The 115,343-nt window shown below is 64.9% G+C and carries 100 protein-coding genes and 5 pseudogenes (1 of these 105 running past the window's edge); 43 read left to right on the forward strand and 62 right to left on the reverse strand.

The genetic code is table 11. The features are described 5' to 3' along the window. The 5 genes and pseudogenes from H0B43_RS39600 to H0B43_RS39620 form a co-directional block, all read left to right on the forward strand. Window positions 1–241, forward strand: a pseudogene (locus H0B43_RS39600) (hypothetical protein); the annotation flags it as partial. A 3-nt stretch (window positions 242–244) separates the two neighbouring features. Then, complete coding sequence (gene fdhD / locus H0B43_RS39605) at window positions 245–1,150, forward strand: formate dehydrogenase accessory sulfurtransferase FdhD (RefSeq protein ID WP_312034137.1); 906 nt, start codon at window positions 245–247, stop codon at window positions 1,148–1,150. 629 nt (window positions 1,151–1,779) lie between these two features. After that, window positions 1,780–3,139 (forward strand): annotated as a pseudogene (locus H0B43_RS39610) (transposase). After that, on the forward strand, window positions 3,136–3,972 hold the full coding sequence (gene istB, locus H0B43_RS39615) for an IS21-like element helper ATPase IstB (RefSeq protein ID WP_185730485.1): 837 nt from the start codon (window positions 3,136–3,138) through the stop codon (window positions 3,970–3,972). The pseudogene H0B43_RS39610 and the gene istB overlap by 4 nt, the downstream one beginning before the upstream one ends. A gap of 523 nt (window positions 3,973–4,495) precedes the next feature. After that, entirely contained in the window at window positions 4,496–4,990 is a 495-nt protein-coding gene (locus tag H0B43_RS39620; protein WP_185950120.1) for a hypothetical protein, read from the forward strand. Between the two features lie 113 nt (window positions 4,991–5,103). Here the strand turns inward: H0B43_RS39620 and H0B43_RS39625 are convergent, their stop codons facing one another. The 7 genes from H0B43_RS39625 to H0B43_RS39655 form a co-directional block, all read right to left on the reverse strand. Beyond that, on the reverse strand, window positions 5,104–5,475 hold the full coding sequence (locus H0B43_RS39625) for a MarR family winged helix-turn-helix transcriptional regulator (protein WP_252190382.1): 372 nt from the start codon (window positions 5,473–5,475) through the stop codon (window positions 5,104–5,106). Window positions 5,476–5,689: 214 nt separating this feature from the next. After that, window positions 5,690–5,920, reverse strand: a complete 231-nt coding sequence (locus H0B43_RS39630; protein WP_185730488.1) for a DUF3263 domain-containing protein — start codon at window positions 5,918–5,920, stop codon at window positions 5,690–5,692. Window positions 5,921–6,026: 106 nt separating this feature from the next. Next, window positions 6,027–6,659 carry an MBL fold metallo-hydrolase gene (locus H0B43_RS39635; protein WP_185730489.1) on the reverse strand — a complete coding sequence of 211 codons (633 nt, stop codon included), beginning with the start codon at window positions 6,657–6,659 and terminating at the stop codon, window positions 6,027–6,029. Then, window positions 6,656–7,936, reverse strand: a complete 1,281-nt coding sequence (locus H0B43_RS39640) for an NAD(P)/FAD-dependent oxidoreductase (protein WP_185730490.1) — start codon at window positions 7,934–7,936, stop codon at window positions 6,656–6,658. The genes H0B43_RS39635 and H0B43_RS39640 overlap by 4 nt, the downstream gene beginning before the upstream one ends. Next, window positions 7,933–8,256, reverse strand: a complete 324-nt coding sequence (locus tag H0B43_RS39645) for a 2Fe-2S iron-sulfur cluster-binding protein (RefSeq protein WP_015889129.1) — start codon at window positions 8,254–8,256, stop codon at window positions 7,933–7,935. Before H0B43_RS39645 ends, H0B43_RS39640 begins: the two co-directional genes overlap by 4 nt. 82 nt (window positions 8,257–8,338) lie before the next feature. Further along, entirely contained in the window at window positions 8,339–8,650 is a 312-nt protein-coding gene (locus tag H0B43_RS39650; protein WP_185730491.1) for an EthD family reductase, read from the reverse strand. A 24-nt stretch (window positions 8,651–8,674) separates the two neighbouring features. Then, complete coding sequence (locus H0B43_RS39655) at window positions 8,675–9,988, reverse strand: cytochrome P450 (protein WP_185730492.1); 1,314 nt, start codon at window positions 9,986–9,988, stop codon at window positions 8,675–8,677. 162 nt (window positions 9,989–10,150) lie between these two features. On the opposite strand from H0B43_RS39655, the gene H0B43_RS39660 reads away from it, so the two are divergent. Then, entirely contained in the window at window positions 10,151–11,149 is a 999-nt protein-coding gene (locus H0B43_RS39660) for an AraC family transcriptional regulator (protein ID WP_206016346.1), read from the forward strand. 111 nt (window positions 11,150–11,260) lie between these two features. Here the strand turns inward: H0B43_RS39660 and H0B43_RS39665 are convergent, their stop codons facing one another. The 5 genes from H0B43_RS39665 to H0B43_RS39685 form a co-directional block, all read right to left on the reverse strand. After that, window positions 11,261–12,298, reverse strand: coding sequence for an NADH:ubiquinone reductase (Na(+)-transporting) subunit F (locus tag H0B43_RS39665; RefSeq protein WP_185730605.1), 1,038 nt, complete (start codon window positions 12,296–12,298; stop codon window positions 11,261–11,263). A 96-nt stretch (window positions 12,299–12,394) separates the two neighbouring features. Continuing rightward, window positions 12,395–13,609 carry a cytochrome P450 gene (locus H0B43_RS39670; RefSeq protein WP_185730493.1) on the reverse strand — a complete coding sequence of 405 codons (1,215 nt, stop codon included), beginning with the start codon at window positions 13,607–13,609 and terminating at the stop codon, window positions 12,395–12,397. Between the two features lie 255 nt (window positions 13,610–13,864). Further along, entirely contained in the window at window positions 13,865–14,950 is a 1,086-nt protein-coding gene (locus tag H0B43_RS39675) for a VOC family protein (protein WP_185730494.1), read from the reverse strand. A gap of 528 nt (window positions 14,951–15,478) precedes the next feature. After that, complete coding sequence (locus H0B43_RS39680) at window positions 15,479–16,660, reverse strand: thiolase family protein (protein ID WP_185730495.1); 1,182 nt, start codon at window positions 16,658–16,660, stop codon at window positions 15,479–15,481. 62 nt (window positions 16,661–16,722) lie between these two features. Continuing rightward, window positions 16,723–16,938 (reverse strand): hypothetical protein, encoded by a 216-nt coding sequence (locus H0B43_RS39685; protein WP_185730496.1) that lies wholly within the window; start codon window positions 16,936–16,938, stop codon window positions 16,723–16,725. 454 nt (window positions 16,939–17,392) lie between these two features. Between H0B43_RS39685 and H0B43_RS39690 the strand changes: the two genes are divergently transcribed. Beyond that, window positions 17,393–18,427 (forward strand): porin PorA family protein, encoded by a 1,035-nt coding sequence (locus H0B43_RS39690; RefSeq protein ID WP_185730497.1) that lies wholly within the window; start codon window positions 17,393–17,395, stop codon window positions 18,425–18,427. A 390-nt stretch (window positions 18,428–18,817) separates the two neighbouring features. Here H0B43_RS39690 and H0B43_RS39695 read toward each other — a convergent pair whose 3' ends face one another. The 5 genes from H0B43_RS39695 to H0B43_RS39715 form a co-directional block, all read right to left on the reverse strand. Then, the gene (locus H0B43_RS39695; protein WP_185730498.1) at window positions 18,818–19,246 is read right to left on the reverse strand and encodes a tautomerase family protein; all 429 of its coding nucleotides are present in this window, start codon (window positions 19,244–19,246) and stop codon (window positions 18,818–18,820) included. A 29-nt stretch (window positions 19,247–19,275) separates the two neighbouring features. Continuing rightward, window positions 19,276–20,028 (reverse strand): SDR family NAD(P)-dependent oxidoreductase, encoded by a 753-nt coding sequence (locus H0B43_RS39700; RefSeq protein ID WP_185730499.1) that lies wholly within the window; start codon window positions 20,026–20,028, stop codon window positions 19,276–19,278. 76 nt (window positions 20,029–20,104) lie between these two features. Then, entirely contained in the window at window positions 20,105–21,574 is a 1,470-nt protein-coding gene (locus H0B43_RS39705; RefSeq protein ID WP_185730500.1) for an aldehyde dehydrogenase, read from the reverse strand. Window positions 21,575–21,703: 129 nt separating this feature from the next. Continuing rightward, the gene (dmpG, locus tag H0B43_RS39710) at window positions 21,704–22,735 is read right to left on the reverse strand and encodes a 4-hydroxy-2-oxovalerate aldolase (RefSeq protein ID WP_185730501.1); all 1,032 of its coding nucleotides are present in this window, start codon (window positions 22,733–22,735) and stop codon (window positions 21,704–21,706) included. Next, window positions 22,732–23,610 carry an acetaldehyde dehydrogenase (acetylating) gene (locus H0B43_RS39715; RefSeq protein ID WP_185730502.1) on the reverse strand — a complete coding sequence of 293 codons (879 nt, stop codon included), beginning with the start codon at window positions 23,608–23,610 and terminating at the stop codon, window positions 22,732–22,734. Before H0B43_RS39715 ends, dmpG begins: the two co-directional genes overlap by 4 nt. A 332-nt stretch (window positions 23,611–23,942) precedes the next feature. Between H0B43_RS39715 and H0B43_RS39720 the strand changes: the two genes are divergently transcribed. Continuing rightward, entirely contained in the window at window positions 23,943–24,761 is an 819-nt protein-coding gene (locus tag H0B43_RS39720; RefSeq protein WP_185730503.1) for an alpha/beta hydrolase, read from the forward strand. Window positions 24,762–24,981: 220 nt separating this feature from the next. Here the strand turns inward: H0B43_RS39720 and H0B43_RS39725 are convergent, their stop codons facing one another. The 4 genes from H0B43_RS39725 to H0B43_RS39740 form a co-directional block, all read right to left on the reverse strand. Continuing rightward, on the reverse strand, window positions 24,982–26,244 hold the full coding sequence (locus tag H0B43_RS39725; RefSeq protein ID WP_185730504.1) for an acyl-CoA dehydrogenase family protein: 1,263 nt from the start codon (window positions 26,242–26,244) through the stop codon (window positions 24,982–24,984). A gap of 126 nt (window positions 26,245–26,370) precedes the next feature. Next, a complete protein-coding gene (locus H0B43_RS39730) occupies window positions 26,371–26,568 on the reverse strand; it encodes a tautomerase family protein (RefSeq protein ID WP_015889164.1) in 198 nt (65 codons plus the stop codon). A gap of 4 nt (window positions 26,569–26,572) precedes the next feature. After that, window positions 26,573–27,379 (reverse strand): 2-keto-4-pentenoate hydratase, encoded by an 807-nt coding sequence (locus H0B43_RS39735; RefSeq protein ID WP_185730505.1) that lies wholly within the window; start codon window positions 27,377–27,379, stop codon window positions 26,573–26,575. After that, a complete protein-coding gene (locus tag H0B43_RS39740; RefSeq protein WP_185730506.1) occupies window positions 27,376–28,173 on the reverse strand; it encodes a 2-keto-4-pentenoate hydratase in 798 nt (265 codons plus the stop codon). Before H0B43_RS39740 ends, H0B43_RS39735 begins: the two co-directional genes overlap by 4 nt. Window positions 28,174–28,279: 106 nt before the next feature. Here H0B43_RS39740 and H0B43_RS39745 point away from each other — a divergent pair, with 106 nt between their 5' ends. Further along, window positions 28,280–29,074, forward strand: coding sequence for an IclR family transcriptional regulator (locus tag H0B43_RS39745; protein ID WP_185730507.1), 795 nt, complete (start codon window positions 28,280–28,282; stop codon window positions 29,072–29,074). A 6-nt stretch (window positions 29,075–29,080) separates the two neighbouring features. Here H0B43_RS39745 and H0B43_RS39750 read toward each other — a convergent pair whose 3' ends face one another. Together H0B43_RS39750 and H0B43_RS39755 are read right to left on the reverse strand one after the other, a co-directional pair. After that, the gene (locus H0B43_RS39750) at window positions 29,081–29,887 is read right to left on the reverse strand and encodes an IclR family transcriptional regulator (protein ID WP_095869890.1); all 807 of its coding nucleotides are present in this window, start codon (window positions 29,885–29,887) and stop codon (window positions 29,081–29,083) included. A 154-nt stretch (window positions 29,888–30,041) separates the two neighbouring features. Then, entirely contained in the window at window positions 30,042–31,034 is a 993-nt protein-coding gene (locus H0B43_RS39755) for a hypothetical protein (protein ID WP_185730508.1), read from the reverse strand. 175 nt (window positions 31,035–31,209) lie between these two features. On the opposite strand from H0B43_RS39755, the gene H0B43_RS39760 reads away from it, so the two are divergent. Further along, complete coding sequence (locus tag H0B43_RS39760) at window positions 31,210–31,638, forward strand: hypothetical protein (protein WP_185730509.1); 429 nt, start codon at window positions 31,210–31,212, stop codon at window positions 31,636–31,638. A gap of 99 nt (window positions 31,639–31,737) precedes the next feature. Beyond that, the gene (locus tag H0B43_RS39765) at window positions 31,738–35,211 is read left to right on the forward strand and encodes a serine/threonine-protein kinase (protein ID WP_185730510.1); all 3,474 of its coding nucleotides are present in this window, start codon (window positions 31,738–31,740) and stop codon (window positions 35,209–35,211) included. Between the two features lie 15 nt (window positions 35,212–35,226). Here the strand turns inward: H0B43_RS39765 and H0B43_RS39770 are convergent, their stop codons facing one another. The 8 genes and pseudogenes from H0B43_RS39770 to gnd form a co-directional block, all read right to left on the reverse strand. Further along, a complete protein-coding gene (locus tag H0B43_RS39770) occupies window positions 35,227–35,838 on the reverse strand; it encodes an ATP/GTP-binding protein (RefSeq protein WP_185730511.1) in 612 nt (203 codons plus the stop codon). Then, window positions 35,835–36,233 (reverse strand): roadblock/LC7 domain-containing protein, encoded by a 399-nt coding sequence (locus H0B43_RS39775; RefSeq protein ID WP_312034143.1) that lies wholly within the window; start codon window positions 36,231–36,233, stop codon window positions 35,835–35,837. The genes H0B43_RS39770 and H0B43_RS39775 overlap by 4 nt, the downstream gene beginning before the upstream one ends. A gap of 912 nt (window positions 36,234–37,145) precedes the next feature. After that, on the reverse strand, window positions 37,146–38,900 hold the full coding sequence (locus tag H0B43_RS39780) for a sensor histidine kinase KdpD (RefSeq protein WP_252190383.1): 1,755 nt from the start codon (window positions 38,898–38,900) through the stop codon (window positions 37,146–37,148). A gap of 103 nt (window positions 38,901–39,003) precedes the next feature. Then, window positions 39,004–39,477 (reverse strand): annotated as a pseudogene (locus H0B43_RS43405) (hypothetical protein); the annotation flags it as partial. A 26-nt stretch (window positions 39,478–39,503) separates the two neighbouring features. Beyond that, window positions 39,504–39,710: pseudogene (locus H0B43_RS43410) on the reverse strand (hypothetical protein); the annotation flags it as partial. Between the two features lie 493 nt (window positions 39,711–40,203). After that, complete coding sequence (locus H0B43_RS42725; RefSeq protein WP_282555526.1) at window positions 40,204–40,335, reverse strand: hypothetical protein; 132 nt, start codon at window positions 40,333–40,335, stop codon at window positions 40,204–40,206. Between the two features lie 153 nt (window positions 40,336–40,488). Then, complete coding sequence (gene pgi, locus H0B43_RS39790; RefSeq protein ID WP_185730512.1) at window positions 40,489–42,156, reverse strand: glucose-6-phosphate isomerase; 1,668 nt, start codon at window positions 42,154–42,156, stop codon at window positions 40,489–40,491. Between the two features lie 3 nt (window positions 42,157–42,159). Further along, window positions 42,160–43,059, reverse strand: coding sequence for a phosphogluconate dehydrogenase (NAD(+)-dependent, decarboxylating) (gene gnd, locus H0B43_RS39795; RefSeq protein WP_185730608.1), 900 nt, complete (start codon window positions 43,057–43,059; stop codon window positions 42,160–42,162). Between the two features lie 199 nt (window positions 43,060–43,258). On the opposite strand from gnd, the gene zwf reads away from it, so the two are divergent. Further along, window positions 43,259–44,800 (forward strand): glucose-6-phosphate dehydrogenase, encoded by a 1,542-nt coding sequence (gene zwf, locus H0B43_RS39800; protein WP_185730513.1) that lies wholly within the window; start codon window positions 43,259–43,261, stop codon window positions 44,798–44,800. 301 nt (window positions 44,801–45,101) lie between these two features. Here the strand turns inward: zwf and hxlA are convergent, their stop codons facing one another. Both hxlA and hxlB read right to left on the reverse strand, forming a co-directional pair. Next, a complete protein-coding gene (gene hxlA / locus H0B43_RS39805) occupies window positions 45,102–45,731 on the reverse strand; it encodes a 3-hexulose-6-phosphate synthase (RefSeq protein WP_185950121.1) in 630 nt (209 codons plus the stop codon). Window positions 45,732–45,778: 47 nt separating this feature from the next. After that, entirely contained in the window at window positions 45,779–46,360 is a 582-nt protein-coding gene (gene hxlB, locus H0B43_RS39810) for a 6-phospho-3-hexuloisomerase (protein ID WP_185730514.1), read from the reverse strand. Between the two features lie 149 nt (window positions 46,361–46,509). On the opposite strand from hxlB, the gene H0B43_RS39815 reads away from it, so the two are divergent. The 4 genes from H0B43_RS39815 (at window position 46,510) to H0B43_RS39830 (ending at window position 51,777) form a co-directional block, all read left to right on the forward strand. Next, on the forward strand, window positions 46,510–47,802 hold the full coding sequence (locus H0B43_RS39815) for a LuxR C-terminal-related transcriptional regulator (protein WP_185730609.1): 1,293 nt from the start codon (window positions 46,510–46,512) through the stop codon (window positions 47,800–47,802). A 590-nt stretch (window positions 47,803–48,392) separates the two neighbouring features. Then, a complete protein-coding gene (locus tag H0B43_RS39820) occupies window positions 48,393–49,418 on the forward strand; it encodes a tyrosine-type recombinase/integrase (protein ID WP_185730515.1) in 1,026 nt (341 codons plus the stop codon). Further along, window positions 49,415–49,768, forward strand: coding sequence for a helix-turn-helix transcriptional regulator (locus H0B43_RS39825; RefSeq protein ID WP_185730516.1), 354 nt, complete (start codon window positions 49,415–49,417; stop codon window positions 49,766–49,768). The genes H0B43_RS39820 and H0B43_RS39825 overlap by 4 nt, the downstream gene beginning before the upstream one ends. Before the next feature lie 803 nt (window positions 49,769–50,571). Beyond that, window positions 50,572–51,777, forward strand: a complete 1,206-nt coding sequence (locus tag H0B43_RS39830; protein WP_185730517.1) for a hypothetical protein — start codon at window positions 50,572–50,574, stop codon at window positions 51,775–51,777. Here the strand turns inward: H0B43_RS39830 and H0B43_RS39835 are convergent. Then, on the reverse strand, window positions 51,697–52,191 hold the full coding sequence (locus H0B43_RS39835; protein ID WP_185730621.1) for a hypothetical protein: 495 nt from the start codon (window positions 52,189–52,191) through the stop codon (window positions 51,697–51,699). The genes H0B43_RS39830 and H0B43_RS39835 overlap by 81 nt on opposite strands. Before the next feature lie 92 nt (window positions 52,192–52,283). Here H0B43_RS39835 and H0B43_RS39840 point away from each other — a divergent pair, with 92 nt between their 5' ends. Next, window positions 52,284–53,408 carry a DUF4238 domain-containing protein gene (locus tag H0B43_RS39840; protein ID WP_185730518.1) on the forward strand — a complete coding sequence of 375 codons (1,125 nt, stop codon included), beginning with the start codon at window positions 52,284–52,286 and terminating at the stop codon, window positions 53,406–53,408. An 822-nt stretch (window positions 53,409–54,230) separates the two neighbouring features. Here H0B43_RS39840 and H0B43_RS39845 read toward each other — a convergent pair. Further along, window positions 54,231–55,459, reverse strand: a protein-coding gene (locus H0B43_RS39845; RefSeq protein WP_185730610.1) for an IS3 family transposase whose coding sequence is annotated in 2 segments (ribosomal slippage) — window positions 54,231–55,138 and window positions 55,138–55,459 — 1,230 coding nt in all. Because the reading frame shifts where the segments join, the coding sequence is not laid out codon by codon here. Window positions 55,460–55,649: 190 nt separating this feature from the next. On the opposite strand from H0B43_RS39845, the gene H0B43_RS39850 reads away from it, so the two are divergent. Next, window positions 55,650–55,892: a hypothetical protein gene (locus H0B43_RS39850; RefSeq protein ID WP_185730519.1), complete on the forward strand. Its 243-nt coding sequence runs from the start codon at window positions 55,650–55,652 to the stop codon at window positions 55,890–55,892. 11 nt (window positions 55,893–55,903) lie between these two features. Continuing rightward, on the forward strand, window positions 55,904–56,119 hold the full coding sequence (locus H0B43_RS39855; protein ID WP_185730520.1) for a hypothetical protein: 216 nt from the start codon (window positions 55,904–55,906) through the stop codon (window positions 56,117–56,119). Window positions 56,120–56,249: 130 nt separating this feature from the next. Here the strand turns inward: H0B43_RS39855 and H0B43_RS39860 are convergent, their stop codons facing one another. Then, a complete protein-coding gene (locus tag H0B43_RS39860; protein ID WP_213016613.1) occupies window positions 56,250–56,672 on the reverse strand; it encodes a YciI family protein in 423 nt (140 codons plus the stop codon). A 93-nt stretch (window positions 56,673–56,765) separates the two neighbouring features. Then, the gene (locus tag H0B43_RS39865) at window positions 56,766–57,560 is read right to left on the reverse strand and encodes a phosphoadenosine phosphosulfate reductase family protein (protein WP_185730522.1); all 795 of its coding nucleotides are present in this window, start codon (window positions 57,558–57,560) and stop codon (window positions 56,766–56,768) included. Window positions 57,561–57,580: 20 nt separating this feature from the next. On the opposite strand from H0B43_RS39865, the gene H0B43_RS39870 reads away from it, so the two are divergent. From H0B43_RS39870 to moaA, 4 genes are all read left to right on the forward strand, one after another. Beyond that, window positions 57,581–58,237: a hypothetical protein gene (locus H0B43_RS39870; RefSeq protein ID WP_185730523.1), complete on the forward strand. Its 657-nt coding sequence runs from the start codon at window positions 57,581–57,583 to the stop codon at window positions 58,235–58,237. A gap of 369 nt (window positions 58,238–58,606) precedes the next feature. Beyond that, window positions 58,607–62,092 (forward strand): serine/threonine-protein kinase, encoded by a 3,486-nt coding sequence (locus H0B43_RS39875; protein ID WP_185730524.1) that lies wholly within the window; start codon window positions 58,607–58,609, stop codon window positions 62,090–62,092. Window positions 62,093–62,740: 648 nt separating this feature from the next. Further along, window positions 62,741–63,736, forward strand: a complete 996-nt coding sequence (locus H0B43_RS39880) for an NAD(P)-dependent alcohol dehydrogenase (protein WP_185730525.1) — start codon at window positions 62,741–62,743, stop codon at window positions 63,734–63,736. A 98-nt stretch (window positions 63,737–63,834) separates the two neighbouring features. Then, complete coding sequence (gene moaA / locus H0B43_RS39885; protein ID WP_185730526.1) at window positions 63,835–64,890, forward strand: GTP 3',8-cyclase MoaA; 1,056 nt, start codon at window positions 63,835–63,837, stop codon at window positions 64,888–64,890. 565 nt (window positions 64,891–65,455) lie between these two features. Here the strand turns inward: moaA and H0B43_RS39890 are convergent. The 14 genes from H0B43_RS39890 to H0B43_RS39955 all read right to left on the reverse strand — a co-directional run bounded on the left by H0B43_RS39890 (window position 65,456) and on the right by H0B43_RS39955 (window position 82,052). Then, the gene (locus H0B43_RS39890) at window positions 65,456–66,142 is read right to left on the reverse strand and encodes a GntR family transcriptional regulator (protein WP_185730527.1); all 687 of its coding nucleotides are present in this window, start codon (window positions 66,140–66,142) and stop codon (window positions 65,456–65,458) included. Window positions 66,143–66,266: 124 nt separating this feature from the next. After that, on the reverse strand, window positions 66,267–66,728 hold the full coding sequence (locus H0B43_RS39895) for a MaoC family dehydratase (RefSeq protein WP_185730528.1): 462 nt from the start codon (window positions 66,726–66,728) through the stop codon (window positions 66,267–66,269). 40 nt (window positions 66,729–66,768) lie between these two features. Beyond that, entirely contained in the window at window positions 66,769–67,665 is an 897-nt protein-coding gene (locus tag H0B43_RS39900) for an SDR family NAD(P)-dependent oxidoreductase (protein WP_185950122.1), read from the reverse strand. Window positions 67,666–67,781: 116 nt separating this feature from the next. Beyond that, the gene (locus H0B43_RS39905; RefSeq protein ID WP_312034145.1) at window positions 67,782–69,521 is read right to left on the reverse strand and encodes an AMP-binding protein; all 1,740 of its coding nucleotides are present in this window, start codon (window positions 69,519–69,521) and stop codon (window positions 67,782–67,784) included. Continuing rightward, complete coding sequence (locus H0B43_RS39910) at window positions 69,407–70,288, reverse strand: amidohydrolase family protein (protein WP_185730529.1); 882 nt, start codon at window positions 70,286–70,288, stop codon at window positions 69,407–69,409. The genes H0B43_RS39905 and H0B43_RS39910 overlap by 115 nt, the downstream gene beginning before the upstream one ends. Before the next feature lie 152 nt (window positions 70,289–70,440). Continuing rightward, on the reverse strand, window positions 70,441–71,436 hold the full coding sequence (locus H0B43_RS39915) for a PDR/VanB family oxidoreductase (protein WP_185730530.1): 996 nt from the start codon (window positions 71,434–71,436) through the stop codon (window positions 70,441–70,443). Between the two features lie 53 nt (window positions 71,437–71,489). After that, a complete protein-coding gene (locus tag H0B43_RS39920) occupies window positions 71,490–72,602 on the reverse strand; it encodes an NAD(P)-dependent alcohol dehydrogenase (protein WP_185730531.1) in 1,113 nt (370 codons plus the stop codon). 88 nt (window positions 72,603–72,690) lie between these two features. After that, window positions 72,691–75,015, reverse strand: a complete 2,325-nt coding sequence (locus tag H0B43_RS39925) for a LuxR C-terminal-related transcriptional regulator (protein ID WP_185730532.1) — start codon at window positions 75,013–75,015, stop codon at window positions 72,691–72,693. 258 nt (window positions 75,016–75,273) lie between these two features. Then, complete coding sequence (locus H0B43_RS39930; protein ID WP_185730533.1) at window positions 75,274–75,498, reverse strand: DUF3263 domain-containing protein; 225 nt, start codon at window positions 75,496–75,498, stop codon at window positions 75,274–75,276. 86 nt (window positions 75,499–75,584) lie between these two features. Continuing rightward, complete coding sequence (locus H0B43_RS39935) at window positions 75,585–75,773, reverse strand: ferredoxin (protein ID WP_061697970.1); 189 nt, start codon at window positions 75,771–75,773, stop codon at window positions 75,585–75,587. A 28-nt stretch (window positions 75,774–75,801) separates the two neighbouring features. Beyond that, the gene (locus H0B43_RS39940; protein ID WP_252190387.1) at window positions 75,802–77,001 is read right to left on the reverse strand and encodes a cytochrome P450; all 1,200 of its coding nucleotides are present in this window, start codon (window positions 76,999–77,001) and stop codon (window positions 75,802–75,804) included. Window positions 77,002–77,078: 77 nt separating this feature from the next. Continuing rightward, the gene (locus H0B43_RS39945) at window positions 77,079–78,572 is read right to left on the reverse strand and encodes an aldehyde dehydrogenase (protein ID WP_185730534.1); all 1,494 of its coding nucleotides are present in this window, start codon (window positions 78,570–78,572) and stop codon (window positions 77,079–77,081) included. 210 nt (window positions 78,573–78,782) lie between these two features. Continuing rightward, on the reverse strand, window positions 78,783–79,634 hold the full coding sequence (locus H0B43_RS39950) for a cytochrome c oxidase assembly protein (RefSeq protein WP_185730535.1): 852 nt from the start codon (window positions 79,632–79,634) through the stop codon (window positions 78,783–78,785). 213 nt (window positions 79,635–79,847) lie between these two features. Continuing rightward, on the reverse strand, window positions 79,848–82,052 hold the full coding sequence (locus H0B43_RS39955; RefSeq protein WP_185730536.1) for a hypothetical protein: 2,205 nt from the start codon (window positions 82,050–82,052) through the stop codon (window positions 79,848–79,850). A 280-nt stretch (window positions 82,053–82,332) separates the two neighbouring features. On the opposite strand from H0B43_RS39955, the gene H0B43_RS43415 reads away from it, so the two are divergent. Further along, window positions 82,333–82,569: a helix-turn-helix domain-containing protein gene (locus H0B43_RS43415; protein WP_185730537.1), complete on the forward strand. Its 237-nt coding sequence runs from the start codon at window positions 82,333–82,335 to the stop codon at window positions 82,567–82,569. A 56-nt stretch (window positions 82,570–82,625) separates the two neighbouring features. Here H0B43_RS43415 and H0B43_RS39965 read toward each other — a convergent pair whose 3' ends face one another. Beyond that, window positions 82,626–83,777 carry an acyl-CoA dehydrogenase family protein gene (locus tag H0B43_RS39965; protein WP_185730538.1) on the reverse strand — a complete coding sequence of 384 codons (1,152 nt, stop codon included), beginning with the start codon at window positions 83,775–83,777 and terminating at the stop codon, window positions 82,626–82,628. 667 nt (window positions 83,778–84,444) lie between these two features. Here H0B43_RS39965 and H0B43_RS39970 point away from each other — a divergent pair. From H0B43_RS39970 to fdhD (H0B43_RS39980), 3 genes are all read left to right on the forward strand, one after another. Beyond that, window positions 84,445–85,791 (forward strand): MFS transporter, encoded by a 1,347-nt coding sequence (locus tag H0B43_RS39970; RefSeq protein WP_185730539.1) that lies wholly within the window; start codon window positions 84,445–84,447, stop codon window positions 85,789–85,791. A gap of 225 nt (window positions 85,792–86,016) precedes the next feature. Continuing rightward, entirely contained in the window at window positions 86,017–86,184 is a 168-nt protein-coding gene (locus tag H0B43_RS39975; RefSeq protein ID WP_185730540.1) for a hypothetical protein, read from the forward strand. After that, window positions 86,172–86,993: a formate dehydrogenase accessory sulfurtransferase FdhD gene (gene fdhD, locus H0B43_RS39980; RefSeq protein WP_185730541.1), complete on the forward strand. Its 822-nt coding sequence runs from the start codon at window positions 86,172–86,174 to the stop codon at window positions 86,991–86,993. Before H0B43_RS39975 ends, fdhD (H0B43_RS39980) begins: the two co-directional genes overlap by 13 nt. 124 nt (window positions 86,994–87,117) lie before the next feature. Here fdhD (H0B43_RS39980) and H0B43_RS39985 read toward each other — a convergent pair whose 3' ends face one another. From H0B43_RS39985 to H0B43_RS40000, 4 genes are all read right to left on the reverse strand, one after another. Further along, complete coding sequence (locus tag H0B43_RS39985; protein ID WP_185730542.1) at window positions 87,118–87,855, reverse strand: SDR family NAD(P)-dependent oxidoreductase; 738 nt, start codon at window positions 87,853–87,855, stop codon at window positions 87,118–87,120. Window positions 87,856–87,985: 130 nt separating this feature from the next. Then, a complete protein-coding gene (locus H0B43_RS39990) occupies window positions 87,986–89,389 on the reverse strand; it encodes an aminomethyl transferase family protein (RefSeq protein ID WP_185730543.1) in 1,404 nt (467 codons plus the stop codon). 43 nt (window positions 89,390–89,432) lie between these two features. Next, the gene (locus H0B43_RS39995) at window positions 89,433–90,128 is read right to left on the reverse strand and encodes a 4-carboxy-4-hydroxy-2-oxoadipate aldolase/oxaloacetate decarboxylase (protein ID WP_185730544.1); all 696 of its coding nucleotides are present in this window, start codon (window positions 90,126–90,128) and stop codon (window positions 89,433–89,435) included. Beyond that, the gene (locus tag H0B43_RS40000) at window positions 90,125–90,847 is read right to left on the reverse strand and encodes a PIG-L deacetylase family protein (protein ID WP_061696846.1); all 723 of its coding nucleotides are present in this window, start codon (window positions 90,845–90,847) and stop codon (window positions 90,125–90,127) included. Before H0B43_RS40000 ends, H0B43_RS39995 begins: the two co-directional genes overlap by 4 nt. 189 nt (window positions 90,848–91,036) lie before the next feature. Between H0B43_RS40000 and H0B43_RS40005 the strand changes: the two genes are divergently transcribed. The 10 genes from H0B43_RS40005 to H0B43_RS40050 all read left to right on the forward strand — a co-directional run bounded on the left by H0B43_RS40005 (window position 91,037) and on the right by H0B43_RS40050 (window position 99,890). Next, window positions 91,037–92,359, forward strand: a complete 1,323-nt coding sequence (locus H0B43_RS40005) for a folylpolyglutamate synthase/dihydrofolate synthase family protein (RefSeq protein WP_185730545.1) — start codon at window positions 91,037–91,039, stop codon at window positions 92,357–92,359. Further along, complete coding sequence (gene pabB / locus H0B43_RS40010; RefSeq protein WP_185730546.1) at window positions 92,356–93,579, forward strand: aminodeoxychorismate synthase component I; 1,224 nt, start codon at window positions 92,356–92,358, stop codon at window positions 93,577–93,579. The genes H0B43_RS40005 and pabB overlap by 4 nt, the downstream gene beginning before the upstream one ends. Window positions 93,580–93,680: 101 nt before the next feature. Beyond that, entirely contained in the window at window positions 93,681–95,036 is a 1,356-nt protein-coding gene (locus tag H0B43_RS40015) for an aminomethyl transferase family protein (protein ID WP_185730547.1), read from the forward strand. A 34-nt stretch (window positions 95,037–95,070) separates the two neighbouring features. Then, on the forward strand, window positions 95,071–95,955 hold the full coding sequence (locus tag H0B43_RS40020) for a methylenetetrahydrofolate reductase (RefSeq protein ID WP_185730548.1): 885 nt from the start codon (window positions 95,071–95,073) through the stop codon (window positions 95,953–95,955). Continuing rightward, the gene (purU, locus tag H0B43_RS40025) at window positions 95,952–96,824 is read left to right on the forward strand and encodes a formyltetrahydrofolate deformylase (RefSeq protein WP_185730549.1); all 873 of its coding nucleotides are present in this window, start codon (window positions 95,952–95,954) and stop codon (window positions 96,822–96,824) included. Before H0B43_RS40020 ends, purU begins: the two co-directional genes overlap by 4 nt. 9 nt (window positions 96,825–96,833) lie before the next feature. Next, window positions 96,834–97,679, forward strand: a complete 846-nt coding sequence (locus tag H0B43_RS40030) for a tetrahydrofolate dehydrogenase/cyclohydrolase catalytic domain-containing protein (RefSeq protein ID WP_185730550.1) — start codon at window positions 96,834–96,836, stop codon at window positions 97,677–97,679. A gap of 9 nt (window positions 97,680–97,688) precedes the next feature. Beyond that, a complete protein-coding gene (locus tag H0B43_RS40035) occupies window positions 97,689–98,033 on the forward strand; it encodes a protocatechuate 3,4-dioxygenase (protein ID WP_061696852.1) in 345 nt (114 codons plus the stop codon). A 1-nt stretch (window position 98,034) separates the two neighbouring features. Then, window positions 98,035–98,892 carry a class III extradiol dioxygenase subunit beta gene (locus tag H0B43_RS40040; RefSeq protein ID WP_312034158.1) on the forward strand — a complete coding sequence of 286 codons (858 nt, stop codon included), beginning with the start codon at window positions 98,035–98,037 and terminating at the stop codon, window positions 98,890–98,892. Continuing rightward, window positions 98,889–99,593 carry an alpha/beta fold hydrolase gene (locus tag H0B43_RS40045; protein WP_185730552.1) on the forward strand — a complete coding sequence of 235 codons (705 nt, stop codon included), beginning with the start codon at window positions 98,889–98,891 and terminating at the stop codon, window positions 99,591–99,593. The genes H0B43_RS40040 and H0B43_RS40045 overlap by 4 nt, the downstream gene beginning before the upstream one ends. 18 nt (window positions 99,594–99,611) lie before the next feature. Next, on the forward strand, window positions 99,612–99,890 hold the full coding sequence (locus H0B43_RS40050) for a muconolactone Delta-isomerase family protein (RefSeq protein WP_185730553.1): 279 nt from the start codon (window positions 99,612–99,614) through the stop codon (window positions 99,888–99,890). Between the two features lie 237 nt (window positions 99,891–100,127). Here H0B43_RS40050 and H0B43_RS40055 read toward each other — a convergent pair whose 3' ends face one another. The 4 genes and pseudogenes from H0B43_RS40055 to H0B43_RS40070 all read right to left on the reverse strand — a co-directional run bounded on the left by H0B43_RS40055 (window position 100,128) and on the right by H0B43_RS40070 (window position 106,039). After that, on the reverse strand, window positions 100,128–100,799 hold the full coding sequence (locus H0B43_RS40055; RefSeq protein ID WP_061696856.1) for a response regulator transcription factor: 672 nt from the start codon (window positions 100,797–100,799) through the stop codon (window positions 100,128–100,130). Beyond that, on the reverse strand, window positions 100,796–102,421 hold the full coding sequence (locus H0B43_RS40060; protein WP_213016604.1) for an ATP-binding protein: 1,626 nt from the start codon (window positions 102,419–102,421) through the stop codon (window positions 100,796–100,798). Before H0B43_RS40060 ends, H0B43_RS40055 begins: the two co-directional genes overlap by 4 nt. 353 nt (window positions 102,422–102,774) lie before the next feature. After that, window positions 102,775–103,626, reverse strand: a complete 852-nt coding sequence (gene folP, locus H0B43_RS40065; protein ID WP_252190388.1) for a dihydropteroate synthase — start codon at window positions 103,624–103,626, stop codon at window positions 102,775–102,777. Then, a pseudogene (locus tag H0B43_RS40070) lies at window positions 103,627–106,039 on the reverse strand (FdhF/YdeP family oxidoreductase). Between the two features lie 713 nt (window positions 106,040–106,752). Here H0B43_RS40070 and H0B43_RS40075 point away from each other — a divergent pair. Together H0B43_RS40075 and folE are read left to right on the forward strand one after the other, a co-directional pair. Then, on the forward strand, window positions 106,753–108,156 hold the full coding sequence (locus tag H0B43_RS40075; RefSeq protein ID WP_185730556.1) for an NAD(P)H-quinone dehydrogenase: 1,404 nt from the start codon (window positions 106,753–106,755) through the stop codon (window positions 108,154–108,156). Window positions 108,157–108,309: 153 nt separating this feature from the next. Then, window positions 108,310–108,876, forward strand: coding sequence for a GTP cyclohydrolase I FolE (gene folE, locus H0B43_RS40080; protein WP_080512524.1), 567 nt, complete (start codon window positions 108,310–108,312; stop codon window positions 108,874–108,876). 110 nt (window positions 108,877–108,986) lie between these two features. Here folE and H0B43_RS40085 read toward each other — a convergent pair whose 3' ends face one another. Together H0B43_RS40085 and H0B43_RS40090 are read right to left on the reverse strand one after the other, a co-directional pair. Then, window positions 108,987–110,087, reverse strand: coding sequence for a cobalamin-independent methionine synthase II family protein (locus tag H0B43_RS40085; protein WP_185730557.1), 1,101 nt, complete (start codon window positions 110,085–110,087; stop codon window positions 108,987–108,989). 157 nt (window positions 110,088–110,244) lie between these two features. Continuing rightward, window positions 110,245–110,658, reverse strand: a complete 414-nt coding sequence (locus H0B43_RS40090) for a limonene-1,2-epoxide hydrolase family protein (RefSeq protein ID WP_185730558.1) — start codon at window positions 110,656–110,658, stop codon at window positions 110,245–110,247. 1,091 nt (window positions 110,659–111,749) lie between these two features. Between H0B43_RS40090 and H0B43_RS40095 the strand changes: the two genes are divergently transcribed. The 4 genes from H0B43_RS40095 to H0B43_RS40110 form a co-directional block, all read left to right on the forward strand. Further along, a complete protein-coding gene (locus tag H0B43_RS40095; RefSeq protein WP_312034149.1) occupies window positions 111,750–113,783 on the forward strand; it encodes an ATP-binding protein in 2,034 nt (677 codons plus the stop codon). Further along, window positions 113,780–114,178: a roadblock/LC7 domain-containing protein gene (locus tag H0B43_RS40100; RefSeq protein WP_185730560.1), complete on the forward strand. Its 399-nt coding sequence runs from the start codon at window positions 113,780–113,782 to the stop codon at window positions 114,176–114,178. Before H0B43_RS40095 ends, H0B43_RS40100 begins: the two co-directional genes overlap by 4 nt. 29 nt (window positions 114,179–114,207) lie before the next feature. Further along, on the forward strand, window positions 114,208–114,792 hold the full coding sequence (locus H0B43_RS40105; RefSeq protein ID WP_397517535.1) for a GTP-binding protein: 585 nt from the start codon (window positions 114,208–114,210) through the stop codon (window positions 114,790–114,792). 163 nt (window positions 114,793–114,955) lie between these two features. After that, window positions 114,956–115,343 carry the 5' portion of a GntR family transcriptional regulator gene (locus H0B43_RS40110; protein ID WP_185730562.1) on the forward strand. It continues 275 nt past the right edge of the window, so only the first 388 of its 663 coding nucleotides appear in the window; the start codon lies at window positions 114,956–114,958; its stop codon lies beyond the right edge, outside the window.

The following is a 115,343-nucleotide window of genomic DNA, read 5'->3' on the forward strand; positions in this document are numbered from 1 at the left end:
GTCGTTCGGGTACGCGGCGGGGGATCGGGTGGACCTGATCTCGGAATGGATAACTGCGGACGGCAGCGTGGAGGAACGCCGCGCGGAGGACTTCCGCCTGGTGCCGTACCCGACCCCGGTCGGGAATGTGGCGGCCTACTATCCGGAGACGAATCCGCTGATCCCGCTCGATCACGTCGCGAAGAAGTCGAACACGCCGGTGTCGAAGGCGGTCCTGATCCGCCTCGAGAAGCGGGGCTGACCGGTGGGGCGGGTGACGACCCGGACCCCGGTCACCCGGATCACCGACACCAGGCAGTCGACCCGGCCGGACACCGTGGTGGTGGAGGAACCCCTCGAGATCCGGGTGAACGGGACACCGTTGGCGGTGACGATGCGTACCCCGGGTTCGGATGTGGAGTTGGCGCAGGGGTTTTTGCTGACCGAGGGCATCATCGCCGGGCGCGCCGACATTGCGTCGATCCGGTACTGCAACAGTGTCGACGAGCACGGCGTGAACACCTACAACGTGCTGGATGTGGATCTGGCGCCGGGGGTGTTCCTGCCCGACATGGGGATCGAACGCAATTTCTACACCACGTCCTCGTGCGGGGTGTGTGGGAAGGCATCCCTGGACGCGATCCGGCAGCGCACGCAGCATTCACCCGCCTCCGACACGGTGCGGGTGGAGGCGTCGACGATCGCGGAGTTGCCCGACCGGTTACGGGCGGCGCAGAAGGTGTTCGACACGACCGGCGGTCTGCACGCGGCGGGGTTGTTCACCCGGTCCGGGGAACTGCTGGCGGTCAAGGAGGACGTCGGACGGCACAACGCGGTCGACAAGCTGATCGGGTGGGCCACCGAACAGGACCGGGTCCCGCTGCGGGGCACCGTGCTGCTCGTCAGTGGCCGGGCGTCGTTCGAGTTGGCGCAGAAGGCGGTGATGGCGGGGATCCCGATCCTCGCCGCCGTGTCCGCGCCGTCGTCGCTGGCGATCGACCTCGCCCACGACACCGGACTCACCCTCATCGGATTCCTCCGCGACACCACCATGAACCTCTACACCACCCCGACCGCATCACCGCTTTCCGGCGCTGACAACCCGTTAGGAACGGTGATCGTCCTCTGGACCGGTGCTCGCGCAGTTGATGACAATGGCGAAGGCGCTTGACCTTCACCAGTGCCACCAACCCAGTTGGACCGATCGTTACCCCGCGAGATCCGCGAGGCGCACAGCGGGCGGCTCTGTCAACAACATGACACCTGACCGCTGAGCTTAGCCGTGCCATGCCGCGAACCCGACGAGGCCGGACACGGCACCTCTGCTACGTGACGAGGGCTTGTTGCTCCGAGCGCAGATTGTCGAAGACCGCCAACTCATCTGCATTGAGAGTGGTGTCGCCAATTCCTTCGAGCCCATTGCGACCCAGTCGACCCGTAACTCCCGCATATACGTTGTCATATCCGAACTCACCGTCGAGGCGTACGACTAATGGCAGCACACGATGTTGGTCGAGCACGACGGCCTCGGACTGTCCGGGAATCACGCGGACGAGGGGCCTCCAATCACACCTGTTTCCGCTTGTTGCGGGCACGTTCGCGCACTACCGGCGAACGGGTCGGTCGCTGCAGATCGTTCTGGTGGGCACTGTTCTCAGACTGGTGATGGCGCTCATTGAAACTGCCCAGTTCTGCTAACTGAAAATGCTCACTTGTGTGGCACCGCCAAACAGGGCGGGCCTTCCTCGATGCTGATGGTCTCTGACCACGCACCAGCACCCGAGAAAGGCCCGCCCACTCATGCTCACACAAGGAGAATCCGTGGAAGCACACGCCCTAAGGAAGCAAGGGTGGACGATCTCGGCGATCGCCCGACATCTGGGCCGCAACCGCCGCACCATCCGCAACTACCTCGACGGCACCACTGAACCCGGCATCCGCCGCCCCGCCGAGGTCGATCCGTTCGAGCCATTCGTCGCCTACATCCGTGCCCGTCTGACCGAAGACCCGCACCTGTGGGCCCGCGCCCTGTGCGACGAACTCGAAAACCTCGGCTACCGACAGTCCTACCAGACACTCACACGCGATCCGCATCCGCACACTACGCCCGACCTGCATCCAGTGCGCGACCGCGACGCAACGCCCGAACGCGTGCATCGAACACCCGGCAGGCGAAGAGACACAGTGGGATTGGCTGGAACTACCGGACCCTCCCACCGCGTGGGGATGGGGTACGAAAGCGTTCCTCCTGGTCGGGTCGCTGGCGCATTCGGGCCGGTGGCGCGCCTATCTGGCTCCGGACATGACCCGCCCGCAGGTCATCGCCGGGATCGACCGCATCACCCGCCGCTTCGGCGGTGTCACCAAGACCTGGCGGTTCGACCGCATGGCCACGGTCTGCCACCCGGCCAGCGGGGAGGTCACCGCCGAGTTCGCGGCGGTGGCCAAGCACTACGGGGTGTCGGTGGCGATCTGCCCACCGAGGCGGGGCAACCGCAAAGGGGTAGTCGAAGCCGCCAACAAAGGGGCCGCTCAAAGGTGGTGGCGCACCCTCGCCGACGAGGTGACCGTCGAGCAGGCACAGGCGAGTGTGGACAAGTTCTGCGCGCTGCGCGGCGACACCCGCATGCGCACCACCGCCGACGGCAAGCACACCGTCGCCACCGTGGCCGAACGTGAACCCCTCGCGCTGCCGCCGGCCGGCCCGTTCCCGGCGATCGTGACCGAAACCCGGCAGGTGTCCCGGCAAGCACTGGTGCCGTGGCGCGGCAACACTTATTCGGTGCCCCCGGAGTTGGCGATGGCCGAGGTGACGGTCAGTGAGCGTCTCGGCGACGGGCACATCGACATCGCGACCACCGCCGGGGTCGTGCTCGCCCGGCACCGGTGTGCCCCACCCGGCGCCGGCGTCCAGGTCCGCGATCACGGGCATGTCCTCGCCCTCGACGCCGCTGCGTTGGCCGCCGCGGTCACCGGTGGCCGACCGCACCGCAGCAAGGAACGCATCCCACCCGGCGAGGCGGCACGCAAAGAAGCAGAAGTGTTGCGCCACAAGTTAACCAACACCACACAGCACCGCGACTCGCTCGCCGCCTCAGCGACTGTGATCGACATGAGCGTCTACGAGCGCGCCGCACAGAACAGGACAACTCTGCCATGAGCACCACGAACAGCGGGCCGGCCGCTGCGCAAACCCAAGCGGCGATCTCGACGTATCAACAGCTCCGCGCTCATCTGGCCGTCCTCAAACTCGAGGCCGCCGCCGAAGCCCTGCCCCGGGTTCTCGACGAGGCCGCGGCACAGCAGTGGTCGATGACGCAGACGCTCGAGCATCTACTCGGGATCGAGGTGGAGGCCACCGAAGCCCGCCGGCTGGCCGGCCGGTTGCGGTTCGCGTGCCTGCCGACCCCGGCCACGCTCGACTCGTTCGACTTCGACGCCGCTGTCGGGGTGGATCGGGCGTTGATCCGCGAGTTGGGCACCTGCGCGTTCCTGGAATCGGCGACGAACGTCCTACTCGTCGGGGCGCCCGGCACCGGCAAGACCCACCTGGCGGTCGGGCTTGCCCACGCAGCGGTGCACGCCGGGTATCGCACCTACGTGACCACCGCCGCGGATCTGGCGGCTCGTTGTCACAAAGCTGCTATCGAGGGACGGTGGGCGACCTGCATGCGATTCTTCGCCGGTCCCACGTTGCTGGTCATCGACGAACTTGGGTATCTTCCGTTGCCGGCCGAGGCCGCGTCGGCGTTGTTTCAGGTTGTGGCGCAACGGTATTTGAAGACCTCGATCGTGATCACCACCAATCGCTCGGTTGCTGAATGGGGTGAGGTTCTCGGTGACACCACGGTTGCGGCGGCCATGCTCGACCGGTTGCTGCACCGTTCGGTGGTGCTCAGGCTCGACGGGGATTCCTATCGGCTGCGCGCTCACCACGCCCGCTCGGAAAGCCAGCGTGAAGCCACCCGAACCGCTCGTCGACCGCTAGAGTGAGAGTCGCTCACAAGTGAGCAGTTTCGGCGAGCATCCCTGAGCGCTTTCGATGAGCCTCATCACTGGTGCGAAGCATGCGACCACCGGGTGCTGCCCACGCATCCGTCGGTGCTGGCGGAGTTCCTCGCCGACCATCCGGCGGCGACTGCGACGCAGCGGCGACGGGTCACTGCGATCAACACCGTCCATGCGGAAAACAGACACCAGCCACCCCGCCGCGCCAAGGCCATTCGGCAGTTCCTCAACGATGCCCGGGCAGAACGCCTAGCAAGGGTCGCGACCACTGCTGCGCAGCAGATTCCGCGAGTTTTGTAACAGGTTGGCCCGCGGGATTGTTCGGCCGCAGCGACGCCCTCATCCTTGCACTGATTGCCCCCGGCCTGGGATTCAAGCAGATCGTCCGGTTACGCCGCGTCGACGTCGCCATCGAGGCAGACGTGCTGGTGATTGGCGCGGAGAGGGCGCGGGTTAGTGTTCCTGCGTCGCTATCAAACGGCCTATCTCCGGCAGGTGCGTAACTGAATTGGTCGAGATCCCAGGCTTCCTAGATCGCTACCCGAGTGCCCGACTCCTGGCCGACAGCCTAGACACGAACACGGTGGACCTGTCCGTCTTCGTCGACTCGGCCCGCCACGACACTCGGCCACTGCTGACCCCCAGTGACCGGTGGGGCACACGCCCCTTTCCCGACCGCGTTGTCCGCGCAGTCCATTGCGAGCATCGCCTGTGCCCACCTGACCGGGCAGGCTCCCGCTCATCCGCGGCCTCGGCACGACGACGTCCCGAAGCCGCGCAGGCCCGCAGCGCGGCGGGGCTGAACACCTTCGATATCGAGCTGGACCAGGGCTACAACGACCGCAGCATTCACGCGCGCCGGGACGCCCACACCCACTTCGAAGGCGTCGCAGACATCCTCGACAGCATCGAGAACGAGGCAGACAAACTCCTTGCCGACCTTCGCCATTCTCGAAGTACCCGAACTCAAGAAATGACAGGCCGCAGCAAGGACCGAAGATGACAACCAGTCAAGACGACGACCGGAGGCCAGACAGGGTGACGACGGAGCGGGTGTTGGTCCGGTCGGGGTTGTTGTCATCGAAGTCCTCTGTCCGCGGATGCCCAGTGCATCGATCAATGCGCTTCAGTACCGGTCAGTCCGGCACGGCAAGAGTGGAGGTATTCACGAAGGGTTCCCCGCTGGCGGAGGGTGAGCTGACTGACCATCTGTTCCTCGAGTGCGGAGACTTCCGCGCTATAGCAATCGAGCAGCTCCACTCCGGTCGCCGTGACACTCGTCAGCATCTGCCGGCGGTTGTGCGGGTCGACCCGCCGACTGACCAGACCGCGGCTCTCGAGCGCGATGATCATCTCTCCCATAGTTTGCGCTGTGACAAAGGAATTGCGCGCCAGCTCGGCGGAGGAGAGACCATCGCAGCGACGCAAGACCGTCAGAGCGGTGTACTGGAGCGCTGTGATGCCTGCGGGGCGCAGGATCGTGTCCATCCGTGACCGTATGGCAAGCTCCAACTGTTTGATCGCGTAAAGGAGACTCGGACCGAGGCCCTGTCCGTCACCGCTGCCGTGTTCCGAATTTGACTGATGCTTCACCGGTGGTGTCTCTTCCGCGTCCGCTGAACTCCATTCAAGCACGCCGCGGGGTATCCAGGATGGGTTGCGGCGGTCCAAGCCCAACGGGTAAGGGTGTCCATCTCCACCCTTACGCGGAGACGAAGTGAGCAGAATAGCGTGCTGCGTTCTCCTCGATCTGGTGTCGCTCACCGCTCGGCATGCCCCAAACTGCTGCATTGGTGCGCAAGATCCTGGCTATGTTCGCGTAGAACCTTGCCGGGCTCATGCCGAACTCGACGAGGATGTCACCCGGCCGCGCACCTCCGTAGGGTGCCCAGATCCGGGCCAGTTCGAGCATGGCCTGCTCTTCTGCGTTCATAACCTTTTCTCCTGCTCGAGAGGGTGGATGGTGTGTCACACCTGGCGGCACCCGCTGACGGAAAGGTTCCCGTGCAGGCCGGGTGCACCACGGAAATCCGGGTTGCTCACTGCCCTCGCGCGATCCATTCGGCGAGATGTGGTGCCTCGGTGCCGATCGTGGTTCCGTCACCGTGACCGGTGTGGACGAGCGTTTCTTCGGGAAGAGCGAACAGCCGGTCGCGGATCGATCCGATGATGGTCGGGAAATCGGAGTACGACCGGCCCGTGGCGCCTGGGCCACCGGAGAACAGGGTGTCGCCGGAGAACAGTGCCCCGGCCTCGGGCAGGTACAGGCACACCGACCCCGGCGAGTGACCGGGTGAGTGGATCACGTGGAGCTCGGTGCCCGCGATGGCGATCCGCTGCTGGTCCTCGAGATGCCAGTACTTGGCGTCGGGGTGGGTCATCTTCCACAGCACGTCGTCGCCGGGGTGGAGCAGCACTGGGGCGTGCAGACGTTCGGCGAGTTCGGGGGCGACGGTGACGTGGTCGTTGTGACCGTGTGTGCAGATCACCGCGTTGACGTGGCGGTCTCCGACCGCGTCGATGATCGGCTGCGCGGTGTGGGCGGCGTCGACGATCACGACGTCGGTGTCGTCACCGATCAGCCAGATGTTGTTGTCGACGTTCCACTCTCCGCCGTCGAGGGCGAAGGTTCCCTCGGTGACGACCCGCCCGATCCGAAACCTTCCGCTCATGACGCCACCACCTGACGCTCGCCGACTTCGGCCGAAGCAACCTCGTCCTTGTGCCGGGCGATCGCCAGTTTGAGATCGAAGTCCGTGTCGGCCGCCTGTTCCGGGGTGAGCGGCATACCGCTGGCAAGGATCTTTCGTGCCGCCATATGGTCGCGGGGCTTGTTGACCGACTCGACTCCGAGCAACCGGGTGCCGAGGAAGCAGAAGATGGAGAACGCCCCGCTGTCGACGGAACCACGAACCACGTGGGTGTCCGCGCCCGCGGTCAGCCCAGCCATCTGCAGTTTCGATTCGTACTGCTCGGACCAGAACCACGGCACACTCAGGTAATTGGTGCTGGTGCCGGTGAGTTGAGCGGCGAGGCAGCGGGCCTGATCGACCGCATTCTGCACGGATTCGAGTCGCACCAAACTGGCTGTTCCCGGGATCGGGTAGGCGGCGCAGTCACCGATCGCCGAGATGTTCTCGTCGGGTGTGCGAAGGTACTCGTCGACGACGATGCCGTTGTCGACGGGCAGGCCCGCCAGGGCGGCGAGTTCGATGTTGGGTACGACACCGATACCGACGACGACGGCGTCGGCGCGTATGACGTCGCCGGACGCGGTGGTGACCCCCGCTGCTCGGCCGTCGGCTTCGATGACCGTCTTCACGCCGGTCGACAGCCGCATGTGCACACCGTGTTCGGTGTGGGCGCTCGTGAAGTAGTCGGACATCGCCGAGGACAGTGCGCGGGCCATCGGCCGATCCATCGCTTCGACGACGGTGACCTCGAGACCCTTCTTGCGGGCCGCTGCGGCGACCTCGAGACCGATGAAGCCGGCCCCGATCACGACCAGGGACGAGCACGAGGCCATGCTCGAGGTGAGGGATTCTGCTTCGCCGGCGGTACGCAGGTAGTGCACACCGGGAAGGTCGGCACCGGGGACCGGCAGGAGCCGGTTGCGGGCACCGGTCGCCAGGATCAGATGGTCGTACTCGATGACGGTGGCATCGATCAGCTCCACCAGTTGTGCATTCCGATCGATGCGGACGACGGGCTTGCCGCACGCGAGCGTGATCCGGTGGTCGTCGAAGTATTGGGCCGGACGCAGCGCAAGGGATTCCCGGTCCGGATCACAGTGCAGGTACGCCTTCGACAACGGTGGCCGCTGGTAGGGCACACCCGGCTCGTCACCAACCAGGGTGATCGATCCCGCAAATCCGTGACTGCGCAGACTGACGGCGGCCTCGAATCCGGCCTGTCCGGAACCGATGATGACGATGCGGTCGACACTCATACCTGCTCCTCCGGAAGCCGGACGATCAAGCCGTCGACGTCGTCGGAGACCACGAGCTGGCAGGACAGACGACTTGCCTCGGTGCGGGGGCTGACGGTGTCGTCGAGCATTTCGTCTTCTTCCTCGGAGATCGAGGGAAACTTGTCCGCCCAGGGGCTTTCCACGTAGACGTGACACGTCGCGCACATGGCCTGGCCGCCGCATTCGGCGACGATGCCGTCGATTCCGGCGCCGATGGCGGCCTGCATGACCCTTTTGCCGGTAGGAACCTCGACCTCATGCTTGGTTCCATCAGGGTGAACGTAGGTGACGGTAGGCACGTCTATCTCTCTTTCACGGATAGTGCAGTAATGACGAACTCGGGTGGGGTGCCGGCAGTCGAGCCGGCACCCCACCGCCGACTCACGGCAGAACGGTCTCTTCGTCGCTGAACAGCATCGTCACTCCGCCGGAGGCGAAGTTCGCGACGTCGGCGGCGGCATTCTGACCCTCAGCGGAGGCGAATGCCTGCCCGGCCTCTTCCTTGCTCTCGAAGTACAGCTGCGCGAGCGCATACGCCGAGGGGGGATTGCCGTCGAGAGATTCACACTTGCCTGCGGCGAACCGCTTGACGCTCGGGATCTGCTGCACCAGAGGCAAATGCTTGGAGCTGTAGTGCTCGTCGAAGGCGGCCGGGTCGGCGGGCTGGTTGTAGACGATGGTGACGCGGTACATGGTGTCCTCGTTTCGTTGGGTCGGTCAGGGGCGGTCGGCGGGCACAGGATTCTGCTGGGGATCCCACTCGACCAACACGTGCTCGGGTCCCCGGAACGAGGTGTTGGGAAGGTAGGAGAATTGCTGTCCAGCAACGAGTGACATGTGCGGCAGGCGTCGCGAGACCTCTTCGAGGAAGACCTTCATCTCCAACCGCGCCAGCGTCGCGCCCAGGCACGTGTGGCTGCCGATGCCGAATGTCAAGTGGCGCCGGGCGTTTCCGCGGTGGATGTCGAAGTCGTCGGGCTCGGGGAACATCGAGTCGTCGCGGTTCGCCGACGCCATGACGATCAGCAGTCGACCGCCGGCCGGGATGTCGACTCCGCCGACAGTGGTGTCAACCACGGCCTTGCGGCGCCAGGCGACGACAGATCCGCTGTAGCGGAGGCATTCCTCGATGGCCTTGGGGATCAGCGTGGGGTCGGCGCAGATCTCTTCCCAGGAGTTGCGGTTCTCGAGCAGGGTGCGGAACGCGTTACCGGTGGCGTTGGTGGTGGTTTCGTGCGCGGCCACCACACCACTCATCATGATGTTCTGCAGGTAGTTGTCGTCGAAGAGGTCGGGGTGCTGCCGCTGCATCTCGATCGCGTGGGGGATCCACCCCTTCGCATTCGGGTCGGCCTTGAGTTTGTCGACCAGGCCACCGGCGAATTCCCAGAACTTCCCCATCCCGGTAGCGACTCGAGTCTGTTCGTCTCCGGTGGGGTGTCCCCAGGTGAACAGGGTCTGCTGCATCCCGAAGTGGCGGCAGGTCTCGATGTCCTCGTCGGGCACGCCGAGGAAAATGAGCGCGACGATGCAGGGAACCTCGTAGAGCAGATCGCCGATCAGGTCGGCCCGACCATCCTTGATGACCCGGTCCAGGTAGGTGTTGACGACCTCGCGGATCTTCGGTTCGAGGGTGGCGACGTTTTCGGCTTCGAACGGCTGCAGCAGCAGGCGGCGACGTTCGGTGTGGATCGGCTCGTCCTCGTTCACGATGGTCGGGCCGGGAGCGAACTGATAGCTGCCGAGGATCTGCAGCGCCTCGTCACTGATCGGGGTGATCTGGTCGAGAGTGATCGACGGGGAGAACACCGACGGTGTCTTGAAGATCTGCTTGATGTCCTCATAGCGCGTGACCACCCAGTAGTCGAGCAGTGGACTGTAGAACACCGGCTCTTCTTTGCGGGCTTCCCGCAGCGACGAGGATGGATCGACCTGGTAGGCGCCCTGGAACGGATCGAAGCCTGCCGCCATACCTGAAACGGGGCATCCGGTCGGGCTTTTCACGCCTTCCGGCGCGTGATCGACGGTCATTCGTCTCCTCCAAATTTGGATATAGGAGCTGTTGAGTGATTCCTGATGAGCGTATGATTCAGGTCACATGACGCGCTATCCTGTGAGCGCAGCAATATAGCCAATTGGCGCACTAACTGAATCGTTCTCGATTTAGTGAGACCAGAGAGACCGACAAAGTAGATGAGCGAAGACCCGGATCGCGGAAACGGCACGAAGACGTTTCTTTCCGACGATATCGACGAGGCGCGGGCCATCGGCAGCGATCTCTACTATCCCCATGAGGTTCGCGTCCTCGGAGACGAGCACATTTTTCAGATGCGAATGACTGCCGCCTCGTTCGGTCCCGTCACGCTCGGCCGGCTGGATTATTCGACCGAGGTGGAAATCTTCACCAACGAGCTGCGCGACTCCTATCAGGTGAACATCCCGATGCGGGGGGAGCTGGTGACCGGGTCTGGTCGCGCCCGGACCGTGGCGACCCCCCACCGCGCCGCGGTCTACCGGTGCGACCAACGGACCCTGCTGCGTGGGTGGGCCTCGCCCTATCCGACCCCGGTGCTGGCCCTGAAGATCGATCGCCGGGCACTCGAGGATCAACTCGCGGCACGGTTGGGAACCGAGATCGTCGACCCGATCGTCTTCGGCATGGACCTCGATCTGGACACCGTCGTCGGCCGTCAATGGCTTTCACTGGTCGAAGGTCTGTCTCATCAACTCGACAGTCCCGAGGCGTTGGCGCTGCATCCCATCGTCTCGACGCCGATGGCCGAGTGCTTGATGAGCGGGCTTCTCGTCGCCGCGGAGCACGACTACAGGGCAAGGCTGTACGAACCCAAGCCGGCCCTGCCGGGAATTGTCCGGCTCGCCGTCGATTACCTCGAGGCGCACGCGCAGCAGCCCCTGACGGTGGCGCAGGTCGCCAAGAACGTCGGGGTGAGTGTGCGGTCTCTGCAGGTGGGGTTCCAGAACTCGTTGGGTACGACGCCGATGCGGCAGCTGAAGATCATTCGCATGCAGAAGGCGCGCAAAGACCTGCTCAAGGCGGACCCGGCGAACGAGGGTGTCACCGAGATCGCACAGCGGTGGGGGTTCCTGCACGTCGGCCGGTTCGCCGGGGAGTACAAGGAGACCTTCGGAGTGAGTCCGTCGGAGGACCTGCGCACGGTGCCGTTCCGGTAGCAGATGACGATCCCGCGGAAGTGATCGTGTCCATTCACTTCCGCGGGATCGGGTGCCGTCCGGATCCGTCAGCGCCAACGTCTTGATCCGGAGGGGGAGGGGGCGTCGTGGCTACTGCACCACGGCGGCCAGGTTCGGTGCGGCGATCGTGAACTCTTCCCGGAAGATCAGCCGGGGCGCCATCCGACGTCGCTTGAGGGCCTTGACCGCCGCCTCGACCATTGCCGGCGGTCCGCACAGGTAGGCGCTCATGCCCTTGCAGGACGAGAAGTCGTCGAGCACGACATCGGTCACCATGCCCATGGCCCCGTCCCACTGTTCCTCGCTCAGCGCGGGGCGGTAGTGAAAGTGCTCATGCTGCTGTGCGAGGTCACGGAAGAAGTCGACGTCGTATAGATCCTCCTGGCGGCGTCCACCGTGGTAGAGATACAACTCCGGAACCAGGCGCTCGGCCAATGCATGCTGGACGATCGACTTCAACGGCGCCAATCCGGTACCACCGCCGATCAAGATCGCGGCCTCGTCCTGCTGCTTGACCAAGTTGAACTGGCCCAACGGCCCACGCAGAGAGATGCGGTCACCGACCTGCATCGGCCCGAAAATCCACCCGTCAGTGGCCAGACCCCCGGTCGTGAGTTTGACGTGGAATTCCAGGCTCCGCGTCTCCGTCGGCGGATTGGCCAGCGAGTACTGCCGGCCGACGTTGTGCCCGGGGACGATCAACTCGACGTACTGACCGGCATTGAACAGCATCGGCGTATCCACCTCGACCACCAGCCGACGGGTATTCGCCGCGATGTCCTCGAGTACCGTCACCGTGCCCTCGTAATCACGCAGTGGGAAGTGCGGAATTCCGTCGTCCCCGGCTCCGCCGATCGGCTCGACCGTCAGATCGGAGCAGGGGGTCGCCATACAGCCGAGAGCCAAACCTTCGGCGCGCTCGTCTGTGGTCAGGGTGTACTCGGGAGATTCGTTGTGGCGCACCTCCCCGCACAGCACCTTGAGTTTGCAGGTGCCGCAGGTACCCTGGGTGCACGAGTGCGGAAGCCATTCGTTCGCCCGCAGAGCCGCATCAAGGATGGATTGGTCTTCGGCAACGGTTATGTCCGAATTCTTACCCTGGATACGGACCGTGTAGTTATTAGCCATTTCCGACAGTGCTCCAATCCAATAAAAATGCTCCCGAAGTGCCCGATCCATTAATCTCCGGACCGGACACTTCGGACCTCCGGAAATGTGATTCCGTTACACTTCCCATTTAACGAACAATTGCTTCGGTCCACGGAAACCCCAGCCCCAGAAATCGACCTCGTGAGCCTCGTCGCGTTCCAGGTTCGGAATGGCCTCGAGCAGTTCCTCCAGGCCGATCCGGATAACCGAGTTGGCGAAATAGGTACCCGCGCAGGCGTGCTTTCCGCCACCGAATGTCATGTTCGGAAGCAGGGCCCGATCGATATCGAATTCAGTCGGGGCGTTGTAGGCGTTCTCGTCCTGGTTGGCCGAGCCATAGGAGAGCATCACGATCGACCCCTCCGGCAGTGTCACGCCACCGACCTCGACCTCGTGCGCGGCGCGCTTGACCACGGCAGACCAGATCGGCGCCACCCAGCGCATGCCTTCCGAGACCGCCCGGGGGATCAACGCCGGGTCGTCGACGACCCGTTCGAGCTGTTCGGGCTTGGTGAACAGTCCTGCCAGCGTGGTCGCCATCGCGTGCCCCGGCTCCTGCATCGCTCCGAGGAGGAAGACGTACAGGTTGGGGTAGATGACATCGCGGCTGCGGGTCTCACCTTCGGGCATACCGTCGTGCAGCCAGTGGGAGATCGCGGTGTGATCGGGTTCTTTGATCCACTTGTCGATCTTGGGATCGACGTGGGCGATGATCTCGGCCTTGGCCTCGTCGCCGGGGATGAATCCGTCCGGGTTGGCGAATTCGCCGTTCTCGTCGACCGCGGCGTTGGTGAAGGACACGCTCAGCTTGTGGAACCATTCGCGAAGCTTGTCGGTACTGACGTCATCGAGTCCGAGGAGATCGCCGAGAGCACGAACGCTGACCGGCTCACAGTACGCAGCCACGATGTCGGCGTTTCCGTCGTTCTCGATCTCGGCGAGTCGCTGACGTGCGAAGGGGCGCACCAGATTATCGATGTACTTGTCGACCGCTGAGGGCTGCAGGTGCGGTTCGACCATGTCCCGCAGCTTGCGGTGTTCGTCGCCGTTCGTGTTGAGCAGTGCGCCGGGTCCGAAGGTGCGGCCTCCGGCCGCAGAGATGACGGCCGGCCAGTTCTCGGCGTCCTTGGCGATGTCGGCGCACAATTCCTTCGTCGACACGATGTACATGCCCAGCGCAGGGACGAAGGCCACAGGGGCCTCTTTCCTCAGACGCTCGTAGAACGGATAGGGGTCGGTCTCGAGCTCTTCGATCGTGATCTCGTCGATGAAGCTCTGGGTGGAAGTCATGGTGCTCCTTCTGCTTCGGGCCCGCGTGCAGTGGGGACTCGCGCTGGTTCACTCGTGCGAACCGACAACCGAGCGAAAGTGGATGGGTTCAGGTGTGAGGTGCGGTGGCGTCGATCGACGATCCCGACCTGCACAGCCCCGCCGAACAGTGTGTGATCCAGCCCTCGCGACTACAAAGAAGTTGTGCCGCTTATCGGCACACCGAGGTGGATCACGTGGGTGTGACCAGATTTCCCGGTCACACCCACGTGCGTATCAGGACGCCGGCGCGCCGGCGACGGCGCGAGACTGGTCGATCTCGTCCGGGACCACCTGCTCGGCAGCCGCTGCGTCGGGGCCGGGGCCGCCGGGGCCGAAGTGCGCGTACTTCTCGATGTGCTGGTCGAGCGAGAGCGGGCTGGGGGTGCCGTAGGTGAAGTAGGTCTCCCACGGAAGCTTCGCGCCGCCGATCGCCAGCCCGGTGTCGATGTCGGACATCTGCCAGGTCTTGGTCTCACCGTCGGGATCGAGGTGCAGGTACCCGACCTCACCGAACAGCTCGATGCGGTTGCCACCAGGTTCGAAGACGTAGAGGAACTGGGCCTGGGTGATGCCGTGCTTGTCGGGGCCGGCTTCGATGCGAATGTCGTAGTCGCGGAACATCTCCACCGCGTCGATGTTGTGCTGGCCGGTGCCGTAGTAGAACGCGAGGTGGTGCATCTTGCCGCGTTCACCCTGCGCGTCCCGCAGACAAGCCACCTCATGGCCGAGGATGTTCGAACTCATCCACGCACCGATCTCGGTGTCACCGTCGACGACGCGTTCGGTGGTCCGGAACCCGAGGTGGCGCTCGAATGAGTTCTTCACCGCGCTGACATCGCTGGCAAGCAGGTTCAGGTGGTCGATGCGCTTGACCGGGATGCCCTGCAGCGGCTTCTTCGACGGGCGGGTAAGGATCTTGGACTGCAGCTCCGGCGGGGCCTGGTACTTCTCGACCTCCCACAGCAGTTCCAGGTTGTGCCCGTCCGGGGACTGGTAGGTGAAGGTCTTGCCGTACCCGAAGTCGCTCTCGCGCCACGCTCCGTCGACGTTGGCGTCCTTGAGCGAGGCTGCCCGGCGTTCGAGCGCCTCCGGGGAGCTGGTGCGCAGCGCGGCGTGGCCGAGTCCGGCCTGGGTGGATTCGGTGACCTTCAGGCTCCACTGATAGGGGTCTTCATAGGCGCGCAGGTAGACCGACTGCCCCTCGGTGTGGGTGATGTACATCCCGAGGAACTTGGTGAAGAAGTCCACCGTCTCCTGCGGCTTGGGGCTCAGCAGTTCGGCACGGGCGAGATGGGAAATCTCGAACCGAGGGTCACTCATAAGTCGTCTCCTTTGTTGCCTGCCTGAGATCGGCAGTGTCCGCTGACCGACCGCGTCGTGAGGTGGGGTGCCCCACCGGCGACCGGGACCAGTGCGGAGTGGCGTTGTCTGGCGCTTCGGGTGCTTGCCGATTAGGTATCAGCTTGTGTCCGATGTCACGAGCATGATCCGAATCACCCGCTGTCCGCTACACAATCCAGAATTGCCGAACAAGCGACGAAAAACACCCCGTCATAGTTCGGAGATTGGGCAACTCTGCGTAGCGCGGATGTCCGCGGCGCTAGATTGCGTTTTCTGGCCTGCCGGGCCCGATAGCACAGCTCACCCAACTCGCAACAGCAGTCCGCGCGCACAGCCGAGCCTGGTTTCGGTTGTCCACCGAGTTCACCACGCGGGCGAGGAAGGGGCTGAGGCGCTCGCGCTTGCGCCTCACCGAGGTTTCTCCGCCCATCGCTCATCGCGGATTGCGGTCCGTGGCCGGTATCCTCGCGCTCAGAAGTTCGGGGGCGTATGCCCTGCACACTGTTTCTAGATGCGCTTGAAGAGTGCGGCGAGGGCCTGGCCGCCGCCGATGCACATGGTGACGATGCCGAGTTCGAGGTCGCGGCGCACGAGGTCCTTCGCGAGGCGCAGGCTCAGGATCGCGCCGGTCGCCCCGACCGGGTGACCCAGAGCGATGGCACCGCCGTACGGGTTGGTCTTCTCCGGGCTGAGCTTCGCGTCCCGGATCACCGCGACCGCCTGCGACGCGAACGCCTCGTTCAGCTCGATCACGTCGATGTCGCCGGGGGTGGTGCCGGTCTGCTCGAACAGGTTCGCCAGCGCCAGCACGGGGGCGTATCCCATCAGGGCCGGGTCCATCGCCGCGGTCGCGACGGCCTCGAGGGTGACCAGCCCGGTCAAGCCCTTCTCCTGCGCGGCGGACTGTGTGGCCAGCACCAGGGCCGCAGCGCCGTCGTTGATACCGGACGCGTTGCCCGCGGTCACCGACCCGCCCTCCTCGAACGCCGGCCGCAGCTTCGCCAGGGTCTCGAGGGTGGTGTCGGGCTTGGGGTGCTCGTCGACGTCGATCGTCTTCGGGCGGCGGCCCCCGATCTCGACCGGGGTGATCTCCTGCGCGAACGCGGCCTTGGCGGCCTCGGAGGCGGCGCGGCGCTGGGATTCGACGGCGAACTCGTCCTGCTGCTGCCGGCTGACGTCGTACGTGCGGGCGACGGCCTCGGCGGTGCGGCCCATGTGCACGCCACCGAACGGGTCGGTCAGGATCGCGACCGTGCCGTCGACGAGTGTGCGGTCACCGAGCTTGTAGCCGGAGCGGGCGGAGAAGTCGTAGAACGGCATCCGCGACATGCTCTCGTCGCCGCCGGCGAGGGCGAAGTCCACCCCACCCCAGCGCATCTGCTGCGCCGCCGACCAGACCGCCTGCAGACCGGACCCGCACAGCCGGTTGACGGTGTACGCAGGGGTCTTTTCGGGAAGTCCGGCGGCGAGGGCGACGCGGCGGGCGTTGTAGGCGTCCGGTCCGACCTGACCGATGCAGCCCATCACCACCTCGTCGATGTCGCCGCCCGGTACCCCGGCACGGTCCAGCGCGGCCTTGACGGCGGTGGCACCCAGTTCGTGGGCGGGCACGTCCTTGAACGCACCACCGAAGCTGCCGATCGGGGTCCTCGCGCCGTCGACTACGACGATCGGTTCAGGAGAATTCATGGAAAACCTGTTCTTTCAGCTGGATTGGATGAGGGGTTCGTGGGGGGTCGGGGCCCGTGCCGCTATTGGTATTGTCGGCTTTCGGCCAACTGCAGCCAGAGCCGTCGTCTGTCTTCGACGGGCAACTGGGATGGATAGTCGTCGAGGATCCGCGCGAGCTGTTGTTCGTACCTCCCAGTCGTCATTCCGAACCGGGTGATGAGCTCGTCGGATGGCGGGGTGCCGTACGGCAACCACTGGCACGCGAACTCGATGATCGCTGTATCGAAACTGTCCACGAACGGACTCCCTTCACTGGCGAACTCGGGACTACCTAGCTACCGGCCGCTCAGTGTGCGGTGCGAACCGGGCCGGGAAGTGCCTGAGTCGGGATATCGGAACAACAGCATCGGTAAGGGCCCCGGTTGTTCGCACCGTGAAAACGATCAGGTGTGAAACTCCTGGCCGCTGTCCGCTCGATCACAAACATGGGATTGTTGTGTCCGGCATCACAGCAATGACGGTCGCGCTGTGCCGATTTGATCGGAATATGCGAACGACCCTGGACGGCATCGGATGACCCTCGGCAGTGTTCCGCGGTGACCACCACGGGTGAGGTATCCCGGCGTACCGACAGAACGCGATCCGCAGCTGCAACACGATCGAACGGGGTCGCACGTGTTTGCCGCGTCCGTCCAACGCCTTCTTGAACACGCCCCTCATCTACCGAACGAGTACACGAAGGAACGGTCGATGCTTGTCAGACGATCTTCGAAAATTCTTGTGGCACTGGGAGTAGCGTTCATCGCCCTAGCAGCCCTTCTACGGTTCGTGCTGGTGCCCTCACTCTCGAAGCTGCCCGGTGACCTCGACGTCAACCCGGTGTACGAAGGCACCGGCACATTGCTCAATGCTCAAGCGCTACAAGCCGGGGACATCCCCAACGTCATTGCCTCAGGTGTTCCCGTGACCATCAACCGTCACATCTACGTATCCAGCACCGATGGCGACACCGCAGTGGCGCACGACGACGTCACTCTCGAGGCGGCCGGCCAGGCGGTCCCGTCCAACCACACCTACGCAGTCGATCGAAAGACGATGGACGCGGCGACCGGGCAACCGCAAGACGGCGTGGAACCACACAGCGGAATGACCATCGCCCTGCCACTGCACCCCGACCCGTCGGCGAGTTACCGCTACTACGATTCAGCCACGAAGTCGACAGTCCCCATGACGTATGTCGACTCGGGCACAGTGTCCGGGCGTGACGTTCTCAACTACACAGTCGAGGCAAAGGGGGCGCTGAGTGATCCCGCCATCGCGGGCACGCTACCGCCGGCACTGCCCAAGGCGCTGGTCAGCTCTCTTACGCCGCTGCTGCCGCCGGACGTGCAGCAAAGCCTCGGTGGTGCACTCGAGCAGCTTCCCGATCCCGTCCCGTTCAGCTACACCGCGGTCACCCGGATCAACCTCGCCGCGGACCAAACCCTGGGCACGCCGATCGACGCGAACCTCAGCCAGCAGATCATCGCCAACATCGACGTCAACGGCCGGTTGCTTCCCCTCATGCCGGTCATGTCGATCGACACCGCGCTCACCGACCAGTCGATCGCGGATGCAGCGGCGGCAGCGGAGAAAACAAGTACTCAGCTCAATCTGATCAGCGTGATCGCACCCCTCGTCCTGCTGGTGCTGGGAGTGTTGGCGCTCGCAGTCGGCGTCCTCCGCCGCGGTCCACGTCCGGCCGCCCTGGCGCCCGTCTCACACGAGGAGACGCCGGTCCGTTAGCCACCCGAGATGGGTCCATGGCGCGGGCCGGGAGATTGACCGACCTGGTAATTCGGCCCGCAGCGGTCAGTCTCCTGAGCCATGCGGAGTGCCCGGGTACAGCACAGCCGTACCCGGGCGCTTCCATGCGCTGGCGATGCACGCGGAGGGGCTACCCGATTCGGGAACGGCAACGCGCGAAATCCCGCCCTGGGATGCCTCACCCCGATCACGGACGCGCGCGGGCCTTCGCCGACGCGGACGAGGGCCGACAGGATGATGAGCGGGCATGCCGAAGTGGGGGACACCTGCCGGAGATGATCGACCACCGCCGAGGTGATCGAAGTCGACCACCGCGTGTGCGGCGCCGATGACAGTCTCCCCGCCCGCTCGCACAGGGTGGGAGATCGGCTAGTTCGGAGTCTGAGCCCCGCTGGCGCGCGCAGCGATCTCCCCGGCGCGGAGCGTAGCGGCAGGGTTACCCGCGATCACCCAGTTCGCCGGGTCGACCTCGATGACCTGACCCCGCACGAGAGAGCGCTGCGCGCCGAGGATGTCGACGATCAGATCCGTGAACCGCTCCGCGAGTTCCTGACGTTGTAGCGCGGGGCGTCCGGCGAGCACGATCGCCGTGAAGTACGGCGCCGGCGGTGCACCCGCTCCGACGACGGTCCCCGCGACGGCGACGTCGTCGGGGTGGTAACGGACCACAAAAGCCCGGACCCGTTCGATCGGGGAGTCCAGGACCTCGGCATAGCAGCAACTCGCGGCGGTGAGCAGTTCTCGGTGCTGCTCAGGCGTGTACGCGCCCTCGACGAGGTGGAAGTGGGCAACGGGCATGAGCTGCAGTACCTTTCGGACAGAGTTGATCAGGAGATTCCGCGCCGGGTTCCGGCATCGACATTGATCACCGACCCGTGCAGCACCGCGGCCTCGGGGGCGAGCAGCGTCTCGACGATCCAACCGATCTCTTCCAGGGTGGGCAGGCGGCCGAGGGTGGTCTTCGCGCGGTACCGCTCCCAGATCTGTTCCGGATCCCGTCCGGTTTCCGTGGCCTCGGTTTCGATGAAGGCACGGAGCCGTGGCGTGTCCACCGGTCCGGGCGCGATCGTATGTGTGGTGACGCCCCTGGGCCCGTACAACGCACTCAGCTGACGCATGAGGTTGAAGACCGCGGCGTTCGCCGTGCCGGGAGCAGCGTCGAGCGGGCCGGGTTCGAGACCGAGCGAACCGGCGATGGTGACGAAGCGGGAGCCGTCGACGAACTGGTCCCGGACGGCGTGCAACAGCCGCACGAGTCCGCCCACCTTGATGTTCACAGCCACGGCGAGGTCGCCGGGTGGGATGGTGTCGGCGGATCCCCGCACCGGCAGGCCGGCGGCGAACAGTGCCATCCGTACAGGCGAATCCAGCCGAGCAGAGATCGTTTCGATCGCACTGTCGTCGGCGATGTCGGCCACGCACGGGTTGATCAAGTCCTCCGCCGCAGCGAGTTTCTCGAGGTCCTCGGTGCTGCGGGCGACGGCGAGGACGCGCAGCCCGCGGCGGGCCAGTCGCAGCGTGATCTCGGTGCCCATCGCACCGGTCGCACCGACGACGACGCAAAGATCGGGTGTAGTCACGGCAGGGCTCTTCTCGGAGGAACAGACAAGCGGCCGGAGCGGAGGATTCCGCTCCGGCCGCATGGACGACAGGTGATCAGCTCCGCAGACGGATGGTGACCGCCCGCGGCTCGGTGAAGAATTCGCGGGAGTACTGCCCGCCCTCACGGCCGAGGCCACTGCTGCCTTCACCGCCGAACGGCAACCGAAGGTCGCGTTCGAAGAACGTGTTGATCCACACCGTGCCGGCCTTCCACCGTGCTGCCATGCGGTGGGCACGGTTGAGGTTGTCGGTGAACAGAATTCCCGCCAGACCGTACGGCGAGTCGTTGGCGATACGCAGGGCCTCGTCCTCGGTGTCGAAGCCGAGGACAGTCTCGACCGGACCGAAGATCTCCTCGCGCGCGGTGCGCGAGTCGTTGGTCAGGCCTGCGATCACCGTCGGGGGGTAGTAGAAGCCCTTGGCCCGAGCGTCGTCGGTGAGACGCGAACCGCCGGTGAGGATCTTTCCACCTTCGGACTCGGCCAGCTCGACGTAGCTGTGGACTTTTTCGAGGTGCTTCTGCTCGATGAGGGGGCCGACAAAGTTCGCCGGGTCCTTCGGGTCGCCCACGGTGAGTTTCTTCGCCTCGTCGGTGAACCGGTCGAGGAACTCGCCCATGATCGAATTCTGTACCAGCAGACGCGACCCGGACAGGCACACCTGCCCGTTTCCGCCGAAGATCGCCCGAATCGACATCGGCACAGCCACGTCGAGGTCGGCGTCGGCAAAAACAATGTTCGCGGACTTACCGCCCATTTCCGCGGACACCGGTGTGTGGTTGGGTGCGGCCGCCTGCAGAATCCTCACCCCGGTGGCGCTCGAACCGGTGAAGGTGATCCGATCGACACGTGGATCCGAGGTGAGCGGGCCTGCGACGGCCTCGCCGCCGAAGCCGTGAACCACGTTGAGCACGCCCTCGGGCAGGCCGGCTTCGAGGGCGAGTTGCGCGAACCGGTTGGCGGTCAGCGGTGTCTGGGGTGCGGGTTTGAGGACCGTGGTGTTGCCGAACGCCAACGCGGGTGCAATCTTCCACGTCGCGAGCATCAATGGTGCATTCCACGGACTGATCGCGGAGACGACACCGGCCGGCGGATACAGGGTGTAGGACAGCAGGTCGCCGTCCGGGTACGCCTCGTTGGCGGCCATCGCCACGTAGTCGGCGAAGAACCGAAGGTTGTGCGCGACTCGGGGGATCTCGGCGTGCTGTGCCTGGTTGATCCCCTTGCCACCGTCCCGGGTCTCGAGCAGGGACAGTTCCTCCCGGTGCTCGTCGACCTTGTCGGCGACGGCGTGCAGGATCTTCGCCCGTTCCTTCGGCGACATCCGCGGCCAGGGACCTTCGTCGAACGCCGAGCGCGCCGCGGTAATGGCGTCGGCGCCGTCGGCGGCGGTACCTCGGGCAACGTTGCCGAGAAGCGAGTCGTCGTGCGGGTCGCGGGTTTCGAACGTCGCACCGTCCGAGGCGGGACGCCAGTCACCACCGATAAGGTGTTTGACGTCGCTTGTTTCAGGTACTGCAGTCATGTCTTCTCCTGTGGGATCAGGTCGGGACGGCGTTGATTTCTCGACCTGCCGTGGGCGCAGCAATGCGCGGTGTCATATTCCGGCGCCTGTGACCTACGAGCCTACGACCCGTGTTTGCCATGGGCCATGTCACGAACCGGCCAGTGCCGGGGTCTCGTAGGTGCGGCCGGCCAGTTCGGAGGCGACGTCGATGATCATGTCTTCCTGACCACCGATGACCCCGCGGCGGCCCAGTTCCATGAGGATGTCGCGGGCCGGCACACCGAACTTCTTCGCAGCCCGCTTGGTGGGGTGGAAGAACGTGGAATACACACCGGCGTAGCCGAGGATCAGGGCGGTCTCGTCGACGATCTGCGGTTCCTTCATCAGTGGCGCCACGACGTGTTCGGCGGTGTCGATGAGGGGGAACAGGTCGACGCCGGTGTCCCAGCCCGCCCGCTCGAAGGCTGCGGCGAGGACCTCGGTCTGCGCGTTACCGGCGCTGGCACCGAGCCCGCGCAGGGACCCGTCGATGAAGGTCGCCCCGTTCTCGGCGGCGGTGAGCGCATTGGCGATCCCGACGCCGAGGTTGTTGTGGGCGTGGAACCCGATGTCCGCCGTGATCGACTGCCGCAGGGCAGCGACCCGGTCCCCGGCGTGCTGGGGAACCATGGCACCGGCGGAGTCGACGACGTAGACGACGTCGGCGCCGTAGGAGTCGAGTTTGGCGGCCTGCTCGGCCAGCGGCTCGGGCTCGAGCTTGTGGCTCATCATCAGGAACGTCATCACCGTCAGCCCCTGCTCCTTCGCCCATTCGACGGGTTGCTGCCCGCAGTCGGCCTCGGTGCAGTGCACCGCGATGCGGACGGTCTTGATGCCGGCGTCGATGGCCTTCTGCAGTTCGGCGAGCGTCGCGATGCCGGGCACGTAGAGGGCGGCGATGTCGGCGTTCTCGACGGCGTCGACGGCGGCGCGGACGTAGTCCGGGTCGGTGGCGGCGGCGAACCCGTACTGGATGGACGAGGCGCCGAGGCCGATGCCGTGCGCGACCTCGATGGTCGGCACTCCGGCCTTATCGAGCCCGCGGGCGATGTCGGCGACGTTCTGCGGGGTGAACTGGTGCGAAACGGAGGACATGCCGTCGCGCAGGGTGGTGTCGACGATCGTGACTTTCTTACTCACTGTGCTGCTCCCTGGACGAGGTTCTGCTGGGCCATGACGTCGGCGACCTGGACGGCGGCGGCGGTGATGATGTCGAGGTTGCCGGCGTAGGTGGGCAGGTAGTCGCCGGCGCCGACGACCTCGAGCATGACGGTGACCAGGTCGCCGTCGACGTCGACCAGGCGCAGCGAGTAGCCGGGGACGTACTGCTGGACCTTGGCGACCATGTCGATGACGGCCCGTTCGATGGCGGCCGGGTCGGGGTTGCGGACCTTGGCGTAGACGGTGTCGCGCATGTTCATCGGCGGTTCGGCCGGGTTGATCACCGAGATGGCCTTGGCGTGGTCGGCGCCGGCGACCTGGGCGAGGGCGCGGCCGGTCTTCTCACTGAATTCGCTGAGGTTCTGCCGGGTACCGGGGCCGGCGCTGTGCGAGGCGATGGCGGCGACGATCTCGCCGTAGGAGGCGTCGGCAACCTCGTTGATGGCGTAGAGGATCGGGATGGTGGCCTGGCCGGCGCAGCTGACCATGTTCACGTTGGGGGCGCTCAGGTGCGCGTCGAGGTTGACCGCGGGGACCACGTACGGGCCGACCGAGGCCGGAGTGAGGTCGATCGCGGTAATCCCGGCCTCGGCGTAGCGCGGTGCCGCGGCGGCGTGGATCTTCGCCGACGTCGCCTCGAACACGAAGTCCGGCAGTTCCGGCTGCGCGAGCAGCCAGTCGATCCCGCCGGCGGAGGCTTCGAGACCTTCCTGGCGGGCCCGGGCCAATCCCTCGCTGTCCGGGTCGATACCGATCATGTATCGAGGTTCGATCGTCTGCGACCGCAGCAGCTTGTACATCAAGTCTGTACCGATGTTGCCGGAGCCGATAATCGCGGCGCTCTTGCGACTCATTGTGTGCCTCTCGCTCATATCTGCCTATACGGACAGAACTTGGTGCGTGTAAACGCGGTGGCATACCGCGCATTGCGTTCTGCGCGCGTACTTCACCGAAGTCCTCCTCGAGGTAACCACTGAAACTCGGGCGCGGGCGTGCATGGTCGGAATAGCCGAACAGCACCCCTTCTCGAGCGGCGGTCGAGTCGGCTAAACGAGAGACCCGGCGAGAGCGAGCGGCGTCGGGCGTGAAATAGAGACCCAGCAGGCAGACATCGAGTATTCGATCGCGTTGCGCGTGAGGGACTCGAGGTGTGCGAGTTGTCGACCTGACCCGTGGAAGGGCCTTCATGAACGATGTTCGAGTGCGATCCAATCTGCGAGTCGCCGAAGTGGACGGTTTCGAGATCGCCGTCGATGTGTACCGCCCCGAGATCGACAATCCGCCGGCGGTGATCTACCTCCACGGCGGAGGGTGGCAGTTCGGTGACAAAAAGGACGGTGCCGACGAGCGTCTGTCCCGGCTGGCTTCGTACGGTATCGCCGTCGTCTCCGCGAACTATCGGCTTGCGCCCCACGGCTCGTACCCGAATCCCATTCACGACGTCAAGGCGGTCGTGCGGTGGTTACGTGCGCACGGAACACAGCTGGGGCTGTCCACCGACCGAATCGGGGCATGGGGAGCGTCAGCGGGTGCCTATCTGGCCACCATGGTCGGTCTGACCCACGAAGACGTGGAACTTGAAGGAGTTGTCGGCGACGACCTGGATCAGTCCAGCCGAGTCGACGCTGTCGTACACTGGTTCGGCCCGTCCGATCTCGCCGCCAACGCCGGACGAAGTTGGATCGAAAGTCACCTTCTGCCACCCCCATTCGAGAGCGCCCTGCTGGGGGAAGCTGAGGTCTCGTCACCTTCGGACGCATCCTGGAACGCCAGCCCGCTCAGCCGGGTAACGGCGCTTGCGCCGCCCTTCCTGATCGCGCACGGAGACCGCGACCGGATCACGCTGTCCGCACAGGGTCACGCGCTGCATGATGCGCTCGTCAGTACCGGTGCACGCTCGACCCTTCTCGTTCTTGGCGGTGCCGGGCACGAGGGCCCTGAGTTCGACCAGGCGGACCACCTCGGCATCACCGCGGCCTTTCTGACCTCCCACCTCCGCAGTTGAAAGCTCGCTCGCACACCGTGAGGTGATCAAGCAGGCGAGCGGGTACCGGCTACGCCGAGATGTGACATCACCTGGCCGACGCCATGGTGATTACACCAGCACCCTCGTTCGCGGTGGAGGGGCGTCGGGTTCACTCGGCACCGATTGTCGGCCTCGCCCAGGCATGTTTCGGTGCGGCCTCGACGGTGCCGACACGCCGGTCGGCACCGTCGGATCGTGGTCAGCCGGTGATCTCGCGTCCGAAGATCTGACGGGCGAGCACCCACTTCTGGACCTCGTTCGCGCCCTCGTAGATCTCGCCGATCTTGCTGTCACGGTAGAACGCCTCTACCGGCCCGTCGGTGTCGTCCGCGCCGAGGGACTGGGTGAATCCGAGCCCGCCGAAGGCCTGCACGGCATCGCGGGCCATGTCGACGGAGATCTCGGTCCCGCGCAGTTTGGCCATCGCGGCCTCCGGTTCGGGAAAGGCAATCCCGGAGTCGAGCCGCAGCGCCGCCTTGAGGTACAAGTCGCGAGCGGATTCGATCGCCGTCGCCCGGTCCGCCATCAGGAACTGCCAGTGCTGTTTGCTCGCCAGTGGTCCGCCGAATGCGTGTCGCCGAGCGAGGTGCTGAGCGGTGTGGTCGAATGCCGCCTGGGCCATTCCGACCCCGGCCGCGGCGATACCGATCCGGCCGTAGGTGAGGGTCTGCAACGCGATCTTGAGTCCGCCGCCCTCTTCGCCGAGCAGCGAGTCGGCGTCGAGGTGCACCTGGTCGAGGATGACGTCCGCGGTGATTTGTCCCTTGTTGCCGAGCTTGCGGTCCGGGGTGCCGATGGTGACGCCCGGAGTATCGGTGGGCACGATGAAGGTGCTGAGCCGATTGCCGGTGCGGGCGAGTACCACCACGAACGAGGCGACCGCGGAGTTGGTGATCCACCGCTTGCGGCCGTGCAGCACCCAGCCGGTGGCCGTCGGGGTGGCCTCGGTGGTGACGGCGGCCGGGGACAGGTCGCTCGAGGCACCGGGCTCACTGGTGGCGAACGATCCTACGATCTCACCGGCGACCACTGGGGCGAGCCAACGTTGCCGCTGCGCGCCGGTGCCCTGATTGACGGCGTTGCCGGCGAGGATGCAGTGCACGTCGAAGATCGCGGCGACGCTGTTGGAGTAGTACGCGAGTTCCTCGACCGCGACGGCGGTCGCGGTGGCGCGGTGGGTGAGGTCGTCGCCGCCGACGTCGCCGTCGAATGGGATCCGGAACACTCCGGCCGAGGCGAGCGAGTCGAAGGCGTCGCGGGGGAAGCCGTCGATTCGTTCGTCGCCGCGGGCGATGCGGCTCGCGATCGGGGCGATGGTGTCCGCGGCGATCCGTCGTACCCGCCGCCGAACCTGCTGGACTTCGGGTGGGGAGAGCAGGTCGTGGTAAAGCCGGTCGGCGATGCGCGGAGGATCGAAGATGTCGAGGTCGGTGTCAGCGTCGACGGCATGAATTGTGGTCACGGGGGCTCCCAGAGGAAAGACGGTGGTGTCTCTACTGGTCTACGGTTCCCGGCCGCCGCGGACAACGCAGTGTCGGCAATGCTGATCGACGCCCGTCCGTCGATCAGCATTGTCCAGCCACTCCGATCAGCGTGCCGCGCGCCGTTCGGCGATGGTCACATCACCGGCGGCCCAGTGCGTCTCCGGGACTTCGCGGACCACGACCCGAATGTTCTCCTTCGGCGCTTCGATCGCCCGGTGCGCGGCCTCGGTCAATTCGTGGATCAGTGACCGGATCTGCTCCGGGGAACGGCCCAGTCCGATGGTCACGTCGATGAACGGCATGCGGTTATCCTCCCGAAATGGTGATGGAGCCGAGCGAGGTGAAGTGGGCAGCGACGCGAGCACCCGGTTCGACCGCGACGGCGTCCGTCATTCCGCCGGTCAGCACGACCCATCCGGCTTCGATGGCGTGCCCCCGCTCGGCCAGCGTGTTGGCTGCGAACGCGAGTGCTTCGGCCGGGTGACCCTGCACCGCGGCGCCGGTCGCGGTGTCGACGATCTGTCCGTCGATCTCGAGCAAGCACGCCTCGAGGGCGAGGTCGAGATCCTCAGGTCGCCGCAGCACCGGTCCGGTAACGTACACGCCGGACGAGTTGTTATCTGCAACAGCGTCTTCGAGGGTGAACTTGAACCCGGCGTAGCGGCTGTCGATGATCTCGATCGCCCCGAATACATGATCGACCGCCGCCAACGCCTGGGCTGCGGTGACTCCGGGCCCGGCCAGCCGACGGCCCATTACGAACGCGATTTCCGGCTCCGCACGCGGGTGGATCAGACGGTTGCGGGGGACCGGGTCACCGGCGGGTAACGCCATGACATCGGTCAGCCAGGCCACGGAGGGAGCGTCGACTCCCATCTGCCGCTGCTTCGCCCGGGAGGTCAGCCCCAGCTTGATGCCGGTGACGATCTCGCCGCGGGCCTTGCGGGCGGCGAGGGCGATGTCCTGCGCCTCGTAGGCCACGGGCAATGTGAGGCCGGGCCACTCGGCGGACAGCGAGGTCCGTGAGGTGGTGGTGGCCTCGGCGTCGAGGAGGATGTCGGCGATGCGGCCGGCGCTCCAGCGCTGTTCGCTGGTCTGCTGGTTGCTGGTCACTGTTCTGCTCGCTCTCCGAGGATGGCGGACACACTGCCGAGTCCGCTCATGTTGGCCACGATGGAATCGCCCGGCGAAATGGGGAAGGCCTTGGTCATCGACCCCGGCAGCACCACGTGGCCGGGTTCGAGGGTCACCCCGAGCGGGCCGACGGTGTTGGCCAGCCACACCAGCGAATTCAGCGGGGAGCCGAGCACCGCGCCGCCGGCGCCGGTCGCCACCAGCTCACCGTTGATGTGCAGTGTGCAGCCGGTCAGGCGCAGATCGACGTCCCGCAGCAGCACCGGACGACTCCCGAGGACGACCCCACCGGAGGAGGCGTTGTCGGCGATGGTGTCGAAGATGCCGATCTTCCAGTCCCGGATCCGGGAGTCGACGATCTCGAGGGCGGGAAGGACGAACTCCACGGCACGGACGGCATCCGCGATGGTGACTCCCGGCCCGGTGAGTGGGCGGCCGAGGACGAACGCGGTCTCCGGCTCGATCCGCGGCTGTATGTAGGTCGCGGCCGGAATCGGCTGGTGCTCGAGGTGGAACATGCTCGCCGTCAGGTGGCCGAAGTCTGGCTGGTCCACCCCCATCTGCCGTTGGATCGCGGCGGACGCGAGCCCGACCTTGTGCCCCTTGACGGAGTCCCCGTCCTTCTCCCACTGCTCGACCTGCGCCTGCGCGATGCGATAGGCGGTCGACAATTCCGCCGGCGCGAACTCTGGAGTCAGCGGATCGATCGGCGTACCGCTGCGGTATGCCTCCAGCAGCCGCTGCGCGGCGCCTTGTACCTGGTCGGAAGACATGAAGACCTCGGGCTTTCCTCGGAAGCGCCCCGCGTCGCTGTCGCAGCTCCGCTGGGGATGTGGACCTGTTGCACTGAACTCCCACCCTCGGGCACTATGGGCCGTTATGCAAGACGATTGTGCCGATGAACGGCACAAACCCTCCGGGAAGACCGCCGCCGGCGACGCCGGCTCCATCGTCCGTGCTGTCGCCGTGCTCGATACCCTCGGCGCCGCCGACACCGCCCTCGGGGTCTCCGAGATCGCCCGCCGCTGCGGCCTGCCCAAGTCCAGCGTGCAGCGAATGCTCAAGGCGCTGCATGCGGTGAAACTGCTCGAGCGGGACGGCACCCGTTACCGGCTCGGGCTCAAACTGTTCGAACTCGGTCAGCACGTGCCCCGCCAACGCGACCTCCGCGAGGCGGCCCGCCCGTTCATGGCCGACCTGCAGGAGGCGACGGGCCACTCCGTCCACTTCGCGGTCCTCGACGATGACTGCGTGGTGTACCTCGAGGTGCTGCACAGCCCGAACTCCCCGCCGCTGCCGACCCGGATGGGTGGCCGGTGGCCCGCACACGGCACCGGCATCGGCAAGGCCATCCTCGCCTTCTCCGACCAGACCGTTGTCGAGCACATCCTTGCCACGGGCCTGCCCCGGCTCAGTGAACGGACCATCATCACCCCAGGGCTGTTCACCGCCGAACTGGCCCGAATCCGCGAGCGCGGAGTGGCGTATGACCTGGAGGAGTCGCGGGCCGGGGTCGCGTGTGTGGCGAGCCCGGTCTTCGGGCTCAGTGGTCAGGTCGTCGCCGGAATCTCGGTGTCCGGGTGGCACACTCGCATCAATCTCGACCATTCGGCCGCCGCCGTGCGGACCGCCGCCCTGAGTTTGTCGCGGTACCTGTCGATGCGGTCGGGCTGAGGTAGGTCAGCTCGCCGCCGCGACCGTCGGATCGTCGCGCTCGGTGCGCACCACGGGGTCCGTGGAGTTCGCGATCGCCCGGGAGATCTCGGCGCCGGCAGCGATAACCGCACTCTTGAACTCGGCCTGAGCCGGCACGAACCGGCTGGCCGGCACGCTCATGCTCACCGCCGCGACCACCAGACCCATCTCGTCCCGGACGGGGGCCGCGACACAGTGAACTTCCTGGACCGCCTCGCCGGCGTCGAAGGCGCACCCGGACCGCAGCACCGACCGCAACTCCTGTGCCAGGGAGGCCGGGTTGATGATCGTCGACGGGGTAAGTCGCCGCAGTGGCTTGTTGGTGATGTTGCGTTCGACTTCACCGGGGTCGCACTGAGCAAGAAGAACTTTGCCGACTGCGCTGCAGTGCGGTTCGAGGTGGGCACCGACCCGGGCCCCCGCGACGTTGATGACATGGTTGCCGAGCACCTTGTCGACGTAGAGCACCCGATACCGCTCCATGACAGCCAGGTGGGTGGTCTCGCCGTACTTGTGCGCCAGATCCTGCAGAATCGGGGAGGCGCAGGAGCGGACGTCGACGGTGCCCTTGAGGGTCTGACTCAGCTCCACCACCCGCCAGCCGATGCGGTAGCGACCGCGGTTACGGCACTGCAACAGACCGGTCTCGACCAGGGAGGACAGCAGTGCGTGTGCGCTCGAGCGTGGCACGTTGATGGCCTCGGCGACTTCGGACGCACCCCATTCGGGACGGGACACGGTGAACAAATCCAGCACGGGACCGATCTTCTGAACCGTTTGGAGAGGCGCCACAACATTTCCTTTCACTGTCACGACCGCATGGGGTGCCGTCGCATTCCGAGTATGTGTGGCAGCTCACATGCAGGTCCAACCGAATGTGCCGGTGACCGGCACATGCCGAGGGTTCTGCGTAAATCGGATGTGCTGGCGTCGCAAACTGGCCAGTTCAGCTCGCGAGTGCCGAATGTCGTCGCGTGGGTGCAGCGATCTTCCCTGCACCATGCCGGAACTCGAGCCACTCGAACGGGTCGACCGCGGACCAGGGTCCGCGGCAGTCGCCGAGTCGCTCGGCGACCCTGCGTGCCAGCATCCTCGGGGGCACCGCGTCTGCACCGCCTGAAACCCCCGGATGCTGCAACGGTCCGAGAACGAATTCGTGCGAGGTCGCCGAGACACATCCCGCTTCGTTCGCGATGAGTCCGGAGGAGTTCACTCGCAGCCCCGCCAGCACCGCTGGAAGCTCGCCGGTCGCGTTGACCACCAGCTGAGCCGGACGACATTGTGTGGCCCCGTCGAGGGCGCCGGCAAGTACCGCCTCCACGCAGGCGCGTCCTCGGATACCCACCAACTGGTCGTAGCTGCGTACGGTGATCGAGACTCCGTCCAAACGAGTAGGTAGGTCGTCGACCACGGTCCGCTGGTTACGCGAGGCGCCGCCGAGTACGAGGATGTCGCGGGCAGCGCCGCGCTCCGCTGCCCGGGCAAGACCTCGGACTGCGGCGCACGCCCGCTCACCCGAGCCGACCACCACGGCCTGCTCCCACACCATCAGCTGCGCAGCATCATCGGCGATATCACCGGCCCACACACTGCCGGGCAACTCGGCGCCGGAAATCGGCAACACACGCTCACGGAACGACTCGAACGCATACACCACGGCGTCATACCGGGCGATCAGATCACCCCGACTGATCGACATCACATCCGGAACGACGAGGGTGCGAACATCCGCGCGCGGCACGCCGTGGCACCGCAGGTCGGACTCGGCGAGGTTCGACACCAAAACGTCGACCGTCAACCCGCTCCCGCACCGATCGGCGAGGCTTTCGACGAAATCCCGTCCACCATAACCGCCGAGCACCGCCATGCGGCGGTACTCCGAGGGCGCCCGCCGCTGCGAACCGCTGCCGCTCATCAGAACTACCGAAGAGTGTTGCATGCCACACACTCTGTGCCGTCGCTCCGGAATCCCGGGCCCGGATTCGGCTATCCAGGACAACTGCGCCCAATCGCACCGGAAAAGCCGGCAAAGCCACTCGGGCGTGCCGATCACCGGACCACCTTCGTAGCGTGACCAGACTTACGACCTCGACCGCGCCGGAAAGGACCAGACAGTGGAAGCACACGACGTTCCGGATCGACTGATTCCGCCAACCTGGTCACCGGCCCAGGTGATCTGCACGACCTTCGCATCCGCCGCGGCAGCAGCGGGACTGCTCGGCACGGTCACGACCGGCCGACTGATCAGCCTCGGTCTGGTGGTGTTCAGCTTGCTCACCTTCGTAGTAGTGTCCGCCCGAATCCCCCCGCGACGGATTCTGGGGCCATACCTGGTGCTCAGCGGAACCACACTGCTCCAGCTCAGCCTTCTGTGCAGGTCGGATGTGTCCGCGTCGTTGTCGCACGACGGTCTTCTTTCTCCGGACTGTGCCTACGGCGTCGCCGGAACCGCCGCGGTTGTCCTCGGGTGCGCATACTGCCGCGTCGCCCTCTCTCGGCATCACCAGGCGTTTTTCGGCGCCAGCGAGGTCGGCGGTATCTAGAATGGGGTAGTCGCATCGCGAGGAGACCCCATGGGCAGGAGCTGGTCAGCCGGGGCGCGGCGCATCGACGAACCGGTCACGGCGCGCTGAGGGCCAGCCATGCCGGACGACCCCACCGACAACACCCAACGCCAGGTCGACGCGGACATCGTCGCGGAGCTGGCGGCCGAAGGCTTCGAGAACGCCAGCATCGCCGGCCGCGGCGGGTTCGGCATCGTGTATCGATGCAAGCAACCTGCGCTCGACCGGTTGGTTGCCGTCAAAGTGCTCAGCCCCGATCCGGACCACATGGATCGCGCACGTTTTCTGCGCGAGCAGCAGGCCATGGGGAGACTGTCCGGGCACCCGAACATCGTCCACGTCCTGCAAGCCGGAATCACCTACACCGGACGGCCCTACATCGTGATGCCGTTCCACCGCCGCGACTCCCTCGACTCCTGGATCACCCACCACGGCGCCTTGACGACCGCCGAGACACTGGCCGTCGGCGTCAAACTCGCCGGCGCCCTCGAAACCGCACACCGCGGGGGAGTGCTGCATCGCGACATCAAACCGGCCAACATCCTGCTGACCGAATACGCCGAGCCGCAATTGACCGACTTCGGCATCGCCCGCATCACCGGAGGTGAGGAGACCACCCGGGGCCTGGTCGCCGGATCCCCCGCCTATACCGCGCCGGAACTGCTCAGCGGCGCCGACGCGTCCACCGCCACCGACGTCTACGGACTCGGGGCGACACTGTTCACCGCACTCGCCGGCCGGCCGGCCTATGCCCGTCGCCGCGGGGAACAGGTCTTCGCCCAACTCCTGCGCATCGGCTCGGAGCCGTTGCCCGATCTTCGCGACGAGGGAGTTCCGAAGGCCGTGTGCGAGGTGATCGAGTCGGCCATGGCCCGGGACCCAGCCGAACGCCCCAGCACTGCTGTGGACCTGGGTGCCGCGCTGCGCGAGGCGGGCGAACACATCGGCCTCGCCATGGCGGACATCCCGCTTCCGCTCGTCGGTGACGACGACCGTCCCTTCCGACCCACGGACGAGATCAAGGTCGGTGTGTCGGACTATCTTCGATACCGACGCAGCAACGGGACGCGTCGAGATCTCCCCCCGCCACCGAGCGCTTCCACCAAATACCGCCCGCCGGTCACACCGGGGGCAGCGGTGGCGCGTACGCACCTGCTCGAGCGACTGCGCCGCAGCGGTCGTCCACGCCTGGTGCTCATTCACGCGCCCGCGGGATTCGGCAAGAGCACACTGGCCGCCCAACGCCTGGAGGCACTGCGGAGTGAGGGTGTGGCGACCGCCTGGCTGACGATCGACAATGACGACAACACGCTCATCTGGTTCCTCACTCACCTGATCGAGTCCATCGCCGTCGCGCAACCAGCCTTCGGTCGCGAACTCGTGCGCGAACTCGAACTCCACGGTGCCGGTCGTGAGCGGTACGTGCTCACCTCCTTGATCGACAAGCTGCACTCGGCCGATCAACACGTGGCCCTCGTCGTCGACGACTGGCACCGCGTGAGCAACGACGACACACGGGCGGCACTGGCGTTCCTACTCGAACACGGTTGCCACCACCTGCACCTGATCGTCACCAGCCGCACCCGGCTCGGTCTTCCGCTCAGCAGGATGAGTGTGCACAACGAACTCGTCGAAATAGATTCGGCAGCACTGCGGTTCGATGTTCGAGAGTCGACACAGCTACTTGTCGACCGGACCGGTCTTGATCTGGATGAACCCGATATCGTCGAACTCGAACAGTCGACCGATGGGTGGGCGGCGGCACTGCAACTGGTCTCGCTGGCACTGCGCGATCACCCGCACCCCCGCGAGCTGATCGACCACCTGTCCGGAGGGAACCGGGCCATCGGCGAGTACCTCGCCGAGAACGTGCTCGGCAGTCTCGATCGGCGCACCCTCGACTTCGTGCTTGCCACCTCGATCACCGAGAAGACCTGCGGCGGACTGGCGCGAGCACTCACCGGCGACCAGGACGGACAAGCCGCCCTCGAGGACGTCGAGGCACGTGATCTGTTCCTGCGCCGACTCGACGACGAGGGAGAATGGTTCCGTTATCACCACCTGTTCGCCGAGTTCCTGCAACGCCGCCTCGAGCGTGACGACCCCGATCGTGTGGTCGAACTCCATCGGAAAGCAGGCCGGTGGTTCGCGGGCCGGGAGCTTCTCAGCCAGGCGGTCGACCACTACCTCCTCGCCGGTGACGAGCACGACGCCGTCGGACTCGTCGAGGATGCGGCGATGGACCTACTGGAGCGGTCGCAGATGGGAACACTGCTCGGTCTCGCGGCGAAACTGCCGACCAAGGGCACCACCGACCGCCCGCGGCTGCAGATCGCACTCGCGTGGGCGCACGCGCTGCTGCATCACCCCCGCGACGCCGAGCAATTTCTCTCCGCAGCGGAGGCCGCACTGACCAGCGGAGGCGACGACAGCGCGGCTGCGGATATGCGCGTCGAGGCCGCGTTCATCCGGGCCACCGTCACCGTCTTCGACGACGAGGTCAACGGGCTCGACGAGGCCGTCGAGGGATGCATGGCGCGCGCGAGCACATTGCGACCCTGGGTGTTGTGCGGAGCCGCCGACGTCGCCTCGTTCCGTGCGATCTACCGTTTCGACTTCGACGAAGCTCGGCGATGGCAGACATGGGCGGTGCCCTACCATCGGCGCTCCAACGGTCCGTTCAGCGTCATCTACGGATACTGCATGGCCGGCATCGCCGCACGAGAACAACTCGATCTGCCGGCCGCGGAGGCGAGTTTCCGGCACGCCGTGGATCTGGCAGCCGACGAGGGTCTCGGCTACGGCACCCGGCTGACCGCAGCCCTACTAGGCGACCTACTGTACGACCAGGGACACCTCGCCGCCGCCGACGAGCTCCTCGACCGCAGTCACACCTTGGGTGCCGAGGGCGGCACCGTCGACTTCATGCTCGCCACCTATGGCACGGGAGCACGACTGAAGTACCTGCTCGGACAAAACGACGCGGCGAAGTCGCGTCTCGACGAGGGCGCCCGATTGGCACAACAACTGCGCCTGCCCCGACTGGCCGAGCGGATCGACAACGAACGCGTCCGAGCCGGGATCGGAAAGTCTGCGTCCCGCACCCCGGCCCTCGACCGCGAGAGGCGACACCACCGCAGCCGGGCCAACGGCATCGCAACCCTCACCTCGGAAATGGCGGAGGACTCGGCGATCCGGGGGGCACTGACCCCACACGCCGACGTGCTGGACCTGGGCCCCGTATACGACAGGGCGCACGCCCTCGTCGAGTCGATCGACCGACGAGCCCGCCCAAGGGCATTCCTCAACGCCGCCCTGCTACAGGTGGAAACCTTGGCCGCCGCGGGACAAGTGGACGCGGCGCGGTCGGAACTGCTGCCGCTCGCCGAGCAATGCGCGCGACTCGGGCTGATCCGGCCCTTGCTCGATGCCGGACCGGCAGTGAGCCGGTTGGCACGAAGTCTCCGGACACATCTCCAGGACCGCGCGGGCACCGTCGTGTCTCCCGAGTTGGACGAGTATCTCGCCGACCTGGAGAAACAGCCGACCTGACCGAACGGGTGGTCACTAGGACACGGGATTGGTCAACGCCTGCAGGGCATATGCCGAAATCGACAGAAGGGCGGTCCGGACCGAAGCGCGGCTTCGTGCGTCTACGTAGATGATCGGCACGGCGGCCGTGACCGCCAACGCCGCCCGGATGTCATCCAGGGCGTATCGCGGGGCCTCGTCGAACTCGTTGACCGCCACGAGAAAAGGAAGTCCACGAGATTCGAAATAGTCGACAGCGGCGAAACTGTCGTCGAGTCGGCGGGTGTCGATCAGAACTATCGCACCGATCGCTCCGCGCACGAGATCGTCCCACACGAACCAGAACCGGTGCTGGCCCGGTGTTCCGAACAAGTAGAGGATCAAATCCTCTGCCAGCGTGAGGCGCCCGAAATCCATCGCGACTGTGGTGGTGATCTTATGCGGGGTTGCGATGACGCTGTCGATCCCGGTACTCGTGTCGGTGACCATCGCCTCGGTCCGCAAGGGAACGATCTCGGACACCGATCCAACCAGTGTGGTCTTCCCGACGCCGAACCCGCCGGCGATGACGATCTTGGCCGAGGTGACACGCGCAGGTAAGGGATTCGGCCCACGAGTACCGGACGGAGGTAGCGCTGCCGTGATCATGACCGCGCTGCCGAACGGGGCATGGCCTCGACCTCGGACCCGACGCGTTCGACCAGGACCGCCATCTCGTAACCGACCTGTCCGATGTCACACTCCGCTGTGGTAAGGGCCGCCAGCTGCGAGCCATCCCCGACACTCATCAACAACAGATACCCGTACTGCATCTCGACGACCGACTGCAAGACACCACCGCCCTCGAACAGGGTCGACACGCCGGCCGAGAGACTCGCCAACCCTGACGTGACCGCCGCGAGCTGTTCGGCTCGGTCGAGTGGCAGGTGCTCGCTTGCGGCCATCAGCAGACCGTCGGCAGAGACCAGCACGGCGTGCGTCACGCGGGGGACGTCGCGGGCGAAGTTCGACACCAACCAACCCAGCGTGCCAGGACTTGTCACGAAGGTTCCTCCTGTTGTCGTCGGTCCCGCGGACCGGAACGAGGCGAAGTGCCCGCCCTGCCTGCGCGGACACCGCTTTGGTGTTGCGTGAGCCTGGCGCGGACCGTTTCGGGTGTGCGGACGCGCCTGGAACTGCGGTCCGGCTCGTCGACACCACCGGGGACCAGGCGTTGGCCCGGGACGCGTTGTGGCAGCCCGTGGCGGGTGACCCGCTCAGGGGCCTGCCGTGCGGACCGACGGGCAGCAGACCACCCGGTATCTGCTCGCGTGATCCACTGTTGCGGAACATCTCTGTCGGTCTTGGTGGGGTCGGTCCACCATGGGGGAGCGATACTGGCGAAGATCGGGGTCTGCGCTGTCCCGTCGTCGCGGGTCTCCTCGGCAACCACCCGAGGCTGGAAGAACGACGCCGTCCGAGTGGAGTCCAAACGATGTCGCGGCGCGTGTCCTTCGGCAGTCTTACTGGTCTCCGAGGTTGCCACGGATGGGGGTCGGGCTTGAGCATCGCCGGGACTGACGGTAGTGATCCCGGTGGCCCCGGGTCGGCGTTGGGGCAGAGCACCGGCTACCGGACTCGCCGGTGCGCCGACCCGATCGACCGCCAGGGGTGCCGGTTCCTGACGTGCCCGCTGTCGCTGGACGGCAACTAGTTCGACCTTGGGAGTAAGGGCGCGGGTCTCCGGTGACGTGCGTTCGGGTTGCTGACCAGAACCCGGGGGACGTCCGCCGTAGCTGTCCTGGACCTCGACGGTCTGTGCCGAGGTGAGCACATCACCGGAGATGTGGACCGACACGGTGATTCCCGCGTTGCGTGGCCGGTCGAGTGTGCGGCGGAAGGAAATAGTGATGTGGTGCCTCTTGCTGAGTTCGCTGACGACGAAAAGTCATGCGACGTGCAGTGTCCGGGGTGACCTAGGCCGCCGCGGCGACGCGGTCGTTGACTTCGTGCAGGTCGGTTGCGGACATGCCAATTCCGCGGTCCACGATCTCGATCACGACACCGCCGTCGATGGTGCGCGCGCAGGTCGTCATCACCGCAGTGTCCGGCGGCGAGAAGTGCAGCGAATTGTCTAACAACTCGGCCAGGATATGCACGAGATCCCTTCCCGCCGTGCCGGTCAATGTCACCGGTGGTATCGGGCCGACCTGAACGCGCTGATAGTCCTCCACCTCGGAAATAGACGCACGCACGGCGTCGCCCAGCAGTATTGGTGCCGGGCGGCTGCGCCGGTTATCGCTGCCCGCCAGGATCAGCAGGTTGTCGCCGTTGCGGCGCATCCGGGTGGCGAGGTGGTCGAGCCGGAACAGATTGTCGAGCCGCTTGGGGTCGCGCTCTTCGAACTCGAGTTGCTCGATCATCTCCAGCTGCAGATCGATCAGTGACCTGCTGCGCCGTGCAAGCGTTTCGAAGACGTTGTTCATCTGCAGCCGCAGCTGTGCCTGCTCGCCGGCAAGGAGCAGGGCCTGGCTGTGGATGTCATCGATGGCGCGAGCAAGCTGGCCGATCTCTTCCTGGGTGTGCACGTCGATGGGGTCGACTTCCAACGTGGACGCGGCCGCACCGGCTTTGACTCGTCCGACCGCCGTCGGCAGGTCTGTGTGCGCCACCTGCAGGGCATCGCGGCGAAGTCTGCGTAGTGGCTCGAGCAGGGATCGCGCGACTGCCACGGCGAGCAGAATCGCGGCGAGCAACAACGTCGTGACCACCGCCATGTCCCGCCACGCGCTGCCCCGCACCGCGTCCGACTTGGCCCCGACCACATCCCGCAAACCGGCGGACGCGGTAGCGACGGCGTTGGAGTAGTCATCGACGCTGGCGAACAGCGAATACTTGAGACCGGTCAGTGCCTGATCGACGCTCTCACGGCGAGTAGCGTTCTGCAGCAACGTAGTTCGGTCACTCACGCCTTTCCTGAGAGTCTCGATGGTCGGGTCACCGGGAGGATAGCGTTGCGCGACCTGGTCGAGCAACGCGGACTCGGTGCGCAGGTTGGCCAGAAAATTGGCGCTCACGGATTCGAGGGTCGCATCGGGTTCGCCGGTGAGAATTGCTGTCGATGCGACGACCGACAGGCCTTCAGCTGAGATCAGCTTCTGGGCCGCCCACAGATCCTCGAGACGCCCGGTCTCGACGACCAATTCGGGGTCGGCGATCGGCGTGGTGATCGCGGTCACCACGCTCGACAGACCGGAGCGAATGGACGCGAGTTGTTCGGTGAGTGCCCCCGTCGACGGGGGTCCTCCCTGCTTGGCCTGTGCACTCAACGCTCGCGCACCGGAGAGGGCGGTCGCAAGATGCGACGCCGTGCTGTCGTCGAGCCTGGCCGACGTATTCGCCCGTTCCACTTCCCCGATCGATGCGTCAAGGTTGTCGATCATCGACGCCGTGATCGCGCGTTGCGCCAGTGTTCCCATCACAACGGCCGCGTCCCCGTCCAAGTCGACGAGCAGGGGGAGCATCTGGACCCGGTCGACGACCGTCGTGAAGTGGGCGGCCGCCTCGAGGCCTTCCTGTACACGGAGAGCACCGAGCCCCGCCGCGACCAGGAGGGGAACGGTCAACACGACCGCCATCTTCCAGCGCAGCGGCCAGCCTGCGATACCTAATGTCGGCCGCTTCTCGTGAGTCCGACGGCAGCCGACAACCGCGGCGGTTGTGCGACTCATCGTGTGCCTCTCGGGTCATGCGCCCTCGAAGCGAGGGCGCGGCGGAGCGCCGAGGAGGCGCCCGAAACAGTGGCCGGACCGTCCTCGTCACGTGCCCGGGAGGCTATGACAGGGACGGGGAAGTGCAGGAGAGATGTCGGGATGTCCGCATTCCACCGACACATAGGCTGAAGCTGTTCGGGAAAACCGAAGAAGTTGACCGAACAACCGGTGTTTCGCTGAAACCACGGTGCAGTGCCACGTCGAGGGTCCGGGTTACCTCGCTCATTGCCCGAGAAGGGTCAAACTGCTCCGCACGTAGGTGGTGGAGCCCAGCCGTCTCATCGTGTGTGAGTTCGACTTCGATGATTGCGTCGACGCCCCGGCGACCCAATCTGCTCGGAACTCCGGCATAGAGGCCTCTGAGCCCGTACTCCCCGTCAAGGCGCACGACCGCCGGGAAGACCTGCTTGCGGTCGAGTGTGATGGCGTCAACCATAGCTGCCGCTGCCATCGCCGGCGCGAAGGACGGTGTTTCCCGGCCGAGGAGCTCGGTGATCTCGACACCAGCGCGCTGCGCTCGCCGAATGATCTCGGCGAGACGGGCGGGGGCATCAGAGTCTGAACAGGGATACCCCGGATGGTGGTCCGTCCGATCAGGGCTACCGCCGTATCCCCGTGCCCCCCGATGACGGTCGTTTCGACCTCGTCTACAGAGGCAGCCAACTCCTCGGCGAGGGACAGGGTGAGACGGGCGGTATCGAGGACGCCCGCCATTCCGAGCACTCGGTGTCGTTCGAAACCGCTACCGTCATGAGCGGCCGCACACATCGCCTCCACGGGGTTGGTCACCACCACGATGACCGCATCGGTGATGTCAACGCAACACGGTGTGCCGCGTGCGCGACTCGCGCACGATTCGCTTCGAACTGATCGTGCCGAGAGGCCCCAGGCCGGAACGGGATACTGGTGGTCACCACCACCACCGACCCCGCGCTGTCGTCATACGAATCGATCGCGGAGTATCGGCCCTGCCTGCCGAATATCAATTGCGCGGCCGGCCGCCAGTCCGGCAGTCTCGGACAGAAGACGGACTTCGGTGTCTCCTCGACGGGCCAATTCGGCGGCGACCAGTGTTCCGACTTTCCCGGCGCCGACAATCGTCACCCGTGGGCGCTGTGTCTCGCATGGTGTGGTGGGCACAGCTCAGCTCGTCTCGACAACCGACTCCGGCCCCAGATCGGCGACGGACCGGTGCCCCGACAATGCGAGCGCGAGGTCGACTTCTTCCAGCATCTGCCGCATCAGGTGTGTCACCGCGGGTTCACCTCGCCGTCGGTTGACCCCATCCGAGCTTCGCGAGCAGTCGAAACGTCGCAGCGAGTTCGAGTTGCGCTTGCCACTCGTCGGCGGGAATGCGCTCGGGCGCGGCGGTGGGGGACAGGACGGTGGTCATCGAATCTCCTCCATCCGGCGACCAATCCGCAGTCCAGTGTGACGCGCTCCTCAGTCGTGGAAAAGGACGGAATATGGCAGGTATTCCGCGAAGAAATCGAATTTATCGGCCTGTATCCACTGGACGACAACAATCCCTGGACCGCCACCGCATTCACAGGCGGTCGTCACGCGCCATTCTGAACCAACGGGCAAGAGACACCGTCGAGCTGTCCAAGTCTACGAAGTCCGGCGACCCTTCCTTCGCGCTCACGATGGTCTGCAACTCCACAGCCTGAGCCTTGCCGAGCTCAACACCCCACTGGTCGAATGAGTTGATGCCGCACACTGCGCCTTCGACGAAGGTTTGGTGCTCGTACAGGGCGATCAGTTGCCCGAGGATCGAGGGAGTGAGCTTGGGCGCCAGGACGGTCGTCGACGGCCGGTTCCCGGGCATCACCTTGTGCGGAATCAAAGAGTCGGGGACACCATCAGCGGTGATCTCGTCGGTGGTGCGGCCGAACGCGAGGACCCGCCGCTGCGCGAGAAGGTTGCTGATCAGGCTGTCGTGCATGCCGCCCCAGCCGGCGATCGTGGGCAGGTCCTCGGTGGGTTCGGCGAAGCCGAGAAAATCTACCGGTATGAGCCGGGTGCCCTGGTGGAGCAACTGGTAGAACGCATGTTGCCCGTTGGTGCCCGGTTCGCCCCACCAGATGGAACCGGTCGCGGTATCGACCGCAGCCCCGTTCAGCTGCACGGTCTTGCCGTTGGACTCCATGGTCAGCTGCTGCAGATAGGCCGGAAAACGGTTGAGGTCATTCGAGTACGGCAGCACCGCACGGGTTTCGGCGCCGAAGAAATTCGAGTACCAGACGCCGAGGAGCCCGAGCAGCACCGGGGCGTTCACCTCCACCGGGGTCTCGGCGAAATGCCGGTCCATGGTGTGCATCCCGGCGAGGAACTGGGCGAATGCGTCCCTTCCGATCGCGGCCATCACCGACAGCCCGATCGCGGAGCCGACGGAGTAGCGGCCGCCGACCCAGTCCCAGAACTCGAACATGTTGTCGGGGTCGATGCCGAATTCCGCGACCTTCGCGGCGTTGGTGGATACGGCGACGAAGTGCCGGGCGACCGCATCGGCACCGAGTGCGGTGGTCAGCCACCGCCGGGCGGCGGTGGCGTTGGTGAGGGTTTCGATGGTGGTGAACGTTTTCGACGACACGACGAACAGCGTGGTCGCCGGGTCGAGATCGGTGAGGGTGGCGACGAGGTCGGTGGGGTCGACGTTCGAGACGAACTGGACACTGATGCCGGCGTCGGTGTAGTGACGCAGTGCCCGGTACACCATGCGCGGCCCGAGGTCGGAGCCGCCGATGCCGATGTTCACGACCGTGGTGATGCGTTCACCGGTGGCCCCGCGCCACTGGCCGCTGCGAATGCGGTCGGTGAACTCTCCCATCCGGTCGAGCACCCGGTGCACGTCGGCGACGACGTCGCGCCCATCCACCGTGAGCGCGGCATCGGCGGGTAGGCGCAGCGCGGTGTGCAGGACCGCCCGGTTCTCGGTGATGTTGACGCGGTCTCCACGCAGCATGCGGTCGCGGTGTTCTTCCAGGCCCGTTGCGCGGGCGAGGTCGGTCAGCAACCCGAGGGTGGTTCGGTCGATGCGGTGCATGCTGTAGTCGATGTAGAGGTCACCGGCGGTGACGGTGAAATCGCGGCCACGATCGGGGTCGGTGTCGAACAGCTCCCGCAGGTGCAGGTCGGCCACGTCGGCGTGATGGGCTTGGAGCTTCTGCCACTCCGGAGAACGGGTGACGTCAGGTTGGGTCGAGGTCGTCACGGTTCAGGCGACCCCGGCGGTCTCGGCCGGTCGGACGGCGTGCCCGCCGAACTGATTACGCAGCGCCGACACCGCTTTCATGGCCGGGGAGTCGTCTTGGCGGGAGGCGAACCGGGCGAACAGTGCGGCGGAGATCACCGGTGCGGGGACGGCGTGGGCGATGGCTTCTTCGACCGTCCACCGCCCTTCGCCGGAATCTTCGGTGTAGCCGGAGATTCCGGCCAGGCCGGGATCCTCGGACAGGGCCTGCACCAACAGGTCGAGCAACCAGGACCGCACCACGGTGCCCTTCGACCAGGCACGCAGGACCGCGGGCACGTCGACGATGGAGTCCTCGGCGGCGAGCAGCTCGTAGCCCTCGGCGTAGGCCTGCATCAACCCGTACTCGATGCCGTTGTGCACCATCTTCGCGTAGTGTCCGGCGCCGACCGGGCCGGCGTGGACGAAGGAGTCCTCACGGTCACCGTCCGGCCGCAGCGCGTCGAAGACCGGCATCAGCCGGTCGATGTCGGCGGCGTCGCCGCCGGCCATCAGCGCGTAGCCGTTCTGCCGTCCCCACACGCCGCCGGAGACGCCGCAGTCGAGGTAGCGGATGCCGTGTTCGGCGAGGATGTCCGCGTTCACTTTGTCGTCGGTGAATCGGGAGTTGCCGCCGTCCACGACGAGGTCACCGGGTGCGAGCAGCCGCGAAAGCTGCCCGATCACCTGACGGGTCGGGGCTCCGGCGGGCACCATCACCCACACCGCCCGTGGGGTGGGCAGCGCCTCGACCAACGCTTCGAGGCTGTCGGCATCGGTGTCGGCGGCGTGAGGGTCGTATCCGATCGCCTCGAGTCCGCGTTCACGCAGCCGTTCGCGCATGTTCAGCCCCATTTTGCCCAAACCGACCAGTCCCAGTTTCATCGTCACCGTTCCGCTTTCGATTCTCGAGTGCCTTGCCGAGGTCTATGTCTACGGGGGTTTCGGGGCCACCTCACCTGACCGGACGGGCAGCCGAGACTGACCGCTCGGCCAAGTGCATTCCGGCTCCCCGCCTTCGACACTGGTATCCGACGCATTGTCTGAATGCGCCTGTGGTGGAGCGAAAGACGGAGCAGCAGAAGTGACCGTGTCTGAAGTGCAGGAGCGGAATCCGCTGGCAGGCGGACCTGGCGGTGTAGTCGGCGCCGAGTTGACCGACTACACCACGCTGGTCGCCGAGCCGGCATCGATGGTGATCTTCGGGATCACCGGTGATCTCTCGCGCAAGAAACTGATCCCGGCGATTTACGATCTCGCGCACAGTGGTCAACTGCCGCCGGACTTCGATCTCGTCGGCTTCGCCCGCGACAGCACCGACGCCGACACTCGGCTGCGCGAGGCGGTGATCGCGCACGCGCGCACCCCCTTCGACCCGGTGGTGTGGGCGGAGCTCGCCGAGCGGATCCACCTCGTGCAGGGGTCGTTCGACGACACGGCCGCGTTCGCCCGGCTTTCCGCGCGGCTGGCCGAGCTCGACGTCCGCCGCGGCAAACCGGGCAACTACGTCTTCTACCTGTCCATCCCGCCCTTGGCATTCGCCACGGTCTGCGACCAGCTCGCGATCACCGGCCTGAACCGGAATGCGCACGGGTGGCGCCGGGTGGTGGTGGAGAAGCCGTTCGGGCACGATCTCGCCAGCTCCCAGGCCCTCGGTGTCGCGCTGGAACGAGTGTTTCCGCCGTCCTCGATCTACCGCATCGATCACTACCTGGGGAAGGAGACGGTGCAGAACATCCTCGCGCTGCGGTTCGCGAACGGAATGTTCGAGCCACTGTGGAACAACCGGCATATCGACCACGTGCAGATCACCATGGCCGAGAGCGTCGGCGTGACCGGACGCGCCGGGTACTACGACGGCGTCGGCGCCGCCCGCGACGTCATCCAGAATCACCTGCTGCAACTATTGGCGTTGATCGCGATGGAAGAACCCGTCGGATTCGACGCCGACAGCATCGCCGCCGAGAAGATCAAGGTCCTCTCCGCCGCCGAACTCCTCGGACCGCTCGCGGAGACATCGGCCCGCGGCCAATACGGTGCCGGAGTAGAGAACGGTGTTCCCGTACCAGGATTGGCCGACGAGACAGGATTCCCCGCCGACTCGGCCACCGAGACCTTCGCGGCCCTGACAGTCGGCATCGCGACCCGCCGGTGGGCCGGCGTGCCGTTCTTCATCCGCACCGGCAAACGCCTCGCACGGCGCACCACCGAGATCGCGGTAACGTTCACACCCCCCGCCCACGGCTCACCCGCTGCCCGAGCCGCGGCGGTCTCGAACGTGCTCGTCTTCCGGGTCCAGCCGGACGACGGAATCGAACTGCACATCGGCGCCAAACGTCCCGGCGGCGGCATGCACATTCAGCCGGTCAGCCTCGGGATGGACTTCCGGTCGGTGTTCGACCCGGCGCCGGAGGCCTACGAGCGGCTGATCTGTGACGTGCTCCGCGGGGACGCCACCCTATTCCCTCGCCGTGAGGAGGTCGAATGGTCCTGGCGGGTCATCGATCCTCTCCTCGAGCACTGGGCAGCCACCGGTCGCCCGGACACCTATCCGTCCGGCGCGTCCGGCCCGGAATCTGCGGAACAGATCCTCAGCCGGACCGGCCGGACGTGGCGCCCGCTCTGACCCGACCGGGCGGGTAGATGCGCGAGGTGGGACCGACGGAGGGGTTCAGTCCCACCCACGCGGACGGCAGCTCAACTGGCCTTCGATGATCTCGATGTCGCCGGTGCTCGTTTGCGGATGCTCCTCGGTTACACCGGACCCAGCTGGGGACCTGCTCTGAGTGTTGAGAGCGAACTCTGTTGACGCGACGGCTGCGGAACAGTCCTCGAACACCGCTCCAGGCTCACTCAGTGACAGCACCGCACCATACGGCGAAAGGCCCCGAACACGAACATGTTCGGGGCCTTTCGTGCACGCAGGACTACTTGGTAAGGGCGTCCTTGAGCGCCTTCGCGGCCGCGGCGGGGTCCTCGGCGCTGTAGATGGCGCCTCCGGCGACGGCGACGTCGGCGCCTGCGTCACGGACGGCGGCGATGGTGTCGACCTTCACGCCACCGGCGACGGAGAAGGGGACACCGGCGATCTTGCCGTCGTCGAGGAGGGTCTGGATGGAGTACCCGGGCTGGGCCTGCTCGTCGAGTCCGGCGTGGATCTCGACGAACGCGACACCGAGCTTGGAGATCTCGCGGGCGCGCTCGACACGGTTCTCGACGCCGATGAGGTCGGCGACGACCTTCTTGCCGTGCTTCTTGCCTGCCTCGACGGCGCCCTTGATGGTGGCGTCGCCGGCGGCGCCGAGGACGGTGACCAGGTCTGCTCCGGCGGAGAAGGCCAGGTCGGCCTCGAGGAAGCCGGCGTCGGCGGTCTTGAGGTCGGCGAATACCTCCTTGTCCGGGTGGGCGGCCTTGATCGCGGTGATGGCGCTGAGGCCGGCGCTCTTGATCAGGGGGGTGCCGAGTTCGATGATGTCGACGTACGGGGCGACCTTGTTGGTCAGGGCCAGTGCGTCGGCAGTGGTGAGCAGATCGACTGCAACCTGCAGCTTCGTCATGTGTTTCTCCTGGTTATCTTCTTTTGGGGATTTGGGGTAGGGGTCGCTCAGCCGATGTTGGCGTGGCGTTCCCACAGCCGCTCGGCGGTCTGATCGACGTTGTGCCACAGCGCCTGGAACAGTGCGTCGAAGGCGAGGAGCACGGACTGCTCGAACAGGCTGCCCGCGTACTGGGCGGTGATGGCGGCGCTGTGGTCCTGCTTGTCGGCCGCCGGCAGGACCAGGACCTCGTCGGCGCGCCGGGCGAGCGGCGAGTCCGAGGCCGTGGTCACTGCCAGTACCGAGGCACCCACCTTGTTCGCGGTATCGGCCGCGCCGACCACCGAGGCGGTGGTGCCCGATCCGGAGACGGCGATCAGTACATCTCCGGCGCCGATGGCGGGGGCGGTGACCTCCCCGGCCACATGGACGCGCAGGCCGAGGTGCATCAGGCGCATCGCGGCCATCTGGACGGCCAGGCCGCTGCGCCCGTTGCCGATGACGAACACCGCGCGTGCGGACGTGATCAAGGATCCGGCGCGGTCCCACTGCTCGGCGGCAACGGATTTGAGCAGTCGCGCGTTCTCGTCGAGCACGATGCGGCGCCCGTCACTGAACCGTGTGCGTGTCTGCTCGACGGTGACGGTCATGGTCCTCCTCGGTGATAGCCGTTCTGGGTGTGAGAACAAGGCTGCCGACCACGGCGCGATCGGGCACCCGGCCGGGCGGCCGGTTCGGGCTGGCCGCTTGGCCAGTGCCTTCTCGCGGCTACCGGCCATACGGTGGATACGTGGTAAGCGTGGAGGACTCGGTTCGGTTGCAGGTTGACGCCTGGGTGGAGATGCGGACGGTGATCACGGGACCGCTCCCGGACATCGCGGCCCGCTTCTCCCGGTTCCTGGGCCCGTTGTGGCCACACGACGCCCTGGTGATCTTCACCCGCGAATGCACCGGACGCCCCCGAAAGGTCGCCGGAAACCGGGAGATAGTCGACCGGGTGACCATCGACGAACTCGACGAGATCAAACAATCCCTCGAACCCGGCGGCGTCGTCGCCGGAATCCGGTCGCTGGGAGGTGGACGCCGCCCCATCTGGGCGGTCCGCGACTCCGGCGACACGCTGCTCGTCCTGGTCCCGCGACCATCGCAGGCAGGCGCACCCGAGCACGATGAGGTCGCGGCGATGTTCGGAATCGTCGCGACCTCCATCCAGCACCAGGTGGCACAGGCCAGCCCCGACTATCTCGCCGAGTCACGGGCCGCGTCGAGTGAACGCGCACGCACCATCGCCGAACTGACGGAGGTGCACGAGGCGACCCTGTCGTCGGTCCTCGGAACCCTCCGATCGAACGACCTCGACGACCGGCGATCGCGCATCACCGCCAGCGAGACCGCATCGGCCGCACTGATCGCCCTGCGATCGGCGGGTGCCGCCGATCGTGCCCTGTCCGAGGAGGCGGTCACCACGGCATTCGCCAGGTTGCAGGGCGAACTACGACCTCTCTTGCGGCATCGGGAGGTCGAAGTCGAGTATGTCGACCCGCCGGCCGACGGCCGTCCGCTTCCCGGTGAGGTGGCGCATGCGGCACGCGCGATGGTCCGCGCCATCGTGCTGGCATTCGGCGCACAACCGGTGCTGCCCCGGCTACGGATCGCGTGGGACTGCGACGGTGACAACGTCCTGATCGAGGTCCGTGACCAGGGGCCCGGCGCCATCGACCGCAACGCGCTGACTCGGCAACTGTCCGGACGCCTGCACACGTTGCGCGGCCGGATCGACATCGAATCCATCGCCGGGTGGGGGAGTCGGGTGACGCTGACCATCCCGTTGGATCCGCCCGCCGCCCGTCCCGACGAGCACCTGCTGTCCACCCTGAACCCCCGCGAGCTCGAAGTCCTTGCGCACCTCGCGGTGGGCAAACGCAATCGCGCCATCGCCGAGGAACTCGGGATCAGCCAGAGCACGATCAAGTTTCACGTCGCGAGCGTGCTCAAGAAACTCGACGTCGCCAACCGTGGGGAAGCCAGCGCGATCGGGATCCGGGCAGGGATTGTCTCCGGCGAGGCGCATCCAGCGCCCGGCCGAGGTTAAGACCACATACCATCTAAGCGGTGTACGCCCAGGTCAACCGCGCGGCGGTTGCGTCGACGCAACATCGACCGACATAATGTGAGTGCCCGAGGCAGTAGCCGAGGGAAGTGGTTCGTGTAGGAGGTCTCCGGGGCGTAAGTACCCCTGTAGGCAGCCCCACCAAGCGGTTTCCAGCCTTGCGCGCCCACCTCTCACGAGAGGCCTCTCCAATCCGGAGGGCCTTCTTCGTGTCCTTAGAGCTTCACCACGGTGACCCGGTGGGCGATCTTCGCCCGCATGCTGCCGCTTCGCCCCCAGGCCCAGGCATGCACGTCCGGGATCCACAACAACGGGTTGGTGGGCAACCGCGCATTGTCGTAGCAAATGCAACAAGCAGGGCGTGATCTGGGGATTTACGAGCCGTTCCGACACTAGATGTGAACGGATCTACCAGCATCGTTGACTCGGTGCGGGACCTGGTGCAAGTATGTTGCTTCAAATGCAACCGCCGTTACTGGGGGTGAAGCGTGAGGGAAGTGCCTGGTTCGGCCCGATTAGTGTTGGTAAATGGGCTTATTCACCTCGACGAGCCGACTGCAGTCTTCAAGGCCATGGTCGAGGGCTGGTCGCTGCAACAACGGAGCCGGCTGTTGGCCGCGTCGACGATCGGACCGAGGGCTCGGTTGGTGCGGCGGTTTGCCGAGTTCACCAGCGAGTATCCCTGGCGGTGGACGCCCGGCGACGTAGAGGACTTCACGACCTCGCTGACCTCGGGAACGGATCGGCTAGCTCCATCTACGATCCGCGGTTATCACCTGGCTCTGCGTATGTTTCTCGACTACCTCACGGATCCGCGATACGAGTGGTTGGAACAGTGCGGCAACCGGTTCGGTGAGATTCCGGCGCAGGTCTGCCACGAATGGAACACCGTCGCGCATTTGAGTGACTACGAAGGAAATCCGGAACGCAGACCGATGAGCTACGACGAGCTGCAGGCCTTCTTCGATCACGCCGACGACCGGGTCGACACGCTCGCCCGGACGGGCCGTAAGGGTGCTTTGACAGCGCTTCGGGATGCGCAGATGTTCAAGACTGCCTACGGTTTCGGGCTACGGCGCCGCGAGCTCGCGAGGCTCGACTTGGCCGACTTGCGGCCGAACCCCCACGTCAAGAAGTGGGGCCAATTCGGGTCACTTCATGTGCGGTACGGCAAGTCCGTCAGGGGCGGGCCACCACGGCGGCGGACGGTGCTTGCCGTGCCGGAGTTCGACTGGGCGTTGGAAGGGATGCGCCAGTGGGTCGAGCAGGGTAGGCCAAAGTACCGAGCGCGGCAGCATCCGGCGCTGTGGGTGACCGAGCGGGTCAGCCGTGTCTCGATGCGTTACATCGATGAGCGATTTGCGCAGTTACGCAATGACGTTGGGTTGCCGCGAGAACTGACGTTGCACTGTCTTCGGCACTCGTATGTCACGCATCTGGTCGAGTTCGGCTATCCCGAAAGGTTCGTGCAGGAGCAGGTCGGTCATGCGTTTGCCGCCACGACCGCGATCTACACCTCGGTCAGCAACGACTTCAAGAACCGCACCCTGGCGTCAGCGCTGAGCAGGGTGTACTCCACGGCAGGAGAGCAACCGTGACCGACAAGTTGACCATCCGCTGGCATTTGCGCCAGATTATGGCGACCCGCGGCATGTTCCAAACCACCGATCTTGTCCCGCTGCTTGCTGAGCGCGACATCCATTTGTCACGCGAGCAGGTCTTCCGGCTGGTCACCAAGACACCGCAGCGGCTGAACATGGAGATCCTGGCGGCACTGTGCGACATCCTCAATGTCGGCCCCAGCGAGCTGATCGAACCGATCGCGCAACCACGGCACGAGAGTAAGACCGGTACCGAGGAGGCGGGGCCGTCGGGCATCGGCGAGCTCCGGCCCGTCCGCGCCCGTGTCCGTCGACCCGGTCAGGATCGTCCGGGGCCGTCTGTCTGATGGTCCGGTGCAGCACGCTCACCTCCATGCAGACGCTCGACGCACTGGTCGCCGAGATCGCAACGGTCGAGCCGGAACTGGCCGCAACGACCGTCCGCGGCATCCTGGAGGTCTTGGTCCCGCGACCTGAGAAACGAACAATCCTCCTGCAGCACTTCGACCGTTTTCCGAATCTGTTGACCTCGGGTGATCCACTCATGCCGCCTATCGTGCAGCGGTTGCTCGAACGGTTGGCTGCCGCTGGCGCGGTGAGAGTCGTCAGGCCGCACTGCGCGGTCTGCGGCGGTGAGAAAATCCTGTGCCGACGTCTCCCCGATGGCCGGAAGGCCTGCGCGCATTGCGGACGGGTGGCCGACCTCAAACCGTGCTCACGGTGCGGAAACATGCGGGTCATTACGCGCCGGACCAACACCGAGCAGCTGTGCCTACGTTGCTATCGGCACGATCCGATCTCACACAAGACATGTTCGCGCTGCGGACGTGACACCTACGCTGTCGTCCGTCTCGAGTCCGGATGGCTATGCACCACCTGCGCGCCACGCAAACTCGAGCGATGCGGCCAATGCGGGCACGATCGCAATCCACGAACGGTCCTGCTCGGAGCACCCATATGCCGGCTCTGCTACCAACAGCTGCGCCGCAATCCCGGTACTTGCCCCGCATGCGTGCAGATCAAGGTCCTCGCCTATCTGTCCGACGACGGACGCCGAATCTGCGCGACATGCGCTGGCGAACCTTCTCCGTTCGCGTGCGCCGACTGCGGACGCGAGGACCACCAGTACGGACGAAGATGCGCAGTCTGCGTGCTCACCGAGCGAGCTACGGCCCTGCTCACCACTGCCGACGGCACCGTCAATTGTGGCCTCGAGCCCGTCCTTTCTGCACTTCTTGCCGTCGACCGGCCCAAATCGACCCTGTTCTGGCTCCAGCAAAGCCAAGGGGCCGACCTGTTGCGGCGAATGGCCGTCGGCGACATCGCAATTAGCCACAACGCCCTGGACGCCGTGCCGCGCACTCGCGCACTGGACTATCTCAGGGACTTCCTCGCCGCCCTGGGCGTCCTGCCGCCGCAGCACGTCGAGCTCGAACGCCTCACTCCCTGGCTGCGCACCATCCTCGCAGACCTGCCCGTTGCAGATGCACGAGTGGTGCACGCCTACGCCGTATGGCACGTGCTCCGTCGCACCCGCGCCAAGGCCGACCGTGGACAACTCACCGCCGCCGGCGCCCGCAACGATCGGGCACTGATCCGCGGCGCGACCCACTTCCTCGGCTGGCTGACCGAGCACGGCACAACACTGACCACGGCACGGCAGTCCGACCTGGACAAATACCTGGTCGAGCACCCCGGCCGTGTCCGGTTCCTCGTGGGATTCCTCACCTGGACGCACGACCGTCGCCTGATAGCCGACTTGCGCGCACCCCGTCAGCAGCGCGCCGAGCCCGATGTCACCCTTGCCGACGATCATCGCTGGTCGATCGTCGAGGAGCTCCTCCACAACGAGACCCTGCCCCTCGATACTCGTGTCGCGGGTCTGTTTGTCCTGCTCTTCGGACAGCCCGTCACACGAATCTGCCGCATGACGCCCGACCAGATCGCCACTACCGGACCCGGGGTCACCGTCCGTTTCGGCGACGATCCCATCCTGCTTCCCGCACCGCTCGACGAACTCACCCGGGCATTGCTCCATCGGCGTGGAAGATCCTCTTACGCAAGCAAACCCAACCGTTGGTTGTTTCCAGGTGGGCATCCGGGCCGACATCGAAGCGCGGACGTGCTCCGCAACCAACTCGCACAGACCGGGGTCACCGTTCGTTCGGCACGAAACGCCGCACTCCTCCAGCTCGCAGCAGAGGTTCCGGCCCCCATCCTCGCTGACCTCCTCGGCATCAGTCCGAACACAGCTGTCAACTGGGCTGCTCTGGCTTCACAAGACTGGGGCCGCTACACCGCACTCCGCGCCGAGAACCGAACGGAGTGCTCCGGGAATATCGCGCACAACGAATAACGGATCTCCACCAGTACGGTCGTGGGTGTACACGAACGGGGGATCACCGCCGAGTTCGTCGCGGATGATGCGGTTGTCCTCGCGGTCCTGGTCGCAGGACTCGATGACCACGTTGGTCACCGACATCTGTGACAGGTCGCGGACGGCAGCGGCCAGGGTGACATCGCGGGCCTGCCGCTCGTTCACCTTCTTCGAGGTCATCAGGTAGATCCGGCTGGTCGCTTCGAGCCGGGCGACCTCGGAAACGATCTTCGGGGCCAGCTTCTTTCCGACACCGGTCATGTGGATCCGCGAATGCCCGGGAGGCCGGAGTGCGTTCATCTGCTTGCGGAGGCTCGTGACGTCGCCGGGGGCGACGGTCACGGCGCACAGGGCGTACTCGCCCCGTTTGGATTCGTCGATGAACGCATGCACGCGAAGCAGTCTCTCACCAGCTGTCGACAACCTTCGCAGGCTTGTCGGCCTCGAGCCCCTGCCAGCCTTCCGGCGTATGCGGCGAAGGAAGCATGGAATTGTCAGAAGTCCCGCATAGGCTCGGCCGCATGCTCCCCGGGTTGATGGACGCCATCATGGCCATGCGTTTCGAGCACGAGTGGCTATCCGACGAGTTCGTGGCTGAATCGAAGCGTCAGGCCGAAAACGAGACGGCGAAAAAGCACCACTACGTACCGCAGATGTATTTGCGCCGATGGGCCGTCAACGAAATGGTACAACCCGTCCAGGTCGACACCGGCGACGCAGATCCGCCCCAGCCACCGAAAGAGGTGGCACACGAGAAGAATTTCTACAGCCTCCCGGCAACCGACAACACCATGGACACCCCGCTCAAGTGGATCGAGAAGCATCTGTCCCGCATTGAGGACACCTGCGCGCACCGCTTGGATTCGCTTGAGAAGTGGCGCGCTGGAGTGGTTTCGGACGATGACCTGAAGAAGGACCTCGCCGTATTCCTCGGCCTGCAGATCACGCGGACGGTCAGTAACCGTAAGCGCACCCTTGTCCTCGTCAACGGCCCGGATGCGGCCAAGCGGGAGTTCCTGAAGCAATCAGGTCTGGGCCCGGAAGCGATCGAGGAGTCGATGTCCAAGCGGCAGGACGACCCGAAGCACGAGGCTCTCGACCTGATGATCAAGGACGTCCAGAACGTCACGGCGCTCGGACTTCATCTTCGAGAATGGGCCGTGTACCGCACGGACGCGCCTCTCGTCACCTGCGATGACCCGGTCATTCTCCTAGCGGGGCCTCCGAACACCAGGGATCGCGCGGGTGTGGCTGGGAACAGTGCGGTCGCGCTCTACCCGCTGAATCCGAATCAGGTATTGGTGATGCTGAAGCCCGGACTACACCATCGTGGCCGGTACCAGCTCGACCAAACCGAAACGGACAGCATCAATACCGAGGTCGTCGCAGCCGCCACCAAGACGACGTTCGAGCGGCCTGGAGACGAGATCGCGATCAAGATCGAGGTTCCCCCATGGCCGGAGCGGCAGGAACTCGATGACGAGACAGTCGCACGCCTCAGTCCCCAAGCAGCCTTGAAAGAACTTCTTACCGATGCGGCCCCTCGTACGCGGTGGGTTGACCTGCATTCGGCACCGCCTTGGCCCGTGCCGCGATGGTACGGAAACTAGGATGGCCGAAATCGCTGAGTTCGAGGCATCCGGTCTTCCGAGTTCCTGGCCTATGTGGGTCGAACTGGGCCAGTAGGTTTCGGTAGTCTGAGATGCGTTCGGTCGAGAGGCCGGCAACACGCGTGGGAGCGAGTTACTGGTTTGGTCACCGGAATGCTTCTCCCTCGGTAGACCCGCCTTGCAGTCGGGTCCGAGCGTGGCAGGCCGTCAATTGGGACATCAATGCCTGCCACGCTTCGTCATATCTGGGGTGTGTTCGACGCGGCGGGAGGGGATCTGGTGGCGTACAACGTGAGCCCGGACGCGCCTCCAACCCGGTTGGATCCGGAGGCCGGCACCAGCAGCACGCCCGCATCGAAGCGGGCCGGCTACCGTTCCGCCGCCGCGTACAAAGACCGCGCACAGGAGCGTGACTCGGCGCGGGAGCTCGACCGGATGGTCGAGGACGCCGAATTCACCCGTGCTCGGAAAGACCTGGAGCGGGCCTTCCCCCGAGTGACAGTGCCCGAGGTCTCCGAACGTAAACGCCGGGAGCTGCCGATCCCGGATTCGATTCGCCAGCCGCTGAGTTCGCGTCAGCGCAAGGTGCGCTCGGCGAACAAGCACAGGGCGCAGTCGCGGTTGCCGGCCGTCGGTTACACCGCCGTGCAGACCCTGATCGACAACCCGGACCGGTGGAACACCGTCGGCGAGGCGTTGTCGAAGGCACGCGGTGACGCCCAGCAACTGGACGAGAAGACCCGCTCGCAGGTCCAGCGGGTGGACCGGGCAATTCAGACCGCAGAACGGTGGGCGTTCCCCCTGAGATGTGGACACCAATTCCTATGCGGCGGTGGCCAGCGTAGCCGATCGCTGCTCGAACTCGATCGGACAGATCTGGCCGAGAGTGGAATGCCTCCTTTTGGTGTTGTATCGCGTGATCCAGCGGAAGACGGCGGCGCGGGCCTCACCCGCACTGTTCCAGCGCTTCCGCCCCTTCAGCGTCTCCCGTTTCAACGTCGCGTTCAGCGACTCGGCGGCCGCGTTGTCCGCCGACGTTCCGACCGCACCCCGCGACCGGATCACCCCCAGCTCGCGACACAGGTCCGCGAAATCCGCCGACGCATACTGAGCCCCGTTGTCGGAGTGGAAAATTGACCCATCGAGACCGGCGGCGCCGCGACAGGCCGCCGCCGCACGCAACGCATCGGTGACCAACTCGGTACGCATGTGGTCGGCGATCGACCACCCCGCCAACCGTCTCGAACCCAGGTCCAACACCGTCGCCAGATACAGAAACTCACCATCGCCGACCGGCAAATAGACGTCCCCGACGTATCGGGTGTTCGGTGCGCTCGCCGTGAAATCCCGCCCGATCAGATCCGGCACCTCGGCCGCGTCCGGGGCAGGAATCGTGGTACGGACCGGTTTGCGCAGATGCACACCGACGATCCGGTGCTCGCGCATCACCCGCTCGACCCGCTTGTGATTGACCTCGATTCCGGCCTCGCGCAGCTCCGCGGTGACCCGCGGCGCACCGTAGGTGCCGTCGGAGTCGGCGTGGATGGCGCGGATCCGCTCGGCCAGATCCTGATCGGCGCGGACGCGTTCCGCCCGGGCCGGCGCCGAGGTCCGCCACCGGTAGAAACCCGAGCGGGAGACCTCGAGGATTCGGCACAGCCACTTCACCGGAACGGTGTCGCAGTGGTCATCAACGAACTGGAAGCGGCTCACCAATTCGTCTCGCCCGCGAAATATTTTGCCGCCTTGCGCAGGATCTCCCGTTCGGTTTCGAGCTTCCGGATCTGGGCCTTGAGCTGCTTGTTCTCTTCCTCCAACACGGACTCGGACGATACCTCGCCTGTCGGCGACGCCGGCCGCGCCGCCCCATTGGCCCGGAGCTCGGCCGTGGAGGTACCGGTGCGTTTGCGCTCCGACCGCACCCAATTCCGCAGGGTCTCGCGGCTGACTCCCAGGTCGTTGCCGATGCCCTCGAAGGTGTGGCTCGGGTCGGACAGGTACAGCGCGATGGCATCGGCCTTGAATTCCGCCGAGTACGCCTTCATCGCCATCAGTGACATCTCTTCCTCTGGGACCTTCACGCCCCAGTGTTCACGATGTCCACACTCAAGGGGGAAGCCCCGGTGGGGCGACCGAGGACACATCCTCTACTGCACCCTCCCGCACACGGCGCCGCAGGAAGCGGTCAACCTGCCCTCGACCCTGCAGCCGGGATCGCGGTTGGACTTCGACCGGCACACGATGGCCACCCACGCGGTTCATCAACTCGATCAGACACTCGGGGAACGGGATGTGGTGTTCGAGATCGAAACCGACCGGGGCATGTACTTGGGCCGATCGGACACCGTCGACGACACCGCGCACCTGCTGCCGCGCGGAATGCGGTTCGAGGTGGTCTCGGCCGGTGAGGGGCGCTACCGTCGCCCGGATGGCAGCATCGGCCGGCGGATGATCGTGCAGCTGCGGGACGTCACCGAAGACTGAGGAGGTTCGAGATGGGACTGTTCACCGACGACAAGGGCCGCCCCGAGCTGGTCGTGCACCCGGACATCGTGCTCGGGCGTGCGACCTTTCGACCGGTCGACGACCAACCCGAGAGCGAACCCAAGGAGACCCCGAAGCAACGCGCCCGCCGGGAGCTGAAGAAGCGAATGACCGAGGAGCGGCTCGCGAAACAGAAAACCGAAGGCACCAACCCCGAGAAGGGGTAAACGCCTCCGGCTCATCCTGTGCATCCGCAGTGGACAAACTCTAGCCCACTCTTGCCCACGCACTAGACAGCACGCCCTTGTTCGAGCGGCCCCCGGCACCGCGATCAGAGGATCGGGGGACGTGTCATCATCACTGGTGAAAACCGCATTCCGTCGTGGTCGGTGCGGCGGTCAGGAAGGGGCGCACCTCGAGCCACTCGTGGATCGGCTTGCCATCCGCCCCGGGGGCCGCGGACAGTTCGCCGGCCAGTTCGAGTGCCCGCTCGTGGGTCTCGACGTCGATCACCATCCAGCCGGCGATCAGGTCCTTGGTCTCGGCGAACGGGCCGTCGGTGACCGGTGGCCGGCCCTCGCCGTCGTAGCGGACGAACATGCCCTCCGGGGAGAGTGCCTGACTGTCGACGAACTCGCCGGTGCCCTCGAGCCGGGCGGCGAAGTCGTTCATGTACTGCACGTGGGCGGAGATTTCCTCCGGCGTCCACTGGTCAATCGGTACGTCGTTGACCGATGCGGGCGCGCCGCGGTAGTGCTTGAGCAGCAGGTACTTGGCCATCATGTTCTCCTTTGGTGCGGTGTGGCCGTTGTGGCCGTTTCACTGCGGGGACGAAGCCGTGCGCGGGTTCTCGACATTCCGCGGTGACATTTCCTAGCTCAGTTGTCGGAGTCGGGGGAGTACATCGGCGAGTTGCTCGAAGAGGGTGGGCCATCCGCGGCGTAGCCAGGTCAGCCGGCCGCGGTCGAGGTGGCCACCGTCGATGAGGTGGGAGAGGCGGTGTTGCTGCTCGGGGACACCCAGCTCACGGAGTTTGGCGTAGACGGGATTCACTGGGAGCCGGTGGCGGGCGATGTGTGCCCAGACATCGGGGGTGGTCCAGTTCCAGATCGGCCCGTACGCGGTGGTGCCGTCGCCGCGGGTGATGATGCCGTCACGGCGGCCACCGCGGGTGTAGAGGTGCCGGCGGGAGGCTGATTCATCGGCCCGCACACCCCACAGCTCGCCGGGTCCGAGCAGTGCGTGGGCCCGGTGGGCGGGTGCGGTGATCAGCACCTTGTGCAGATCGACGGGCGTGCCGACCGGGGCGCAGTGGTTCCAGTGGCCGGAGTCGGCGAGGACCTGCAGTAGTGGTGGGTCGGTGGGGATGCGGTGCAGGTCCAGTCGCCAGGTGTGGGCGAGTTCGGTGAGGTAGTCGTAGGTTTCGGGGTAGTCGAGTCCGGAGTCGAAGAACACCACCGGCACCTCCGGTTCGACGTGACGGGCCAGGTCGAGGACGATCAGCGAGTCCTTGCCACCGGAGAACGCGACGTACCCGTCATGGGCGGCGAGGTGCGCCTCGATCCGGGCCGCGATGTCGGCGAGGGCGCCCGGTCCGGCTTTTACCGACGGTGGCCGCAGGCCGCGGAGCATCGCCAGGTCCAGGCCGGGGTCCGGTGCGTTCACCACAGCAGGTTACGGTGCCGCCCATGACCATTGCCGCCCCCATCGATGTGGTGTGGGCCGCGTACACCACCGCAGTCGGGATCCCGGACGTGGCCGGCGCACCCGATACCCGGGCGGCCAGGTGCGCGCGCTGCGGCCTGACCACCGCGGTGATGAGCCCAGGCGGGCAGGTCGTATCACGTCGGTTCACCGGGTACGAGTCGTGGACGAACCTGGCCGGCCGCCGCCTGTGCGAAGTGTGCGTCTGGGGGTATCGGCACCGGTCGCTGCGCACCGGCGCGCACATCGTCACCCGGGGCCCGGTGACCTTGACGCCGGCGAACCCGGCACTGCTACACCAGGTGCTCTCCACCACGATTGACCCGGACACAGCGGTGATCGTGCCGCTGCGGCCCGGCCGCAAACACCTGCTCCCGGACGCACGCTGGGGCACGGTCACGGCCGATGACGCGCAGCTGAGCTGGACGAGTGCGGACGCGCATCGGCTGGCGGTGATGCGCCGGCTCCGCGGCCACGGGTTCACCGAGACCATGCTCGGTGACGATGCCCCGTCCTACCCCGTCCTGAGCCGGGTCGCCGCCGACCAGTGGCCGCAGGTCTTCGACGACTGGAACCACCTCGCCCTGTGGCGTCAGGCGCGGCCGTGGTTCGAGGTCGGCCTGCGTGCTACCCGCATCTAGGTCTGTCTGCGCTGTTCAGAGGATGATTCGGCACGTGTAGGGGGTGTTCACCCATTGCGAGCAATGATGCTTGCCTTGGTAGCTCCACGAACTGACTGTCCGGTAATCACGCGTAAGAGGGGCCTCCAATCACACCCCATTCCGGTCGCTGCGGGCACATTCGCGCGTAGCTTGTGAATGGTAGTGATCGCTGCAAATCGTTTCTGGTAGGCGCAGAGCGTCACGAGAGGATCTCGGTATTCTTCTGGGAACCGGGTGAGGGCGTATCTAGAATTGGGACGAGCTGATCACGTGAGGTGAGTCCCATGGACGGAAGTCGGGGGACAGGGAGCCGGTGTCATTTGGTGTGGCGCGTGCCGAGAGTGCGTCATGGCCGGTGACGAATCCGAACGCACTCAGCGGCGAGCGGACAATGGTGACGTGGTCGCGGAACTCAGGTCTGAGGGGTTCGAGGTCGACGCTGTAGCCGGTCGTGGCGGGTTCGGTGTGGTGTACCGCTGCCGACAACCCACCCTCGATCGCGTCGTAGCTGTCAAGGTGCTCAGCGCCGATTCCGATGATCCGGTCGATCGTGTCCGGTTTCTCCGCGAACAGCAGGCGATGGGCCGGCTGTCTGGACATCCCAATATTGTGCATGTGTTGCAGGCGGGGATCACCGAAGCTGGGCGCCCGTACATCGTGATGCCGTTCCATCGCCGAGATTCACTCGAGACCTGGATCGGGACGCACGGCGCGTTGTCCGTTGCCGAGGCGCTCGCGGTCGGAGTGAAGATGTCCGGTGCGCTGGAAACGGCGCACCGCGCCGGTGTGCTGCATCGGGATGTTAAACCCGCCAATATCCTCCTTACTGAGTATGGGGAGCCGCAGCTGACGGATTTCGGTATCGCCCGGATCGCCGGAGGCGATGACACCACTCGTGGCCTCGTCCTCGGTTCGCCCTCGTATACGGCGCCGGAGCTGCTCGGTGGGGGTGCCGCATCGACCGCGTCGGATGTCTATGGTCTCGGGGCCACCCTTTTTACGACGCTGGCGGGACGTTCTGCGTTCGGTCGGCGTCGAGGGGAGCAGTTGGTGGCGCAGTTGCTGCGGATCAGCACCGCGCCGGTACCTGATCTGCGTGAGGAGGGGTTTCCAGACGCGGTGTGTGCAGTGATCGAAGCGGCGATGATGCGTGATCCTGCCGCGCGGCCGCCTTCGGCGGAGGCGCTCGGGGAGCAACTCCGCGGTGCAGCGGATCTAATCGGCGTTCCGGTCGTCGACATCCCGCTGCCCCTGACACGAGAGGAGGATCAGGCACCCGTTCGTGCGACCGTGGACTCGTCGGCCGATCGCACTGCAGCGTATGTTCGCCGCCGCGAGCTTCGTCCGACGTCCCGGAACCAGCCCCCACGCGCTCCCACGAAGTACCGGCCGCCGGTGACCCTGCACCCAATGGTTGCGCGCACTCGGTTGCTCGAGCGTCTCGATGCGGGAGGTGGCCGGCCGCGCCTGGTGCTTATTCACGGACCCGCCGGATACGGCAAGACCACCTTGGCAGCGCAGCGGACCGACGTGTTGCGTGGCGAGGGCTACAAGGTGGCGTGGCTGTCAATTGACAACGACGACAACACTCTTGTGTGGTTTCTTGCGCATCTTGTCGAGGCGATCGCGTTGGCGCAGCCGGACCTCGGTTCAGAACTCATTCGGGAACTTGAGGGGCACGGCGAAGCGGTACACCGATACGTACTCACCGCGCTGATCAACCGGCTCCATACCGTCGACGAGCACGTCACCCTCGTCGTCGACGACTGGCATCGCGTCACCAACGAGGACACCCGGTCCGCGCTCGCATTCCTACTCGAGCATGGCTGCCATCACCTGCAACTGATCGTGACCAGCCGTACCCGGCTCGGCCTGCCCCTGAGCGCAATGCGTGTACGCGACGAGTTGATCGAGCTCGACGCGGTCGCGCTCCGATTCGACAGGGAAGAGTCGGGAAAACTATTGGTCCAGCACAGTGGTCTCGAGCTGAAGGACACCGAAGTCGCCGAACTCGAGCAAACCACGGATGGCTGGGCCGCGGCGCTGCAACTGGTCTCACTAACCCTTCGCGAACGACCGGACCCGCAGGAACTGATCGAGCACCTGTCGGGCAGTCACCGCGAGATCGGCGAATACCTCGCCGAGAATGTACTGAACGGTCTCGATTCGGCGACACTCGATTTCGTGCTCGCGACGGCAACCCCCGAGCGCATCAGCGGCGCGTTGGCCGATGCGTTGACCGGACAACGGCGCGGGCAAGCCATGCTCGAGGAAATTGAGGCGCGCGATCTGTTTCTCCGCCGCCTCGACGACGACGCCAGATGGTTCCGCTACCACCCGCTGTTCGCGGAGTACCTCCGTCGTCGCCTCCAGCGCGACGACTCGGCACGTGCCGATGACCTGCATCGGCGGGCCGCCGAGTGGTCGGCAGAGAACGGGCAGATCAGTGCGGCGGTCGATCACTATCTCGAAGCAGGAGAAGAAGATAGCGCCATCGCACTCGTCGACGGTGTTGCCCTCGATCTGCTCGAGCACGCCCGGATGGCGACACTGCTTGGTCTCGCCGAGAAACTCCCGGCCAAAGGCGCGGCCGATCACGCGAGATTGCAGATCATGCTGGCCTGGGCGCACTCGTTGCTGCATCATCGCCGAGAGGCTGAGCGCGCTCTCACCCTCGCGCACGAGGATCCCGTCGCGGCCAATGGTGGGGAGGATACTGAGGTCAGTGACCGCACCGTCGAAGCGGCATTGATTCGAGCCACGAACGCAGCCTTCGACGACGAATTGGAAGGGGTCGATGCAGCCGTTGCCCTCGGCGCATCCAGGACCGATTCGCTACGGCCGTGGGTGCTGTGCGGAACGGCGGATCTGGGTTCGACCAGTGCGATCCACCGGTTCGACTTCTCAGCCGCCCGACAGTGGCAGGAGTGGGCGCGCCCCTACCACCAGCGCTCCGCGGGTCCCTTCAGCGTGATCTACGGCTACTGTCTGGCCGGCATCGCAGCACGCGAGCAACTGGATCTCGATGCCGCAGAAAATAGCTATCGGCATGCCCTCGAGTTGGCGACAGACGCCGACGGGATGCTGTCGTACAGTGGGCGACTCACCGGGGCCTTACTCGGTGAGCTGCGCTACGAACAGGGGCATCTCACCGAAGCCGAGAAGTATCTCGATCGCAGCTACACGCTCGGGGCCGAGGGCGGCATCGTCGACTTCATGGCTGCCACGTACGGGACCGGCGCCCGAGTCAAGGCTGCACTTGGCCACCGCGTTGCGGCAGCGCAACGGCTCGACGAAGGTACCGACCTTGCAAGGCGCCTGAGCCTGGCCCGGTTGGCAGCGCGGATAGACAACGAACGGGTCCGGTGCGGGATCGACGTCCCCAGCACGTCCCCCACAGAGTCTGGAACCAGCGGTGGCCTCGGCTTTCCCACCGAAGTGAACGGCATCGTCCGAGTCACGGCCGAGATGCGTGAGGACTCGGCGATCCGTTCAGCGCTGCGAGTCGGGACAACCGACGCCGTCGATGCAGCGGTCGGGCGAGCCCTCACGCTTGCGGAGTCCATCGACGGCAGTGTCCGTCCTCGTGCCCGTCTGAATGCCGACCTTCTGGTGTGCGAATGCCTCGCCGTCGCCGGGCGGATCGAGGATGGTGCGCGCCAACTGGTGCCAGTCCTGGACCGTTGTGTGGCGGTAGGTCTGAATCAATGGATACGAGACGCCGAACCCGCGATCAGCGTTCTGATCGCCTCGATGCGCGCCAATCCCGGACAGTACGGTCCAAGCGACATCGCCGACACGGTGCTCGCGCGCCTAGATCGCCTCGGAGAATAGGTACCGGTGCATCGTCGACCGTTCCGATGCCTGGCCCCACGCAGATCGGCAACAAGACGAGATTGAATCCGTACCCGTATTGAAAGGCGAGGAGCGGCGCGCACGGGTATGGCCGTACCCCCGTTCATGAGCGGCCAAGAGGAGGTGAACCTGCGACGAGACCGTCGAGCACTCGGACACATTCGCCTGAATCAAACTTCAGTGTGACAGGGCGCGTCGACCGGGTGGTTGAGCAATCAGTTCTGTCGCAATCGAAGTCAGTGAATTGCCCTTCCCGATGCGAGATCTTGCGGCCGCAGTTCACCGTCGCCGATCCGTTGCACGCATCACAATGGGCCAGTGGAAGCGGCCTACCCGTCATACCGGATCACCCGCGCAGGCTAAGCCGTTCGTCCTATCTCAAGGCGGCTCTTCGACGCAGTTCAATCGCGACGAAGCGCTATTCCCCGCGCGGGGCCGGCACCCTATCGTGGGTGATGACCGTGTCTTACGCGCGATGGTGACTGCAGCTCCGAACCTGCATGAAGACCGGAGGGTTCGATTGGATCGCACCATCTCGGAGTCCGCATTGACCACCACCAACTACCTGGCATACCTGCCGCCAGCTCGGCATGGCTGGAGAAGGGAGAGCACGTGAACGTGACGGCGATGCAAGTTTGCCGAGGTGGAGGCCTCGACAAGATCGTTCGCATCGAGCTGCCATCCCGGCCCCCGGACTGGGGCGAAGTGCGAGTTCGCGTGCACGCCAGCTCACTCAACTTCCACGACTATGCAGTCGTCAGTGGTCTCACCGCGCCTAGCGCAGACCGGATCCCACTCTCCGACGGTGCCGGTGTCGTCCTCGAGGTCGGACCTGGCGTCACGGGGTTGGAGGCCGGAGACCACGTCGTGAGTACGTTCTTCCCAGGCTGGCCGGATGGACGACCCACAGTCGGTGGCTTCGACACCGTTCCCGGCGATGGCATCGATGGGTTCGCCCGTACAGAGGTCACGATGCCAGTAGCGGCCTTCACCCGTGCGCCACACCGATACAGCCACGCGGAAGCCGCCACACTCACCACCGCCGGAGTCACCGCTTGGCGGGCCCTGTTCACCGAGGGCAACCTGCGGCCCGGCGAGACGGTGCTCGTACAAGGGACCGGCGGCGTCTCGATCTTTGCCCTGCAGTTCGCCAAGCTCGTCGGCGCAACTGTCATCGCCACAACGTCCACCGCGAACAAAGAAGCCCGGCTCGAGCAGCTCGGCGCCGATCACGTCATCAACTACCGGTCCACACCAGAGTGGGGTGCGGAGGCCCGCGCGGTCACCGGCGGCCGCGGCGTCGACCATGTGATCGAGGTCGGAGGAGCCCAAACTCTCGAGCAGTCCATGATCGCCGCCGCAACCGGCGGGCGTATTGCGCTGATCGGTGTCCTCGGCGGTATGGGAGCCTCGGTGCCGCTCGGGTTGGCACTCGCACGGCAGGTGCGAATCCGGGCCCTCCTTGTCGGAAGCCGGCGCGATCAACTCGACATGATCGGCGCACTCGAAAACTCGAGTCTGAGACCCGTAGTGGACACCACCTTCGAACTCGCTGACCTCGCCGGTGCCTTCGAACACCAAGAAGCCGGCCGTCATCTCGGCAAGATTTGCATCACCATCTGACCGCAGAAAGCAGGCACCAGCACACTCGCGTCGTACTCCGACTGCGGTGTCAGTGAACAGCAATCGAGTCGGGTGATAAAGATACGGAGGACTACGCGATGGCCACGGTCGAAATGGGCATCCCCACTGTGCGGTCCTCTCCCTCCCCGGCAGGACGCCCTGAGGTTCCTCATCTGGTCGACCGCTTCGGCCGGGTGGCCAGGGACCTACGCGTGTCGATCACCGAGAAGTGCTCCCTGCGCTGCACCTATTGCATGCCCGAGGAAGGTCTGCCTGCCATCCCGGCTGGGCAGTTGCTAACCACCGGCGAAATCGTCCGTCTGGTCGACCTCGCCGTCCAACACCTCGGGGTCCGTGAGGTGCGGTTCACCGGCGGTGAGCCGCTCATGCGCGCGGACCTCGAGCGGATCATCGCCGGGTGCGCGAAGGAGGTGCCGGACATTCCGCTCGCTATGACCACCAACGCGGTCGGGCTCGAGCATCGGGCACGTAGGCTCGCCGACGCTGGCCTGACCCGGATCAACGTCTCCCTCGACACCGTCGACCGGGGGCACTTCGCGTCGCTGACCCGGCGGGACCGACTGCCCTCGGTGCTCGCCGGCATCCGGGCCGCGGTCGCCGCCGGGCTTGCCCCGGTGAAGATAAATGCCGTTCTGATGCCCGCGACACTGAGCGGAGCGGCGGACCTGCTGCAATGGTGCCTGGACGAGGGGGTGGAGTTGCGGTTCATCGAGCAGATGCCACTCGACGCCGATCACGAATGGTCGCGCGAGACTATGGTTCCCGCCGATCGGCTGCTGTCCGCGCTGGGTACGCGCTTCGAACTCGAGGAGATCGGCCGGGACGATCGAGCGGCGCCTGCCGAGCTATGGCGGGTCAACGGCGGCACCGCGACAGTGGGTATCATCGGCTCGGTCACGCGGTCGTTCTGTGCCGACTGCGATCGCACGCGCCTGACCGCCGAAGGCACAGTACGGTCGTGCCTGTTCAGTGACACCGAGATCGACCTGCGCGGTGCGATGCGGTCCGGAGCAGGCGACGAACAATTGGCGCAGCTGTGGCGCGGCGCCATGTGGAACAAGTGGGCGGGGCACGGTATCGATGTCGCCAGCTTCGCACCTCCTGTGCGCAGTATGGGAGCGATTGGTGGCTGACCTCGATGTGTGACGGCGGAATCCGTCACTTTCCGGTAGTTCACGACCATGACTGTAGAGGGCGCCGAGGGAACCTGGAGGTTCCGGTCTCGGTCACGATGAGTGGCATTGCGCGCCGGATCCGACCTGATGTTGCGAAGGTATTCCGGCGCCGCGTTCTGGTGGGCGTCGACTGACCTGTGACCGCAGCGTCTTGGCCGGTATCCAATTGGACCTGTTCCGCTGTTTGCAGGCGGTTCGGGATATTCGGATCGATAATCCGAGAGGTGTGTGCCGTCCGCCGCGACGCATGTAGTCGGCGGACGGCACACCGTTGCCGCCGTCCCGCTTGGCTGAATGTCGGATCAAGGCACGCGGGGACGCCGGAGTTGTGGGTGCGCAGCAAGCCGCGGTTTGCGGATGCCCGCCGGTTCTATGATCCTCGAAAGGTATTGCAGAATAAAGCTAATGGTGCAGTTGCAAGTTTAGCCTGACATTCATGTGTCCAGTTCATGCCGTGTTGTTTGTCGCCCTGCTTCGAGTGGAGTCGCATGGGTAGGAACAGCTTTGGCGTACATCAGCAGGCTCAGTGCACGCCGCTCGACAAGTGGTCTCCTTGGGAGCGAATCGCATAGAGTGCGTTGGCAATACTCTCGAAATGCTGGCGCATCGCAGCCTCCGCAGCCTCCGGATTGCCGGCGCAGATTTGAGTGACAATCTCGGTGTGCTCGCGTAATGACTGTGTGAGCCTGACTGGCTGCATGAGCAATCGCGACTGATGTCGTGCTACTTGCCCGTGCAGGCGATCGAGAATGGCGACCGCCGACCGCTGCGCCCCGATCTCACGGATTCGGCGGTGAAGTGTCTCTCCTAAATGCGCAAATTCGAAGATATCGCGTGCCGAGGCGGCGGTGGTCAAAGCGGCGCCCAACGCGGTGAGCTCGTTAAACTCGGCTGCGGTGGCATTCTTGGCAGCCTTTGCGGCGCATAACCCTTCGATGACCATGCGAACCTCGGTGATTTCGGCGGCCTCCTCTGGGGATATCGAGCGGACTCGTGCGCCTCGGTTCTGGATCCGTTCCACGAGCCCTTCGCTGACGAGGTCCTGTAAGGCGCCACGTACAGCTGCACGACTGGCATCGAACTGCACACAGAGATCGGCTTCGATCATGCGCTGGTTCGGGACGAACTCGCTCTCGAGGATCGCCGCACGGATGAGGTTGCACACCCTGACCTGATCGGTGATTCCCGCAGCGGGATCCGTTGTCGGCATGACCACTCCGCTCGATTTCACTAATTCGGGTTCGTGTCTGCAGTGGTGAGACGCGGGATCGCCGCGTCTCACCAGTGCACGCCGTGCGCAGACAACACGGCGTGGAATTGCCCAGTGACCGCTCCTATGGGTACTGGCGAACCAGGATGGTGGCGATGCATGCGGGTTTGGTGCCGCCATCGATCTCGAAGGTCATCGTCACCGTGAGCTGGATACCGCCGGCGACATCGGTGACCGAATCGAGGACGACTCCAGCGCGGACTTTACTGCCGACGGGGACTGGTGCGGGGAAGCGGACCCGATCACACCCGTAGTTCACGCCCATGCTGAAGCCGGACAGCTCGAGAACCTGCGGGAGGAGCAGCGGAACCAGCGACAAGGTGAGGTATCCGTGAGCGATGGGGCCGCCGAAGGGTCCGTCCTTGGCGCGTTCGGGGTCCACATGAAGCCATTGGTGGTCTCCGGTGGCGTCGGCGAACTGGTTGACGCTCTCCTGCGTGATTTCGACCCAGTCGCTGTACCCGAGTAGCTCACCCGTCGGTAGTGCCTTGACTCCATCGATTCCGTTGACAGTCGTCGCGCTCATTGTGTCCTCTCTTCACTCTTCATAGGTTGTCCCAACGTCATCACAGGTCGAGGGGCTTCGGTGTGTAATCCTGCAGCTCACTCGCCAACGCTGCCGAGAACACATCGTCGACCGACTGGGGTGTCCAGCCGCCGGCGGAGAACTGCTCGTGCACCTCGGAGGGATGCGTCCACAGCGCGATCCGGTCGCCGCCGACCGCGATCGCCTGCCCGGTCACATGCGAGGAGGCCTTCGACGCCAGGTACACCACCAGCGGGGAGACATCGTCGGGTGTGCCAAGTCCGATGCGGCGCGCCTTCTCCGGGATCGGTTCGCCCGCTTCTGCCTTCTCCACGAGTTCGCCGAGACCCGGGATGGTGGCAACCATGCGAGTCAGGGCGGTGGGAATGATCGCGTTGACGGTGACGTCGAGCTTCTTGCATTCGGCAGCCCAAGTACGCATCATCGCCACGATCGCCCCCTTGGAGGCCGAGTACGCGGTCTGGCCGAAGCTGGCTCGCTGGCCGGCCGGCGAACCGACGAGGATCAGCCGCCCACCGTCACCCTGCTGCCGAAACTGATCAACGGCAGCCCGTCCACAGGTAAAGGTGCCTCGAAGATGGCTACCCACGACGAGATCGAAGTCCTCGTCAGTGGTGTTGCGCAGCGTCTTGTCTCGGAGTGCCCCGGCGTTGGTGACCATGACGTCGAGTCGCCCGAATTCGGATACTGCCCGCTGAACCAGCGCCTCCGCCACATCGGAGGTACCTACCGGGGCAACCTCCGCCACGGCGCGCCCGCCCTTCGACACGATGCTCTCGACGGTGTCCTTCGCGACGTCCCCATCGAGGTCGTTGACGACGACCGCGGCACCGGCCGCGGCGAGTCCGTGGGCATACGCCCGGCCGAGTCCGCGTCCGGATCCGGTGACAATTGCGACAGTTCCCTGCAAACTCATCATTACTCCTTCGCAGCCGTCGGCTGCGGTTCTCGTATCATCGATCGGGTTGGTTGGCCCGAAATGTACTTACTTACGTTGTCGCGCAGTGAATTTAGCGACACAGGAAAGTTTGGTTACTGCGCTGACATCATTGTCACTTGCTGCTTGGCCCAGGATATTTCGATCTTGCCGGTCGGTGTTCGCGGTAGGCGGTCGAGGAGGACAACCGTGCGCGGGACCTTGTATCCGGCGAGTTCCTGCCGAACCCAGTACTGCAGATCTTCCTCGGTCACTGTGCTCGCGGCATCGATGGCGACGACGGCTGCGACTTGTTCACCCCACTTCGGGTCCGGTGCACCGACAACGACGCAGTCTCGGACGTCTGGATGGGTGAGCAGTACGTCCTCGACCTCCTGGGGATGTACCTTCTCGCCACCGGTGTTGATCACCCCGGATTGGCGTCCGAGAAATCGGATGGAACCGTCCTCGTGCACCTCCACGAAGTCTCCGGGAAGGGAGTACCGGACACCACCGATGACGCGGAAGGTCAGCGCCGTCTTGCCCTCGTCCTTGTAGTAACCGAGAGGGGAGGGGCCGCTGTAGGCGAGGACACCGGTGGTCCCGCTGCCCGGTAGCACCTCGTTGTCGTGCTCGTCGAACACCTTCGTCGCCGGCACCGGGAAAAACTTGGCGGGGAGGTCGTCGATCGAGGACGTGGTCGCGAATACGAACGGTCCGCCCTCGCTCGAGCCGATCGCATCGATGATGGTGACGTCGGCCCGCTCGTGAAGCGACTGTTTGAGATGGTCGCTGAACGCGGTGCCGGAGCTGAGCACGGTCCGCAAACTGCTCAGATCATAGGGCTGTCCGTCGGTTTCGGACCGGGTGAGCTCGTCGATCAGCGGCGAACAGACGGCGTTTCCGGCGACGATAATCGTCTTGACGTGCTTGTCCTGCACGATCGACCACACCCGGGAAGGGTCCAGGCCACCCGGGTCGGCGAGGACCACGGTCCCACCGAGCAGCATCGTGCCGATCGTGTTGAACAGACCGGTGGCGTGCATGAGCGGCACGACCGGCATGGTGACCGGGACCATCCCGCGAACGCTTGCCTCTCGGGCGGCGTCGACGGCGTCGGCGATCGTGGTGGGCAGGTCACGCCCAACCGGCCGGTAGACGGGCACTGCCAGCGAATGCAGAAGGTCCCGGTGTCGCCAGATCACCCCTTTAGGGCGACCGGTGGTGCCTCCGGTGTACATGAACAATGTGTCGGTTCCCGGCCGCGGTGCCTGCGGAAGTGGTGGGTGCGCGGCGATCACGCCGTCCAGGTCGTCGCCCGTGGCAGACCCCACCGTCTTTCCGCCGGCGCGCAGGGCCACGGCCAGCGTGGGGACCGCGTCGACGATACCGTCGACGTTGGCTGCCAGCTGATCGCTGTAGACCAGGGCGTGAGCATCCGCGTCGGTGAGTAACGAGGCCAGTTCGGAACCGGTGTACCGGTAGTTGGCGTTGACCGGGACCGCCCCGATCTTGAACGCGGCGAACACCGTCTCGAGGTACGCGGCACTGTTGTAGAGGTAGCACGCGACGGTGTCGCCGGCGGCCACACCGGATTGCTGCAGAGCAGTCGCGAGCCTGGCTGACCGCTCCTCGAATTGGGCGTAGGTGTACTCGCTGTCCGGTGTGGAGATGGCGATACGGTCGGGCACGGCTTCTGCGACGGCCTCGAGGATCGTGCCAAAACTGACGTCGATGGTCCTCAGCCCCTTTCCTTCTCGGTGCCGTTGAGACCGAACAGGCGGATGGCGTTTTCCTTGAGCACCAAGGGGCGAACTTCGTCCTTGATCGGCAGCTTTTCGAAGTCCTTCAGCCACCGGTCGGGGGTGATCGCCGGGAAGTCGGATCCGAACAGCACCTTCCGCTTCAGCAGTGAGTTGACCTGGGCCACCAGGTTCTCCGGGAAGTATTTCGGCGACCAGCCGGACAGGTCGATGTAGACCTGTGGCTTGTGCCCGGCCACGGCCAGTGCCTCGTCCTGCCAGGGGAACGAGGGGTGCGCGATGATGATCGGCATGTCCGGAAAATCCACCGCGACATCGTCGAGAAACAGCGGGTTGCTGTACTTGAGTCGAATCCCACCGCCGCCGCGCTGGCCTGCTCCGACACCGGTCTGGCCGCTGTGGAACAGCGCCGGCAGCCCGGCTTCGGCGATCACCTCGTAGAGGGGATACGCGCTGCGGTCGTTCGGGTAGAACGCCTGCTCGCTGGGATGGAACTTGAAGCCGCGCACCTTGTGCTCATCGATCAGTCGCTTCGCCCACTTCACTCCCGCGGCACCCCGACCGGGATCGACACTGGCGAACGGCAACAGCACGTCCGCGTTCTCCGCTGCGAGCTCGGCGATTTCTTCATTGGACACCCGTGGCTCGCGACCGGACCGCACGGGGCTGTCCACGGTGAACACCACTGCCGCCATGTTGCGCTCACGGTAGTAGTCGGCCAGCTCTGGAACGGTCAGTTCGGGCATATCACCGAAGACGTTCGCGATTTCGGAGGCGCCACCGCCGTCGGAGGCCGGTGTTCGCGTCGACGCCAACACGTGAGTGTGCACGTCGACGGCGACCAGTGTTTCGGTGTTCATGCGGGTCCTGTTCGTTGTGGTGAAAAACGCTCGCTCGCGGCGGGCAAAATATTGTGAAATGCGCGTCTGTCCTGGATGTTACGAACTTCATCGAGTCCGGAACACCGCAAACCGTCGCCACGATGGCTGCGTCAAATGACGTAGCCGCACGGTCAGAGTTCGAGAACGAGCTTCTTCGAGCACGACCGGGACACGCAGATCATCATGTAGTCGTTCTCGGCCTGCTCCTCGGCCGTGAGAACCGAGTCCCGATGGTCGGGAGTTCCCTCGAGGACACCGGTCTCACAGGTGCCGCAGGTGCCCTCCTCGCACGAGGCGGTTGTTCCGACACCCGCAGCGCGCACCACCTGGAGAATCGACTTGTCGGCTGGAACATGCAGCGTCAGACCGCTCTCTCGAAGTTCGACATCGAAAGCGGTGTTGACGGCATCGTCGAAGTGCTTGGGTGAGAACCGTTCGATATGCGGATCGCCTACTTTCCACTGCGCGCATTTGTCTTCCACCGCCGTGAGCAAGCCCTCCGGACCACAGCAGTACACCTGTGTTCCGGGCGCGAGCGTGGACAGGATCGCATCGAGATCGGGAAACCCTCGCGTGTCCTGAGGGAAGACGTCGACCTTGTCACCATGCTGTTCCAGGTCGTCGAGGAAGGCCATCGAACTGCGCTGGCGTCCTCCGTATGTCAGCTTCCACTCGGCACCGGCCGCCTGGGCGGATCGGATCATCGGGAGCATCGGAGTGATGCCGATGCCACCGGCGATGAAGTGGTACCGGTTCGACGTTGCGAGCTCGAAATGGTTGCGAGGGCCACGCACACGGACGGTCTGGCCCTCGACCAACTGGTCGTGGATGTACTCCGAGCCCCCGCGGCTCTCCGGCTCCCGCAGCACACCCACCTTCCACCGCTGGCGGTCGTCGGGGTCACCCATCAGTGAGTACTGGCGGGTGATGTCGCCGGGCAGGACGAGGTCGATGTGCGCACCCGGCTCCCACGCCGGGAGTTGCTCGCCGTCCGTGTGCCGCAACACGAGGAGTACCACCCCGTCGGCGACCAGCTTCTTCGACTCGACCAGGACATCAGCCTCGTACTCGATAACCTTCATGGTGACCGAAGTGGACCCGACACGGGTGTTCTCGATCTGTGTCATCACAATCTCTCCAGACATTCGTACACGCTGTTCGCAAGACCAGGAACGTCTAGTCAGTCGAACAGCAGAACCGGCTTGATCGTCGTGCCGGCTTTCGCGTCCTCTGCGGCTTTGTTGATCTCGCTGAACGGGTAGGTGGTCACCAGCTTCTCGAGCGGCAACCGGCCCTGGCGGTACAGGTCGGCGAGGGCGGGGATGAAGGTCAGCGGCTCCGAATCGCCCTCGGTGACGCCGACGATCTTGCGGCCGACCAGGAATGCACTGATGTCGATGGCCAGCTCGGTGCCGGGTGCCGGTGCACCCACGACCGCGCAGGTGCCGAACGTCGCGAGGTTGTCGGTGATGGCACGGGTAACCCCGACGTTCGCGGTGGTGTCCACGGCATGGTCGAGGCCGGCGCCGCCGGTAATCGCTGCGATCTCACCGGCAAGATCGGCGGTGGTGGTGTTGATGGCGTGGGTTGCACCCAGCTCGAGGGCCAAGTCCAGTCGAGACTGGACCCGGTCCACCGCGATGATCGCCCCGGCGGCGGTGACAGCGGCCCCCATGATCGCGGCCAATCCCACCGCTCCGGTTCCGAACACGGCGACGGACTGACCAGCGTCGGGCTTGAGAATGTTCAGCACTGTGCCGGCACCGGTCTGAATGGCGCATCCGAGCGGGGCCATCAGATGCAGCGGCAGGTCGTCGTCGAGAGGGACCACGCATCGTTCGTCGACCACCGCGTGAGCGCTGAAGGACGACTGCCCGAAGAACCGGGCAGTCACCGCTGCACTGTCACGCCGCACCGTCGACGATCCGTCGGCCCGCAGACCGTTGTTGAACAGATTCGCTGGCACCCACGTCGCGCAGTAGGCGGGATGCCCGCCTCGGCAATGCGCACAGCTGCCGCAGGAAGTGAAGGTCAGGGCGACGTGGTCGCCCGGCCGTACCCTCGTGACCTCCGAGCCGACTGCCTCGACGACGCCGGCGCCTTCGTGGCCGAGAATGCCGGGGAAGGCGTACCCGGTGTGACCGGCCTGTACGGAGAGGTCGGTGTGGCACAGCCCCGCGGCGACCATCTTCACCAGCACCTCGTCCGGCCGGAGGTCATCGAGTTCGATCTCTCCGAGGACGAAGTCGGCACCGGCTTCTTCGACCAGGGCCGCGGTCGTTGTAACTGTCATCTGTCTCTCCCTGTAAACACGGATGTGCGGTGAGTCACATGGTGCTCGAGGAGGGAGTGCGGCAACCGGGTAGTACTACCCGGTTTGGCTACCCGTTCTCTGCGGCGGCCCGCGTGCGGGTCACCCAGGCGGCGACCTGGGCACGGGAATTGACGTGCAGCTTGCTGAAGATGTTCTCGACGTGTCCATCGACTGTGCGAGTCGACAGGACCAACTCCTCGGCGATTTCCCGGTTGCTCAAGCCGTCCGCCACCATGTCCGCGACCTGACGCTCCCGCCGCGTCAATGCCACGGGCAATGTGGTCGTGGAGGTATCGAGTGTGCGCTCACGCCCGCCGAGAGCGTAGGTGACGGCGCGCGGAGCGCTCCAGTACGCGCCCTCGGCCGCCAGTGCATCGAACTTGTCGGTCGCGAGGGCGGCGCGAAGCCGTTTCTCGCAGAGCGCGGAATGCTCGGCGAAGTGCAAGCCGAACGCTCCGATGGTGGTGCCGAGGTCGGTCCACATCGATCGTGCGGCTCCGAGAAGGCGCACCGCCCGCTCTTTGTCGCCCTGCGATGCCGCCACCCAGGCCAGCAGGTCGATGTCGAGTGCGGTACCTACCCTGTTGAACTCCGGCTTCATCGCGAGCGCCTGTCGTACGAGGCGTGTCGCGCGGTCGTGGTCGGCGCTGAGCCAGCTGTCGAAGCCCAGTGCCCACATCGCCTGGCATCGTCCCCAATGCTCCCCGCAGTCCTCGCTCAGCTGCAGTGCACTCGCCGCGACGTGCTGCGCACGCGAGCTCTCGCCGGCTTGTGCGAGCGCCACCACGAGCTGCATCGACCCGAGCAAAATGCCGGCATGGTCGCCGATCGCCTCGAGGCCGGTGATGGCACGATCGAGAGCGGCAATCGCTTCGGACAGGTCGGAGCGGAACAGCGCGGCTGTGCCGATCATCAACTCGACATAGGTCTGGAGGTCGCCGCCGCCCAGGGCGTCGGCAGTGTGCTGTGCCTCGACAAGATATGTTGCTGCCCCGTCACGGTCGCCTTGCACCAGAGCGACCCACGCTGCGACCCACAATGCGGTACCCCGCGCCGGGGTGGGCTCGGGTTGAAGGGTGATTGCCTGATCGAGCCACCGCCGGCCTTCCCGGAGGAAGCCGCCGATCGCCCAGTGGAAGCGCAATGTGATCACCATTTCCAGGCCGGCCTGCTGCTCGCCAGGAGTGGAGAAACTCCATTCGAGAGCTCGACTGATGTTGAATCGCTCGTCCCGCAGCTGCGAGATGCCCTCGATCTGCCGGGCTGTTGCCCAATTGTCGAACACCGTCCGAGCGAGGGTGAGGTAGTAATCGCGGTGCGCCCGGCTCACGCTCTCGGCCTGTCCAGACTCCCTAAGACGCTCGTACCCGTACTGACGGATGGTCTCGAGGAAACGGAACCGAGCGGTCGATGCATCGGTGTCGGCCATGAGGATCGACTTCGAGACGAGTTGGTCGATGAGCTGCAGTACCTCTCGCGCCGTGACGTTCTCGTCCGCACAGACACCCTCGGCGGCCTCGAGGTCGAATCCGCCGGCGAACACCGAGGCCCGCTGCCACAACGATCGTTCCTCGACGCTGCACAGGTCGTAGCTCCAGTCCACCAGCGCCCGCAGTGAGCGTTGCCGAGGAGGCGCGGATCGCTCGCCGCTTCCCAGGACGTGGAACTGATCGTCCAGGCGCTGGACCACCTGGGCGACGGACAGCGACCGCAACCGTGTGGCCGCCAACTCAATGGCTAGCGGGCTACCTTCCAGCCGTGCACACAGCTGCGCGACTGCCCGGAAGTTGGCGTCCGTGATAGCGAAACCCGGATGCGCCGCGGTCGCCCGGTCCAGTAACAGGGCCGCTGAATCATATTGCGCGATTTGGGCGGAGTCGGATACCGACGAGGGATCGGGCGCCGACAGTGGTGGAACAGGGATGACCTGCTCGCCGGCTGCGCGCAGCGACTCCCGACTGGTGGCCAGAATGTGTACGTCCAAGTCGGTTGCCAACAGTTCTGCTGCCAGGGCCGCGGTCTGATCAATGACATGTTCGCAGTTGTCGAGAAGAAGGAGGATCTGTCGATCCTCGAGGTACGACAGTAGTTGATCGTGTGCGGAGCCAGTCGAATGGTCCTGACCGCCGAGCGCGGCAAGGATGGCCTCCTCGATGGCCGAACTTTGTTTCACCGGTGTGAGATCGACGAACCAGACGCCGTCGGCGAAGGTGTCGCGAACCTCTTCGGCCACAGTGAGAGCGAGACGAGACTTGCCCATGCCGCCGAATCCGGTCAGGGTGACCAACCTCGAGCGGGTCAGTGCTTCGCGAACCGATTCCCGCACGTCGTCACGTCCGACGAAACTTGTCACCTGAACTGGAAGATTTCCGGGCATACGGACACCGGTCACCGACACGCCTCCTCGTCGAGAACGAAGTGCATGACCGGCCGGCAGGCGAGCAACGATATCGGACCAACACTCCACATGATCTAGATCACAATACAGTGCAGGTCTCGCGAGGTTGAGGGGAAGATCAGCGCGCGTCATTTCTTCCATGTTGCGCCAGTGAGCGAGCCTCTGATCTAAACGTCTGTGGCGCCAGATAATTCAACGAGTTGTGCGTGAGTGACGTGACGGTCACGGTTGCGGGCGATTCCATCGAGGTGGTCAGGGCAGACCGGGTTGGGCGTTGACCACGGCGTGGAGGCGGACGAGTTCACCCGGGGCGAACTTGTTCGTCACGGGGAATCGGGAGTCGAGGATCCGCCGGAGATGGGTATAGAAGTGCGCAGGTGACATCCCGAACTCGACAAGGATGTCACCACGCCGGGGGCCACCGTACGGCGCCCACATTCGGGCATAGTCAAGGAGAGCCTGATCGTCGGGGCTCATGCGAAGTCCTTTCCGGTCTTGTTGAAATGCGCAGTGGCGGCACCGCCCGGGGCTACCCGCGCAGTGCCGCCACTGAAGGAATGCGATCAGTCGAGGTGAACGGCGCTGACCGGGCAGGCACGCAGTGCAAGGTCCACCGCCGGAGGTACCTCTGCCGGCACCTCGTCCTGAATCACGACGGGTTCCCCGTCGTCGTCGAGTCGGACGTAGTCTGGGGCGGACTGGGCGCACATGCCGTGCCCGTCGCATACGTTGCGATCGATGTCGAGTTTCATAGTGCTTGCTCCTCTCGTGGTCGGTCGCTCAGCTGATTCGTACCGGCAGTGTCGACAGACCACGGGTGATGTTGTTCGGCACCCGCGTCGGCTCACCGACGAGCTCGATGGTCGTGACCCTCTCCGCGAGCGCGGTGAACAATGCCTGCGCTTCCATCGTCGCCAGGGTGCGACCAGGGCAGGCATGGGTACCGAAGTCGAACGCGAGATTGTCGGTCGGATTGCGCCGGACGTCGAACCTGTCCGGATCCGGGTAGTGCCGCTCGTCGCGATTCGCTGCCGCGTAGGAGTGGATGACCTTCGAGTCGGCCGCGATGATGACGCCCTCTCCGAGGTCGACCTCCCGTGTGGTGGCCCGGGAGAAGAACTGCGCCGGCGACTCCATGCGCACGCCCTCGAGGAACGCACTCGGGACCAGTGAAGGATCCTCGTGGACGAGCTTCCACTGGTCGGGGTTCTGCGCGAACAGCATCAGCAAGCTTCCGACCGCGTTGATGGTGGTGTCCAGCGCTGCATTGAGGTACCCGGCCAGCATGATCGGGACGTTCTCCTTCGGCAGCTCGCCACGGTTGGCGGCATCGAGGATGATGCTGCCGAAGCTACCGGGGATCAGGTTCTCCTCGTTGGCGATCTCCTGGAGGTACTGGAAGGCCTGGGCCACCTTCGGCAGCGAATCGAGCATTCGCTGGTTCTCCGGGCCCGCCGAATTGAAGCTGCCCTCAGCCCATTCGAGGATCTTGTCGCGACCATCCTCCGGCCAGCCAACGAGATCCATCACGATGTGCATGGGCAAGTCCCGGGCGAAGTCGATGACACCGTCGAAGGTCTTGCGCTCGAGCAGCTGGTCGACGACCACCCGGGCGCGGGACTCGATGTCGCCGAGGGCCTTACGGACGAATCGGGGGCGCAGTGCGTCGTCGAACACCTTGCGCGGCGCGGCATGGGCCGGCGGATCGGTCACCAGCGTTGACCCCGTCCAGGCTTCGTTGCAGGCCTGGTTGAAGGCGATCCCTCCGAGGTGGGCGGAACTAAAGGTTTCCCAGTCGGCGAGTGCATTCTTGACCTGGTCGTAGCGGGTGAGGATCCACATGTCGTACTTGGTCAGGTATGCGGCTGGCCCCTTGTCTCGCAGCATCTTGTAGTGCGGGAATGGGTTGAGCAAGACCTCGTCGTCCCACAGGTCGAGGTCGGTCTCGAAGCGGGCGCGATCGCTGAGTGTCATGGTCATGAGAGGTTTCCTTCGGGCTGGATCAGGCCGACGGGCCTGGAAGGGGGTCAAACAAGTGGGAGTGGCGAGCGAACGGCTTAGGTCGCGACGATCACCGACTTGGTCTGCAGATATTCGTCGAGCCCTTCGGGGCCGTTTTCCCGGCCATAGCCGGACTGCTTATAGCCGCCGATCGGCATCTGGACGTCGAGGACGCCCCAGTTGTTGACCCACACCAAGCCCGCCTTGAGGCGAGCGGCGACACGGTGGGCTCGGCCGATGTCGGAGGTCTGAAGGCCGGCGGCCAGACCATAGCGGGTGGAGTTGGCCAGGGCGACGGCCTCGTCCTCGCTGTCGAACGGCTGCACGGTCAGAACCGGACCGAAGATTTCTTCCTGTACGAACTCCGAGTCCTGCGCGACGTCGGCGAGCACGGTGGGGGCCTGATACCAGCCCGCACCGTCGACACCGTTGACCGCGCCGCCGCCGAGCACCCGCACGCCGGCGGCGGCCGCCTTGTCCAAGAATCCGGTGACCTTCGCCAGGTGCTTGGGCCCGGTCATCGGCCCGATCACGGTGGAGTCCGCGAAGGGGTCGCCGACCGGAACGTATCCGGCTCCGGCGCCGACGGCCGTCACCACATCCTCGTAGATGGGGCGCTCGACCAGCAGACGGGTACCGGCCATGCAGAACTGCCCAGTGTTGTAGACAAAGCCGGAAATCGCCGCCTGCACAGCCGATTCGATGTCAGCATCGGCGAATATCAGGTTGGCTGACTTGCCGCCGAGTTCGACGGTGACATGTTTGAGTGTGGCCGCCGCACGGGTGGCGATCGTTGTGCCGACCGCGGTCGACCCGGTGAAGGCGATCTTCTCCACGCGGGGATCCTCGACGAGGACGCTGCCGGCCTCGGCCCCACCGGTGACCACATTGAAAACACCGTCGGGCAGGCCCGCCGCACTGAGAAGCTCACCGATCGCCAGCGCCGTCAGTGGGGTGTCCTCGGCGGGCTTGTGGACGACAGTGTTGCCCGCAGCCAGTGCCGGAGCAATCTTCGACAGCGACAGGATCAACGGGAAATTGAACGGAGTGATCGCAGCGACAACTCCGATCGGCTCGCGGAGCGTGTACGCGAATGTCGGAACACCGGTTGTGCGGGTGGCCCCTTCGATTCCCAGCGCCAAGCTGCCGTAGTACTCGAACATGTCGGCTGCGGTGGCCACATCGATCATCCGGCTGAACGTGATGGGCTTTCCGGTGTCGATCGACTCGAGCCGAGCAAACTGCTCGGCCTGCTCCCGCAGCAGAACCGCGGCGCGCAGCAAGATGCGGCCACGGTCACGGCAGGTCAGCCTCGTCCACGCACCCTCGTCGAAGGCCGCTCGGGCGGCGGCGATCGCTGCCCGCACATCGTCAGCGGTGGCCTCGGGCACCTCGGTCACGACTGTGCCGGTGGACGGGTCGAACACCTCGCGGGTACCGCCATCGGCCGCGTCCGTGTGCCGGCCCGCAATCAGCAGCTGGGTGAGCGGAAGCGTGATATCAGGCCGGGGTGCCGCCGAATTGGTCTCGGCTGCTTGAGTAACTGTCATTCTCAGAATCCTTCGCGCCTCGTGTGTTTCGCGTCGCATCAAGCGTTGCGTGCGACGGTCCCCGGGAACCGGGTAGAACTACCCAACTCACCTACCCGGGTTGTGTCCTGCACCACGTTCACTCGGCGGGTATGGATTGGATCTCACCGATGTGGTCGGGGGATCGCCGTCGGGTCATCCGCCGGCGAACAGTGGCGATCAGCAGGGCGATCAGCACGCAGCAGGCCATGATCCCGCTCCTTCGATCGCATCAGGGCGAGTGCCTGCCAGGCCTACAGTGCCGCGGTGAGCGCGCAGCCACAGCACGGTCAACCCCGCCACGGACAGCGCACCGCCGCCCAGCGCCAGAACGGTGCCCGCAGCGGCAGCTCCCGGAAGGGCGGACACCGTGGGAAGGAGGGCGACCGCGGTACCGAGCGCAATGTAGAACGGCACCCCCATCGTCAGCATGACCCGTTGTGTGGGCCAGGGGGTACGTCGACCAATCGGGTCCTCGCCGATCAAGGGGATCCAGAACAACAGGCCGCAGAGGAGAAAATACATGTGGGCGGAGATGTGCAACCACTGATGCTCGGTGCTCCACCGGTATATCGGCGTCAGGAGATAGACCGCCATCGCGCCGTAGTAGTCGGCGCACAACCAGAACACCGCACGGCGTCCGGCCGTGAAGCGGCGGACCAACGGATCCGCGAGGACGGCCGTGACCTCACTGCGCGTGCGCTGGGGGAGCGCCCGGGTGAGCAGACGGAGCGGGCCGCCGTATACCAGCAGAATCGGTGCGACCATCATGAGCACGAGATGCTGGCCGACATGGACGGCAAAGAGGTCGTCGTAGTGCGCTATCCCCGAGAACAAGGTGACCGCGACTACCCCGCATCCCCCGACATACGACCAGGTCCGACACCGCGGCCAGGTGCGGCCACTGCGTGATCTGCGGCGTGCTGCAATGACGAATGCCGACGCCAGAGCGATGAGAATCACCGTTCCGGCGACGGACGAGGTGTCGGTCGACCACCAGTTGACCGCATCGGTCGTCGGGGGCGCTCCGTGGGCGCTATTCATGACCATGCTCTCGGGCAGGGGGAATCACTGAGAGGTCGCGGCGCCCCCGGACAGCGGAGACCCGCCGGAACCATTTTGCCCACGCAGGTATCCCCATCCAGGAGGCGGGTGCCTCTGCGATCCAGCGGATGGTGTCGGCGTAATGGGCACGAACCTGCCGCCATGCGGTGGTATGCAGCCGCCGAATCCCGGGCGGGGCGGTGGTCTCGTCCTTCATCGGTTCTCGTCTCCGTTCTGGAAGGCCAGCGCCAGGGCAGAGCGACCCGCGACCTCCACCTGGACTCGCGCCCGGCCTGCCTCATCGGCAACCACGGCTTCCTCGAGGGCACCCGTGAGCTTGTACCGACCGCCCGGGCGGAGGCGGGCAAACGTCACCGTTACCCGCTCCTGTCGACCGACCGTGCGCAATACCGCGTCGAGGTCGCGGCCGTTGGGGCTAACTGCGCGAGCGACCATCACCTGGGGGTACGGAACCGAATCGATGACCGGGCCCTCCTGCCATATCGCAGGCATCCCCTTCTCCACGATGTCGAGCCAGCCGCCGTGGCGCCCGAACAGGGCCCGCCCCAGACCCGCGTGAGCGAGAATCGATGCGCCTTCGGCGACGAGCCACCCTCGATTGTCGATCGAAATGTCCAGTCGTTCGCGCAGCTCACGGTAGACGCCGAGGCTGAGCTCTTCATCGCCGGCCTCGCGTGCTTCCTCCATCACCATCGCGTAGCCGGCGAGCGGATTGAACGTGTAGTTGCCCGGGTCGAGAAGCCTGTCATCGGTGCGGAACGGGGTAGCGATCTCGCCCTCCGGGGTCCTGCACGCCGCCTGCAGCAACAAAAATCCACGGTCGGCGACATTAGGAACGAGATTGCGCAGATCCGCTGACAGAGTCAGCCCGGCCGCGCCGATCCCGACCCGGCTTGATCGGTGCCCGTTGACCATGCCGTCCGGGCGGACCAGCTCCTGCTGGAACCCACGACGATATCGATCGCCGATCTGGTCCCAATACGTTGTGCCATGGAGGCGGTCATGGAGCCTAAGGCCGGTTCCTCCCCTCATGTTGCACAACGAGAAGATCCAATTCGGTTCGCACACCACCAAGCCCCACGGCGAGCGCACGTAATCGGCAGCCAGAGATGCACACAGTGCCCCATAGCTGAGCGGGTACCGCCGCTGGTCGTTCCAGGTGAACATCAGCGAACCCGGCTCACTGTGCTGCAGATCCCCACTCACGGTCTGGTACAGCCCGAGCGACTGCGCAAAATACCCGGTCATCATGATGTTCTGCCGCTTGGCCGGATCCGGATCCCACTCGAGATTTCCCCAGAGATTCTCGAGCGCCCAATACCCCCACACCTTCTTCTCAAGGTACCGGGTAATCAGCTGACGTTGAGCATCTTCCAGGTATCCCTTGAAGGCCGGCACGCGAGTGTACTGCTGCAATGCCAAGGCATCGATCACCGCATTGATCTGATAGCGCAAGGCCGCCGGCTGAAACTGGTCGATCACATTCCAGTTCGACCAGTCGTCGGGGGCCTGATTCGCCATATCGACGAACCGACGTGTCAAGGCAAGTTCCTCGTCGTCGAGCTCATCGGCGACGTGCACATCCGGGCGTTTCGCACCTTCGAGGGGACGCGAAGCCTGCCCCAGGAACGCGTTGGCGGCCTCGGCCTTCGCGACCTGGTGCGTAAAACTGCGGCGACGGTGCCGACCGACCTCCAACGCTGTCAACGCCGTCGCGCCCGCAACGGCGAGAGCCGCCCTTCTCCAGGTGCGCTTCGACCGTGATGCCCGTCGAGCGGCATAGGCCGCCGCCCCGATCCAGACCACCGGCGGCAGCACCATGTTGCCGGTGCCGAACCACAGCAGCAGACTGAACGCGAATGCGACAGCCGTCAACGTGAAACGGGCGGGGTCACGGGTGTAGAGAAAACCCGCACCGGGGAGCATCATCCCCGTCGCGAAACCCTGGTTGCGAGCCTTACCGCCGGAGAGCGAAGCCGCGACACCAACAGCCTGCGCGCTCCCGAGGATCGCGAGCATCCTGCGTTGGCGTGCCTGCGCCAATGGACCGTTCGCGCCCTTCGCGGGAGGTATCTCGATACCTTCGTATACCGGTCCCGCATCAGCGAAGGTCGTCTCGCGGGGTGGCGTGACCGTGGTGACCAAGCCTGCCACGAGCGGTGCGAGGAGCGGCGCCCAACCCGATGTGGCCAGGGCAGCGCCAGCGGCGACGGTTCCGGACAATATCGAGTCCGAGGCTTTCGAGCGCCCGGCTGCGGCCTCCTCGAGCGCAGTAATGACCGAATCCCACCCGTGATCGCGGACCGTGCTTCTACACGCGTCAAGTAACTCGCGCAGGGCGCCGGGAGGAAGCCCGGCATCGAGACTCAGGAGCTTCGCACGCCTACCAGCGACCATGTACCAGTTCCTCACATTCTGTCTTGGGCACCGATCGCATTCGTCAGATACGAGTCTCGATCGGAGATGCTGCCCGGTGGGCCCGAGCGCCCGATGACAACGTTCCTCCATGCTAGGAGTCTCGAGTGAGCTCGCACACAGACGAAAAGCCTCCGACCGCAGTCAGTTTCGGCAATCTGTTCTACGTCATATGACGTAGGCGCCCTGGCGGAGGACTGTGCGGTGGTGGGCACCCCGAGGCGCAAACGAAGGCGCCCGCCACGGCTCGCTGCGGGATTCGGTGGTCGGCGTAGGCCAATCCCAGCAGCTCTCGGGTGGTCGGCACCGCGGCACCGATCACGGTCCCTTCCCTCGCATCGGTTCCGCGCGATTGCGGCCACGTGCAACAACGTGTGCATCTGTTGAAAAGGTCGGCGGGGCCGTCGGATTCACGCGAGAAACCCACTTCAGTCGTGCATTCAAGAAACAATTTGGGATAACACCGAGGGAGCGGCGGATGCAGCACTGGACCGCATGAAAAGTTCGACACAATCGCAGGCGAGAAATGGCGGCGTCACCAGCCCCCAGTGCGCATTAATGCCGTGCGACGGACTTACCGATAATGTCCTTCATTATCTCGGTTGTGCCACCGTAGAGCGTGCTCGCTCGAGCGTCGACAAATTCTCTACCGATCCGGTACTCGGTCATGAACCCGCTGCCACCGTGAAGCTGAAGGCTTCGAGTAATCACCTTCTGCTGAAGCTCGGTAATCCACCACTTCGCCATGGCCGCCTCGGTCGCTGTAAGCCGCTCTTCAACATGTTCTACCAGACACCGATCCAGGAACACTCGCGCGATCTCGACTTCCGTTGCCAGTTCCGCCAACGTGAACCGGGTCGACTGGAAATCGGCCACTCGTCGCCCGAACGCGCTCCGCTCCTTGGTGAAGCGCACGGCTTCCTCGAGCGCGACTTCCATGCTGGTGGCGGACATGACTGCAATGCTCAAACGTTCCCGCACCAGGTTGTGCATTAGGTAGTCGAATCCGTGACCTTCCTCGCCCAGGAGGCAGTCCGCTGATACTCGCAGGTTGTCGAAGAACAGTTCCGCGGTGTCCTGTGCCGCCAGGCCGATCTTGTTGAGTTTGCGTCCGCGAACGAATCCGGGGAGGTCGGTCTCGACCAGGAAGAGGCTGATGCCCTTCCGTCCGGCATCGGGAGCCGTCTTGGCGACCACAATCACCACATCGGCGAGAATTCCGTTGCTGATGAACGTTTTGGCACCGTTGAGGATGTAGCTGTCACCATCCTTGATGGCAGTCGTGGTGATTCCGGCGAGATCACTTCCCGATCCTGGCTCGGTCATCGCAACAGCAGCGATGAGAGTTCCCGCGCACAACCCGGGCAGCCACCGCTGCTTCTGTTCGGGTGAGCAGAGCTGATTGAGGTAGGGCGCGATGAGATCATTGAATCCACAGAGATTCATCACCACAGATCCCGCGCCGATCCGGGACAATTCCTCGTTCAGCGCGACGTTGAATCGGAAGTCGTCGATTCCGCCACCGCCGTACTTCGCGTCGACGTCCATCCCGAGAAGTCCCAGGGAGCCCGCCTGGGTAAAGACTGTCCGATCCACCATCCCCGCCCTCGCCCAACGTTCGAGATGGGGCTCGACGTGACTACGGGCGAAATCGCGAGCGAGGCCGCGGACAGCGTGATGGTCATCGGAATAGAGCAAACGTTCCATGATCAATAGTGTCTTTCATCCACGGCGGCGAAACCCTCAGCAGTCAACTCTCGCCGCCAACATATGGTCCAGGGAAAACCCGGAAGGCGCATCTGGCGCGGGCTTGGACTGAGTGGCAGTCATTCCCACAGACGGAAGCCGCATCTTGCGAGATTCCGCCACCACCATATATGCCCACACCCGGTGCCGAACCTTCGGTGGATCCGCCGACCACTGCACCGCATGAGTGCACGGTGCCGCATTCGTCAGACCCGCTCAGCCGGTATTCACCGACGGCTCAGTGGTTCTGCCTCCGTGGACCACAAACAAAACACGGCGAGTACGTCATTCGACGCACCGGATGTACGCCATCCGTCCGCGCAGCTCACGTCAAGAGTCGGTTCTGAAAAGTGTTATCCGCCTTTACGGTGATGTGTGTCACGACCACGTGCACGACATCTGAGAGAGGTGACTCCGAGGGAGATATCGGGATCCACTGACTGCCCGATCGACACAGTCGCGGATGGCTTCGGCAACGCACAGCACGCACACGGCCTCCACCCTGGCACCCGGTAATCGCAAGGAAATCGCCGACGCGCGCCCCGCGGACGGAGTCCGCGGTCGCTGCGGGTGCGCTGTTACGCGTCTTCACAGCACAAAATTGTTGCTCTTCAGAAAGGTAGCCCCGATGCCCGGCACCGAGGTACACAGCAACCCGTCCCCACCGACCGCACGCGAACGACGCAAAGTCCTCGGCGCGAGTTTCATCGGAACCGCGATCGAGTGGTACGACTTCTTTATCTATGGCGCCGCCGCGTCGATGATTTTCGGGCCGCAGTTCTTCCCGAGCGAGGATCCGATGACCGGGACGTTGGCCGCGTTTGCGACCTTCGCAGTCGGCTTCATAGCCAGGCCGCTCGGCGGGATTGTGATGGGGCACTACGGCGATCGGGTCGGCCGCAAGAAGATGCTGCTGATTTCGATGCTGCTGATGGGCGGCGCCACTGTGGCCATCGGGTTGCTCCCGAACTACGCCGCGATCGGCGTATTCGCGCCGATCCTGCTGGTCACTCTCCGCTTCATGCAAGGCCTCGGCGTAGGCGGCGAATGGGGCGGGGCAGTCTTGATGGCTGTCGAATACGCTCCTGCCCACCGACGCACGTTGTATGGCGCGTTCCCGCAGATGGGTCTGCCGGCCGGCGTCATCACATCCAATATTGTGTTCATCATCGTGACCTCGATATTCGCGCCGGAGGTATTCAGCGACTGGGGTTGGCGGGTGCCGTTCCTGCTCAGCGGTGCGTTGATTCTGGTCGCCCTGTATCTGCGCGTACAGGTGGAGGAAACACCGTCCTTCCGCAATGCCCGGGCACATGGCGATGTGGAGTCCAGTCCGCTGACGACAGTCCTGCGGGAGCACGGCGGGACCGTAGCTTTGGCTGGGGCGATTTCGATCGCATGTCCCGCATTCGGCTACATCTACTCGGTCTACCTCTTGTCATACGGAACCAAGGAACTCGGAATCGCGCAGTCGACGCTTCTCGAGCTGATCGTGGCCGGCGCGGTGGTGCAGCTGATCTCGATATACATCGCCGCGGTCCTCGCGGACCGGTACGGGCAACGCCCGATCTTCCTCGCTGGAGCCGCGGTCGTGGCGGTGTGGGCATTCCCCTTCTTTATGCTGGTCAACACCGCGAGTCCGCTCCTGATCTTCGTAGCCTTCGTCGTAATGCTCTTGGGCACATCGTTGATGGCTGGCCCTCAGGCGGCGATGATCGCGGCCTTGTTCCCGGCGAACATCCGCTACAGCGGCACGTCGATCGCCTATCAGATCGGGTCGATCCTCGGTGGTGGCTTCGCTCCGTTGATCGCGACCAGCTTGTATGCTCGGTTCGGCTCGACCACGCCGACCTCGATCTACCTGATGATCCTCGGTTTGATCAGCCTGATCGCGATTGCGACGTTACGTGTGCCACGTACTCAGTCCGTCGAGCCGACGACCGCAGGCGACCGCCAGGCAGATCCGGTCACCTGATCGAGCAGAATCGGTACCCCGCCGCCGTTGGCGGCGGGGCACAGACTGTCAGCGATGGTTGAGTCCCTGCACAAACTTGACCGGCACTGTCCGACTATCTTCGAAAGTACCGCTGCATCCCACCGGATCGCTCCGCTGCGTGCCGCGGTGTATGCGACGGTCGCAATTCCGCCGCGGCCGCCAGTCGGGTGCCCCGACGCAAACGGCTCCTCAAGGAAATTCATCGTGTTGAGCCTTTTTCTGCACGCCATCGCGGCGTTCCTCTACCTGTTCGTCCGGTCCGCCTGGCGACGGCCAACTACCGGATCGTTCGACGACTGTCCGACCCGCATCGCGGCGTGTGAGGAATTGCCGGTCACCGAGACCATGGGGCCGCCGATATGGGGCGGGTGAGCACCCGGACCCCGGTGACCCGGATCCGTGGTGCACACCGCAGCACACGACCGGACACGGTGGTGGTCGAGGAACCCCTCGAGATCCGGGTCAGTGGCGTGCCCTTAGCGGTGACGATGCGGACCCCGGGATCGGATGTGGAACTGGCCCAGGGGTTCCTGCTCACCGAAGGCATCATCGCCGACCGCGTGGACATCGCGTCGATCCGGTACTGCAACAGCGTCGACGGAAACGGTGTCAACACCTACAACGTCCTCGACGTAGACCTCGCACCGGGGGTGTCGCTGCCCGAGACCGGAATCGAGCGCAACTTCTACACCACCTCCTCGTGTGGAGTGTGTGGCAAGGCGTCGCTTGATGCGATCCGGCAGCGCACCCGGCACTCCCCGGCGGCGGACCGAATCCGAGTCGAGGCGGCCACCATCTCGTCGCTACCGGACAAATTGCGGACGGCACAGAAGGTCTTCGACATCACCGGCGGACTGCATGCAGCCGGGCTGTTCACCGCGGACGGGCAACTCATTGCGGTCCGTGAGGACGTCGGCCGGCACAACGCCATCGACAAACTGATCGGGCGGGCGATCGAACATGGCCAGGTACCGCTGCGCGGCACAGTACTTCTCGTCAGTGGTCGTGCGTCATTCGAACTCGCACAGAAGACGGTGATGGCCGGGATTCCCGTTCTCGCCGCAGTCTCGGCGCCGTCGTCACTTGCGATCGATCTCGCCCACGAGGCCGGACTCACGCTCATCGGCTTCCTTCGCGGGCCCACAATGAACCTCTATACCCATCAGGAACGAGTGTGTTGACAGAGGCTGTTCGCTGCGGAAGAGAGAAAAACGCGCAGCGCCTATCGTCCTGAGGCGGAGCCAGCGGCGCACCAGCAGGGGCTAGGGACGCGAGTTTCCTACGATCTACGAGGACTGGAGATGTTCAGTGGAGAAGCCCGCCGCCGTCGTATACCAGCGACTGCCCGGTGATCAGGGCGCCGTCCGGGGATGCCAGGAAGGCCACCATGCCGGCGAACCACTCGGGGGTGACGAATTCCTGAATTGCCTGTTGAGACATCGTCCGGGCGAAGACATCGTCGCCGGAATGGGCGCAGGTCCCCGGTGTGGCGACTTGGGCGGGCATGACGGCGTTGACGGCGATCCGATGCTCACCTAATTCCCGGGCCATCACACGTGTCATGCCGATCAGGGCGCCCTTGCTGGCAACGTATCCGATCTGTCCCGGAGCACCGGTGAAGAAGGTTCGGGATGCAATGTTGATGACCCGGCCGCGGTGGGGGCTGTCGCGCAGGTAAGGAAAGCAGGCCTGCACCATGCGTAGGGCACCGACCGCATTGACATCGTAGAAGCGGTGCAGTTCCTCGGGCGAGGCATCGAGCAGGCTGCCACGGCCGGAGAGTAGTCCGGCGTTGTTGACCAAGATATCGATGGTCCCGAGGCGCGCGGCGACAGCTTCGACGGTCGCGGTGACGGCGGCGGTGTCCGTGACGTCGCACGTCCAGGGAAGGACTGATTCCGAGGCGTCAGAGCCCGCCTCGATGTCGATCGCGGCGACGGCTGCCCCATCGGCGGCAAGCCGGTTGGCGATTGCCCGGCCCAGGCCGCGGGCCGCACCGGTCACGATGGCGGTTCGGCCGGTAAGGGTGCGCGAAGGGTGCATCACGGCTCCTGCAGGCTCGTCGGCCGCATCAAAGTTCGGCTCGGTGTGCGGGTTGCTCAAACAGAGGGGGTTGGGGCCGCCGCATCCGGTCGGGCCGCCGCTTGCGCGGCGGCCCGACCGGAGATTGGTGTCAGGCCTTGACCGCGGTGCGCCAGCCAGCCTGGTAGGAGTCGCGGGCCATGACCGAGTACGGTGCCGGGCTCACGATTGCACGCACGGCGAGCTGCTCGTGCTGCTGCACGGTGGTCTTGCGGCTTCCACCGTCGGGCTCGCCCCAGATGACCTTGACCTCGGCACCGAGCGGAACGTCGGGGTTGATCGTCGCCAAGGACAGCGCGGCGCGCTCGTTGGCGCTGTACCCGGTGAACAGGGACAGACCGATGTTGTTTCCGTCGGCGTCGACGATCGCGTCGTAGTTCGAGGACCCGTAGTTGGCGTTGGGCAGGTCGAAGAACTGGTATCCGGGCCCCTTCGGGTCGACCGGTGACGCCAGCAGCTTCGCAACGTCCTCGGGGTTCCAAGCGAGGGTCACCTTCCGGCGCTGGCTCTCCTGGTCGATGGCCTCGAGTGCGTCACGTCCGATGAAGTCGTGATCGAACTTGACAAACGATCCATAGCCGAGCTCCCACGGGTTGAGGTAGTAGTCGCTGATGTCGTTGGAGACGAAACTGCCCGCCAACGCGTTCGTCGCCTCGTAGCTGTCGGCGCCGAGCCATTCGCGGTATTCCCGCATCCCGTTGCTGGTGTAGATCGCGGGCAGCGGGGACGGGATCCACCCGGATTCGAGGGTGTTGCACGAATATGCCCGTGCTCCGGCCGGCTCCAGACCGAACTCGCGGCCTGCTTCGAGGATGGCGTCCCGGATCTTGTCGTAGGACTTGTAGGGACCCCAGATCTCCAGTCCGGGCGCACCGGCCATGCCGTGACGCAGCGTGCGGACCTGCTCGCCGGCAATGTTCATGTAGCCCATGCGGAAGAACTTCACCTGTTCGACGGTGCCACCGTGGACCTTCTCGATGACATCCCAGGCGCGGGGACCCTGGATCTGGAAGCGCCACAGGTCACGGGTGACCTCCTTGCCGTACGGACGCGACGGCGACCGCGGATCCAGGCGCAACTCGACGTTGTAGCCACGATTGGCCTGGAAGGTCAGCCAGTTCGCGACAGGGGCACGGCCGACGAAGGTGAACTCTTCCTCAGCCTCCCGGAAGAGGATGCCGTCGCCGATGACGCCGCCCTCGGGGGAGACCGGGACGAACTGCTTGGCGGTGTTGACCTCGAACTTCGCCACGCTGTTGATGCCGGTGTCGGAGATCAACTTCAGTGCGTCCGGACCCGAGATGAACAGGTTTACCATGTGGTGGCTCTGATCGAACAGCACCGCGGTCTCACTCCAGGCCTTCACCTCGCGGCGGAAGTTCGTGAACTCGGACGGGACGACCGGGTAGATGTAGGTGCCGAGCTGGGAGTTGCGCAGCAGCTCTACGGTGTTTCCGGCCTGATCGAGGACGTCCTGAAGGTTTTTCGGGCTCATGATTTTCCGTTTCGTTGATGGGAGAACAGGTAGTTGTTGGGAGTCAGAGAAGGTGCTGTTCGGCACTGATGTACTCGACGCCGAGCTCGGCGAGTTTGGCGCGCAGACCGTAACGGTCCAGCCCGAGTTCGCCGTCACGGAAGGCGGTGCGGGTTGCTTCTTCCTTATCGGTTCGGGCCTGGGCGGCCTCGATTGCCCGGTCGACGTCGCCGCGGGGGACGACCATCACGCCGTCGTCGTCGGCGAGAACGGCATCACCGGGCCGGATCGTCTGTCCGCCGATGATGATCGGGATATTCACCGCGCCGGCGGTAGCCTTCACGGTTCCCTGTGCGCTGACAGCGGTGGACCATACCGGGAACCCCATTGCATTGAGCTCGGCGACATCGCGCACACCGGCCTCGGTGACGAGTCCACGTACTCCGCGGGTCTGCAGCGCGGTCGCGAACAAATCGCCGAACATGCCGTCCGAGCTCGGTGAGGTAGTGGTGACGACCAACAGATCACCGGGCTGGCACTGTTCGATTGCGGCGTGGATCATCAGGTTGTCACCGGGCCAGCTCAGGACGGTGACCGCCGTGCCACCGACACGCGAGCCCAGGTGGACCGGCCGCAGCTTCGGTCCCAGGAACCCGGTTCGACCCAGTGCCTCGTGAACTGTGGCGACACCGTATTCGGCGAGCTTGTCGACCTTCTCGATGCATGCGCGAGGCGTGTCCGTGACAATGACATTCTTCATGAGAGTTCCCCGGTGACCTGGGGGTACAGCCGCATGTACGCCTCGCCCATGGTGTTGTGGGGCAGACCCAGGTTCGGGCCGGCGTTCCGTTTGACCTGCACCCCACGCCGTTTGGCGAGATCGGTGTAGTAGTCCCACATGTGCTGTTGTGCCGCCAGGCATTCCATGGCCTTGCGCTTGACGTCGAAGACATCAGTAATGTCCAGCAGCACATTGGGTTTGAAGTCACACTGCTCGGGCTGGTGAGGCTCGAAGAAGAATACCGGGGGAGCGCCGAGCGGATCTCCGGGTGCGTCGTAGCCGACGGCTTGGGCGAGGACTCGAGCATCCAATGCCATCCGGGCGGCCGCGGGATGGTCTCCGTTGTAGGGGTCGGTCAATGGGTGCGTCAACACCACCGCTGGGTCGAACTCGCGGTAGACCCGGACGATGCGGTCCACCAGTTCGTCGGACTCGCGCAGCGGGTAGTCGCCGGCATCGAGGAACTCGATCTCGGCGCCGAGGACAGCGGCGGCACTTTCGGCCTCTCCGCGCCGCAGCGCCTTGATCTCGTCGAGTGTCTTGCCCTCTCGCCACGCCCGTGCAGATTCGCCGCGCTCACCGAAGCTCAGGCACAGCACTTTGGCCCGCTGACCCCGGCTGGTCGCGAGAGCGATCGCGCCGGCGGCGCGCCAGACGAAGTCACCTGCGTGTGCGCTGACCACCAGTAAGGAACTCATCCCGGCATCTCTCCTTGGATTGTCGTTGACTCTCACAATGGACAGTAGGAGTGATGGGGGGTGCATCGTCAGGTCCCGGAGTCCGGTCTGTACTAAGTCATTTGACTCGTACGTGATCAGCCGAATAGCGCGACGAGAGCCGACATCGGACCGTTTCCCCAGCTCGTCCGGGGTCATAGCGTCAAGTGAATGAAAACTGAGGAAGACCGGCGTGAAGCGGCGACCTCGCTCGGCGTGGAACGCTATCTCATGGCGGGACTATCATCGACGTCCGCCCGATCTCCCGCCACAGCGACGGGGCAGCGACGCGCAGCAGCGCTGCTCGCTCTGATGGGATCCCCACAGAATGACCTGCGTGTCGTGCACGTCGCGGGCACCGCGGGGAAGGGTTCGGTGTCGACCTTCATCGCATCGATTCTCCGTGCACAGGGTTTCCGGGTCGGCACCTACCTGTCACCACACGTGCACTCGGTTCTCGAGAGATTCCAAATCGACGGCCGGCCGGCACCGGAAGAGCACGTCGCTGCCGCTCTGCGCGTCGTGCGCGATGGTGAGCGCCGACTCGACACGACCGAGTTGGGACCCGTCACGATGTTCGAGGCCGCGACAGCGACCGCGTTTCAGCTGTTCCGCGACCACGACGTCGACTACACGGTCATCGAAACTGGTATCGGTGGACTGCACGACGCCACGAACACCGTCTCGCGGAGCGACAAACTCGCCGTGCTGACGACGATCGGTCTCGACCACACCGAGGTTCTCGGACCGACGGTAGCCGACATCGCGCGGCAGAAGGCGGGCATCTTCCCCGCCGGCGGTGCGGCCATCGCACTGCGCGGGGGACCGCGCATCGACAAGGCCATCCGAGCCGAGGGACGACGGCGCCAATGCACCGTCGACCACCTCACACCAGCACACGCGGCGGACCTCCTGCCCGCGGGCGTCGTCCTCGGTCTGCCCGGCCGCCACCAACGGGTCAACGCCGGACTAGCACTGCGCGCGGTACGGCACCTGGCGGATCGGGACGGGTGGTCGCTCCGTCTCGGCCGTACCACTGCCGGTCTCGCCAGCGCCCAGTTGCCCGGCCGATTCGAACGACGCCGATGGCACGGTCGCCCTGTCGTCCTCGACGGCGCCCACAACGAGATCAAACTCGCGACCCTTGCCTGCGCGGTCCGCGACGAGTGGCCCGACCGCGCACCGATCTGGGTGCTGACCTTCAAACCGGACAAGAACGTCGACGACGCCATGAAGGCAATCGCCCCATCCGCGGCGAGGGTATTCGCGACCCAATTCGATAGTGACGGAACGAATCAGGGGCGAGGACACGCCCTCGCCGCCAGCGAAGTCGCCGCGGCGGCCCAGCGGGCCGGGATCGATGCAGTGGAGACGTATCCCAGCATCGGCGACGCACTCCAAGCGGCGGTCGAGCTCTCCGACCCCGATGCTCCGCTGGTCGTCACAGGATCATTCTTCGCCGTCGCCGACGCAGGAAAGGTGATGCCGAAATGAGGGTGCCAACCGCCTGGGCGAGATTCGACGACTTGCGCGCCGGTACCGCCTGCCGGTTCCCGGAGGTCGCCTACGACCTCGTCGCGACCCGGCCCGAACATGTCGCGGATGTGTTGGCGGAGGTCGACGAGGCCAGCCGCAGAGGGTGGTGGGCATTCGGGTTCGTCAGCTACGAGGCGGCCGCAGGTCTCGACCCCTCCCTAGCCGTGCACGACACCGTCGACGGCCTACCCCTGGCATGGTTCGGGATCGCGCGAGAACCCGAACGAGTCCCACTCGTGCGGCCGACGGTAAACCCCAACTACCAGGTAGGGGAGTGGCGCTACGAATGGGGAGCGGATGAGCATCGCGACAAGGTCGAAGCGGTGCGCCGGCACATCGCGGCAGGAGAGACCTACCAGACCAATCTCACCACCCGCCTGACCGCGGACGTTGCCGGAGACCTACCCCAGCTGTACGCGGACATGGCATGCGCCCAAGGCGGCGCGTACAACGCCTACCTCGATACCGGCCAGTTCGCGATCGCCAGCGCGAGCCCCGAATTGTTCTTCGAGATCACCGACGACCAACTTCTCATGCGCCCGATGAAAGGCACTGCCCGACGCGGACATTCGGTGGCAGAGGACCGGGAGATCGTCGCACGCCTGCAAGCGAGTGAGAAAGAGCGCGCCGAAAACATCATGATCGTCGACCTCGTCCGCAACGACGTCGCGCAACTCGCGGTCACCGGAGGTGTGTCCGTTACCGCGCTGTGCCGCGCCGAGCAGTACGAGACGGTCCACCAGCTCACCTCCGATGTCACCGCCCGACTGCGTCCCGACCTCGGTCTCGTCGAGATCTTCCGCGCACTGTTCCCCTGCGGCTCGGTCACAGGCGCCCCCAAGCACCGCACGATGGAGATCATCCGCGACCTCGAACCGACACCGAGAGGTGTCTACTGCGGCGCCGTCGGAGTCATCGCCCCAGCGGGCGTACCGGTCCGAGCGCGCTTCAACGTCGCCATCCGCACCCTCGTCGTCGATACGGACCGAGGCAGCGCCATCTACGGGACCGGCGGTGGCATCACCTGGGACTCACAACCTGCGGCCGAATATGCCGAGCTGCGTGCGAAAGCAGCCGTGCTCACCGCGCGCCCACAGTCCCCGGCGGGACGGCACGGTGCCCGACCGCGTCCGTCATTTGTCGCAGTCAAGTCTGCCTCGATGCCCGACGAAATGTGATGTGCGCTTCGGCTCTACTGAATACAGGCGGTAATTCCAGAGACCGTCTCTCACACAGCGAGGTCGGGACACGGGTCCGGCCGCAGGAGGTATTCAAGGTCATGGGTGTTGAAAGTCTCGAGTCTGCGATCCAGCGCGTCGGGTCCCCGGTCGAGTTGCTGCGCAACTCGACGTACCGGCCGATGACGTTCCCGGTCGCACCGGAGTTCACGAACTGGCGCTCCGAGCAGCAGTCCTGGCGCTCGTCGTGCGCACTGCTGGATCAGTCGCACCACATGACCGACCTCTACATCAGCGGAACCGATGCGCTGCGACTGCTGAGCGACTTCGGCGTCAACACCTTCAAGAACTTCACCGCAGGTAAGGCCAAGCAGTACGTGGCGGTCAACCAGGACGGACACTTCATCGGAGACGCCATCCTCTTCGCCCTCGAAGACGACCTGTTCGACGTCGTCGGCCACAAGACGGTCATCAATTGGCTTCAGTACAACGCCGAGAAGGGTGACTACGACGTCACCCTCGAACGTGACGAGAACTCCTACGACCGGCCCTCCGGTCCGCCGAAGCTCTACCGATACGAACTGCAGGGCCCGACCGCGAAGTCGCTCGTGGAAAAGCTGACCGGGGAGCCGCTTCCCGACATCAAGTTCTTCAACATGACCGAATTCACCATCGCCGGACACCGTGTGCGCGCATTGCGCCACGGGATGGCAGGACAGCCCGGCTTCGAGCTGTTCGGTCCGTGGGCCGAGGGCGAGGACGTCCTGGCCGCGATCTTGGAGGTCGGCAAGGAATTCGATCTGGTGCGGGCCGGTGCAAAGGCCTACTCCACGGCCAACCTCGAATCGGGCTGGATCCCGACCGCCGTTCCGGCGATCTTCGGCCCGGAAATGGCTGACTACCGCGAATGGCTCGGCGCCGACGCGCTCGGATCGCTCGGCGGCAGCATGGACTCGGCCGAGATCACCGACTACTACGTCACCCCCTACGACATCGGGTACGGCCGCACCGTCAAGTTCGATCACGACTTCCTCGGCCGGGAGGCGCTCGAGAAGATCGCCGAGAACGCCGAGCGGACGAAGGTGACGCTGGTCTGGAACTCCGAGGACGTCGCCGCCGCGATGCGTTCGTTGTTCGAGGCAGGGACCCCGGCCAAGTACCTCGAACTGCCCAAGTCTCGTTACGCCTTCTTCCAGGTCGACAAGGTCGTTCGCAACGGGGAGCAGGTCGGCATGTCGCTGGACCTGGGCTACATCGTGAACGAGCAGGAGTTCGTGTCGCTGGCAACGGTGGACAAGGCGCTCGCCGAGCCCGGTACCAAGGTATCCGTGGTCTGGGGTGAGCAGCCGGTGTCCGCCAAGCCGGCCGTCGAGCGCCACCGGCAGGTCGAGATTCGGGCCACGGTTGCTCCGGCACCGTACGTCTACGAGGTCCGCGACAACTACCGCAAATCCTGATCTTCCCCACTCGCACCCCGGGAACGAGGAACCAATGACGAACTTAAGCAACGAAACCGGCGTTCGCCGCAGGAGCAGCAACGCGGCGGACCTCGTACGCAACATGAGCTACGAGGTGATGCCGTTCAAGAACACCGAGCAGGACGTGGTCGATCACGTTCCCACGACGGTCCCCCTCACCGTGACGGTGACCGAGGCCAAGGGAATCGACACCACCTTGAACCTCACCGAGAAGTTGATCGGCCACGGCTACCAAGTTTCTCCGCATCTGCCGGGCCGCCAGTTCGTCGACGACGCGCACGTCGCCGATGTCATCGCCCGTCTCAGCGAGATCGGAGTGAAGTCGGTGTTCGTCATCGGCGGTGACGCACCTGACCCGGCAGGCAAGTTCGTCGATGCGTTCGGACTGCTCCGGGCGATGGAGGAAGTCGGCCACCCTTTCCAGGAAGTGGGCATCGGTGGCTACCCGGAGGGGCACGGCGCGATCGAACAGGAACTCATTGATCTGGCCCTGCAACAGAAGGCACCACTGGCGACACGGGTCTTGACACAGATCTGCTTCGACGCGACCACCACCAGCAAGTGGGCCGCAGGCGTCGCCGCCTCCGGGGTGGACCGGCCCATCTACGTCGGCATGCCGGGACCGGTCAGCCGCCAGAAACTGATGCGGATCTCGGCCGGCATCGGACTGGGACAGTCGGCACGGTTCCTGCAGAAGCAGCAGAGCATGCTGTGGCGATTCCTTCTGCCCGGCGGCTACAACCCCACCCGCCTGCTCAAGCAACTCGGCAGCGCCGTCCCGAAGACCAGCAACAATATCGCCGGCCTGCACATCTTCACCTTCAACGAACTTCGCAAGACCGAAATCTGGCGGCAGAAACTTCTCACCGCCATCGTGGAAAAGGATGCTCGGTCATGACCGACAACATCTTCGCCGAAGACTACGGGCGTCTGATCGTGCAGGGCGCCGACCAGCCCGGGATCGTCTCCCGCGTGTCCACTGTGCTCGCTGAGCACGGCGCCAACGTCGTCGCACTCGACCAGACCACCAGCGATCCATCGGGCGGACAATTTTTCCAGCGCACGGTGTTCCACCTGCCGGAGCTGTCCGTCAAGCGTGAGGCACTCGCCGACGCCCTCGACCAGAACCTGGTCGACGACCTGGGTCTGTCCTACCGGCTGGTGGAAGCCAAGCGGCAGAAGCGAGTCGCGATCCTCGTCTCCAAGTCCGATCACTGCATGCTCGACTTGCTCTGGCGCCAGCGCCGCGGCGAGCTGCGCATGACAGTCCCGATGGTCATCTCCAATCACCCCGATCTCGGAGATGACGTGCGTCAGTTCGGTATTCCCTTCTTTCACGTGCCGGTGGAGAAGAACAACAAGGCTGCCGCAGAGAAGGAACACCTCAATCTGCTCAAGGGCAACGTCGACATGGTCGTCCTCGCCCGGTACATGCAGGTCCTTTCGGGTGACTTCCTCGAAGAGGTCGGCGTACCGGTCATCAACATCCACCACTCGTTCCTGCCCGCGTTCATGGGGGCCGGACCGTATCAGCGGGCGAAGGACCGCGGTGTGAAGCTGATCGGCGCGACCGCGCACTATGTCACCGAGGACCTGGACGAAGGTCCCATCATCGAGCAGGACGTCATCCGGGTCTCGCACCGCGAATCCACCCGTGAATTCCAGCGGCGAGGCGCAGACGTCGAGCGCTCAGTGCTGTCGAGGGCGGTGTCCTGGCATTGCGATGACCGGGTCATCCGCGACGGCAACACGACTGTTGTGTTCTAGGGAGTGTCAGTGACCGCAAAGATCTTGGACGGACGTCACATATCGTCGACGATCCTCGACCGTGTGCAGAAAGAGGTCGAGGAGTTCGTTTCCGAGCACGGGCGTGTCCCGGTCCTGGCGACCGTGCTCGTCGGTGACGATCCCGCTTCCCACACCTACGTCCGGATGAAGGCAAACCGGTGCGCGAAGGTCGGGATGGAGTCGCGCCGCATCGAACTCGACGCGACGATCACCACCGACGAATTGGTCGAGCAGATCCGCAAGTTGTCCGCTGACCGGGCCGTCGATGGGATCCTGCTCCAGCATCCGGTGCCGGAGCACATCGACGAGCGCGCAGCGTTCGAGGCCATCGCCCCGTCCAAGGACGTCGACGGCGTCACCCGCACCTCATTCGCCACGATGGCCTTCGACGAGGGTGGATTCGAATCCGCGACTCCGGGCGGGATCATGGCGCTCCTCGACGCCTACGACATCCCGTTGGCCGGTAAGCATGCCGTCGTGGTCGGGCGCAGCCCCATCCTGGGCAAACCGGTAGGCATGCTGCTCCTCGCGCGTGACGCCACGGTTACGTACTGCCATTCACGGACCACTGGGCTGGCCGACCACGTCGCGCAGGCCGACGTCGTGGTCGCAGCCGTCGGCCGGCCGGAATTGATTCGCGGCGAATGGCTCAAACCGGGTGCGGTCGTGGTCGACGCAGGCTACGCCGACGACAAGGGCGACGTCGAATACGACAGCGCAGCGGCACGAGCCTCGTACATCACCCCTGTCCCGGGAGGTGTCGGACCGATGACCATCGCCACGCTGCTGTCGCAAACGATCCGTGCCGCACGCGAACACGAAGCGACCTCGTGAGGAGGCGACATGAGTAAGGCACAGGACAACTACATCCTCGATCTGACCCAGAACCGGCGAGGCTACGCCCTCAACCGCATGTGCGGATCATTCAAGGACGCTGAGAACCGCGACCGTTTCACCGCGGACGAGGCCGCCTACTGCGACGCGTACGGGCTGTCCCCGCAACAGAAGCAGGCAGTGCTCGATCGCGACTGGATCGGCATGTCGGATCTCGGTGCATCCATTTTCTACATCTTCAAGCTGGCGATGATGGACAAGAAGTCGATGCAGTACCTCGGCGGCGTCTTCACCGGGATGACCGCTGACGAGTTCGCGGCGGAACTGAGTGCAGGAGGACGGAGCTTTGGCTGAGGTGATCTGGGGTCTGGCGACCTCCCATGTGCCGTCGATCGGGGCGGCGATGGACAACCACAAGACCGAGGAGCCGTACTGGAAGCCGCTCTTCGATGGATACGCACCGGCTCGTTCGTGGATGGCCGAGCACCGGCCAGACGTCGCGGTCATTATCTACAACGACCACGCGAACTCGATCGATCTCGATCTCATTCCGACCTTCGGTGTCGGCACCGCCGAGTCGTACCCGGTGGCAGACGAGGGATGGGGACATCGGCCGGTGCCCCCGGTGATCGGTGACCCGGAGCTCAGCGAGCACCTCGTCCGGGAACTGATGGACGACTCGTTCGACATCGCCACATTCAATCAGCTCGACGTCGACCACGGACTGACGGTGCCACTGTCGGTGTACTGCCCGGATCCGGGTGAGGCTTGGCCCTGCGCTGTCGTTCCGGTGGTGGTTAACGTGATCCAGTACCCACAACCGACAGCGGCTCGCTGTTACGCGCTCGGGCGGGCCCTGGGACGGGCGATCCGATCGTTCCCGCAAGACCGTAAGGTTGCCGTCTTCGGAACGGGCGGGATGTCGCACCAGCTGGCTGGTGCGCGTGCGGGATTGATCAATGCAGAGTTCGACCGAATGTTCCTCGACGCCATCGAGACCGATCCCGAGAAGCTCGCCGCACTCACCCGGGAGGACTATGTCCGGGAGGCGGGTACCGAGGGGATCGAGCTGATCATGTGGCTGGTCATGCGCGGCGCGCTGAGCAGCAACATCAAACGGATCCACGAGACCTACCATGTCCCGGCATCGAACACCGCGGCCGCGCTGGCCCTGTTCGAAGACCTCGGTGCGACGAGTGCGGTGACCGCATGAGCACGTTCGTTCTCTTGCACGGTGCCTGGCACGGGGGCTGGGTCTGGCAGCGGGTCGCGCCGCTGCTACGCGCAGCCGGCCACGAGGTGCACACACCGACATTGACCGGTGTCAGTGATCGTGCGCACCTGCTGAATCCGTCCGTCGGGCTGAACACCCACATCCAGGACGTGGTGAGTCTGATCGAGGCCTACGATGCGCAGGACGTCGTCCTCGTCGGGCACAGCTACGCCGGGCAGGTGGTCACCGGAGTCGCGGACCGCATCCCGGATCGGCTTGCTCAGCGCATCTACCTCGACGCCTTCGTCGGCTCGGACGGCGACGCTGCAATCGATCTGCAACCGTCCACGATCGCCGGTCACTATCGGGAGTCCGTGCAGAACAACGGGTTCGGATGGTTGATCCCCGTTCGCTCACTGAAGGTGCTGGGCGTGTCGGAGCAATCCGACGTCGATTGGCTCAGCGCCCGGTTGACTCCCCATCCGTGGCTGACCTACACCGAACCGCTGCGGCTGACCGGTGCCGCGGACCGTGTGCCGGCCTCGTTCATCGAGTGCACGGATTGGATGCGGGTGTTCCAGGATCACGCCGAGCGGGCCGCGGCCCACGGATGGCCGGTCCACACCATCGCGACCGGGCACGAAGCCATGGTCACCGAGCCCAAGGAGTTGGCGGATCTTCTGCTGACTGTTTCCGCCTGAGAGTGGTTGGAGGACAACATGGAATTCCTCGTTCGCACCGAGAACTTGATGCCGGCGGACACTCCGGACGAGACCCGTGAGCGCCTTCGTGCGGGGGAACGCGATCGTGCGATGCAATTGCGCGAGGGAGGGATACTCAAGCGGTTGTGGAGGGTACCCGGCCGCAACGCCACCGTCGGATTGTACGAAGCGGGCGACCCGGCCGAACTCCATGACGCTCTGGCGTCGCTGCCGATGTGGAAGTGGATGGACGTGACGGTGGAAGCCCTAGCCACCCATCCGCAGGAACGTAAATAGCTCCGCCCTTTCATCGATTGTCGAGCAACGAGTGTGCCCCCGGGTGTGTCTGCACCGGGGGCGCACTCGTGTGCTGGCCGAGGGTGTCCCGGGTCGGCGCCAACGCTCAACCGCATGCCACGGACCCGCGGAGATGTGCCCTGTGTACCCGTCGAAGGAGGTTGTGGGTCGGGGGATGGTCGATCGTTGCAGTGTGTGCGAAGGTTTCCCGCCGAGCCGCCGCCGAGAGGCGCAGCGTCAGCCTTGTGGGGGTGCCAGGCCTTCGCGTACCGCGACCAGCGCTGCCTGGGTGCGTGAGGTCAGTTGGAGCTTGCGCAGCACGTTGCTGACGTGAGTTCGGGCGGTTCGCTCGCTGATGACGAGTTCACTGGCGATGGCCTTGTTGGACTTGCCGGTGGCGATCAGGCTGAGCACGGTTCGTTCCCGATCGGTGAGTGCACTGATGCCGGTGGGCGGTGCGACGATCTCCTGCGTCAAGCGGCGGGCCACCACCGGATCGAGGAACACATCATTGCGGGCGGCGGCCTGAATCGCCCCTGCGACCTCGTGCGGTCCGGCGCTCTTGAGGAGGAACCCGGACGCCCCGTTCGCCAGGGCGGTGTGCACTCGCTCCATCTCGCCGAAGCTGGTGAGGATGACGACCTTGACCTCGGGGTACGCGCTGGTAATTCGTGATGTCGTGGCGGCGCCGTCCAGGCGGGGCATGAGGAGGTCGAGCAGAACGACGTCGGGTAGTTCCTGGTGGGCTGCCATGGTGTCGAGTTTGTCGAGTGCGTCCTGGCCATCGCTTGCCTCGTCGACAACCTCCATGTCGTCGAGCACGTCGAGGTAGGCGCGGATACCTCGACGAACGACCGCGTGATCGTCGACGATTAAGACCTTGATCTTGCGGGCGGCTGTCCCGGTCACGATGCTTGGCCTTTCGTGTCGGCCGGCGGTGTCCATGTGCCCGTGATTTCCACCGAGGCGCCGGCTCGGGGGAGTCCGGCGGTCAGTGGAACCGACACCTGCACGATGGTCCCGGATCTTTTGCGTGGCTTCACCGTTACTGTTCCACCCCATCGTTCGGCCCTTTCCGTCATTGTCTGCAGTCCGTATCCAGTCGAATGTCCGGGGATGTCCTCGCGCGGTGAGGTCAAGCCTCGGCCGTCGTCGGAGATGCTGGCGCGTAGGCGCTGGTCACGGACACCGATCCGTATCTCCACCTTGCCCGCCTCGGCGTGTTTGACCACGTTGTGGATCGCCTCGGCGACGATCCTGTACACGTCCTCTGCCATCTCACCTTCGATTCCGTCGAGCCCCTGACCCATGAAGAGGCGGAACCGAAGACCGGTCCGATTCGTGGTGCTGTCGACTAGTGCGCGCACTGCCTCTTCCAGCCCGCCCACCTGTGTGGTCGACAGTGGCCGCAGTTCGTGCACCATGGCCTGCAGGTCCGCGAGGACGGTGCGCGAGAGCAGTCCGACCTCGTCGGCGATACGTTGGACAGCGTCCGCAGGGAGCGACGTGCTGCGCTGCGCAAGCACCTCCATCGACTTGGCCTGCATGGAGATGGAAAAAACTTGCTGGACGATGGAATCGTGTAGGTCGCGCGCCAGGCGTTGGCGTTCTTGGCGGCGGACGACGTCGCGTTCGCGATGCATCAGCGCGGCATAATCGATGGCGACCGCCGCCTGCTCTGCCATCGCGGTCAGGAACTCGAGGGTTCGGGTGCTCACGATCTGCCCCGGGGCGAAGAAGGCGTTGAGCACCCCCGCGGCCCGGCCGCGGATTATCAGGGGCACGCTTGCGAACGAGTCCCAGTGCAGTTCGCCGAGGTACTCGCGGAGCGGTTCCCACGCAGGGTCGGTCTGAATGGTCTCCCAGCGGTGCGCGACCACCTTCGGTTCGCTGTCTGTCAGCGCATCGAGCATCAGCAGGGAGGCACCGCGCTCCCGGCATTCGAGGAGACGGTCGAAGAAGTCCGGCCAATGCTGGAATCCGGCTGAGCCCATGATCCGCAGCCCCTGGCCGCTTTCGTCGACGGTCAGGATCTGCACTCCTGCAAGCGCGTCGGTCTGTAGGACCTCGCGTGCGAGTGCGTCGAGGGTCGCCGAGAGCGACCCCTGCGACGCCAGTTTCGCGGCGCTGCGGGCGACGGCGACGATCCGCCGTTGTCGCCGGCGTTCCTCGGTGACGTCCCGAAAGGTCACGACGGCGAGGCGGGGGTCCCCGGGTGCCTGCTGCACCCGGTACGCGAACTCCCGTTGCGGCCCCTCGTCGAGCGCCCACGGGGTGACTTGCTCACTCGGACCGTCGTCGAACAGGCCCACCGGCTCGGGGGCGACCTCGGGGGTGAACAAGAACGGCGACAAGGTGCCGATCAGAGCCGTCTCGGTCCTTCCGAACAGTCGAGCCCCGGCACGATTGATGCGGACGAATCGTCCTGCCGAATCGACGACCGCGAGACCGTCCGGCGCCGCTTCGGGTAGTCCAGCCCAGGCGAAGGGGAGCAGTGTCATCGATCCGTCGCTTTCACGCGCGCCGACCATGGTGGACCTCCTCAGCGTCGGCTGTGACGGCGGGCATCAGACAGCGGTAGGAACGACGTTGCATCCCAAGAATGCATGGCCGGCCAATGGAATGCACCCCCTGATCGAGACATTCTCGGCGTTGGAGGCCGATATACGTCAAAGGACGTAGATGGACCTGGTCGGATCGGCCGCTACCTGCAGGTTTTCTGTCGCGCCCTCCGCCGAACAAGCCCTCATTGGCGCTGGGTTGGCCCTGATCTGGCGCCCACCGGAAGCGAATGCACCCGGGACGGCGGATACACCGTGCTCCCGCCCTCCCCGGTTTGATTGCTCATCGCAGGCAGTCGCCGATTGGGGGGATGTCGGCTGGGCTACGACGACGTGGCACCCCATACCGCCTCGAGCATCGCGATCGTGTCGAGTGTCTGCGGCACATCATGCACCCGGATTACATCGACCCCCGCCGACCATGCCGGTGCGATGAGTGCCAGTGAACCCGGCAGGCGCTCACCTACCTCGCGACCGGTCACCTTTCCGATGAACGACTTCCGGCTGACGCCCAGCAGTACCGGCACACCGAGGGCGCAGATCGCCGGCAACCGGCGCAGAAGTTCCACGTTGTCTTCGAGTGACTTTCCGAAGCCGATGCCGGGGTCGATCCACATTTCTCCAACTCCCTCGGCGCGGGCCGCCGCGGCGATGCCGGTCAGGTGCGTGGAGACCTCTGTGACGACGTCGTCGTAGACCGGATGTCCATCGACCGACACCGGGACGGTGTGCGAGTGCATCCCGACGTATCCGCACCTCAGTCGGCCGGCGACGTTGTGCAGGGTCCCGGAGACGTCGTTGACGATCGACGCGCCCAGCCGGACCGCCTCCTCCGCCACCGCGTCGTGTCGGGTATCGACGGAGACCCGGCCCTTCCTCGCGAGAGCCGATATGATCGGCGCGATGCGTTCGAGTTCGGCGGCCGGCGAGACCGGGACCGCGCCGGGGCGTGTTGATTCACCGCCGATATCCACCGCCCAGGCGCCCGCCTCGAAAATCGCCTCGCCCGCGGCGATCGCCTCCTCGGTTGCGGCATAGCGGCTGCCGGACCAGAAGGAATCCGGGGTGAGGTTGAGGATGCCCATCACCTTCAGGGGCTCGGTGCCGGGCCGGGTCGTGCTCGGCGCGTTGCGGAGGTTGGAATGGTACCGGGGTGGCGAAAAGTCGATTGTCATTTAGGGCTCCCGCCGTTGCCCGGCGTGCAACTCAACAGGCGCTGAGTCAAGACGCACGACAACGGATTTCGATGTTGGAGTGTTGGAAGTGTCGGCGACCGAGTCCAGTGGGATGAGTGGATTCGTCTCTGGGTAGTAGGCTGCTGCACAGCCCGTTGCGGTCGGGTAGGCGACGATGCGGAAGCCGGGCACCCGGCGCTCGTCGATGCGACCGTCCGTCTCCCATTCGCTCACCAGATCGACGGTCTGGCCATCATGCAAGCCGAGCTGTTCTATGTCCGCAGGGCTGACCATGATTACCCGCCTGGCGTTTTCGATACCCCGGTATCGGTCGGAGAGGCCGTAGATTGTGGTGTTGTATTGATCATGGCTTCGCAGCGTCTGCAGCAACAGCCGCCCTTCGGGAATCGTCGGATATACCAGTTCGTTGAGCGTCAGGTTCGCCTTTCCCGTGGTCGTGGTGAACTCGCGCGAATCGCGCGGCGGGTGAGGAAGCACGAAGCCATTTCGGCCGCGAACGCGGTCGTTGTAGTTCTCACAGCCGGGGACGACCCGCGAGATCGCATCGCGGATGGTGTCGTAGTCGGCTTCGAATTTCTCCCAGGGCACTGAATGCTCATCCCCGAACGTGGCCCGTGCCAGGCGCAGACGATTGCCGGCTCCGAAAGGAGTTTCGTGCTCGCCGGGCTCAGTCGGCCTTGTGAGCGGTGCACCACCGACATCGAGTCCTCGACGGTGACGAATTGGGCTCCGCTGGTTTGGATGTCGGTCTCGGTGCGTCCCAGTGTGGGCAGGATCAGCGCGGTCTGCCCGGTCACCACGTGTGAGCGGTTGAGTTTGGTGGACACCTGGGCGGTCAGCCGGCAACTACGTAAGGCGGCCTCGGTGATCTCGCTATCGGGAGTCGCCCGGGCAAAGTTGCCGCCCATTCCGACGAAGACACGGATCTCGCCGCGCGTCATTGCTCGAATGCCGTCGACGGTGTCGTATCCGTGCCGGCGCGGGGACTCGATTCCGAACTCATCGTCCAGAGCGGTCAGAAATGGTTCGGGCATCTTTTCCCAGATGCCCATGGTGCGGTCACCTTGGACGTTCGAGTGTCCGCGCACCGGACATACACCTGCTCCCGGCTTGCCGATCATCCCGCGGACCAGCAGCAAGTTCACAGCCTCACGGATCGTGGGAACCGAATGCTTGTGCTGGGTCAGCCCCATTGCCCAGCACAACACGATGCGATCCGCCCGCGCGAACCGGTCGGCGACGTCGTCGAGCTGGTCGACGGAAAGTCCGGTCGCCCGTTGAAGTTCATCGTCGACGTTCTGGGCTTGCGCCCGGTAGGCGTCGAAGCCGTGGGTGTGGCGGGACAGAAAGTCACGATCGATCACGGTGCCCGGCGCCAGTTCCTCACGCGCGAACAGTCTGGCGGCGATGGCCTTGAAGAACGCGAGGTCGCCACCGAGGCGGATCTGGCAGAACACGTCGGTCAGTGACGTTCCCTTGGCCAGTACGCCGCGCACGCTCTGGGGGTCTTTGAAGCGCATCAGCCCGGCTTCGGGCAGTGGGTTGACGGACACGATGGAGGCACCGTTGTGTTTGGCCTCTTCAAGTGCCGACAGCATCCGGGGGTGATTCGTGCCGGGGTTCTGGCCGACCACCAGGATCAGGTCTGCATGGTGCAGGTCGTCCAAGCTGACCGATCCCTTGCCGATGCCGATCGTTTCCGTCAACGCCGCACCGGAGGACTCGTGGCACATGTTCGAGCAGTCCGGGAGGTTGTTGGTGCCCAGGCGGCGTGCGAACCCCCGCCGCGCTCGTTGTGTCCCTCGTGGCACATGTTCGAGCAGTCCGGGAGGTTGTTGGTGCCCAGGCGGCGTGCGAACAGCTGATAGAGGAACGCGGCCTCGTTGCTGGTGCGGCCGGACGTATAGAACAGGGCCTGGTCGGGAGAGGGCATGTCGTTGAGCTCGCCCGACAGCAGACTGAATGCCGCGTCCCACGAGATCGGCTCATAGTGTGTTGCGCCAGGCCGGAGCACCATGGGATCGGTCAACCGTCCTTGCTGGCCGAGCCAGTAGTCGGTCTTGTCGGCCAGATCTGCTACCGAATGCGTAGTGAAGAAGTCCGGGGTGACCCTACGGGTGGTTGCCTCCTCGGCGACCGCCTTGGCACCGTTCTCACAGAACTCGGCGGGCTTCCGCCTGCCCTGGCTTTCCGGCCACGCACATCCGGGACAGTCGAAGCCGTGCCGCTGATTCAGCAGTGGCAGTGTGACAACCGTCCGGGCTACGCCCATCTGCGTGAACGCCCGCTTGAGGGAAACCCCAACTGCTCTCATTCCTGCCGCGTGGTCGTGGACGTGCCCCACCCGCAGCTCGGACTCATCGATGTCGCTATTCGACGCTTCGCCGCTCATCCTGCGGTTGTCCCTGATTCGCGGATCTGCGACGTCGGAGAATCCGCGACAACGGCACATGAGGTCTCGGCGCCCCGGTCAGGGCCGTGCACACGCACTCGATCTGCGGAAAGCTGACGATTCATGTACTCGCTCCTCATCGATTCATCCACACTGGGTTTCAGCGTAGAAATACACTGTGGCCGAGGACACTGATCTATGACTGAGCTCTATCGGCTATCAACCACATCCGGTGCTCATATAAATGACTTAGGAATTGACGGCAGGCGAAAACAGGCCCCACTGAAGGCGAAATGTTGGTACTCGTGGGCCAGCACTGGTGTCGAGGATCAGACGCACCACCTCTTGCTGAGACGACGTGCGGGTTACCGAGCATCCGATCGGGTCATCATCGAAGAAATTTGGCGACGGTTGCGGACACTGATCTATGACTGAGCTGCCTCGGCGATCGACCACACCCAGTACTCATATAAATGACGTAACCGTCAGGCGCGGGCGAAAATTCGTCCACATGGCGACGTATATTCGACTCTCGGTAGCCATGCAACACAGATGAGGCCGTGCCATCCCGGCTACTCGATAGCAGAAATGCGCGCGTCGCACGTCTCCGCGGAGGCGCTCGACCTAAGGGCCGCCTCGGAAGGGCCCCGGTCAGGCAATAGCGATCTATCCGGCAGCTGGCATGTGGCCGGTCCGGCAATCTTGGAGGACAGATGACCCGAATCGTGATCATTGGTGGCGGGCCTGCCGGATACGAGGCAGCGCTGGTGGCCGCACAGCACGGCGCCTCCGTCTCCTTGATCGATTCGGACGGGGTGGGCGGCGCTTGCGTTCTGTTCGACTGCGTGCCGTCCAAGACCTTCATCGCCTCCACCGGCGTGCGCACCGACATGCGGCGCGCCACCGACCTGGGCATTGCGCTCGATCCCGAGCAGGCCACGGTCGCACTGCCGCAGATCCACGCCCGCGTAAAGAGCCTCGCGCAGGCGCAGTCCTCCGACATCCGCACCCGCCTGCAGACGGTGGGTGTCGAACTGCTGTCGGGCACCGCCGAGATCACCGACCCACGACTGGGCATGGCGTCCCACCAGGTGTGTGCCACCCTCGAGAACGGCGAGAAGAAGACACTCGACGCGGACGTCGTCCTCATCGCCACCGGTGCGAGCCCCCGGGTGATCCCCGGGGCGGAGCCGGACGGCGAGCGCATCCTGACGTGGCGCGACCTCTACGACCTCGACGAGCTGCCCACGCACCTCGTCGTCGTCGGTTCCGGTGTGACCGGCGCCGAGTTCGTGTCCGCCTACACCGAGATGGGCGTCAAGGTCACGCTGGTGTCCAGCCGCGACCGCGTCCTGCCCGGTGAGGACGCCGACGCCGCCCTCGTGCTCGAGGACGTCCTCGCCGAGCGTGGCGTCACCCTGGTCAAGCACGCCAGGGCCGATGCCGTGAAGCGCACCGAGGACGGCATCGTCGTCGTGCTCGCGGACGGCCGGACGGTCGAGGGCAGCCACGCCCTGATGACCGTCGGTTCGGTTCCCAACACCCAGGGTCTCGGACTGGAGAAGGTCGGCATCGAGCTCGACAAGGGCGGATACCTGCGCGTGGACCGTGTGTCGCGGACGCCGGTATCCGGGATCTACGCCGCGGGCGACTGCACCGGACTGCTGCCGCTGGCGTCCGTCGCCGCCATGCAGGGCCGCATCGCGATGTACCACGCGCTCGGTGAGGGCGTGAGCCCCATCAAGCTGAAGACCGTGGCCTCGGCGGTGTTCACCCGCCCCGAGATCGCCACCGTGGGTGTCAGCCAGGCCGCGATCGAGACTGGTCGGGTGGCCGCCCGCACCGTCATGCTGCCGCTCAACACCAACCCGCGCGCCAAGATGTCCGGTCTGCGCCGCGGCTTCGTGAAGATCTTCTGCCGTCCGGCCACCGGTGCGGTGATCGGTGGGGTGGTAGTTGGATCGACCGCGTCGGAGCTGATTCTCCCGATCGCGATCGCGGTGCAGAACAACCTCACCGTCAACGATCTCGCCGCGACGTTCTCGGTGTACCCGTCGCTGACCGGTTCGATCACCGAGGCAGCACGCCGCTTGATCCGCCAAGACGACCTCAGCTGAGTGGAAACAAGTCGCACAGAAGGACGACGGATGTGGGTCGTTCTGGGCCGGTGAGCCTTACGCTCCTAGTCCACAACGAGAACGTTGACATCAGAGGAATGAATTGCAGTGAGTGATCCCAATCCTGAACCCGTTGCGTTGGCGACGGGCCACATGTTCGACCAGCCCCGCGCCGAGGCAGCGGTCCGCGAACTGTTGCTCGCCATCGGCGAGGACCCCGACCGCCCCGGACTGATCGACACGCCGGCCCGAGTCGCACGCTCATACCGCGAGGTGTTTGCCGGCCTCTACACCGACCCGGCCGAAGTCCTGGGCACGACCTTCGACGAGGGCCATCGCGAACTCGTCCTCGTGCGGGATATCCCGTTGTACTCCACGTGTGAGCACCATCTGGTGTCGTTCCACGGAGTCGCGCACGTCGGCTACATCCCGGGCTCTACCGGAAAGGTCACCGGACTGTCGAAAATCGCCCGCGTTGTCGACCTCTACGCGAAGCGCCCTCAGGTGCAAGAACGACTCACCAGCCAGGTCGCCGACGCCGTCATGCGCAAACTCAACCCGCGAGGCGCCATTGTCGTGATCGAGGCCGAGCACCTGTGCATGGCGATGCGCGGTATCCGCAAACCGGGGGCGAGTACGACCACGTCGGCAGTGCGGGGAACGCTGCAGTCCAGTGCCGCGTCGCGATCGGAGGCACTCGCCCTGATCCTGCGCAATTGATCGAGACCCGTCGCAGCGGTGTGCCGTCTCAGCGACGGCGAGCACACCCACTGTCGATCATTACGGGTCATCACGAATGGCCGGTAGAACCCTCGACGACACCGGCGGAATCAGTCGTTCCAAAACGTCGAGGCCGCCGTGCGTACCAGGTCGAGCTTCGCTGTCTGAATATCCGTTGTTAGGTCCGGATGTGACTCGACCATTGAGGCGAAACCGCACTGGGTCGAGAGAGCAAGTTGCTCCGGAGCGACGAACTTCGCTGCCTCGCGTAAGCGATCGAGGATCAGGTCTTCGCTCTCGACAATCGCCGTCTTCGTCGAAACGAGCCCAAGGACAACCACCTTGCCTGAGGGAGTGTGAGATAAAGGCTCGAAGGTGCCGGAACGATCGTCGTCATACTCGAGCAGGAAGCGGTCGAAACCATCGCAGCGAGTGAACAGAGCCGCTGACACAAAATCGTATCCGCCGGCGGCCATCCATCGGCCATTCCGATTACCGCGACACAGGTGGATGCCAAATTCGACTCCAGGCACGTCAGTGACAGAGTTCAACAGATCGAGCCCCTCCGTCAGGATTCGATCAATCGAAATATCCTGGCGCTCATACCAATCGCGGGTCTCCCGCTGGACAAGCGTGGCGATCTCCGGAGCATCAATGTGAATATACGTACAACCCAGTGCAGCCAGTTCACGAACTTCCTCGCGAATGATTGCTGCCGCGTCCGCAACCATGTCGAAGGCATCCCGGTAGGCGGACGTCGAATGGTTCGGGGACCACCGCAGCAACATCATCAAGGGACTGGGCAATGTCACCTTGAGGGACGTTCTGGCGCGCGCCCGTGCGTAGGCGAATTCCTCGGTCACCGCCGATCGACGAAGCCGCAGGCGCCCAGTGACCACAACGGGAAGTTCCTCTTCGACGGGGCCATCCGGGGTATACCACGTGCGGGTCACGCCGGGAACGTACTCCAGGCCGTCAACATTTTCAGTCAATGGCCCGGTGAAGATGCCGCGACGCAGTTCCCCGTCCGTTATCACGTCCATGCCCGCAGCCTCTTGTGCCGCGATGGCGATGTCGACTGCGCGATCCTCGATGACCTTGAACGCGGTCGCCGATAGTTGCCCGTCGGCCCGGGACCGGCGGGCGCGGACAAGAGGCGGTGGCCTCAGCAGCGAGCCCACAACTTCGGCCCTGATCGGTTGCGATGGCATACATTCCTCACGATGGCAGTGTGTGCGTGATTACATGACGGTATAGCGCGACGGCGTTCGCGGGCATCGACCCTACGGCCGGCGGTGAGCGGCGGGATGTATCCGTGCGTCTATGTCATTGGATGTAGAACCACGCCGATCACATTGTCAGCTATTGCTATCCGTGGGTCTGCAACTTCTCGAGATCCGCTTGAAGTTCCGCCGTGTCGAAGTAGTCCCGCCAATGAATGAGGCGGCCGTCCGCGATTTCGAGCACACCGGCCACCCGAATGGTCAAAAGAGGCGTTCCGTCCGCGGTACAGAAGTGATCGACGCGTTCGGTCAACACCTTGTTGCCGGAGGAGGACATCAAGACGTCCTCGACGCGCATGTGGTCAAAGGGAACAGGGAATGCGCGGGCGAACGCCACCGCTTCGTCCCTGCCCACCGTCCGCGCGAGGCCTACGTTTTCCCATACCGTCTGTTCGTCGAAGTACTTGTCGAACGAGGCCCAGAATTGCTTGGCAGTCGGGCCAAGTGAAGAGAAGTACTGTGCGACAGCTTCTTCGGAGGTGTTACCTGTATGAGGCATGATCTTCCTTCGTGGAAATCGAGTCCTGAAATTTGGTGGCCTACAACGGTGAACGCCAGAGGTATCCCCAGGGCAAAAGCTGGCCTGTCTCATCAGTGTTCTTTCGACATCGGCCCCGCAGCTCCGCGAATCCTCACGCTCGACAACTTCCGTAATGGAACTCACGGTAGGGCCCCTACCGCTGCAGAGCACCGTCCTAATGGCGGACGGCGACCAGAAAGATTGTCTCGAACCGACTACGTCATATGACGCAGAGTGTCTGGTGGACAAACACTCTCGACATCGTTGGACACTGTGGAAGGCGCCGAGCAGGACCTTGCATGCTGATAATCAGCATGATTGGAGCTATAGAAAACATAGGGCGGTGTATTGCTATGCTGCCGTGACGGAAGGCGAAGCCAGTGTCGCCACATCCACAATGCCGCAAACGAGCGCCCATCGGTCCCTGTAACAGTGCCATTCGCGTCGGTGCTACCAATGGCCCTTCCGAGAGGTTCACGATGACGACCACACCCGCCCCGGTGGACGCCCCTCGGTACCCTGCCCGCCATCGACCCGGGTGGCGACTCGGAGGGTGGCCACTGCGGTGGAAAATGGCGACGGTGGTGGCTGTTCCGCTGATGGTAGCGGTCGGTCTGGGAGCCATACGTGTGCACGAGAGCTTGAGTGCAGCCGACGATTTCGCGACAATCGCGGACCGGTTGACGATTATCCCGCTGTTGGTCGAACTGGACGCTGATGCTGCCGTCGTGACGGGCACACTCGCGCAACGCTCGATCACACCGGAGTTGATCGACAAGCTGGACCGATCCATTGCAGCGGTGGACCGCGTCTCCCCGGCGGTCCCCGCCGACTCGATCACGAATGTCGGGACCGCCCTCGCTGATGCGCAAGCGTTGAGCGCCCAGGCGAAACGGGGCCGAGCGACAACCCCGGCGCTCATCGAGCAACTCGCGTCCATCCGGGCGGCACTGTCCGGCGCGGTCTCAGCAATCACAGAGCCGATCGCCGATCCCGCCGTCGCACTCGAAACCAGACGTCTCGAAGACCTCTGGGCAGCCCAAAAACTGCTATCCGCGGAAGGGCTGTCCGTGGTGGCCGCGTCCGCGGTCCTCGCCGGCGAGTCCAGCGCCACACTGGAAGGTGAAAGCGCCGAACTACTCGCCGATCTGCGGACCGAGTCCGCCCTGATCGACCAGCTTGCCCAGCGCTATCCAACGGACGATCCGGCCGTGACGGCTCTGCGTGTGCGAGTGAATGACCGGATCGGACTCCAAGCGGATCTTCTGCGGCCGGACAAAACCGCACGGGCCTTGGCTGGGCTGAAGGATTCCCTTTTCGTCAGCATCGATGACTATTCGACGGCAGTTGCCAAGACGTCCGACGAGTTGGCGGACGCCGTGGCGAGGAAATCGGAGATCCTCCGCGCCGGAGCATGGCGCGACTCGGTGATCGTCGCGGCACTCCTGCTCGCCGCGATCCTGCTTGCCATAGTAGTTGCGAATTCGCTGCTCTCGCCCCTGCGCCGTCTGCGAAACGGCGCCCTCGACGTGGCGCACACAAGCTTGCCCGCCGCGGTCGAATGTCTCCGGACCGGGACCGATACGACCATCCCCGCGGTCAACCCTATCGACGTCCCGACTCACGAAGAAATCGGCCAAGTCGCTCGCGCCATTGACGACATGCACAGCCAGGCACTCCGTCTGGCAGGCCAGCAGGCCCAGCTGCGCCTGCAGATGAACAACGTCTTCGAAACACTGGCACGACGCAGCCGCTCGCTGATCGACCTGCAACTGGACATGATCGAACAACTCGAGTTCGAAGAACGCGACCCCAAGCGCCTCGACAACCTGTTCCGGCTCGACCACCTCGCCACACGAATGCGCCGCAACGGTGACAACCTGCTGATCCTTGCCGGCACCGACAACCGGCGTAGCCGTCCGGGGCCCATCCAGCTCGGCGACGCCCTACGAGCATCAATTTCAGAGGTGGAGAACTACCAGCGCGTACATATCGGTTCGGTACCACCGGTCACCCTAACCGGTCCGGGCGGGCGGGACCTCGTACACATCCTCGCCGAACTACTTGACAACGCACTGCACTTCTCTCCACCCGACAGCGCCGTAGCAACCAGATGCGGTCGCACCCGCGACGGTGCCCTCGTACTTGACATCATCGACCACGGAATCGGCATTTCGCCCGACGATCTCGACGAACTCAACCACCGGATCGCCTCCACCCCCGAGGTCACTGCTGACACCGCCCGCCGCATGGGCCTGTTCGTCGTCAGCGAACTCGCCGCCCGACACCGCATATCCGTAACTCTCACCCCAACGCTCGACCGCTCCCGTAACGCGGGAGTGACCGCAACGGTGCATATCCCTGCCGAAATCTTCACCGCTCCCCAAGAAGTCATTGTCAGTGCGGAGCTTGAATACGCTCACGATCGACCCATCCAGTCAAAACGAGACGACCACAGAGCCAACTATCAGACGAAAATCGGGACAACAGAGTCCACAAAGTACGAACGCACCACGCATACCCGCCAGGGGTCCGCTGATGAGGGCAGGCCGATCCCCGGGGTCCTTCCCCAGCGCCGACCTGGCGCGTCGAGAATCGCCACCGCTCCAGCACCGGACGAACCGGTATCGAACAACGCTCCACCCTCAACAGACACGTCTCCCAGGCATCTGCTCGACCCCACCCGGACAGCCACGTTCTTCAGAACCCGGGCACTGCCCGACGCCTCCGTCGGCGACCCGACAACGCACCCTCCGATCTTCGCCAGCATCGCTCCCGTGTGGCTCACCGATCCGACGAGCATCAACCGGCACCCGGAAAAGCGATGGACGACCGAGGCGGACGCCGGATGGGCAGCGGCCTACCGGGCCACCAACAGCGCTGCGGGCGGTGTCGGACCCAACGGACTACCGCAACGTGTTCCTGGACAGCGCCTGGTACCCGGCGGAGTCCGCGGACCAGACGGCTCGCGCATACGAGGTCGAACACCCGACGCTATCCGGGCGAACCTCAGTCGGCACCAGAAGGGTGTTCGAGCAGGCAGGGCGAACACAACTCCACACAGTAGGCACCCGGTCCATCATGAAAATCAGGAGGAAAGATGACCGATCGCGGGACATTGGATTGGCTGGTGTCTAATTTCGTCAGTGACGTTCCCCGAGTCACGCACGCCGTGCTGGTTTCGGCGGACGGTCTGCTGATGGCAGCGAGCGCACACCTGCCGCTCGATCGGGCCGAACAACTCGCCGCTGTAACGTCGGGACTCGCGAGCCTCTCCACCGGAGTATCAACACTGTTCGAAGGGGGCGGGGTGCTGCAGTCAGTCGTGGAAATGCACCACGGGTATCTGCTGCTGATGAGTGTCGGAGACGGCTCACAGTTGGCTGCACTGACAACATCTGAATGCGACATCGGACAAGTCGGATACGAAATGGCGGTCCTGGTCGAACGCGTCGGCACCGAGATCGCGGCGCTGCCTCGCTCGGTCACACGCTCATGACCGAGCCGAGACGTCCTGCGACCACCTCAATTCAGCTTTCGCGACCCACCTCGACCAATCGTGCCGCCTCGGCAAAAATCGTGATCGCAGGCGGGTTTGGCGTCGGGAAGACCACCCTCGTCGGGTCGGTGTCAGAGATCGTTCCGCTCCGCACCGAAGCGATGGTCACCGACGCCAGCACCGACGTGGACAACACCACGGTGATACCGCACAAAGTGTCAACCACCGTCGCGATGGATTTCGGTCGACTTACCCTCGCCGACGACCTGATCCTCTACCTCTTCGGGACTCCAGGCCAACAGCGATTTTGGTTCATGTGGGACGACCTTGTGCAGGGGGCGATCGGCGCAATCGTACTGATTGACACCCGAAGGTTTGACGAAAGTTTCGCCGCTGTCGACTATTTCGAATCCAGGGAGCTATCGTTCCTCATCGCTGTCAACGAATTCGCCGGCGCGCCGCAGTATCCGGCAGAGGCCATCCGCAGTGCCCTGGCAGTCTCCGCCCACGTCCCGATCACGTACGTTGACGCCCGCGACCGACTGTCGGTCAAGAACGCCCTCGTAGAGCTCGCAGCGCACGCGCTACAAACAAGCGGTTCCGCGAGGTGGTGAAGCACCGGTCGCTGCGTACGACCACGACGATGCTCTCGACTGCGCGAAGCAGTGACCAGACAACTTTGCCGTGTCCGACACTGCCGGCCCGCTGCAGGCAGACGAGACCGGTTGGGCGTGACGCGTCGCCCCTCGGATCCACGACTTCTCGAGGTGACACACCATGGTGCTAGCTACGGGCCCGGGCAACGACAGCCCGGATTCGGGTGCCAACCGGACGTCGCAGGCGTACCACGATCTGCGTGCCTTGATTCTCTCCGGTCAATATGAACCGGACTCACGCCTCACTGAATCGAAGCTGACCACGCAGCTCCAGGTTTCACGTGGGACGATCCGTTCGGTGCTCGCGCGCCTCGCGCAGGAGGGCTATGTCACCGCCGAGGCGAACCGCAGCGCCCGCACCCGCTCGTTCTCGGTGGACGAGGCGATCGAGATACTGGAGACCCGCGCGGTGCTGGAGGCGGCGCTGGCGGCGAAGGCCGCCGAACGCGCCACCGATGCGGACATCGCCGCGATGACCGAAACCTGTAAGCGCATGTGGGACTGGCAGA

Origin of the sequence: Rhodococcus sp. 4CII, assembly GCF_014256275.1 — a bacterium.
GTDB classification, from domain to species: Bacteria; Actinomycetota; Actinomycetes; order Mycobacteriales; family Mycobacteriaceae; genus Rhodococcus_F; species Rhodococcus_F wratislaviensis_A.

Bases quoted from the DNA above. Each gene is read 5' to 3' on its own strand.
- H0B43_RS40085 (WP_185730557.1), bottom strand. From the start codon at position 110,087: ATGCCATCGCAACCGATCAGGGCCGAAGTTGTGGGCTCGCTGCTGAGG.
- H0B43_RS39855 (WP_185730520.1), top strand. From the start codon at position 55,904: ATGGGACTGTTCACCGACGACAAGGGCCGCCCCGAGCTGGTCGTGCAC.
- H0B43_RS39765 (WP_185730510.1), top strand. From the start codon at position 31,738: ATGCCGGACGACCCCACCGACAACACCCAACGCCAGGTCGACGCGGAC.
- H0B43_RS39820 (WP_185730515.1), top strand. From the start codon at position 48,393: ATGGTCGAGGGCTGGTCGCTGCAACAACGGAGCCGGCTGTTGGCCGCG.
- H0B43_RS40100 (WP_185730560.1), top strand. From the start codon at position 113,780: ATGACCGATCGCGGGACATTGGATTGGCTGGTGTCTAATTTCGTCAGT.
- H0B43_RS39955 (WP_185730536.1), bottom strand. From the start codon at position 82,052: ATGGTCGCTGGTAGGCGTGCGAAGCTCCTGAGTCTCGATGCCGGGCTT.
- folP (WP_252190388.1), bottom strand. From the start codon at position 103,626: ATGACAATCGACTTTTCGCCACCCCGGTACCATTCCAACCTCCGCAAC.
- H0B43_RS40005 (WP_185730545.1), top strand. From the start codon at position 91,037: ATGAAAACTGAGGAAGACCGGCGTGAAGCGGCGACCTCGCTCGGCGTG.
- folE (WP_080512524.1), top strand. From the start codon at position 108,310: ATGTTCGACCAGCCCCGCGCCGAGGCAGCGGTCCGCGAACTGTTGCTC.
- H0B43_RS39770 (WP_185730511.1), bottom strand. From the start codon at position 35,838: ATGATCACGGCAGCGCTACCTCCGTCCGGTACTCGTGGGCCGAATCCC.
- H0B43_RS39995 (WP_185730544.1), bottom strand. From the start codon at position 90,128: ATGAAGAATGTCATTGTCACGGACACGCCTCGCGCATGCATCGAGAAG.
- H0B43_RS39745 (WP_185730507.1), top strand. From the start codon at position 28,280: ATGCAAGACGATTGTGCCGATGAACGGCACAAACCCTCCGGGAAGACC.
- H0B43_RS39850 (WP_185730519.1), top strand. From the start codon at position 55,650: ATGGCCACCCACGCGGTTCATCAACTCGATCAGACACTCGGGGAACGG.
- hxlA (WP_185950121.1), bottom strand. From the start codon at position 45,731: ATGACGAAGCTGCAGGTTGCAGTCGATCTGCTCACCACTGCCGACGCA.
- H0B43_RS39715 (WP_185730502.1), bottom strand. From the start codon at position 23,610: ATGAGTCGCAAGAGCGCCGCGATTATCGGCTCCGGCAACATCGGTACA.
- H0B43_RS40090 (WP_185730558.1), bottom strand. From the start codon at position 110,658: ATGCCTCATACAGGTAACACCTCCGAAGAAGCTGTCGCACAGTACTTC.
- gnd (WP_185730608.1), bottom strand. From the start codon at position 43,059: ATGAAACTGGGACTGGTCGGTTTGGGCAAAATGGGGCTGAACATGCGC.
- H0B43_RS39630 (WP_185730488.1), bottom strand. From the start codon at position 5,920: ATGAACGCAGAAGAGCAGGCCATGCTCGAACTGGCCCGGATCTGGGCA.
- H0B43_RS39860 (WP_213016613.1), bottom strand. From the start codon at position 56,672: ATGGCCAAGTACCTGCTGCTCAAGCACTACCGCGGCGCGCCCGCATCG.
- H0B43_RS39705 (WP_185730500.1), bottom strand. From the start codon at position 21,574: ATGACTGCAGTACCTGAAACAAGCGACGTCAAACACCTTATCGGTGGT.
- H0B43_RS39990 (WP_185730543.1), bottom strand. From the start codon at position 89,389: ATGAGCCCGAAAAACCTTCAGGACGTCCTCGATCAGGCCGGAAACACC.
- H0B43_RS39640 (WP_185730490.1), bottom strand. From the start codon at position 7,936: ATGAGTGTCGACCGCATCGTCATCATCGGTTCCGGACAGGCCGGATTC.
- H0B43_RS39755 (WP_185730508.1), bottom strand. From the start codon at position 31,034: ATGCAACACTCTTCGGTAGTTCTGATGAGCGGCAGCGGTTCGCAGCGG.
- H0B43_RS40045 (WP_185730552.1), top strand. From the start codon at position 98,889: ATGAGCACGTTCGTTCTCTTGCACGGTGCCTGGCACGGGGGCTGGGTC.
- H0B43_RS39650 (WP_185730491.1), bottom strand. From the start codon at position 8,650: ATGTACCGCGTCACCATCGTCTACAACCAGCCCGCCGACCCGGCCGCC.
- H0B43_RS39985 (WP_185730542.1), bottom strand. From the start codon at position 87,855: ATGCACCCTTCGCGCACCCTTACCGGCCGAACCGCCATCGTGACCGGT.
- H0B43_RS40060 (WP_213016604.1), bottom strand. From the start codon at position 102,421: ATGGTCGGCGCGCGTGAAAGCGACGGATCGATGACACTGCTCCCCTTC.
- H0B43_RS40020 (WP_185730548.1), top strand. From the start codon at position 95,071: ATGACGAACTTAAGCAACGAAACCGGCGTTCGCCGCAGGAGCAGCAAC.
- H0B43_RS39675 (WP_185730494.1), bottom strand. From the start codon at position 14,950: ATGAGTGACCCTCGGTTCGAGATTTCCCATCTCGCCCGTGCCGAACTG.
- H0B43_RS39720 (WP_185730503.1), top strand. From the start codon at position 23,943: ATGAACGATGTTCGAGTGCGATCCAATCTGCGAGTCGCCGAAGTGGAC.
- H0B43_RS40075 (WP_185730556.1), top strand. From the start codon at position 106,753: ATGACCCGAATCGTGATCATTGGTGGCGGGCCTGCCGGATACGAGGCA.
- H0B43_RS39970 (WP_185730539.1), top strand. From the start codon at position 84,445: ATGCCCGGCACCGAGGTACACAGCAACCCGTCCCCACCGACCGCACGC.
- H0B43_RS39945 (WP_185730534.1), bottom strand. From the start codon at position 78,572: ATGACAGTTACTCAAGCAGCCGAGACCAATTCGGCGGCACCCCGGCCT.
- H0B43_RS42725 (WP_282555526.1), bottom strand. From the start codon at position 40,335: ATGACCACCGTCCTGTCCCCCACCGCCGCGCCCGAGCGCATTCCCGCC.
- H0B43_RS39965 (WP_185730538.1), bottom strand. From the start codon at position 83,777: ATGGAACGTTTGCTCTATTCCGATGACCATCACGCTGTCCGCGGCCTC.
- H0B43_RS39670 (WP_185730493.1), bottom strand. From the start codon at position 13,609: ATGACTTCCACCCAGAGCTTCATCGACGAGATCACGATCGAAGAGCTC.
- H0B43_RS39875 (WP_185730524.1), top strand. From the start codon at position 58,607: ATGGCCGGTGACGAATCCGAACGCACTCAGCGGCGAGCGGACAATGGT.
- H0B43_RS39695 (WP_185730498.1), bottom strand. From the start codon at position 19,246: ATGCCCGTTGCCCACTTCCACCTCGTCGAGGGCGCGTACACGCCTGAG.
- H0B43_RS39625 (WP_252190382.1), bottom strand. From the start codon at position 5,475: ATGGACACGATCCTGCGCCCCGCAGGCATCACAGCGCTCCAGTACACC.
- H0B43_RS39890 (WP_185730527.1), bottom strand. From the start codon at position 66,142: ATGCCGACAACGGATCCCGCTGCGGGAATCACCGATCAGGTCAGGGTG.
- H0B43_RS39935 (WP_061697970.1), bottom strand. From the start codon at position 75,773: ATGAAACTCGACATCGATCGCAACGTATGCGACGGGCACGGCATGTGC.
- istB (WP_185730485.1), top strand. From the start codon at position 3,136: ATGAGCACCACGAACAGCGGGCCGGCCGCTGCGCAAACCCAAGCGGCG.
- purU (WP_185730549.1), top strand. From the start codon at position 95,952: ATGACCGACAACATCTTCGCCGAAGACTACGGGCGTCTGATCGTGCAG.
- H0B43_RS39910 (WP_185730529.1), bottom strand. From the start codon at position 70,288: ATGAACACCGAAACACTGGTCGCCGTCGACGTGCACACTCACGTGTTG.
- H0B43_RS39680 (WP_185730495.1), bottom strand. From the start codon at position 16,660: ATGAATTCTCCTGAACCGATCGTCGTAGTCGACGGCGCGAGGACCCCG.
- H0B43_RS39950 (WP_185730535.1), bottom strand. From the start codon at position 79,634: ATGAATAGCGCCCACGGAGCGCCCCCGACGACCGATGCGGTCAACTGG.
- H0B43_RS40000 (WP_061696846.1), bottom strand. From the start codon at position 90,847: ATGAGTTCCTTACTGGTGGTCAGCGCACACGCAGGTGACTTCGTCTGG.
- H0B43_RS40015 (WP_185730547.1), top strand. From the start codon at position 93,681: ATGGGTGTTGAAAGTCTCGAGTCTGCGATCCAGCGCGTCGGGTCCCCG.
- H0B43_RS39840 (WP_185730518.1), top strand. From the start codon at position 52,284: ATGGAATTGTCAGAAGTCCCGCATAGGCTCGGCCGCATGCTCCCCGGG.
- H0B43_RS39740 (WP_185730506.1), bottom strand. From the start codon at position 28,173: ATGTCTTCCGACCAGGTACAAGGCGCCGCGCAGCGGCTGCTGGAGGCA.
- moaA (WP_185730526.1), top strand. From the start codon at position 63,835: ATGGCCACGGTCGAAATGGGCATCCCCACTGTGCGGTCCTCTCCCTCC.
- H0B43_RS39690 (WP_185730497.1), top strand. From the start codon at position 17,393: ATGCTTGTCAGACGATCTTCGAAAATTCTTGTGGCACTGGGAGTAGCG.
- H0B43_RS39665 (WP_185730605.1), bottom strand. From the start codon at position 12,298: ATGGCTAATAACTACACGGTCCGTATCCAGGGTAAGAATTCGGACATA.
- H0B43_RS39870 (WP_185730523.1), top strand. From the start codon at position 57,581: ATGACCATTGCCGCCCCCATCGATGTGGTGTGGGCCGCGTACACCACC.
- H0B43_RS39655 (WP_185730492.1), bottom strand. From the start codon at position 9,988: ATGACCGTCGATCACGCGCCGGAAGGCGTGAAAAGCCCGACCGGATGC.
- H0B43_RS39940 (WP_252190387.1), bottom strand. From the start codon at position 77,001: ATGACCATGACACTCAGCGATCGCGCCCGCTTCGAGACCGACCTCGAC.
- hxlB (WP_185730514.1), bottom strand. From the start codon at position 46,360: ATGACCGTCACCGTCGAGCAGACACGCACACGGTTCAGTGACGGGCGC.
- H0B43_RS40035 (WP_061696852.1), top strand. From the start codon at position 97,689: ATGAGTAAGGCACAGGACAACTACATCCTCGATCTGACCCAGAACCGG.
- H0B43_RS39660 (WP_206016346.1), top strand. From the start codon at position 10,151: ATGAGCGAAGACCCGGATCGCGGAAACGGCACGAAGACGTTTCTTTCC.
- H0B43_RS39920 (WP_185730531.1), bottom strand. From the start codon at position 72,602: ATGACAGTTACAACGACCGCGGCCCTGGTCGAAGAAGCCGGTGCCGAC.
- fdhD (WP_185730541.1), top strand. From the start codon at position 86,172: ATGGGGCGGGTGAGCACCCGGACCCCGGTGACCCGGATCCGTGGTGCA.
- H0B43_RS39635 (WP_185730489.1), bottom strand. From the start codon at position 6,659: ATGAGCGGAAGGTTTCGGATCGGGCGGGTCGTCACCGAGGGAACCTTC.
- H0B43_RS39930 (WP_185730533.1), bottom strand. From the start codon at position 75,498: ATGAGCCCCGACGATCAGGCTCTCCTTGACTATGCCCGAATGTGGGCG.
- pabB (WP_185730546.1), top strand. From the start codon at position 92,356: ATGAGGGTGCCAACCGCCTGGGCGAGATTCGACGACTTGCGCGCCGGT.
- H0B43_RS39730 (WP_015889164.1), bottom strand. From the start codon at position 26,568: ATGCCGTTCATCGACGTGACCATCGGACTGGGCCGTTCCCCGGAGCAG.
- H0B43_RS40050 (WP_185730553.1), top strand. From the start codon at position 99,612: ATGGAATTCCTCGTTCGCACCGAGAACTTGATGCCGGCGGACACTCCG.
- H0B43_RS39880 (WP_185730525.1), top strand. From the start codon at position 62,741: ATGCAAGTTTGCCGAGGTGGAGGCCTCGACAAGATCGTTCGCATCGAG.
- H0B43_RS39780 (WP_252190383.1), bottom strand. From the start codon at position 38,900: ATGAGTCGCACAACCGCCGCGGTTGTCGGCTGCCGTCGGACTCACGAG.
- H0B43_RS39915 (WP_185730530.1), bottom strand. From the start codon at position 71,436: ATGACACAGATCGAGAACACCCGTGTCGGGTCCACTTCGGTCACCATG.
- H0B43_RS39895 (WP_185730528.1), bottom strand. From the start codon at position 66,728: ATGAGCGCGACGACTGTCAACGGAATCGATGGAGTCAAGGCACTACCG.
- H0B43_RS39900 (WP_185950122.1), bottom strand. From the start codon at position 67,665: ATGAGTTTGCAGGGAACTGTCGCAATTGTCACCGGATCCGGACGCGGA.